This window comes from Amycolatopsis sp. w19, assembly GCF_051373225.1.
In the GTDB taxonomy this organism is placed as follows: domain Bacteria; phylum Actinomycetota; class Actinomycetes; order Mycobacteriales; family Pseudonocardiaceae; genus Amycolatopsis; species Amycolatopsis japonica.
This window is the reverse complement of the sequence record NZ_JBPQFM010000014.1, coordinates 56740-167275: the sequence shown is the minus strand read 5'-3', so window position 1 is coordinate 167275 and position 110536 is coordinate 56740. Positions and strand designations below refer to the sequence as shown.

The following is a 110536-nucleotide window of genomic DNA, read 5'->3' as shown; positions in this document are numbered from 1 at the left end:
CACGACAAGGGCATCATGGGCGCGCTGTTCGGCGCCGAGAAGGTCGGCGAGTTCGCGCGCCTGCGGCGCGAGGGCACTCGTGATGAGACCGTTGCCTTCTCGCGATCGTTGTGGGCCACTTTGGCCGATCCCGCGGCCGCCGTCGGCGAGGCGATCCACGACCAGTACGGCGTCCTGTTCGGCGCGCTGACCGCGCCGACGTTCGCGACCCCCGGCAACGTCGACGACCCCTCGCTGTGGCCCGAATTCGCCGGCGACGGCATCACCGTCCTCGACGGAGAGGTCGCCGAGTTCGGCGGCCTGCGGTTCGGGTTCATCGGCGGTGCGCTGCTCCCGCCGAACGTGGTCCCGCGCCGCAACGGCTTCTGGCGGCCGTACCTGCGCACCCGCGAGGAGTACGACGTCGCGGTCGCCGGGCTGGAGAACGTCGACGTCCTGTGCACCCACATCCCGCCGGCCGTCCCGGAACTGACCTACGACGTGATCGCGCGGCGGTCCGAGATCGGCTCGGCGGCGCTGGTGGACCTCATCCGCGAGCAGCGGCCGCGCTGGTCGGTCTTCGGGCACGTCCACCAGCCGCTGACCCCGCGGACGCGGCTCGGCAGGACCGAATGCCGTAACGTCGGTCACTTCAAAGAGACGGCACAGCCGTACGTGCTTCGCTGGTGACCCTGGGCTGCGGCTAGGCTGCGTTCATGGCCGAGCAGTCCACGCAATCCATCGAGGTCGACGCCGAGCCCGAGCGGGTCATGGCCGTCATCGCCGACTTTCCCGCGTACCCGGAATGGGCCAAGGCCGTCCGGGAGACCGAGGTGCTCGGCGAGGACGCCGACGGCCGCGCCAAGCAGGTGAAACTCACCCTCGACGCCGGCCCCATCAAGGACGTGTACACCCTCGAGTACGACTGGGACGCCGACGGCAACGGAGTCAGCTGGCACCTGGTCAAGGGGCAGATGCAGAAGGCCCAGAACGGCCGCTACGCCCTCGAAGCGCTGGGCGCCGGACGCACCAAGGTGACGTATACGCTGTCCGTCGAGCTGGCGCTGCCGATGATCGGGCTGCTGCGCCGCAAGGCCGAGAAGATGGTCATGGACACCGCGCTCAAGGAGCTCAAGAAGCGCGCTGAAGCATCCTGAGTCGAAGGGTAGGCATGCGGATCCTGCTGTTCACCGGCAAGGGGGGTGTCGGCAAGACCACGCTGGCCGCGGCGACGGCGGCGGCACTGGCCGGTCGGGGCAGGAAGACGCTCGTGGTCTCGACCGACCCGGCGCATTCCCTCGGTGACGCCTTCGGCCGCCCGCTCGGCGGCGAACCGTCCGAAGTGGACACGCTGCTCCACGCCGCCCAGATCGACACCCGCGGCCTCGTCGACAGCACCTGGCGCGAACTCCGGCGGGAACTGCAGACCGCGCTCGCGGGAGTGGGTCTCGACTCGCTCGACGCCGAAGAACTCACCGTGGTGCCCGGCGTCGACGAACTCCTCGCCCTCACCGAGGTCCAGCGCCTCGCCGAGCACGGTCCCTGGGAGACGGTCGTCGTCGATTGCGGGCCGACCGCGGAAACCCTGCGGCTGCTGGCTTTGCCCGAAGCCGTCTCCGGCTATCTGTCGCGGATGTTCAAACCGGGCGCGCGGCGTACGGCGGCCGCGGTGCGGCGGCTCGGCGCGCATCTGGAGTCGCTGCGCACGCTGCTGACCGATCCGGCCACCACCACCGTGCGGCTCGTGCTGACGCCGGAGCGCGTCGTCGTCGCCGAAGCCCGCCGCACGCTCAGTTCCCTTGCCCTGCGCGGGATCCTGGTCGACGGCCTGATCGTCAACCGGCTCATGCCCGCGCCCGGGTTCTGGCGCGGCGCCGCGGCCACCTGGATGCGGACCCGGCGCACCCAGCAGAACGCCGTTCTCGCCGAACTCGCCGAAGCGGGTTTCGGATCGGGGCAGGTGAAGCCCGTCGAGCATCGCGCCGTCGAGCCGGTGGGGCTCGAGGCGTTGCGGGAAATCGCGTACGAGCTCTATCAGGGGCTGGACCCCTTGGCGGGGAACGAAAAAGGTGTGACCCCACTGCTGCAGGTGTCCGAATCGGACGGCGGCTACGAGCTGCGGATCGCGGTGCCCTTGCACCTCGATTCCGAAGTGGACCTGGCCAGAGTGGACGATGATCTCGCCGTCACCGTGGACGGTTTCCGGCGGCTGATCGCGCTGCCGGAGATGTTGCGCCCGTGCCGGATCACCGGTGCGGAATCCGACGCGCACGGCCTGGTCGTGAGCCTGGCCGGGAACCGGGGACCCGGGTGAGCGAGAACAACGAGTACACCGGATCGAAGCCGCTCGAACTGGCCGAAGAGATCCGGCTCCTGGTCGAACTGGTCGTCGAGCACGCCGCGCCGTGGCTGGAGGGCCTGATCTCCGCCGGGCACGGCTGCACCGACCACGACGCCGACGGATGGTGCCCGCTCTGCGCCGTCGTCGGGGTCTTCCGAGGGGAACGGCCCGAGTTCGTGGCCCGCCTGATGGAGCAGGCCGCGCAGCTCGTCGCGTTGCTGCGGGCGGTGCTCGCCGACCGGTGGGAACCCGAGGCCGGCGTGCACATGCCGGGGTTCCAGCCTGCGCGGAAGGAGCCCGCGGCCGAAGATGTGCCGATGGGAGCTTCGCGGGTCCAGCACATCACGGTGACCAGGCGCGACGCTTGGCAGCCGGACCGGGAGAACTGAGTTGCTGACGGTAGGGGTGGACGTCGGGGGCACGAGCGTGCGCGCCGGCGTGGTGGACGAGCACGGCTCGCTGATGGACACCGCCAGGGTCGGGACGCCCAGCGGGGAGGACGCGCTCGAAGACGCCATCGCCGGCGTCGTCGAAGACCTCCGCAACCGGCACGACGTGTCCGGGGTCGGGCTCGCGGTCGCCGGGTTCGTCGCGAAGGACCGGCGGACGGTGATGTTCGCGCCGCATCTGTCCTGGCGTGCCGCGCCGGTCGCCGAGCGCATCGAGAAGCGGGTCGGCCTGCCGGTGACCCTGGAGCACGACGTGAACGCCGCCGCGGTCGGCGAATACCGCTTCGGGGCCGCCCGCGGCGCTCATGTCGCCGCGCTGATCGCCCTCGGTACCGGGATCGGCGCGGGACTGCTGCTCGACGGCAAGATCTACCGGGGCGCGTACGGCGTCGCGCCGGAACTCGGGCATCTGACCGTCGTCCCCGGCGGCAGGCCCTGCCCGTGCGGGAAATACGGCTGCTGGGAGCGCTACTGCAGCGGGACGGCGCTGGCGGCGACGGCGGTGGAGCTGCTCGCGCGGCATCCCGGCCGCTCGACCGTCCTGGCGCGCGAGACCAGGGGAGACCCCGGTTCGGTCACCGGCCGCCGCGTCGCCGGGGCCGCCCGCGACGGCGACCCGATCGCCCAGCGCGCGATGACCGAGCTGGCGAAATGGCTGGCCGAGGGGCTGGCGCTGGTCGCCGACGTCTTCGATCCCGAGCTCATCGTGATCGGCGGCGGCGTGTCCGAATCCGCTCCGCTGTTCCTCGACGAGGCCCGCGAGCACTACGCGGACAAGATCACCGGCGCCGGGCACCGGCCGCTGGCGCGGATCCGGGCCGCGCACCACGGCGACGATTCGGCGATCGTCGGTGCCGCCGCACTCGCCGTCGACGCGGCGAAGGCTCCCGGCGCCGAGATCGGTGTGACACGCTGAAGCGGTGACCCGGCAGGACGGCAACGGCTTCGTGAAGTGCGACTTCGGGCATCTTCACTGGGGTTTGAACGGCGCGGCCGGGTTGCTGCTGTCCGATCCCGCGCGCGGTGTCCTGCTGCAGCGGCGGGCCTGGTGGGTCCACCATGGACGGACCTGGGCACTGCCCGGTGGCGCCGTCGAGGCGGGGGAGAGCCCGCGTGAGGCCGCCACCCGCGAGGCGCACGAGGAGGCCGACATCCCGCCCGCGCGGGTCCGTCCGCTGGCCGCGTCGCACGTCGACCACGGGAACTGGCGCTACACCACGGTCCTCGCCGCGCCGATCGGCCCGCTTTCGGCCAGGGTGAAGAGCGCGGAGAGCGCGGAACTGCGATGGGTCCACGCCGGCGAGGTCGCGGATTTCCGGCTGCATCGCGACTTCGCGGCGGCGTGGCCGGGATTGAGGGAACACTTGGATCGCGGGCTGGTACTGGTGGTCGACGGCGCGAACGTCGTCGGATCGCGGCCGGACGGCTGGTGGCGGGACCGGCGCGGCGCCGCGGAACGGTTACGGGACAAGCTCGCGAGCCTGTCCGAGACCGGGCTCGCCGATCCGGCCCTGCCCGGGGGCGGCGGATGGTCGTGGTGGCCGAAGGTCGTGCTGGTCGTCGAGGGCAAGGCGCGGGGAGTCGCGACGGTGCCGGGTGTCGAGGTCGTCGAGGCCGACGGCGAAGGCGACGACACGATCGTCGCCGTCGCGCGTGAAGCCCGTGCCGCGGGCCCGGACGACCACGTCGTCGTGGTCACCGCCGACCGGGAGCTGCGTTCCCGCGTCGAGGCACTGGGCGCTTCGACCTTCGGCCCCGGCACCCTCCTGGGGCACCTCGACTCCCGCATTTAGTCCTCTGAACGCGGTCCTGGTCAGGGGCGCGCGATCTTCCCGTCCCGCATCTCCGCGATGAGCGAAGCGACGACGGCGCGCAGGCTGCCGTTGTACTGCTTCGCGACCGCGCGCTGACGCAGGTAGCTGGGCCCGTGGGTCAGGATGGTCTCCACCGACCGCAGTTCGTCGGCGCAGTCCAGGCGCCGGGCCACCGGTTCGAGCCGGTCCAGCAGGTCGTAGGTGTCGTCGGTGACGAGCCGCTCGTTGCCCGCCGCGTCGAGGATGACGATCGCGTCGACGCCGTACCGCGCCGCGCGCCACTTGTTCTCCTGGACGTGCCACGGCGGCAGTGTCGGCAGGATCTCGCCGTCGTCGAGACGCGCGCTGAAGTCGTCGACCAGGCATTGGGTCAGCGCGGAGATCGCGCCGACCTCCTCCAGCGTCGGCAGCCCGTCGCACACCCGCATCTCGATCGTCCCGAAATGCGGGGCGGGCCGGATGTCCCAGCGGATCTCGGAGAAATGGTCGATCACGCCCGTGGTGAACATGTCGTCCACATAGCTCTCCAGCTCGGTCCACTTCCGGAACTGGAACGGCAGCCCGGCCGTCGGCAGCTGCTGGAACATCAGCGCGCGGTTCGACGCGTACCCGGTGTCCTCCGCGCCCCAGTACGGCGAAGACGCCGAAAGCGCTTGCAGATGCGGCGCGTACTTGAGCAGGGCGTCGAGGATCGGCAGGGCCTTGTCCCGGTGGTCGACGCCGACGTGCACGTGGACGCCGTAGATCAGCATCTGCCGTCCCCACCACTGGGTCCGGTCGATGAGCTTGGCGTAGCGCTCCTTGTCCGTGACCTTCTGCTGGTACCAGGTCGAGAACGGATGCGACCCGGCGGAGAACAGCTCGACGCCCAGCGGGTCCAGCACCGAGTGCACGACGTCCAGTGAGTCGTTCAGATCGGCCTTGACCTCGGCGATCGTGTCGCAGATCCCGCTGATCACCTCGATGGTGTTGAGCAGCAGTTCCTGCTTGATCTTCGGATGCTCCTCCTCGCCGTCGGGCCGGACGGCGTCGAGCACCTGTTCCGCGACCGACGAGAGCTCACCGGTCCGCCGGTCGACGAGGGCGAGTTCCCATTCCGCGCCGACCGTCGACCGGCGCGAGGGAGTGAAGTCGATCTTCATCTTCCGAATTGTCCGGCAGATCAGACCTGGGCGCCGTTGTTCGGATCCGCGCCGGGCGGCGGCCCCTGACGCACCCGCAGCAGGAGCAGGGCGATCGCGGTCGCGAGGGCGAGGATCCCGAGCGGGGTGCCGAGCCGGGTGCCCATGCCGATCAGGGTGGGCGCGATCAGCAGCAGCAGGCCGAGCAGGAAGAACAGCAGGACGATGAACGCGCCCTTGCGCGGACGCGGCAGGGGAGGCGGCTCGGGCGGCACGAAGTGGCCCTCGTCGTCGCTCGACCCGGCCGGGTCGTCCTCGAACAGGGTCTTGTCCCAGCTGGTGCCGCCGCCGCGCCAGCCCGGTTCGGGTTCGGCGTCCGAAGGTTCCGGCCGGGGCGTCTTCTCGGCGGGCTTCTCCGCCGTCTTCCCGGCCGGTTTCTCCAGGTCGTCTTCCGGGAACAGGCCGACGCCCTCCGCACGGAGGTCGGCCACGATCTCGGCGAACGTCGCGTCGACGTCCTCCGGCCCGTCCTTGCCTCTGCTCATCCGGCGTCCACCTGTCCCGCCCGGCGCACGGACCGGGCGAAGTCCACCGTACGCGTGAAGATCAGGCCCGCGTCGTGGTCTTGGGTGGCGACGTGGAAGCTGTTCTCCAGCACCACCTCGGTCACGTCGTCGCTGCCGATCCCGTCGAGGATCACCCGCGAGTTGACCGGCTCGACGATGTGGTCGACGGCCGAGTGGAGCAGGAGCACCGGCTGGGTCACCTTGCGCAGATCCGCGCGGGTGAGCTTCCACAGCTTCGCCAGGCTCGCCGCGGCGCGCACGGGTGTCCGCGAATAGGCCAGCTCGGTCACGCCCGGCTTCGCGATGTCGTTGGCCACGCCCGGAACCGAGGGCAGGATCCGCGACAGGACGGGCAGCAGCTTGGCGTCCCAGCGCAGTGTCATGACCGACGGGTTCACCAGCACGATGCCGGCGATCCGGTCGCCGAACTCCTCGGCGAGCCGCAGCGTCAGCGTCCCGCCCATCGACATCCCGGCGACGAACACCGTCTCGCAGGTCGAGAAGAGCGCCAGCAGCTCTTCGCGGACCGCGCCGTACCAGTCCTCCCAGCCTGTCCGGTTCATGTCCTGCCACCGGGTCCCGTGCCCGGGGAGCAGCGGGCAACGCACCGTGTAACCGGCCTCGGCCAGATGGTCGCCCCACGGCCGCATACTCGCGGGAGTGCCGGTGAATCCGTGGCACAGCAGGAACCCTGCTTCGGTCGAACCGGTGTGAGCGAACGGTTCCGCGCCGGCGAGGACGGCCATGCGATCGCCTTCCGTGAGAGCTGGGTAGGTCTACCATGTTCGCACGACCGGAGCGGCTTGTGGGGCCCCGGCCACTGCCGGAATCGGGCCGGATCCGGTGTGAGATCCGTCGCTGGGTGCGGGTAACCGGGTGGACTTCGTTGTGCCGGGGGTGCGCGATTCGTAGTCTTGACCATCGGGCACAGGGGTTGAGCTGCTAGGAGGAGTTTTCGCAGTGCTGTACTGGCTCATGAAACACGTGTTTATCGGGCCACTGCTCAAGGCGCTGTGGCCCACCAAAGTCGTCGGCGCGGAGAACATCCCCGACGACGGTGGCGCGATCCTGGCGGGCAACCACCTCGCGGTGGCCGACTCCTTCTTCATGCCGCTGCGCGTCAAGCGCAAGGTGACCTTCCCGGCCAAATCGGAGTATTTCACCGAAAAGGGCTTCAAGGGTCTGCTGAAGAAGTGGTTCTTCACCGGCGTCGGCCAGTTCCCGATCGACCGCTCCGGCGGCAACGCCGCGCAGGCCGCGCTCGACACCGCGACCCGGCTGGTCCGCGAAGGGCACCTCCTCGGCATCTACCCCGAAGGCACCCGTTCCCCGGACGGCCGCCTGTACAAGGGCAAGACCGGCGTCGCGCGGATCGCGCTCGAATCCGGCGGCGTCGTGGTCCCGGTCGCCATGATCGGCACCGACAAGGTCAACCCGATCGGCTCGAAGATGTGGTGGCCGCGCCGCCTCGAGATCCGCTTCGGCAAGCCGCTCGACTTCTCGCGCTACGAGGGCCTCGCCGGGGACCGCTTCATCGAGCGGTCCATCACCGACGAGATCATGTACGCGCTCATGGAGCTCTCCGGCCAGGAGTACGTCGACATCTACGCCGCCAAGGCGAAGGAACTGCTCGCCGCCGAGGAGGCGGGAGTCCGCCCCAAGGTGCCCGCGCAGCCCTCCGCCCAGGACGTCGCCCGTATCCCGGACACCAAGGTCGGCTGAGGCCCCACTAGGGTTCTCCGGTGCGCTTTTTCTACGACACCGAATTCATTGAGGACGGCGTGACCATCGATCTGGTGTCGATCGGTGTCGTGGACGAAAGAGGCCGCGAGTTCTACGCGGTCTCGACCGATTTCGACCCCGGCAAGGCCGGCCCCTGGGTCCGCGACAACGTGCTCCCGAAACTCCCGTCGCCCGCCGACCCGGCGTGGCGCAGCCGCGAGAAGATCCGCACGGATCTGCTCGAGTTCTTCGGCAAACCGCCCGGCGGCATCGAACTGTGGGCCTGGTTCGCCGCCTACGACCACGTCGCGCTGGCGCAGCTGTGGGGGCCGATGCCCGCGTTGCCGCGCCAGCTGCCGCGTTTCACGCGCGACCTGCGGCAACGCTGGGAGGACGCCGGCAAGCCGAAGCTGCCGTCGGCCCCGGACGACCAGCACGACGCGCTGGCGGACGCGAGGCACAACTACCAGCGGTGGCAGATCATCGAGTCCTACTGGCACCGGTAGGCACCTTCACGCGCGGTCGTTGTGGCTGTTGGACTGCTGAGGCTGGAGTTGCCGGTACCGGCCGGGTGAGGGGAACTTCGAGGGACTCCGGGCCCTCAAGGAGTCCTTCACGGCCACCGCTTACCTACGCTCAGGCGCCAGCCGAGCCGGGTTCGCGCTGCTCGAAGTTCGGTGTCCCAGCCCCGTCCCCGCGCAAGGTGGGAATGAGTCCTTCGCCAGGACGTCGGCCTGACGTCCTGAGGTGAAGGGCGCCATCCCCGCGTGCCATGCGGCGAAAGCTCCCTTCGCCACACGAGACGGGAGCCGCTCCACCCCTCGCAGGCCCGAGTGCCGTGCAATGAACGGTCCTTTCCTTGCGAAATTTGCGAGGAAAGGACCGTTCCTAGCGTTCGCGAGGGGCTCAGCGGCGTGAGTCGACGGCCTCGGCGAGGGTGTCCAGCAGCTCCGCCGTCGTCTCCCACCCGAGGCAGGCGTCCGTGATCGACTGCCCGTAGGTGAGCGAAGCGGCCGAGCCGAGCGTCAGGTCCTGGCGCCCCTCCACCAGGAAGCTCTCCAGCATCAGCCCCGCGATACCCCGCTCACCGGCCCCGATCCGCCCGGCGAGTTCGCGGACGACCGAAGCCTGCCGCACGTGGTCCTTCGCGCTGTTGCCGTGGCTCGCGTCGATGATCACGCGTTCCGGCAGCCCCGACTTCGCCAGCCGCGCCAATGTGTCGGCCACCGTCGTGGGGTCGTAGTTCGGACCGGCGGAGCTGCCGCGCAGGATGACGTGACAGTCCTCGTTGCCCGCGGTGGTGATGAGCGCGGCGAGCCCGTCGGGGTTGATCCCGGCGAAGACGTGGCTCGCGCCGGCCGCGCGGGTGGCGTCGACGGCGACCTGGACGTCGCCCTCGGTCGAGTTCTTGATCCCGACCGGCATCGACAGCGCGCTGCACAGCTGCCGGTGCACCTGGCTCGCCGCGGTCCGCGCGCCGATGGAACCCCAGGTCACGGTGTCGGAGATGAACTGCGGGGTGATCGGGTCGAGGAATTCGCAGCCCACCGGCAGGCCGAGCGCGGAGATGTCGAGCAGCAGTTTGCGCGCCATCCGCAGGCCCTGGTTGACCTCGTAGGTGCCGTCGAGACCGGGGTCGTTGATCAGGCCCTTCCAGCCGAGCGTGGTCCGCGGCTTCTCGAAGTAGACGCGCATGACGATGTGCAGGTCGCGGCGGTGTTCTTCGGCCTTGGCGGCGAGACGGCGGGCGTAGTCGAGCGCGGCGTCCGCGTCGTGCACCGAGCAGGGCCCGACGACGACGAGGAGCCGGTCGTCCCGGCCGTCGAGGATGTCGACGGCCGAGGCCCGCCCGGCTAGGACGGTATCGGCGGTTTCCGCGGTCATCGGATGCTCGTGCCGCAGCATCGCGGGCGACAGCAGCGGGTTGATGGCCGCCGTGCGGTGGCCGTCGAGGGCGATCAGGGTGTCAGCGGAGGGAGACATCGCGGGTCTGGTTCCTTTCGAAAGGGATACCGACCCGCGGGAACTCGCCGAGCCGGTGTGATTCCGGCTCGGGGTGGAAGTCAGCGCAGGTTCACGCCGCCGTGCCCACCCGGGGCCGGCTTCGTAAACCAGAAATAGCGCTGCACGGGGCCAAGCTAGCACATCCGCGGCGTGTACCGATTCCCGAGGTGGTCCGCCCTGCACCGATCCAGAGAACTGCCGCTACGCTGGCGTCGGGACATGTGACTGTCATCTCTACGGAACACAAGACGGAGGCTTCTGATGCGTGTCGGTGTGCTGACCGGCGGTGGGGACTGCCCGGGGCTCAACGCGGTGATCCGCGGTGTGGTGCGCAAGGGCATCGAGGTGCACGGCTGGGACATCGTCGGGTTCCGCAACGGCTGGAACGGTCCCCTCACCGGGGACAGCCGTCCGCTCGGCCTGAACGACGTCGAGGACATCCTGACCCGCGGCGGCACGATCCTGCGCTCGTCGCGGACCAATCCGTACAAGGTCGACGGCGGGGTCGACAAGATCAAGGCCGTGCTCGCCGAGCAGCAGGTCGACGCGCTGATCGCGATCGGCGGCGAGGACACCCTCGGCGTCGCGAAGCGGCTCACGGACGACGGCGTCGGCGTCGTCGGGGTGCCCAAGACGATCGACAACGACCTCGGCGCCACCGACTACACCTTCGGCTTCGACACGGCCGTCTCGATCGCCACCGAGGCCATCGACCGGTTGCACACCACGGCCGAGTCGCACCACCGCGCGCTGGTCGTCGAGGTCATGGGGCGGCACGCGGGCTGGATCGCGCTGCACTCGGGCCTCGCCGGCGGCGCGAGCGTGATCCTGGTGCCGGAGCGGCACTTCAACGTCGACCAGGTCGTCTCGTGGGTCGAGCGCCGCTTCGAGAAGGAGTTCGCGCCGATCATCGTCGTCGCCGAGGGCGCGCTGCCCGAGGGCGGCGAGGAAAAGCTGCTGACCGGGGAGAAGGACGCCTTCGGGCACGTCCGGCTCGGCGGCATCGGCACCTGGCTGGCCGACGAGATCGCCGCCCGCACCGGCAAGGAGTCCCGCGCGGTCGTGCTCGGGCACGTCCAGCGCGGCGGCACCCCGACGGCGTACGACCGCGTACTCGCCACCCGGTTCGGGCTCAACGCCGTCGACGCCGTGGCCGACGGTGACTTCGGCGTGATGGTGGCGTTGCGCGGCACGGACATCGTCCGCGTCAAGCTCGCCGAGGCGACCGCCGAACTGAAGACCGTCCCGGTCGAGCGGTACGAAGAGGCCGAGGTCTTCTTCGGCTGAGCCCTGTTTCAGGAGAAGGCCCCTTACATCGTGCTGACCTCGGGTAAGGGGCCTTCGCTTTTCTTGCGGGCCCGCCGTCGCGGCTAGTTGAATCGGCCACCTGGGGGGTCCGGGTGGAAGGGCGGCGGTTCTCATGGGATCCAACAGGCGCGAGTTCCTGAGGTGGCTGGCCGCCGGTGGGACCGGGGTGGCGCTCGCCGGGCTGCTGCCCGGTACGGCCGCCGCCGAAACGGGCACGATCGTCGTCCTCGCCCAGGTCACGCTGATCGACGGCACGGGTTCGGCACCGCGGCGTGACGTCTCGGTCGTGCTCGTCGGCGACCGGATCGCCTGGGTCGGCTCCGGCCCGGTCCCGGAGACCCCCGGCGCGCGGGTGATCGACGGCCGCGGCAAGTACCTCATCCCGGGTCTGTGGGACATGCACGCCCACGGTGCGGACCTCGAGGACATCGTCCCGCCGTTGCATCTGGCGCACGGTGTCACGGGCGTCCGCGAGATGTGGGGGTACGCGGAAAACCGTGCCACGAAAGGCAAGATCGAACGCGGCGAGCTGCTCGGCCCGCGTGTCGTGCTGGCGAGCGGGATCGTCGACGGGCCGGTCACGCTCCTGGCCCCGCCGGTGCTCCAGGTGTCGACGGAGGCCGAAGCGCGGGCCGTCGTCCGCGCCGAGAAGGCCGCGGGCGCCGAGCTCGTCAAGACCTACTCCTACCTCGCACCCGGCGTCGTGCGCGCGGTCGCGGACGAGGCCCGGGCCCAGGGCCTGCGGTTCTCCGGGCACTGGCCGTACAAGCTGTCCCACCTCGAGGTGAGCGACCTCGGCCAGCACAGCCTCGAGCATTTCTTCGGGGTGTCCATCCACTGCTCGTCCCGGCGCGACGAGATCCTGGCCAGGCTGAAGTCGACGCCCTACGACCCCGCGGCGCCGCGGGACTTCTTCAACCTGGCTCGGCGGCTGGAGTTCGAGTCGGTCACCACGTACGACCGCCGTGTGGCGCGGGCCTACTTCGAGCGGCTGCGGTGCAACGGCACCTGGCACTCGCCGACGCTGACGATCAACCGGGTCGTCACGCAGCCCGCCGGGACCCACCAGCGGGACCCGCGGCTCAAGTACGTACCGGCGGACGTGCGCGAGAGCTGGGCCAAGGGCATCGAACGCTTCGCGCCGAAGACCCCGGAGGACGTCGCCCTGCAGGAGCGGTACTACCAGGAGACGCTGCGGCTGGTCGGCGTCGCGCACGAAGCGGGTGTCGGCCTCATCGGTGGCACCGACTGCCTCAATCCGTACACCTTCCCCGGCAGCGGGCTGCACGAAGAGCTCGCGTTCCTGGTCGAGGCCGGGCTCTCGCCGGTGCGGGCGCTGAAGACCGTCACCGGGGACGCGGCGAGGTTCCTCGGCAGGGAAGGGACGTCGGGCACGGTCGCGGTGGGGAAGGAGGCGGACCTCGTGCTGCTGGACGCGGATCCGGCGGCGGACATCCGCAACGTCGCGAAGATCGACACGGTGATCACGCGCGGCCGGGTGCTCGGCAAGGCGGAGCGGCGGCGGATGCTCGACGCCGTCGAGGACGCCGCGAACCGGCCCACGCCGACGAACGCCCGGCTCCACTCCCTCGCGCGCCGGGGTTGCTGCTGTTGACCTCCCGCATTTCGTCCTCTGAATGCGTTCGTTGGTGATGCCAACTACCGCATTCAGAGGACGAAACGCGCGGAGTCAGATGCGGGCGAAGGTGTCCAAAAGGGACACGGCGCGGGCGATGTCGTCGGTGAGCGGCCGGTCCTCGACGCTCGGGTCGAGCACGGCCGCGGCGGTCTCGTAGGCGTCGCGCGCGGGCAGGGAGACGAGGTCTGCCTTGCGCATCCGCAACGCCCGGACGGCCGCGACCAGTTCACACGCCAGCACCTGCTGATACGCCGACCCGGCCGCGGTCGCCGCCCGCGCGGCCTGGGTCGAGAAGCTCGCGTGGTCCTCGATCCCGCGTGAGACGACGGCCGTGCCCAGCGTCGCCGGCAGCGCGGCCTGCCGCAGTTCGGTGAGCGCGTCGTGCGCGACGTACTCCAGGATCATCACGCCCGAACTGCCCGACGGCCCGGCCGCCAGGAACGGCCGCAACCCGGTGAACTCCGGTTCCACCAGGTCACCGAGCCGGGCCACCGACAGCTCGGCGACCTGGTGGACGGTCGCGCGCACCTGGTCGAGCGCGGTCGAGACGTACGCGGTGTGGAAATGCGCGTGGTGATAGGCGTCCTGGTGCACCGTCGAGATCATCGGGTTCTCGGTGCTGGCGTTGATCTCCACCGCGAGGACGTCGCGCAGGTAGTGGATCGCGTCCAGCGCGGGCCCCTGCACCTGCGGGAACGCGCGGAGCCCGAACGGGTCCTGGATCCGCCTGCCCGGTTTGGGCGTGCCCTCCATCCCGAGCAGCCGCCGCATCTCCGCGGCGCACGCGACCTGCCCGGCGTGCGGACGCGCCTCGTGCACGGGGGTCGCGTACGCCTCCGGGTTCCCGTCGAGCGCGATGTAGGTCAGCGCCGCGACGACGTGACTCGCCCGCGTCAGCGTGTCGAGCCGCATCGCCGCGAGGGTCGCCTCGGCCAGCGTCGCGGCGTTGCTGCTCATGAACGCGAGCGCGTCACCCGCCTGGACCGGCACCGGGGGCACCCCGCCGGTCAGCCACGGCCGTTCGCCGGTGAGGGCGAGCGCGGTCTCCGCGAGCGGCGCGAGGTCACCGGTGCCGATCGCGCCGAGCCGGTGCACGAGCGGCAGCGCCCCGGTCCGCACCGCGTCGGCGAGCGCCCCGATCAGCACGGGGCTGAGCCCGGCGCGCCCGGCCAGCAGCTGGTTGAGCCGGATGAGCATCATCGCCCTGGTCTGGCCGGGGGACATGACGTCGCCGCTGCCGCCCGCGTGACTGCGCAGCAGCCGCAGCCCGTGATCCGGCGACTCGCCCTCGCCGACCGGATCCTCCTTGTTGGCGCCGACGCCGGTGGTGCGGCCGTAGACGATCCTGCGGGTGCTCAGTTCTTCGGCGAGCTTCCACGCGCTTTCCGCGCCGCGCAGCGCGGCGATCGAAACGTCGATGCCCAGTGGGCCCTCGGTGCTCGCGGCGGTCACGACGTCCGCACAGCGCAGGGTCCGGCCGTCCACCCGGATCACGGCGGCCTCCTTTCACGACCGCCCCACTATGAACGCCTTCAGTCCGACGGCGGCTGCCAGGGCGGCCGGTTGCCCCAGTCCCACTTCGGCATGGGCTCGGGAACGGTGACCTCGCGACCCGGTTGCGAGAACATCACCGCGAGCCTGCTGCCCCATTCGACATACGCGGCGAAGACGGAGCGGAATTCGGGATCGGCCGGGAGCCCGGCCTCGTCGGCGGCGTCGAAGAGCAGGTTCACCCAGCGACGGCGCTGCTCCTCGGTGATGGCCCGGCCCAGATGCCGTCCGACCATGTGCCGGTGCCCGCCGTGTTCGCCGCTGTAGGTCTCCGGCCCGCCGAACACCTCGGCCAGCCAGACCGCCACGTGCTCGGGGTGGCCGGGATCCATGTGGCGGAAGACCGGCTCCAGCAACGGGTCCTTCAGCACGTGGCCGTAGAAGACGGTGGTCAGCCTGCGCAGGGCGTCCAGCCCGCCGGCCCATTCGTACAACGTCGGCGTCTCGGTCACGTAAGGTCCTCCCAGCGGCGATGATCTTCCGGTCCGGCAAGGCAACCACCCCGGATCGCCGGGGACAACCGCTTACTTTCCGGTGCGTGCCAAGGGGAGCGGCGATGAAGCGGTACCACTGCGCGGTCGAGCTCGCGGTCGATGTCATCGGCGGCAAGTGGAAGCCGGTGATCCTGGCGCATCTGAAGGAGGGCGTGCACCGGTACGGCGAACTCCGGCGCCGGATGCCGGGTGTCAGCGAGAAGATGCTGACCCAGCATTTGCGCGAGCTGGAGGCGGACGGCCTCGTGCTCCGGGAGAGCCGCGAGGGCCGGGTGCCGCATGTCGAGTACCGGCTGAGCGAGGAAGGGGAGCGGTTACGCCCCGCACTCCAGGCGCTCTACGACTGGGGGACGCGGCGCGCGGCCGACCGCGGCATCACGTTCGATCCGTTACCTATTCACTGACTGTCGTCGTCGAGGTGTCGTTCGAGCGCGTCGATACGTCCTTCCCAGAACCGGCGGTACGGCGCGAGCCAGGCGTCGACCTCCGCGAGCGGTTCCGGACGGAGCCGGTAGCACCGGCGCTGGGCGGCGACGCGGACGGAGACCAGACCGGCCTCGCGTAGGACACGCAGGTGCTTCGATACGGCCGGTTGGCTCAGTTCGAGGACCTCGACCAGCTCGTTGACCGATTTCTCGCCGCCGCGCAAGAGGTCGAGGATGGTCCTCCGTCGCGGCTCGGCGAGGATCTCGAAAGTCTGCATCATCCGGGAAATGTGCCCCGTGCGGCATATTTCCGTCAAGGAATGTTCGAAAATGTCCATCCGAAAGTCTTGGTCTGAACCATTGACGGAGTGGTCTAGTCCACTTAGCTTGTGCGTGTCCCGCCGCAGTCCTCTCGTCACCGCCGGTGACCGTGAAGGGAGAACGCATGTCCCGTTCGTTCAGGCTCACCGCGATCGTGGGTGCCGCGGCCGTCGCGCTCGGCGCGCTGGCCGTCGCCGCTCCGGCGCAGCGGGCGTCAGCCGCACCGGAAGCCACTGAGGCCTCGGTCGGCAAGGTACTCGGGTACTTCGCCGAATGGGGCGTCTACCAGCGGAACTACCATGTGAAGAACATCGACACGTCGGGTTCGGCGAGCAAGCTGACGCATATCAACTACTCGTTCGGCAACGTGACCAACGGTGGCTGCGCGCTCGGTGACGCCGAGGCGGCGACCAGCAAGTTCTACGACGCGGCCGGCAGTGTGGACGGGGTCGCGGACAGCTGGGACACCGGCGCGCTGCGCGGGAACTTCAACCAGCTGAAGAAGCTCAAGGCCAAGTATCCGAACCTCAAGGTGCTGTGGTCGTTCGGCGGCTGGACCTGGTCCGGTGGGTTCGGCGAGGCCGCCAAGAACCCCGCCAAGTTCGCGGAGTCCTGCTACAACCTCGTCAACGACCCGCGCTGGGCAGGCGTCTTCGACGGCATCGACATCGACTGGGAGTACCCGAACGCCTGCGGTCTCTCCTGTGACACCAGCGGCGCGGCCGCGATCAAGAACCTCGCGCAGGCCCTGCGGGAGAAGTTCGGCTCGAAGCTGGTCACCGCCGCGATCACCGCGGACGGCACCGACGGCGGCAAGATCGACGCCGCGGACTACGGCGGCGCGGCACAGTACTTCGACTGGTACAACGTCATGACCTACGACTACTTCGGCGCCTGGGCCGCGCAGGGCCCGACGGCCCCGCACTCGCCGCTGACCGACTACGCGGGTATCCCGACCGCCGGCTTCCACTCCGACGCCGCGATCCAGAAGCTCAAGGCCAAGGGTGTCCCGGCGAACAAGCTGCTGCTGGGCATCGGCTTCTACGGCCGCGGCTGGACCGGCGTCACCCAGGAGGCCCCGGGCGGTACCGCGACCGGTCCGGCGGCGGGCACCGAGCCGGGCATCCAGGACTACAAGGTCCTGAAGACCACCTGCCCGCCCACCGGCACCGTCGCGGGCACCGCGTACGCCAAATGCGGCAGCGACTGGTGGAGCTACGACACCCCGGCGACCATCGGCGGCAAGGTCACCTACGCCAAGGACCAGGGTCTCGGCGGCGCCTTCTTCTGGGAGCTGTCGGGTGACACCACCGACGGCGAACTGATCACGGCTCTGGCCAAGTAAGGCTCTCTCCGACGGAAGCGCGTGAAGGACCCCTTCACGCGCTTTCGTCGGTAGTGAGGATTACGGTCACCCCATGGGTTTCGAGGGTTTCGGCGAGTACGCCATCGACTTCTACGACGGTCTCGAGGCTGATAACTCCAAGTCCTATTGGGACGCGAACCTCGCCACCTACAAGGCCGACGTCCGCGCGCCGATGGAGGCGCTGCTCGCCGAACTCGTCCCGGAGTTCGGCGACGGCTTCGGCGAGGGCAAGGTCTTCCGCCCGTACCGCGACGTCCGGTTCGCCAAGGACAAGACGCCGTACAAGACCCACTGCGGCGCGGTGATCGAGCAGGGCCGCGGCGGCGGCGCGTACTACGTCGAGGTCGGCCCGGCGGGGCTGCGCGTCGGCGGCGGCTGCTTCCACTTCGAGTCCGATCAGCTCGCCCGCTTCCGCAAGGCCGTCGACACGGAACTCCGGGGCGCCGAGCTCGCCAAGATCCTCGCGAAGCTGGAGAAGGCGGGCTGGGAGGTCAAGGGGGACAGGCTCAAGTCGAAGCCGCGTGGCTTCGCCGAGGACCATCCCCGCATCGACCTGCTGAAGTATCGCTCCGTGTACGCGGTCCGCGGCTGGGAGCCGGACGACGTCCTGCACGAACGCGGCGCGCTCGACCGGGTGCGGAAAGCGTGGCGGCAGGTCCGCGCGTTCAACGAATGGGCGCGGGACCGCGTCGGGCCGAGCGAGAAGCCGCGCCGATAACCGGCGAACCGGGTTCGGTGGTTTCCTTGTCGCCCAGGTCAACTGACACTTTTCTTGAACTTTCGGTATCGGTACAGACGTAGCCACGATGAGGGACTACGCTGTGCGAACGTGAGCCGACGCGCGAAGATCGTTTGTACCCTGGGCCCCGCGACCGCTACGCCGGAGAAGATGCGGCAACTCGTCGACGCCGGGATGGACGTCGCGAGGATGAACTTCAGCCACGGGACGCACAGCGACCACAAGCAGGTCTACGACCTCATCCGCACCGCCGCCGCCGAATCGGGCCGCGCGGTGGGCATCCTCGCCGACCTCCAGGGGCCGAAGATCCGTCTCGGCACCTTCGCGGGCGGGCCGGTCGAGTGGCACAACGGCGACATCGTGCGCATCACCGTCGAGGACGTCGCGGGCACGCACGACCGCGTCTCGACCACCTACAAGGGACTCGCCGACGACGCGAAGCCCGGCGACCGTCTCCTCGTGGACGACGGCAAGGTCGGCCTCGTGGTCACCCACGTCGAGGGCCCGGACGTCGTCTGCGAGGTCACCGAAGGCGGCCCCGTCAGCAACAACAAGGGCGTTTCCCTGCCGGGTATGGACGTCTCCGTGCCGGCGCTGTCCGAAAAGGACATCGAAGACCTCGAGTTCGCGCTGGAACTCGGTGTGGACTTCATCGCGCTGTCGTTCGTCCGCTCGCCCGCCGACATCGACCTGGTCCACCAGGTGATGGACCGCGTCGGCAAGGGCCGCCTCCCGGTGGTCGCGAAGATCGAGAAGCCCGAAGCGGTCTACAACCTCGAAGCCATCGTGCTCGCCTTCGACGCGGTGATGATCGCCCGCGGCGACCTCGGCGTCGAACTCCCGCTGGAGCAGGTCCCGCTGGTGCAGAAGCGCACCATCCAGATCGCCCGCGAGAACGCGAAGCCGGTCATCGTCGCGACGCAGATGCTCGAATCGATGATCAACAGCTCCCGCCCGACCCGCGCCGAGGCCTCGGACGTCGCGAACGCGGTACTCGACGGCGCGGACGCGCTCATGCTCTCGGGTGAGACCAGTGTCGGCCGCTACGCCATCGACGTGGTCAAGACCATGGGCCGGATCATCGAAGCCGTCGAGACCGACTCGCCGGTCGTGCCGCCGCTGTCGCACGTCCCGCGCACCAAGCGCGGCGTCATCTCCTACGCAGCCCGTGACATCGGGGAGCGGCTGAACGCCAAGGCCCTGGTCGCCTTCACCCAGTCCGGTGACACCGTCCGGCGGCTCGCGCGGCTGCACACGCGGCTGCCGCTGCTGGCGTTCACGCCGGAGGAGAGCGTCCGCAGCCAGCTCGCGATGACCTGGGGCACCACGACGCGGATCGTGCCGAAGGTGGGCTCGACCGACCAGATGATCCAGCAGGTCGACCACGCGATGCTCGAAATGGGCAAGTACGCCAAGGGGGACCTGGTGGTCATCGTGGCCGGTTCGCCGCCCGGGACCGTCGGGTCGACCAACCTCATCCGGGTGCACCGCCTGGGCGAGGACGACCACGCCTGACCGCGCCGCCCCTACCAACGCTATGAAGGACCCTTTCCTTGCGAAATTTGCAAGGAAAGGGTCCTTCATAGCGTTCGAGGTGTCCCGAAGGCGGCGAGGAGGTCGCTCCTGCCGCCGCGTCCGTGTGGTGAAGGGCCCCTTCGCCACATGCCATGCGGTGAAGGGGCCCTTCGCCCGCCGTCGCACGCTAGGAACGGTCCTTTCCTGGCAAATTTCGCAAGGAAAGGACCGTTCCTAGCGTCCCAGGCACCCCGAAGGTGGCCTTCGCGACAAACGTCCCGTCTCACAGAGGCTCCAAGCACCCTTACGGCCTAAAGTTCAGGGCATGACTGAGATGGCCAGGGAAGCCGCGGCCGGTTTCGACAACGCCGGCGGGGTGGGCGGACAGCCCGTGCTCGACCGGCTGGTCGCGTTGCTGGACTTGGAGAAGATCGAAGAGAACATCTTCCGCGGCGTCTCGCCCGCCCACTCGCCGGTGCGGGTGTTCGGCGGGCAGGTCGCGGGGCAGGCGCTGGTCGCCGCCGGCCGCACGGTCCCCGAGGAGCGGAAGGTCCACTCGCTGCACGCGTACTTCATTCGCGGCGGCGACCCGAGCGTCCCGATCGTCTACGAGGTCGACCGCATCCGCGACGGCCGCTCGTTCACCACCCGCCGCGTCGTGGGCATCCAGCACGGCAAGGCGATCTTCTCCCTGTCGGCCTCGTTCCAGAAGGACGAGGGCGGCATCGAGCACTCCGAGGCCATGCCCGACGTCCCGGCGCCCGATTCACTCCCGACGCTGCAGGAACGGGCCGAGGGGTACTTCATGGGCCATCTCGACCGGCCGCGTCCGATCGACCTGCGGTACGTCAACGATCCGCCGTGGGTGACCAGGAAGTCGGGCGACCGGCCCGCCAGGAATCAGGTCTGGATGCGGGCCGACGGCAAACTCCCGGACGAGCAGCTGCTGCACGTCTGCGTCCTGACCTACGCCTCCGACATGACTCTCTTGGACTCGGTCCTCGCGCGCCACGGCGTCTACTGGGATCTCGACAAGGTGCTCGGCGCGAGCCTCGACCACGCGCTCTGGTTCCACCGCCCGTTCCGGGCCGACGAGTGGTTCCTCTACGACAGCGCGTCGCCGACGGCGTCGGGTGCCCGGGGGCTGGCGACCGGCCGGTTCTTCGCCGAGGACGGAACGCATATCGCGACCGTCGTGCAGGAAGGACTTCTCCGAGTCGTGTGAACGGTGACGTTCCGCATCGAAGAGCCGCCTTGTCCACCCTTTAGAGGGAATGGCGAAACGCATTAACATCTGGAGCCAGAGTATTACGAATTAAAGGGAGGGCCGGAACCGATCGGGGGACGGCTCCGGCCCTGCACCGGGGGTGAATCCGGCTTCGACGGGTATCCTTCCGAAAGCCCATCGGTGCAGCTCGCGGCCCCGCGCCCGTGCCGCGAGCGGATCCGCTGCCGCCGGCGAGGGCGGGCGTACCGCGTTGCACAATGCTCAACCTACAACGGCAATCTGCAATTTGCAGGATGAAAATCGACGCGTGGGTGAAAATGGTCGTGTGACCATCTCACCGAATGTGTCTCGGGCTGGTTAGATGTCCTTCGTGCGGGGTTGGGAGAACACTGTTCTCCTCGCCGTGTCGCGATCGGTGTTGCTCGGACAGCTTGTGGAGGTGCCGTGATGACGAGGGGTCAGGGACCCACCGTGCGCCGCCGGAGACTGGCGAGCGAACTGAGGCGGTTGCGCGAGGCGGCCGACCTCACCATCGACGAGGTGAGCGAGAAGCTCGAATGCTCGGCGTCGAAGGTCAGCCGTATCGAGACGGGGCACGTCGGCGTCACCCCGCGCGACGCGCGCGACATGCTCGAGCTGTACGGCATCGCCGGTGACGAGCAGGAGGCGCTCGTCCAGCTGGCCAGGGAAGCCCGCAAACGCGGCTGGTGGCATGCGTACAACGAGGTGTTCACCGGCACCTTCGTCGGCCTGGAGGCGGACGCGAGTTCGCTGCGCGCGTTCCAGGCGCTGCTGGTGCCGGGCCTGCTGCAGACCGAGCGCTACGCCAAGGCCGTGATCAGGGCGATGCGGCCCGACGCCGAGGACGCCGAGATCAGGCGCCGGGTCGCGGCGAGGATGGCGCGGCAGGAGCTGCTGACCGATCCTTCGCCCCCGGAGTACTGGGCCGTCATGGACGAAGCGGTCCTGCACCGCGTGGTCGACGGGCCCGAGGTGATGGCGGAACAGCTGTACCGGATGGTGACGATGGCCGCGCAGCCGAACGTCACCGTCCAGATCGTGCCGTTCGGCGCGGGTGCCCATCCCGGGATGGAGGGTCCGTTCCTCATCATGGGCTTCCCCGAACTGGCCGACACCGACGTGGTCTACGTCGACAGCACCTCCAGCGGGCTCTACCTGGAGGAACCCCCGGACGTCCGGCGATACGCGTTGATGTTCGACCATCTCCGCGCCGCCGCGTTGAAGCCGGACGACTCGGTCGAGGTGATCGCCGAGGCCGCCGGGAGGTTCGCCGAACAGGCGGCCCTTCCGGGAGAAGTCCCTGGAAACAAGTAAGGAGTGGGGAGCATGACGCCCAACGATGACCTTTCCCAGGCCCGGTGGTTCAAGAGCAGCCACAGCGGTGGCGGCAACGACTGCGTCGAGGTCGCCTTCACCGGTGACGGTGCCGCGCTGAGGGACTCCAAGGACCCTGAGGGAGGTGCCTTCCGCCTCTCGCCGCAGGCTTGGCGCGGGCTGCTCGGCGCGGTGCGCACGAGTGGCCCGGATCACGGCTAGACACCCTCGAACTCGACCCCTTACGCCCCCCGAGCAGGGGATGGGCCGGCGTAAGGGGTCGAATCACGTCCGGGTGTAGGTGATCACCCGATGCCTCAGGGCACCCCTCAGGACGAATCTCGTCACTACCAACAAGGCAGTGACTTCCTAAGGGGAAAAAGATGAACACGAACGACGCCCTCCTCACCGGCGTACTGGCCGAGGTCGAGTACCGGAGGGAGGAGCTGCAGCGAGCGGGCCGCAGCATGTGGGTCGAGCGGGCCCGCCGCGCGGGCAAGCGGATCCGCGCGCATCGCGCCGAAGTCCAGGTGCCCGCCCAGGAGCGCCGCGAGGCCCGGCAAATGCCCGCCCGCAGCGGCGACATCACCCGGTAGAGGTCGAGTGCGATGAAGCTCTCGGCGAAAACACAGGCGAAGTTGTCGGCCCGGTAGGCAAGAATGCACCTCGTGCCCCGTCTTGGCTCCGGAATCCCGATCGTCGCCCGCACACAGGAGATGCGGCAGCTCCGCGCCGCCTTCGCCCGTGCAGAACGGGCCGAGGCCGGCGCGGTGCTGCTCTCCGGTGACGCAGGCGTCGGCAAGACCCGCCTGCTGACCGCGCTCGGCGAGTACGCCGCGGGCGCGGGCGCCCTGGTGCTCACCGGGCGCTGTATCGACGTCCATGAGGGCGGTCTTCCTTATCTTCCGTTCGCCGAGGCGCTGGCACCGCTGGCGACGACCTCCGATCCCGCGGTCACCGCCGCGGTCCGGGCCCGGCCGGCGCTGGGCAGGCTGCTCCCGCAGATGCAGCAGGCGGAGGACTACCCCGCCATCGAAGACGGTCAGCTCACCGCGAGCGAACGGGTGTCGACGCAACGGCTCGGTCCCGAGCAGGACCTCGGCCAGCTCCAGCTGTTCGACGCGGTACTGGGGGTGCTGACCGTCATCGCTCAGCGCCGGCCCGTGGTGATCCTCCTGGAGGACCTGCACTGGGCCGACGGCTCCACCCGGAACCTGCTGTCCTTCCTCTTGACGAGGCTGCGCACCCAGCGGCTGCTGGTGGTCGCGAGCTATCGCGAGGAGGACGTCCACCGGCGGCATCCGCTCCGGGCGCTGCTGTCCGAGGTGGTCCGGCTGGGCGCGGTCGAACGCGTCGAGGTCAAGCCGTTCGGCGCCGAGGACGCGCGCGCCTTCGTCGAGGCCTTGGCCGACGAGCCGATCGGCCAGGACATGATCGCCGACATCGTCTCCCGGTCCGAGGGCAATCCGTTCTTCGTCGAGGAGCTGCTGGCGTCCGCGAAGGACTGCCGCGAACTCCCCGCCGGGCTGGCCGAAGTGCTCCTCGCCAGGGTGGAACAGCTTTCCCAGATCACGCGCCGGGTGCTGCGCGTGGTCTCGGTCGCGAAGGACGCGGTGGCGCACGCCGCGCTCACCGAGATCTCCGGGCTGGACGAGCTCGAACTCGACGAGGCGTTGCGCGAGGCCGTGCAGCATCACGTTTTGGTGATCGAGAACGGTTTCTACACCTTCCGCCACGCGCTTTTGCAGGAAGCGGTCTACGGCGACCTGCTGCCGGGCGAGCGGGTGCGGATGCACGCGGCGTACGCGGCCCGCATCCGGAACCGGACCCAGGGCCGGGGCCAGGACGCGCGGCTCGCGCACCACAGCCTGGAGAGCAAGGACTTCGTCACCGCGCTGGCCGCGTTGCTGCGCGCGATGGACGAGGCGGAGAAGCTGGGCGCGCCCGGTTCCGCGCTGCGGCACGTCGAGCAGGCACTGTCCATTTGGGACGCCGTGCCCGCGGCGGACCGGCCGTCGGACGTCGACGAGCTCCGCCTCCTGCACGAGGCGTCGTATTTCGCGAGCACGTCGGGGGAGCCGGAGCGCGCGGTCGCGTATTCGCGGTCCGCGACCGAGGCACTCGGCCCGGACACCGGCAACGAACGGGCAGCCAAGGTCTGGCGACGGCACGCGGAGGCGCTGCTTTCGGTCGACGGCACGCTCGACGAGGTCCTCGAGGCGATCGACAAGGCCTGGGAGCTGGTCGAACACACCGAGGCGAGTGCCGCGCGGGCGTGGGTGCTCGCCACCCGCGCCGGGATCCTGCGGCTGATCGACAGGCACGACGAGGCGCTGCAGTGCGCGCTGGCCGCGGTCGCCGACGCCAGGGCCGTCGGCGCGGGCGGGGCGGAGGCGGCGGCGCTGGTCTCGCTCGGGACACTGGCCGATTCGGCGGGCGAGGTCGAGCAGGCGCGGGAGCGGCTGCGCGAGGCCGAGCGGAAGGCCAGGGATTCCGGTGCCCTCAACGGCGAGCTGCGGGCGCTGCACTTCCTCGGGCTGAGCTACGACGACCGGGCCGAGATCCGGTCCGCGCTGAAGTACTACGCCAAGGGCATCCAGCGGGCCAAGGAGACCGGGCTGACCTGGAGCTCGTTCGGCATCGAGCTGCGGACCAAGCACCTCACGCTGCGGTACGTCAGCGGGGATTGGCCGGAAGACGACGACGCCGGCCGCGCGGGCCGCGGTGTGTCGAGTGTCGTCGCCGGACGGTTCCTGGGGATCTGGGCGCAGTTCGTCGTCGGCCGGGGCCGGTTCGCGGACGCGGACAAGATCCTGCCGAGCCTCCGTCAGCACTGGAGCGCGGATTACTCGATCGCGCTCGCGTCGGCCGACGCCGCCATCCAGCTCGCGTCCTGGCGAGGAGACCACGCGGGTGCGGTGCGGCAGGCGCGGGAACTGATCGACTGGCTCGAAGAGGTCGAACCCGCGGTGCTCGGCGGGATCCGGATCAGCGTGCACGGCCTCACGGCGGCCGTCGCCCAGGCCGCCGAAGCCCGGGTGCGCGGCGATCTGGCGACGGTCGAGGCCGCGGTGGAAGCGGGCGAGAAGCTGCTCGCCCACGGCCGCCACTGCGCCGAACACGGCATCCCGCGTTCGGTGTCGCTGGGCCCGGAGGCGCTGGCGTGGCTCGCCCGGCTGGAGGCGCTCGGCGCCTGCCTGCGCGGCGCGGGGGATCCGGCGTTGTGGGCGAAGGCGGTCGAGGCGTTCGGGTACGGCGCGGTGTACGAGCAGGCCATGTGCCGCCTGCAGCACGCGAAATCCTTGCTGGCCTCGGACGGCGACACCGCGCTCGCCGCGTCGGAGCTGCTGGCCGCGCACGCGGTGGCCGATCGGCTGGGCGCCTGCCCGTTGCGTGAAGCCGTCCGGGAGCTCAGTCACCGGGCACGCGTCGAGCTTCCCGGCGAGGCCGTGGCGCCGCGTCGTGACGTCGTCGACCCGCTGACCGATCGGGAACGTGACGTGCTGGAGCGCGTCGCGCTCGGCCGGACCAACCGGCAGGTCGGCGAAGAGCTGTACATCAGCGAGAAGACGGTGAGCGTCCACCTCTCGCGCGTGATGGCGAAACTCGGCGCGAGCCGCCGGGCCGAGGCCGTCGCGATCGCCTACGACCGGGGACTCCTGGCCGCCCCCACCTCTTCCTCCTAGCCGCGTTTCGTCCTCTGAACGCGATCCTTGCGCGTGGCAAGTACCGCATTCAGAGGACGAAACGCGGGAGGGGGATCAGCGGCGGGGGAGGCGGCGGAGGGCCTTCAGGCTCGTGCTGAGGGTCCGCACCCACAGCTTCGGCGGGATTCCCTTGCCGGGGCGCAGCGGCATCCCGCGCTGCACCGCGATGGCCTGGGCCTCGGTGTACTTGAGCAGCCCTTCGGCGCCGTTGCGCCGTCCGACACCGGACTCCTTCATCCCGCCCATCGGCAGGCCCACGGTCCCGAAGGTCGCCGCGAAGCCTTCGTTGACGTTGACGGTCCCGGCCTTCAGTCGCGCCGCGACCTCCCAGCCCGCCCGGCCGTTACGCGACCAGACGCTCGCGTTCAGCCCGAACTTCGTGTCGTTGGCGCGTTCGATCGCGTCGGTGACGTCGGTGTAGCCGTAGATCGACACGACCGGCCCGAAGGTCTCCTCGGCGAACAGCTTGACGTCCTCGGTGACGTCGGTGAGCACGGTCGGCTCGTAGAACAGCGGGCCCAGGTCGGGCCGGGCCTTGCCGCCGGTGAGCACTTTCGCACCCTTGGACCGGGCGTCCTCGACGTGCGCCGACACCGTCGCGAGCTGGGCCTCGGAGGTCAGGGATCCCATCTGCGCCTGGTAATCCAGCTTGCCGCCGAGCCGCAGCGCCGCGGTCTTGGCGACGAAGGCGCGGGTGAACTCCTCGCGGATCGACTCGTGGACGTAGATGCGCTCGACCGAGACGCACAGCTGCCCCGCGGAGGAGAAGCACGCGGTCACCGCGCCCGTGGCGGTCTTGGCGATGTCCGCGTCGGGCAGCACGATCATCGGGTTCTTGCCGCCGAGTTCCAGCGAGTAACTCGTCAGCCGCTCCGCCACCTTCGCGGCGAGCCCCTTGCCCGTGGGCGTGGACCCGGTGAAGCACAGGTAGTCCGATTCCTCGACGAGGGCGTCGCCGATCTGCGAGCCCCGGCCGAGCACGATCTGCCAGACACCGGCGGGCAGCCCGGCCTCCTCGGCGACCTCCTGCAGCCACAGCGCCGAAAGCGCGGTCTGGTTGTCCGGCTTCTGCACGACGGCGTTGCCCGCCGCGAGCGCGGGCAGGACGTCCATCGCGGTCAGCGCGAGCGGGTAGTTCCACGGCGAGATGATCCCGACGACGCCCTTGGGGTGCCGGATCTCGCCGACCTTTGTCAGCACCGGGATCAGCCCGGCGGCGCGGCGCGGCGAAAGGAACTTCGCGCTGTGCTTGCCGTAGTAGGCGGCCACGAGGGCGGTGGCGCTGACCTCGTCGAAGGCGTCCATCCGGGCTTTGCCCGCCTCGATCTGCACGAGGTCGAGCGCCTCTTCCTGACGCTTCAGGACCAAGTCGTGCAGGCGGATCAGGATGCGCTGGCGGTCTTCGACCGGCCGCTCGGCCCACGAGCGCTGAGCCTCCCGCGCCTGGTCGAACACGGCGCGGACGTCGGCGTCGGTGGCCTGGGGCAGCGTCGCGATCGGTTGCCCGGTGAAGGGTGCGCGCATCTGGACCGGCGCGGAATCCGCACCGCCCACGACCCGGCGCACGAGCCGTTCTGCCCTCGCCATCGCGGGGGCGCCGGGGACGTCGCCGATGGTGGCCGGTCCTTCGGTGTGGTGGCCCGCGCTCGCCGGTGTCGTGCTCGTCATGCCGTCTCCGTTCCATACCGCGCGGAGCCGGGGGAGGCGCCACGCAGAGCCCAGGTGTTACCGACGAGTACAGCATACTGCCGGTATGGAGACTGTCCACCGCTGATATGAATAAGTTTCACATATTATCGGGGCGTGGCGGGTTGTCCGGGGACGGGCGAAGGATGTCCTGCTGCTGCAACGCGGACCCCGCGGGTGGGGTCGGAGGAGACGGCGGCTCATAGGGCTGAGGCTGCTGTTGCTGCGGATACTGCTGCTGGGGGGCGCCGGGCGCGTAAGGCGGGTACGCCACCGGGTAAGGGGCCTGCCGGGGCGGCGCCGGTTCACGCCGGTTGGCCACGATCGCCAGCCCGATGGTGAGCAACGCCACGAGCCCGCCCGCGAGCAGGATCCAGAAACCGCTGCCGGTCCCATAACGCGAGACGAAGCGGCCGGTGTCCTGTCCGAAGCTCAGGCTCGCCGAGATGTCCATGCCGAGCATCCAGACACCGATCGCGGTCCCCGCCCCGCCGGCGACCAGCAGCGTCCTCGACGTCGTCGCGGCGATGGAGGTCGAACTCCGCCGGTACGCGGCGAAACCCACCGCGGCCCCCGCGAACAGCGTCAGCGCGGTGGCCGACAGCGGGATGCCATAGCGGGCGACATGTGTCTTGTCGTAGAACTCCTTCTCCTCGGTCGAAGGTTCGATGTCGAAGGTCCGCGTCCAGCCGGTTTCGGCGAGCTTCGTCACCGGCTTGCCCTCGGAAAGCTGTTCGTACGTCGACTGCGGGAGAAAAGTCGCGAGAAGGACCAGCAGACCGGCGAAAACCCCCATCATCGCGGCGAAAAGGCGGGGGAGCCGGGCGTCGGACGGCGGGCGCGGCGCGGCGACGGGCGGGATTGCGCTGAACGGGCCAGTCGGTTGGTATGGCTGCTGCTGCGGCGCGCTCATGATCGGCTCCTCCGCCGGTTTTTGGTGGCCAGCAAGGAATTCCACCATGAATCGGCCGAGGAGATAAGTGTCACCTGTGCTCTGGTCAACGGCTTTCGCGCGTGCTACGACGGGAGTTTCGGCCAGGCCGTGGCCGCCAGCGCCCTGGCGACGCCGCACGCGTCCGGCGCCCGCACGGCGAGAACGGCGTGCTCGACCTGATCCCGGCTCGCGTCCGGGCCGCCGATGTGGCCGGTCAGAATCGTGCAGCCGTCGCCGGCCTCCTGCACCAAAGACCTGTGCCCGCCCACCGTTTCCTCGCGGACGCCCGCCGCGGCCTTCGGGCGCGGGCCGAGGCCGAACTCCAGTCGCACGAGCCGTTCCGCGTCCTCCTCGCCCCAGCGGCAGGAATGCCGGGACAGGTCGCCTTTCCCGGTGACAGCGGCGCCCAGCCGGGCGGAGATCTCGGCATCGGACCACATGGCGGTGCAGGCGGTCAGCCGTGCCAGGGAATCGCCGCGGTAGTCGAGATGTTTCGCCCGCTTGCCGGCGGCGAGGGCCCTGGCGGCGGTTTCGGCGGTTTTCGTCGCCACGGCGAGCGCGTCGGGTCCGGCGCCTTCGCGGGACTCGAAGAACGTGCCGATGCGCAAGGAGGTGTCGTCGGCGAAGAGCAAGTGGAGGACGGGCTGCCCTTGGAGGTCCGTGCGGACCACACGCAGGCCACGGGGGAGCGAGGGCTCGCCGACCGGGGCGGCGCCGGTGAGACGTTCGTTCGCCCGGTCGTCCGGGAAACCGAAGCTGACCAGGGTCCTCCCGGTCTGGAACGAGCAGGCGCCCATGCTGGGCATCGGGACCGACACCAGCCGTTGGGTCTTCTCGATCTCGGCGAAGTCCAGCAGGCCGCAGAAGTCCACGGTCGTGGGATCGCCGAGCGCTTCATGGAGTGTCAAGGGACTCGAAGGCAAAGGTTCCGGTGCGGCTGCGCATCCGGCGAGCATCAGGACGGCGGCGGACAGCGCGGCGAACACCCTCGGTCTCCCCATGGGCGAAGCCTACGGTGAAGTGTCCTCGTACAACATGACCGCGACGCGCTTCCACTCGTCGAGCAATTGCCGCCGCCGCTGGGGATCGCCGCCGAGTTCGGCGTCCAGCGCCAGCCCTCGGGTGAGGTTCACGGTCAGCCAGAAGAGGATCTCCGCGCGCTCCTTCGGGAGATCGCCGGCGACGGCGGTGACGTGCTCCAGCGTCGAGCGGCCCAGTGCCCGGTCGACCGGGCGGATCGCCTCGCGGAGTTCGGGGTCGGTGCGCGCCGCGACCCACAGTTCCGTGGCGGCCGTGGAGAGCGTGCCCGAGTAGCCCTCCCAAAGCAGGTCGATCGCCGCCGCGACGCCCGAGGCGCCGCCGGGGAGCGCCGAAATCGACGTCGCGAGGCGTCCGCGCAACTTCTCCGTCAGATGCTCGACGGCCGCGGCCATGAGTTCGGCCTTCGCGGAGAAGTGATGCTGCACGGCGCCCTTCGAGACACCTGCGCGAGCACAGATCTCCTGCACCGAGGTGCGCGCGTAGCCGAGGTCGACGAGGCAGTCGATGGTCGCGTCGAGCAGCGCGGTGCGGGTCTGCTCCCGACGCTCGGCCTGGGTGCGGTGGGTCCTGCCGAGCACACTCACCGGATCCGACCCCCTTTACGTGCAGCTCGGTACGGATGTACATTCCGAATGGAACTTACATCCTAAGCGTCATGTTTTCCAGGTCCGATCAGGAGGCGTTGGCCGTGCCCTTGCAGATCCAGAAGAGTTCGTGGAGCACGACGGAGCTCGAAGACCTCCGGGACCTCGCCCGGACCTTCTGCCAGAAGGAACTCGCGCCGAACCAGGAGCGCTGGGCGGCCGAGAAGAAGGTCGACCGCGAGCTGTGGACGAAGGCGGGCGAGGTCGGCCTGCTGGCACTGTCCATCCCGGAGGAATACGGCGGTGGCGGCGGCACGTTCGCCCACGAGGCCGTGCTCTACGAGGAGCAGGCGCGGTCCGGTGACAGCGCCTGGGGCGTGACCGTCCACAATGGAATCGTCGCGCACTACATCCTGGAGTACGCGAACGAAGAGCAGAAGAAGGCGTGGCTGCCGAAGTTCGCCTCCGGCGAGATGGTCGGCGCGGTCGCGATGACCGAACCCGGCACGGGTTCGGACCTGCAGGGCATCAAGACCCGCGCGGTGCGCGACGGCGACCACTACGTGATCAACGGCGCGAAGACGTTCATCACCAACGGTTTCCACGCCGACCTCGTCGTCGTCGCGGTGAAGACCGACCCGGACGCGGGCGCGCAGGGTGTCTCGCTGATCGCCGTCGAGACCGACACGCCGGGCTTCAGCCGCGGCCGCGTCCTCGACAAGATCGGCCTCAAGGGCCAGGACACCGCGGAGCTGAACTTCGACGACGTCCGCGTCCCCGTCGCCAACCTCCTCGGCGCGCAGGAAGGTCTCGGCTTCATCCAGCTCATGCAGCAGCTGCCGCAGGAACGGCTGATCATCGCGGTCACCGCGGTCGCCGGGATGGAGGCCGCGATCGACCAGACCATCGCCTACACCAAGGACCGCCAGGCCTTCGGCCGCCCGGTCTACAACTTCCAGAACACCAAGTTCAAACTCGCCGAGGCCGCGACCGAGGCCGCGGTGTCCCGCGCCTTCCTCGACCAGTGCATCGAACGGCATCTGCGCAAGGAACTCGACGTGCAGGGCGCGGCGATGGCGAAGCTGTGGACCACCGAACGGGTCAACAAGGTCGTCGACGACTGCCTGCAGCTCTTCGGCGGCTACGGCTACATGACCGAGTACCCGATCGCGCGCGCGTGGGCCGACATCCGGATCTCCCGGATCTTCGGCGGCACCAGCGAGATCATGAAGGAAATCATCTCCCGCACGCTCTGAGCGGAACCGTTGGCGTAGGAAGGAAGAACGTGGCGAAGAAGGCCGGCCCGCTGAGCGGGCTCAAGGTCGTCGAACTGGCCGGGCTCGCCCCGGCGCCGTTCGCCTGCACGATCCTCGCCGATCTCGGCGCGGAGGTCGTCCGGATCGACCGGGCGACACCGGGCAACGACGTCATCGGGTTCCCGAACGATCCGCTCGCGCGTGGCAGGCGGTCGATCGGGATCAACACCAAGACCCCGGAGGGGGTCGAACTGGTGCTGAAACTCGCCGACGACGCCGACGTGCTCATCGAGGGTTTCCGTCCCGGCGTCGCCGAGCGGATGGGCATCGGACCGGAACAGGTCCACGCCCGCAACCCGCGGCTGGTCTACGGCCGGATGACCGGCTACGGCCAGGACGGCCCGCTGGCGACCGTCGCCGGGCACGACATCAACTACATCGGCATCTCCGGCGCGCTCGAACCCATCGGGCACGCCGGGCAGCGGCCGGTGGTGCCGCTCAACCTCGTCGGTGACTTCGGCGGCGGTGGCCTCCTGCTCGCGATGGGGGTGCTGGCGGCGCTGTTCGAACGCCAGACGTCGGGCAAGGGGCAGGTGGTCGACGCGTCCATGGTGGACGGTGCGGCGCTGCTGACCACCAGCCTGCACGGGCTGCTGGATTCCGGGCTGTGGTCCGGCGGGCGCGGCGAGAACATGCTCGACGGCGGCGCGCCGTTCTACGACACCTACGAGACCGCCGACGGCAAGTACGTCGCCATCGGCGCGATCGAGATGCGGTTCTGGGGCGATCTGGTGAAGGTGCTCGGGCTCGACCCCGAGGAGACCCCGGTCCACGTCGACAAGAACGAGTGGCCGAAGCTGCGCAAGATCGTCGCCGAGGCCGTCGCGAAGCACACTCGCGACGAGCTCGTGGCGAAGGCGGAGGGCACCGACGCGTGCCTGACGGCGGTGCTCTCCCCGAAGGAGGCGCCGTCGCATCCGCACAACGTCGCGCGCAAGACGTTCGTCGACGTCGGCGGCATGCTGCAGCCGGCGCCCGCGCCGAGGTTCGACCGCACGCCGGCCGAGACGCCGGAACCGCCGCGGCCCAAGGGCGGCGACACCGCCGAGGTCCTCGCCGAACTCGGCGTGGACGCCGACGGGATCGAACGGCTCAGGGCCGCGGGCACCATCGCGTGAGCTGAAGGCTCCCTTCGCCGCATGAGACGCGACGAAAGCGTCCTTCACCGCGTCTCATGCGGTGAAGGACGCTTTCAGCCCACGTCGAGGTCCGAGCGCAGTACCGAATAGAGGACGTGGTCGCGCCAGGCCCCGTCCCGGAACCCGTAGCCGCGCAGCACGCCCTCCCTGGTGAAGCCCGCCTTCACCAGGGAGCGCTGCTCGGCGACGTTGTCGACCTCCGTCGACGCTTCGACCCGGTTCATCTGCGTGTGCGCGAAGAGGTAGCGGACCAGCAGGCGCTGCGCCTCGGTCCCGTAGCCGTGGCCGCGTGCCTCGGGGATGAGCACGAGCCCGGCGTTCCAGCAGTACGACGTCGAGCCGGTCCTGGTCTTGTGCCACGACACGAAACCGAGCCGCTGCCCGTCGAGGTCGATCATCAGCATCCCGTTGTCCGCCGCGAGCATGCCGGTCTCCGACCAGCGGCGGCGCAGGAAATGCGGGTCGTGCCAGCCGTGCCACTCGAACGGGCCCGCGGCCCGGGGGTCGTTCGTGAGCGCTTCGAGCATCGGCAGGTCTTCTTCGGACACCGGTCTGAGCGCGACTCCGGTTTCTGTCATCCGACAGACATTAGGGCCGAGGGGCGTCGAAACTGCCGTGACGCCCCGCGCCGTCACTGAACCGGCTGGCACCCGCGACAGCCTCTTCGGCAAGTCCTCCGCCGATCAGCGCGTTCGAGAACTCGGCCCGCATCGCCTCGTCTTCGGTGAGCCCGTACTGGCCGTACGCGGACTTGCGATCCGCACGCAGACACGCCTGGGGGAACGCGGCCAGTTCGCGTGCGAGCGCTTGCGCGGCGGCCAAGGCCTCGCCGTCCGGCACGACCCGGTTCGCAAGTCCGATGGCGAGCGCCTCGTCGGCGTCGACCGGCCTGCCGGTGAGGATCAGGTCCATCGCCCGCGAGTGGCCGATCAGGCGGGGGAGGCGCACCGTGCCGCCGTCGATGAGCGGCACGCCCCAGCGGCGGCAGAAGACGCCGAAGACGGCCGTGGTGTCGGCGACCCGCAGGTCGCACCACAGCGCCAGTTCCAGCCCGCCCGCGACGGCGTGCCCCCGGACCGCGGCGATCACCGGCTTCGACAGGGCCATGCGCGTCGGGCCCATCGGCCCGTCACCCGCCGGACTGAGGGAGTTGGTGCGGCCGGTGCCGACGGCCTTCAGATCGGCTCCGGCGCAGAAGGCGTCACCCGAACCGGTGAGGACGGCGACCGCGGCTTCCTCGTCCGTGTCGAACGCGCGGAACGCGTCCGCCAGCGCGGCCGCGGTCGGCCCGTCCACCGCGTTGCGGGACGCGGGGCGGTTCAGCGTGATCGTCGTCACCGGCCCTTCCCGGTGGACGAGAACGTTTTCGCTCATCGATCGCTCCCTCAGGCGAATACGGGTGGGCAACGGGGCCCGATTCTCCTTAAAGTGGTGACAAAGTCCGCAGTGCGCGCGGAGTCATCGTCTGGACACTACGGTGTGATGGGATGGAGCCATGTCGCCCGGCTTGAAGAAATTCGTTGTGATCGCCGTCGTCGCGCTCGTGCTCTTCTTTCTGATCAGCAGGCCGACGCAATCCGCCGATGCCGTCCACACCGCGCTCGGCTGGCTCCGGTCCGGTGCCGAAGCCATCGTGACCTTCGTCCGGAGCCTCTTCTCCTGACCCTCGTCCCGTGATCACCGGTGTCCTCGGCGACGCCGGTGATCACCGTGCGCAGCCACCTGCGGTTATCACTCAGTGTCACCCGTCTCGGATTTCGGTCGGACGACTCGACCATCCGGGTGGATTGCCCCCGAAAACCCGCTGGTCGACGAATTCGTGCCCTGGAAGCTCTGGCGGAAAAGACCTCCGCGCCCCTACGGTGCTCACATTGCGTGATCGGTTGGTCCTCCAGGCGCCGGAGCCGGCCTCCTGGGCGAGGAGTTTCCGCAGGTGCAAGCCCCAGGGCAGCGGGAACTTCCAGCCGGGCAAGTAAGTCAGGACTTGTCAGTCGGGGAATCATGAGGAGGCAGGGATGACCGGAGATCCCGGAGTCGATGCGTTGATCCGGCAGTGGGCGGCCGAGCGTGAGCAGACCCCCGAGGAGCAGGAGGCCGACCGCATCGCGTCGGCGTGGCTGGCCGACGTGCCCAGGCAGGCTCCCGGAATCCCCGGCCAGCGTCAGCAGTCCGGTCAGGCGCGCTGGGCGCCGGTCGAGGCCGCCGACCCCGGTTACCTCGACGCCATGCGCCGCCGGCTCCCCGAGGTCCCGGACGACCTGCTCGTCGCGGCCGCGGGCTGGTGGCAGATGGTGGGCGGCGTCGCCGAGGCCGAAGCCTGGTGGGACGCCGGTCTGAGCCCGCTCGACCAGCGCGCCCTCGACTACCGCGCGGCCGGGCTCGCCCCATCCGACCTGAGCCGCCGTCTCGGCCCGATGACCGTTTTGCAGCACCTTCGCCGCGGCAGCGCCCCGGCCTGGTGCGTCGCGCGGCTGGCGAGGCAGCAGAAGTCCGCCTGATGAGAACTTCTCGCACGCGCGGGTGAACCGGCGTGGCAAGGGCGATCTCGGCTACCGCGTAACGCTAACCTGCGCGGGCTCGTTGTTCGAGCATCGGTCGTGATCGCCGCCCACGCTGGAGGACTCGCTTCGTGCGCACCACCCCGGAAAACGACGAGCTCGTCGACGACCCGGCCACGCCCGCTCCGCCACGCCGCGGGGTGGGCGCCGCCGTGTTCGGCAGGCTGGTGATCGTGCTGGCCGTGCTCAGCCTCGCCGGGGGCGGGATCTGGCTGGTGACCAAGGCGTCGGCCCCGGTCGCGAGCCCCACGACGATGGAGATCCCCGCGCTGCAGGTCAAGGCGGCGGACGTCAAACCCGGTTCGGTCGCCCCGGTCAACGCCACCCTCGCGGGTGGTGCCGCCCAGCAGACCTCGCCCCAGCAGGCGCAGCCGAAACCGGGCAAGGACCCGCTGACCGCCTGGACCGAGCGGGCGGCCCAGGCCACCGGCATCCCGGCCAGGGCGCTGCTCGCCTACGGCAACGCCGAACTGGCGATGCGCCAGATGCAGCCCACCTGCAAGATCTCGTGGGCGACCCTGGCGGGCATCGGCCGGATCGAGTCGAACCACGGCCAGTACGGCGGCGCCGTCCTCGGCCAGGACGGACGGCCGTCGAAGCCCATCATCGGCGTCCCGCTCGACGGGTCGCCCGGGGTGAAGGCGATCGGCGACACCGACGGCGGTCAGTTCGACGGCGACGCGGCCGTCGACCGCGCGGTCGGCCCCATGCAGTTCATCCCCAGCACCTGGCGCCGGTACGCCGCCGACGGCAACCGCGACGGCGTCGGCGACCCGCAGCAGATCGACGACGCGACGCTGGCGGCGGCGCGCTACCTGTGCGTGAACAACCGCGACATGTCGGCCGCCTCGGGGTGGTGGCAGGGAATCCTTTCGTACAACAACTCGACCGAGTACGCGCAGAAGGTCTTCGGGCTGGCGGACGGCTACGCGAAGTCCGTGGCCGCCGCCTCGTGAGTGGTGAGGACGGTTAGGGCCAATCCTGTCCTCTGTGCTTGCGGTCGGGTACCTGGGTGCCGCCTTGACCGGGGTTGCGAAAGCCACTTTCGCAACGTTGAAGGTTGCGAAAGTGGCTTTCGCGACACACCTCCAGAACCTTCACGGACCGAAGCACCCTTGGTCATTGAGGGGGTAAGTCCGGTTCCGCGGGGGGCGTGAGTGGCAAAGAGGGTTAGAACGAGCATCGCCACTCACGACCTCGGGTCGAAGGCTCCCTTGGCCGCGTCGGACGCGGCCAAGGGAGCTTTCACCCCGGCGGAGGCCTCGAGCACGAACACGACACGTTTGACTTGCCCCTCACTAGAACCGTCCTTACCACTCACGAGACCGGACCCGGGACCAAGGTCCCGAGCGCCCAGGTCGGCGACGATTCACCGCGCACCCAGTGCTAGCGTCGCTGTGTGTCCGCTTCGCCCGTCCTCCTGCGCCGCCTCGGCATCGCCGTCGTCTGCCTGGTGAGCCTGGCGCTGTGCTGCGGGCTCGCCTGGTGGCAGTGGGAGCGGTTCTCCTCGGCCAGCGGGACGTTCCAGAACCTCGGCTACGTCCTGCAGTGGCCGCTGTTCGGGCTGTTCCCCGCGTTCATGTTCTGGCGGATCCGCAAGCTCCGCCGCCGCGCCGCCGAGGCCGACGCCCAGGAGACGGTGGCCGAGACCGCCGTGCCCGAGGTGCCGGCGCCCCGGCAGCGGCGTGCCCCGGTGCCGCCGCCCCCCGAGGACGACGAGCTCGCCGCGTACAACAGGTACCTGCGCGAACTCAACGCCCGCGACAAGTAGTCCCCAGAGAGGTTCGAGACCCTATGACCACCCGAACTGACGACGCCGCCCCGGCCCGCCCGGTCTCGCTGGGCGGACCGCTGATCCGGTTCCGCGTCGCGGCGTACGCCACCGGTGTGGCCCTCCTCGGGCTGGTCGTCGAGATGCTGCTGCAGTACGTCTTCCGCGTGGAACTTCCCCGGTTCGTGAAGATGATCCCCATGGTCCACGGCGGGCTCTACCTGATCTACCTGCTGCTCGCGGTCGACCTCGCGATCAAGGCCCGCTGGTCGATGAAGGGCACCTTGCTCGTGCTGATCGCCGGCTGCATCCCGTTCTTCTCGTTCGTGATGGAGCGCAAGGTCACGCACAAGGTCCAGGCGGGCGCGAAGCTCTAAGCCCGGCGCCGGAAGGTCAGCGCCACCAGGAAGGACAGCGCCGTCACCACGGCGGCGACGGTGAAGGCCGCGGTCATCCCGTCGACGGTGGTCTCGGCCGGGCTTCCGGCCGGGGTCCGGGTCACCGCGCCGAACACGGTGATCAGGATCGCCAGTCCCAAGGTCGCCCCGACCTGCTGCAACGTCTGCAACGCGCCGCCCGCGGCACCCGCGTCGTCGGTGGGCACGGTCGCCATGATGATCACGCTGAGCGGGGAGAACGCCAGCCCCGCGCCCACGCCCATCAGCAGCATCGGCCCCAGCAGATGCGAGAAGTAGCCGCTGTCCGTGGCGAGCGTGGTCAGCCAGACGACCCCGCCGGTCATCAGCGCGGTCCCGGTGAGCGCGAGCGGTTTCGGCCCGAACCGGGGGAGCAGCTTCGGGATCAGCCTGCTCAACAGGAACATGCAGACCGCCATCGGCAGGAACGCGAAGCCGGTCTCCAACGCGGCGAAACCCGCGATGTCCTGCAGGAACTGGGTCAGGAAGAAGAACATCGACATCATCGCCATCGGCCCGAGGAAGAAGTTGACGTAGGCCGCGGCACGGTCGCGTTCGGCGAACAGGCGCAACGGGATCAACGGCTCGCTCACCCTGGTCTCGATGGTGACGAAGGCGGCCAGCAAGGCCAGCCCGGCGGCGAGGCTGCCGAGGGTGATCGTGTCGCCCCAGCCGTGCGAAGCGGCGTGGGTGAAGGCGAAGACGAGCGAGCCGACACCGAGGGTGCCGGTGAACGCGCAGGGAAGGTCCAGCCGGGCGCGCCGCCGCGGTGGATCGGCCACGTACCGCGAAGTGAGCAGGACGATCGCGAGCCCGAACGGGACGTTGATGTACAGCGCCGCCCGCCACGAGATCCATTCGGTCAGCAGCCCGCCGAGCAGCAGGCCGATCGCGAAACCGCTGCTGGACATCGCGGAGAACAACGCCAGCGCGCGCACCCGCGCCTTGGCTTCGGTGAACGTGCTGGTGATCAGCGCCAGCGTGCTCGGCCCGGCGAGCGCGGCGCCGACGCCCTGCGCGACCCGGGCGGCGATCAGCAGTTCCGCCGAACCGGCGAGGCCGCCGAGCAGGGAGGCGGCGGTGAACACGGCCGCGCCGGCGACGAAGGTCCGGCGACGGCCGAACAGGTCGCCCGCCCGGCCGCCGAGCAGCAGCAAGCCGCCGAAGACCAGGCTGTACGCCGTCATCACCCAGGACAGGCCGGTGTCGGTGAAGCCCAGTTCGGACTGGATGCGGGGGAGCGCGACGTTCATCACCGTCGCGTCGAGGATGAGCATGAGCTGGCAGGTCAGGATGATCGGGAGGACCAGCCGATGCGGAGGTGGTGGGGACCCGGCCGTCTCCGGCCTAGGCTCGGCACGCAGGGTTCGTTCGGTCAAGGAATACTCCGAAGACGTAACGAGATGAAGCGGAGAGACTCTCCACTTGAGGTCGTGAGCGATGATATGGAGACAGTCTCCGCTTACGCAAGTGAATTCGGAGAACGTCTCCGTTTTCGTCGCCCGAGGAGGTGCAGATGGTCACGGCCGATCCGGCCCGCCCCATGCGTGCGGACGCGCGGCGCAACTACGAGCGCATCGTGGCCGTGGCTAAGGAGGCGTTCACCGCCGACGGCGTGGACGTGCCCGCCGACGACATCGCCAAACGCGCCGGGGTCGGCGCGGGCACGTTGTACCGGCACTTCCCGACGCGCGACAAGCTGATCGAGGCCGTCTACCGCGACGAGATCGACGGGCTGGCGCAGCAGGCGTACGACCTGCTCGACGAGTTGCCGCCGGGGAAGGCGCTCGAGACGTGGCTGGCCACGCACGTCATCTACGTGGTCGAAAAGCACGGCCTCGCGATGACGCTCAAGGCGTCGGTCGACGCCGGCTCCGAGGTCTTCGGCTGGTGTCAGTCGCGGCTACGGGCCGCTTCGGACACGATCGTGAAGGCCGCCCAGGAGGAAGGCGTGCTCCGGCCCGACGTCACCGGCACCGACATCCTGCGGCTGGGCCACGGGGTGGGTTCGGCCGCGAGCAAGGCTTCGGAGGAGGACACGAAGCGGCTTCTCGCGATCGTGCTGGACGGTCTCCGGGTGCCATGAGGTCCTGGCTCGTGAGTGGCGAGGACGGTTAGAACCGTCCTCGCCACTCACGAGAGCGTCAGGAGCCGATCCCGGTGAGGGACCGCACCTCCATCTCCGCGTGCTTGACCGGATCGGCCTTCGACCGGCCGACGAAGGTGCCCACGAACCCGCACAGGAACGAGAACGGGATCGACACCAGACCCGGGTTCTTCAACGGGAACCAGTGGAAGTCGACGCCGGAGATGATCGAGTCCGCGGCACCGGACATCACCGGCGAGAAGAACACGAGCACCAGGCTGGCGATCAGCCCGCCGTAGATGCCCCACAGGGTTCCGGTGGTGTTGAAGCGTTTCCAGAACAACGAGTACAGCAGCGTCGAGAGGTTCGCCGACGCCGCGACGGCGAACGCCAGCGCCACCAGGAACGCGATGTTCTGCCCGTTCGCCAGGATGCCGCCGATGATCGCGAACGCCCCGACGGCGACCGCGGTCAGCCGCGCGACGCGGACCTCCGCGGCCGGTTCCGCCTTGCCGCGCTTGAAGATGTTGGCGTACACGTCGTGCGCGAAGGACGCCGAAGCGGTGATCGTCAGCCCGGCGACGACGGCGAGGATGGTCGCGAAGGCCACCGCCGAGACGATGCCGAGCAGGAGGGTGCCGCCGATGTTCAGCGCGAGCAGCGGCGCCGCCGAGTTCTCCCCGCCGGGCGCGTTCTTGATCGTCTCCGGGCCGACCAGCGCGGCCGCGCCGAAGCCGATGACCAGCGTGCAGAGGTAGAAGATCGTCATGCACGCGGTCGCCCACACCACCGAGCGGCGCGCCTCGCGCGAGTTCGGCACCGTGTAGAAGCGCATCAGCACGTGCGGAAGCGCGGCGGCGCCCAGGACCAGTGCCAGCGCCAGCGAGACGAAGTCGAGCTTCGTGACCTCGCTCTTGCCGTAGGAACCGCCCGGCTCCAGCAGTTCGTCGCCGAGCGGGCTGTTGTCGGCGGCGGCCGAGAGCAGGTTCGAGAAGCTGAAACCGAACTTGCCGAACAGGAACACGGTGATCAGCGCACCGGTCAGCAGCAGGATGGTCGCCTTGATGATCTGCACCCACGTGGTGCCCTTCATCCCGCCGACCAGCACGTACAGCACCATGATCACGCCGACGACGCCGATCACGAGCGCCTGGCCGATACCGCCGTGGATGTCCAGCAGCAGCGCCACCAGGCCACCGGCGCCCGCCATCTGCGCGAGCATGTAGAAGAAGGAGATCACCAGGGTCGACGTCGCGGCCGCGGCGCGGACCGGGCGCTGCTTCATCCGGAAGCTCAGCACGTCGCCCATGGTGAAGCGGCCGGTGTTGCGCAGCAGTTCCGCGATCAGCAGCAGGTCGACCATCCACGCGACGAGGAACCCGATCGAGTACAGGAACCCGTCGTAGCCGTGGATCGCGATCGCGCCGGCGATCCCGAGGAACGACGCCGCCGAAAGGAAGTCACCCGACAGGGCGATGCCGTTCTGGCGTCCGGTGAAGGCGCTGCCCGCCGCGTAGTAGTCCGAAGTGGAGGAGTTGCGCGTGCTGACGCGGTACACCACGTACAGGGTGATCGCGACGAACAGCGCGAAGACCGCGATGTTCAGCACCGGGTTGTTGTCGGGGATGCTCATCGCTCACCCGCTCCGACGGAGGCACGCAGCGCCTCGACCTTGGGGTCGAGCCGCTTGTTCGCGAACTTCAGGTAGGCGATCGTGATCAGGATCGTGCTGGCGAACTGGCCGAGCCCGAGCAGGATGCCGACGTTGACCTCGCCCCACACCTTCCGGCTCATGAAGTCGTGGGCGTAGGCCGCCAGCAGCACGAACGTCATGTACCAGGTGAAGAACAGCACGCTCATCGGGAACACGAACCGCCGGAAGGTCTTGCGCAGCGCGACGAACTCCTTGCCGTGCTGGATCCGGTCGAAGTCCGGGCCGACCGGGCGCGGTGGCGGGGGAGCGGACTGGCGCTGGCGCTCGCGGACGAACAGCGCGGGCATCTGCCCGGTGTCCTCCAGGGCGTTGCTCGCCGCGTAGGGACGCGCGACGTCGGGCATGGGTTCCTCCGGGGCTTGCATCCGTGGCGCGGTACGGGGAGCGCACATACTAACTACGGCTTCACCCGCTCTGAATAGGCGACCCCGGTTCCGCGAAGGCGTGAGCCGGTATTCGGTTTTACCTAGTATTAGTGTTTCGGAAAATCGTTTCGGCCGGAATGAACCGGCCTTCTCACTCGTCATAGTGAGCCGAGTTGTCACGCGCGGTCGTCGCCCGAACGGCCCACTGCGGCAAACGATGGACGACGACCACGCTCTGTCGCTCAAAGTGGTGACAGATCGTAATTTTGCTACCGGCAGGCGCCGGGTTTCGATACCGTGCCCGCCATCCCGGACCGGGGAAGATCCCCCGCTTCACCGGGTGTCTCGAAAGAAATCACCATGTCGGGCGACATCGAACCGGCTTGGGCGGCAAGGCCACAACATCGGGCACATATTTGGGCTTGACCCACCCGTTGGGGGCACGGAAAGTAGTTCGACCGGGCGACGCGGCTACCGTACGTAGGCTGATCGGGTGATTAGGACACCCTGTGCATCCGCGCAACCCGTAACCGGAATTCCCTCGTTTGTGACGCACGGGCGGTTTTCGGGCCCCGCGGATCGTTCGGAAGCACACTTTTCGCTGGTCAGCACCCGTGTACTGAACGGAATTGACGGCACCCGGATTGGTGTACGATTCTTTGGCCCGGCCGACCCGCAGTGATCGATTGGCAAAGAAAAGTTGATCTCGACGACCATGCACTTCGCAGGTTGCGACCTGCACGTGCAGGTGCAAGACCTCCCGGCACGGACCGGTGTTCCTGGGGACACTGGGAGCGCCAGGATCGCCGGACGAGGTCCTTCACGTCGCGATCGATCACGTGGTCAGGCCGGGGTCGAGTTTCCCGCAGGCAGGTACCTCGCGGGAACGGACGCCTCAGACCGTGCCAGGACGCCGGACAGGGAGTCACCTACGTGACCGTTGCAGGAGAAGGCCAAGTGCCGGTCGGGGAGCTGCTGGGACGCACTCCCCGGCCATCTCGGTGGGCCACCGGCTGGCGCACGCTCGTGCGCTGGCGGGACTGGAGCCTGCCGGTGAAGCTGTCGGCCGTGACGCTGGTGCCGATCCTCATCGCGCTGGCACTGGGCATCGCCACCATCGCCGGCCAGGTCGGCCGTTCCGACGGCTACCAGCGGCTCGACCGCCTCGTCGCGCTGAGCGGGCACATCCGCACCCTCGCCGACGGCCTCGGCCGCGAACGCACCCAGTCCGCCGCCGGGCTGACCGCCGGCACCGTCGGCGGGACCCTGGAGCTCGGCTCGGCCCGCGCCGACGTCGACACCGCCATCCCGCTCTACGGTGCCGCCGCGTCCCGGGCGGTGGAGAACGAGCCGTCGCTCCGTCAGGCGCGTGAAGCCGCGGCCGCCCAGCTCGACCGGCTGCCCGACATCCGGCAGCGGGCGTCCTCCGGCCAGCTCGACCCCGTCCAGGCGATCGGCGAGTACACCGAGGTGACCACCGCGCTGCTCGCCCTCGACACCGCGCTGGCGGCAGGCGCCAGCCAGGACGACCTCGGCGGCACCCCGACGGCGCTGCACGACCTCGCCGTGATGAAGGAACAACTGTCGCTGAGCCAGGCGCTGGTCTCCTTCGGCATCGCGCGGTCGAGCCTCGCGCCGAGCGAGCTCGACCAGCTGCGCACCGCCGAACTCCGGCTGACCGACCGGCTCACCGACTTCCGCGCCGCCGCGTCGGAACGGCAGCGCCAGGAGTTCGGCGCCGCCGTCACCGACCAGGCGATGGAAAACCGTGACAGGCTGGCGAAAACCGCGCTCGGCGAGCAGGGAACCCCGTCGGTGCAAGCGTTCCGCACGTTGTCCGCGCAGGGCTGGACCGACGCGTCGACCGCGGTGATCGGCAAGGTCGGCGAGGTCGCGAACAAATTCGGCGCCGAGACGAGCGCGGTGTCGGCCGAACTGGTCGACGACGCCAGCAGCGGCGCGGGTCTGCTCGCGGTCCTGCTGTTCGGCGCGATGGTGCTCGCCGTCGCCGTCGTCTTCCTCATCACCCGCCAGCTGCTGCGTTCGCTGAAGGTGTTGCGCGCCAGCGCACTCGACGTCGCCGAGAAGCAGCTGCCCGACGCGGTCCGCAACATCCAGGAGGGTCGTTCGCAGGGCACCGACGTGCGGCCGGTCCCGGTCGGCAGCGACGACGAGATCGGCGAGGTCGCCAGGGCCTTCGACAAGGTGCACCACCAGGCGCTGCGCCTGGCCACCGAGCAGGCCTCGATGCGCACCGGCTACAGCAATGTGTTCGTCAACCTCTCCCGCCGCAGCCAGAGCCTCGTGCAGCGGCAGCTGCAGCTGATCGAGCGGCTGGAGCGCGACGAAGAGGACGCCGATCAGCTGGCCACGCTGTTCCAGCTGGACCACCTCGCCACCCGGATGCGCCGCAACAACGAGAACCTGATGGTCCTCTCCGGCGCCGAGCCGGGCAGGCGGTCCGGCCAGCCCGTCTCCGCGACCGACGTCGTGCGCGCGGCGGTGTCCGAGATCGAGCAGTACCAACGGGTCACCGTGCAGAACCCGCCGCCGGTGCGGCTGGTCGGGTACGCGGCCAACGACCTGATGCGCCTGATCGCCGAACTCCTGGACAACGCCACGGCGTTCTCCGCGCCGGAGACCCAGGTGACCGTCGCGACCAGGCTCGTCGAAGACGGCTCGTTCGGCATCGACATCCTCGACAAGGGCATCGGCATGAACGAGGCCGAGGTCGCCGAGGCCAACGCCCGGCTCACCGAAGCCCCCAACGTCGACCTCACCACTTCGCGCCGGATGGGCCTGTTCGTCGTCGGACGACTGGCCAGCAGGCACCGCATCGGGGTCTCGCTGCACGGCGGCAAGGACATCGTCGGCGTGCGCGCCACCGTCTCGGTCCCGGCGGATCTGGTGATGGCCCCGCCCGGGGGAGACCCCGGCCCCGCGACCGGCCCGATCACCCAGCGTCTCGCGCCGTTGCCGCCGCAGCAGCCGGGCGGCCTGCCCCGCCGCCAGCGGCCCACGAACGGTTCGCGCCCGGCGATGCCGAGCGTCCCGTCGCAGGGCGGCGAGCGGTGGCCGTCGGCAGGCGATCTGGCCGGGCACACCAAATCCGGGGTGAACGGGCACAGCCACCCCCAGGAGGCACGGCCGCCGTCCGATCTGGAGATCTCGGGGACGGCGCTGTTCAGCCCGATTCCCAGGGACGAGACGCCGCCGCCCGCGCCGGAGCCCCGCCGTCCCGAACCGGAACCCGCCGCCGAGCCCGAGCCGGTCGCCAAGGAGGCGGACAAGCCCGCCCCGGCGGACGGTGATCTGCCCAGCGGCAAGGAACTGTTCGAGGCCAAGAACAACACGACGCTGAGCGAGTGGTGGAACCAGGCGGCCACCCCGGCGCCCGCCGCACCGGCGGCGCCGACCGCGGCGCCCAAATCGGAGACGACGCCGATCTTCGACGAGATGCTCTCGGCGTGGTTCCGTTCGCCCGCGCCCGCTCCGGAAAAGCCCGCGGCGGAACCCGCGGCCAAGAAGGAGAAGCCGGGGACGAAGGAGCCCGAAGCGGAGAAGGCGGCCGAGGCCGCTCCCACCGCCGAGCAGGAGGCCCGCAACTGGGACTTCGCCAGCGACAAGGCCTTCCGCACGGTGCAGGAGGTCTCCCAGAACGCCCCGTCGACGTTCACCCAGGCCGGGTTGCCGCGTCGCCGCAAGGGCGAGCAGCTTCTGCCGGGCAGCGCGGCGTCGTCGGTCCCGGCCGCCGAACCCGCCGCCAAAGCGGAACTGCCGGTCCGCGACCCGGCGAACGTGCGCGGCCGCCTGAGCAGCTTCCAGCAGGGCGTCAAACGAGGCCGCAAGGAAGCGGCGGACAAGGCCACGCCGGCCGCCGCCGAGACGGCGACCGCCCAGCCGGACACGAAGCCCGAGCCCGCGAAGGCACCCGAGCCGTCGAAGGCACCTGAAGCGTCGAAGGCTCCCGAGCCCGTGAAGGCGCCGGAGACGGCCGAGCGTCCGGCGGCCCCGCCCGCCGCGTTGCCGAGCAGGAAACCGCAGGCAGCGAGCCCGGAACCGGACCCGGTCGCCGCCACCGAGCGGACGGACGCCTGGAACTTCGGCTCCGACGAGGGCTGGAAAGCCGCCCAAGCGGTGTCCCAGTCCGTGCCCTCGCGGATGACTTCGGCAGGATTACCCAGGCGCCGTCGCGGGGAGCAGCTGCTCCCGGGCAGCGCGGGACCGCCCGCCGGGGCGGTCACCCCCCGACCACAGCGAGACGCGCACGACGTGCGCGGTCGCCTGAGCAGTTTCCAGCAGGGCATCCAGCGCGGACGGCACCACACAGCCCAGGCGACCGAAGGCAACCACGAAACCCTGGAGGGTGAATGACCTCGCCGAACCCGGCCCAGCCCCAGCAGAACCAGTTCGGGTGGCTGGTGAACGACTTCGCCGAGCGGGTACCCGGAGTGGCGCACGCCGTGGTCGTGTCGGCGGACGGCCTCCTGCTCACCGCGTCCAGCAGGCTTCCGCTGGACCGCGCCGATCAGCTGGCCGCCGTCGCGTCCGGCCTGGTGAGCCTGACCCAGGGCGCCGCGCGCTGCTTCGAGGCGGGCGCGGTCAACGAGACCGTCGTCGAGATGGAACTCGGCATCATGGTGCTGATGTCCATCAGTGACGGCTCCTGCCTGGCCATCCTCGCCGCCCCCAACTGCGACATCGGACAGGTCGCCTACGAGATGACGATGCTCGTCGATCGCGTCGGCCAGATCCTCACCCCGGAACTCCGCGCACAATTGCAGGGCGCCGGTGGGTCGCTGATCGGCGAACCGGTGGGATGATGTCCCGATGAGCACCGGATCCGGATCCTTCGGCGAACCGCCGGGGACGGGTGAACACCAGCCTCCGCACCCGGGGGCCGCCAATGCCGCCGGTTCACGGGACGACGGCACGTTCGCCGACGTCCTCAACGGCTTCACCTTGGATTCGGGTCGTGGTCGTCGGAAGCGCAAGAAGAGCAAGCAGTCAGAGGATTCCCAGGTGGGCGGGGCACACGCCACCGGGGAACCGGCAGTCCCGCAGCCGACCGATCAAGGAGACCGCGTGACCTCACTTGCCTCTCCACCCGACAGCGGCGCAGGTGCCGTCGGGCCGAGACCAGGTGGTCTTTTCGACCCGGGCCCACCCAGCGGCGAGTTCATCATGCCCGCCGTCTTCGAGCAGGCGCCGTCGCCGCTCGAAGAGACGGCGATCGTCCGTCCCTATGCCCTCACCGGGGGCCGGACCAAGGCGAACTACGCTCTCGAGCTGGAGACCCTCATCTCCACCAAGGACCATGTCGCGGCGGGTAGCCTCCCCGCGGTGGCCGCGGACCAGATCGAGTGCGTTTCGATCATCGAGGAGTGCCGCACCCCGCGTTCGGTCGCCGAGATCGCGGCTACCCTGCGCGTACCACTGGGTGTGGCACGCGTGCTGATCAGCGACGCGGCGGACGCGGGGCTGGTCAGCGTGCACAAGACGATTTCGGGCAATGACGGCGCCGAGGCACATCTGGTGTTGATGGAAAGGGTTTTGAGTGGACTCCGTCGGCTTTAAGGCACCGCGGGAAACCGCGCCCCCGACCATGACATCCGCGAAGATCGTCGTGGCGGGTGGCTTCGGTGCGGGCAAGACGACCTTCGTCGGTTCGGTGTCGGAGATCGTCCCGCTCACCACCGAGGCGATGATGACGGACGCCAGTCGGGGGATCGACAACCTCGACCAGACGCCCAACAAATCGACCACCACGGTCGCGATGGACTTCGGCCGGGTCTCCCTGGACGCGGACCTGATCCTCTACCTGTTCGGCACGCCCGGGCAGCAGCGGTTCTGGTTCATGTGGGACGACCTCGTCCGCGGCGCGATCGGCGCCGTGGTGCTGGCCGACACGCGACGGCTGGCCGATTCGTTCGCGCCGATCGACTTCTTCGAGGACCGGGGCCTGCCCTATATCGTCGGGGTGAACACCTTCGACGGCATCCTCGAGCACGACATCAACGACGTGCGTGAAGCGCTGTCGATCGACCCCAACATCCCGATCGTCCGGTGTGACGCGCGGGAGCGGGAGTCGACGAAGCAGACGCTGATCACGCTCGTCGAGTACGCGATGCGGCAGTGGATCGCGTTGCGGGCGAGCAACGCGAGGTGATCCTGACGGCGGCAGCGTAGGGGCTGCCGCCCAGGTTTCACGCCTTTTCGTAGGTCAGCAGGACCGCGCGCCCGTCCATCGTCCGGGTTCCGGTCAGCCGCAGGTTCGTGCGCACGCCGCCGCCGAACAGCTGCTTGCCGCCGCCGAGCACCACCGGGTGCACGACGACGTGGGCCTCGTCGATCAGGCCGCGGTCCGACAGCGCGGTGGCGAGTTCGGCCCCGCCCATCAGCAGCAGATCCTTACCGGGCCTGCTTTTGAGTTCGGTGACCTGTTCGGTGAGGTCACCGCCGATCACCTCGGTGTTCCAGCCGGCCTTGTCCAGGGTCCGGGAGAACACGATCTTCGGCGTCTCGCGCCAGATCGGGGCGTACTCCAGGTCGTGCGGGTGGTCCGAGATCGTCTCGGCCTCCGGCCAGTACGACGACATCATCTCCCAGACGCGCCGCCCGTAGACGAGCGTGTCGGCGCGGCCGGTGAGTTCCTTGGAGTGGCCGGACAGGTCGGAGCCCATCTCGGCCCAGTCGAACTCGCCCTTCGGGCCTTCGATGTGGCCGTCGAGCGAGGTGTGGACGGCGTAGACGAGCTTGCGCATGGCTTGATCCCTTCGGTGTGGCGCCCGCCTCCCGGGCGCCTGACACCAAGGGGTCGGAGCGGCCGCCAGGTTCTCGACACACCTTCCCGCATTTAGTCCTCTGAATGCGCCTGGGCGCATTCAGAGGACTAAATGCGGGAGGCTCAGTACTCGTCGTGGCGCTTCCACCAGTGCCCGGGGCCGTCGGTCCCGCGGCCGTCCTCCTCCCAGGCCTCCTGCCGCCCGAACGGCGTCAGGTCCAGGTAGCGCAGCGTCCCCACCAGCTGATCCGCGCCGCGGCCGGTGGTGAAGTACGTGCGGAACACGTCGTCGCCGTCGCGCAGGAAGACGCTGACGCCGAAGCCGCCGTCGATACCGGAGTCCGGGTTGAAGGAGTCGACGGTCGAGACCCAGGGCATGGTCCAGCCCATGCGCTCCTTGTACCGCTCGATCTCGGGCAGCGTCGCCGGCGCGACCACGTACAGCGTGGTGTCGCGGGCGTGCAGATGGGCGGGGTGGCCGATGTTGTCCACGAGCATCGAGCAGCCGGGGCAGCCCGCCTTCTGCCCGGGGCCGAGCATGAAGTGGTAGACGATCAGCTGCCGCCGTCCCTCGAACAGGTCGAGGAGGGTGACCCGGCCCTGGGGCCCGTCGAACTCGTAGGTGCTGTCGAAGCGGACCATCGGCAGCCGTCGCCGCTCGGCGGCGATCGCGTCCGCCGCGCGGGTGAGCTCCTTTTCCTTGGCCAGCAACGCGTCTCGGGCGATCTGCCATTCGGCCGCCGAGACGACTTCCGGCAGGGTGACGGTCTCAGTCATTTCGTTCGCCTTTCCTCAGTTCCGCCAGGTGTTCTTCCATGCGGTCGAAACCGCCTTCCCAGAAGCGCCGGTAGCGCTCGACCCACTCGGAGACGTCGCCGAGCGGGGCGGCCTCCAGCCGGCAGGGCCGCCATTGCGCGGTCCGGCTCCGGCTGATCAAGCCCGCGCGCTCGAGGACCTTGAGGTGTTTCGAGACGGCTTGGAGGCTGACCGGAAAGGGTTCGGCCAGCTCGTTGACACTGGCCTCGCCGGTGGCGAGCCGGGCGAGGATCGCCCGCCGGGTGGGGTCCGCCAGTGCGGCGAACGTGGCGCTGAGCTGATCAGTGGTCATCGCTGCTCAATCAATCGGTTGTTTAACCTTCGGGTTGAATATACTGGTGCGCGTTGATCTGTCAAGGACGAGTGAGAGCGTCATCACGGGAGTGGATGGGTTTAAAACAGTAGGAAGTCCTAGTATTTTGGAGGGATGAGCAGCGACCTGCACCGGCCCGTGAACCCCGTTCGCTTCGTGACGGCGTCGAGCCTCTTCGACGGACACGACGCGTCCATCAACATCATGCGGCGGATCCTGCAGTCGCAGGGCGCGGAGGTCGTGCACCTCGGGCACAACCGGTCGGTCGACGAGGTCGCCACCGCGGCCATCGCCGAGGACGTCCAAGGTGTGGCCATCAGCGCCTACCAGGGCGGGCACGTCGAGTACTTCTCGTACCTGGTCGAGCTGCTCAACGAGCGCGGCGCGGGGCATATCAAGGTGTTCGGCGGCGGTGGCGGCGTCATCGTCCGCGAGGAGATCGACCTGCTGCACTCGCGGGGTGTCGCGCGGATCTTCTCGCCGGAAGACGGCTACGAGATGGGCCTCCCGGGCATGATCAACCTGATGATCAAGGCCTGTGACACCGATCTCGCGGCACAATCGCCCGGATCGATCGACAAACTGCTTTCGGGTGACATCCCGGCGTTGTCCCGGGTCATCACGCAGCTCCAGCGCGAGTCGCTGCCGCAGGACCTGCTCGACAAGATCACGGAGACCGCCAAGTCGCGGACCGTGCCGGTCCTCGGCATCACCGGTACCGGTGGTTCGGGCAAGTCGTCGCTCACCGACGAGCTGATCCGCCGGTTCCGGCTGGATCAGGAGGACAAGCTCCGCATCGCCGTGCTGGCCGTCGACCCGTCGCGCCGCAAGGGTGGGGGAGCGCTGCTCGGCGACCGCATCCGGATGAACTGCCTCGACGGCAGCCCGGTCTACTTCCGGTCCCTCGCCACGCGGACCACCAGTGGCGAGATCCCCACCGGGCTTTCCGAGTCCATCCTCGCCTGCAAGGCGGCGGGCTTCGATCTCGTGATCGTCGAGACGCCCGGTATCGGCCAGGGCGACGCCGGCATCGTCGACTACGTGGACCAGTCGCTGTACGTCATGACGCCGGAGTTCGGCGCGGCGTCGCAGCTGGAGAAGATCGACATGCTCGACTTCGCCGACGCGGTGGCGATCAACAAGTTCGAGCGCCGCGGCGCCGAAGACGCCCGTCGTGATGTCGCGCGCCAGCTCGTGCGCAACCGCGAAGCGTTCAGCTCCTCGCCCGAGGACATGCCGGTCTACGGCACCAGCGCCGCGAAGTTCAACGACGACGGCGTCACCGCGCTCTACCAGCACCTGCGCGACACCCTCGCCGAACGCGGGCTGACCGTGTCGCCCGGCGTGCTCCCGAAGGTCGAGGGCAAGGTCTCCACCGACGCCAGCACGATCATCCCGGCGAACCGGACGCGCTATCTCGCGGAGATCTCCGAGACCGTTCGCGGTTACCACACCAAGACCGAGCAGCAGGTCGCCGCGCTGCGCAAACGCGAGCACCTCGCCGCCGCCAAGGAGGCGCTGGCCGCCGTCGACGCGAGCACCGACGCGCTCGACGGCCTGCTCGCCGCCGCCGAGTCCGATGTGGACGGAGAATCGACGAATCTCCTGGCGCGCTTCCAGGAGCTGGCCGAGTCCTACCGCGCCGACGAGCTGGTCGTGAAGATCCGCGACAAGGAGCTGCACACCCAGCTCTGGCGCGACACGCTGTCCGGCAACCGGATCCCGCGCGTGGCGCTGCCGCGCTACACCGAATCAGGGGAGCTGCTGTCGTTCCTGCGCCGCGAGCACCTGCCCGGATACTTCCCTTACACCGCGGGTGTCTTCCCGTTCAAACGCGAGGGTGAGGACCCGGCGCGCATGTTCGCCGGCGAGGGCGACCCGTTCCGGACCAACAAGCGGTTCAAGCTCCTCTCGGCCGATTCCGACGCGAAGCGCCTTTCGACCGCCTTCGACTCGGTGACGCTGTACGGGCACGACCCGCACACCCGCCCCGACATCTACGGCAAGGTCGGCACCTCGGGCGTCTCCATCGCGACGCTGGAGGACATGGAGGTGCTCTACGACGGCTTCGATCTGACGTCGCCGAGCACCTCGGTGTCGATGACGATCAACGGACCGGCGCCGACGATCCTCGCGTTCTTCCTCAACACCGCGATCGACCAGCGCGTCGAGGCGTTCAAGGCCGAGCACGGCCGCGAGCCGTCCGAAACCGAGGCCGCCGAACTGCGCGAATGGGCGCTGCGCAACGTCCGCGGCACCGTGCAGGCGGACATCCTCAAGGAGGACCAGGGGCAGAACACCTGCATCTTCTCCACCGAGTTCAGCCTGCGCATGATGGCCGACATCCAGGAATGGTTCATCGAGCACGGCGTCCGGAACTTCTACTCGGTGTCGATCTCCGGCTACCACATCGCCGAGGCCGGGGCGAACCCGATCTCGCAGCTGGCGTTCACCCTGTCGAACGGTTTCACCTACGTCGAGAGCTACCTCGCGCGCGGGATGGACATCGACGACTTCGCGCCGAACCTGTCGTTCTTCTTCTCCAACGGAATGGACGCCGAGTACTCGGTGCTGGGCCGGGTCGCGCGCCGGATCTGGGCCGTCGCGATGCGGGAGCGCTACGGCGCCAACGAGCGCTCGCAGAAGCTCAAGTACCACGTGCAGACCTCCGGCCGGTCGCTGCACGCGCAGGAGATGAGCTTCAACGACATCCGTACCACGCTGCAGGCGCTGTGCGCGCTGTACGACAACGCGAACTCCTTGCACACCAACGCTTTCGACGAGGCGATCACGACGCCGTCGGAGAGCTCGGTGCGGCGCGCGATGGCCATCCAGATGATCATCAACAAGGAGTGGGGCCTGTCGAAGAACGAGAACCCGCTGCAGGGCTCGTTCATCATCGACGAGCTGACCGACCTGGTCGAAGAGGCCGTGCTGCTGGAATTCGACCGGATCTCCGAGCGCGGCGGCGTGCTGGGCGCGATGGAGACCGGTTACCAGCGCGGCAAGATCCAGGACGAGTCGATCCTGTACGAACGCCAGAAGCACGACGGCACGCTGCCGATCGTCGGCGTCAACACCTTCCGCAACCCGAACGGCGGCGAGAACGACGTCGAGGTGGAACTCGCGCGGGCGACCGAGGACGAGAAGCGTTCGCAGCTGGAGCGGCTCGAGGACTTCCAGAACCGTCACCACGCCGAGGCGCAGGTCGCGCTCAAGACGCTGCGCGAGGCCGCGACCCGCGGCGGCAACCTGTTCGGTGTCCTGATGGACGCGGCGCGGGTGTGCTCGCTCGGCCAGATCACCGAGGCGTTCTTCGAAGTGGGCGGGCAGTACCGGCGCAACGTCTAGCGGCACGGGAATATCGCGGCGCGTGTCCGGGTAGTTACCGGTCATGGAGATCGGAATCGCCACCTTCATCACCGATGAAGGCATCAGGCCGGACGTCCTCGCCGCAGCAGCCGAAGAGCGCGGGTTCAGCTCGCTCCACCTCGCGGAGCATTCGCACATCCCGGTCAGCCGGGAAACGCCCTATCCGGGCGGTGGCGAACTGCCGCGCGTGTACTACCGGACCCTGGACCCGTTCGTCGCGCTGACGGCGGCGGCCGGGGCCACGTCGACCCTGAAGCTGGGGACGGGCGTCGCGTTGCTTCAGCAGCGCGACGTCATCCACACGGCGAAGGAGGTCGCTTCGCTGGACTTGGTTTCGCGAGGCCGGTTCGTCTTCGGCGTCGGCGTCGGCTGGAACCGGGAGGAAATGCGCAATCACGGCACGGATCCGCGCACCCGCGGCGCGCTCGTCGACGAGCAGCTCGCCGCGCTGAAGGAGATCTGGACGAAGGACGAGGCCGAATTCCACGGCGAGCACGTCGACTTCGACCCGATCTTCGCGTGGCCGAAGCCGGTGCAGAAACCGCATCCGCCCATCTACATCGGCGGCGCGGGGGAGAAGGCGATGCAGCGGATCGCCAAGTACGGCGACGGCTGGCTGCCGCACGCGTACACCCCGCCGGAGGAGCTTCGCCGGGCCCGTCAGTGGCTGGCCGACCAAGGGCGCGAAGACATCAAGTTCTCGGCCTTCGGTGCCACGCCGGAAGAGGACGCGCTGGCCAGGCTCGCCGAGGGCGGCGTCGACGAGGCGACGCTCTTCCTGCCGACCGAGCCCGAAGCGGCGACACTGGACCGACTCGACCAGTTCGCGAAGGTCGCCGAGAGCTTTCGAAAGGGGCAGCAGGCGTGACTGAGGTTCAAATCGGCTTGGCCGCGGCGTTGGAGCAGTTCTCTCCGCGCGAGTCGATCCGGCTGGCCGCGCTGGCCGAACAGCACGGGTTCTCCGGCCAGATGGCGGCCGACCACTTCCAGCCGTGGGTCCCTCAACAGGGTGAAGCGTCGTTCGTATGGAGCGTGCTCGCGTCGTTGGCGGAGAACACCACGGGCGACCTCGGGCCGGGCGTGACGTGCCCGTCGTTCCGGCTGCACCCGTCGATGGTCGCGCAGGCCGCGGCGACGCTGGAGGCGACCTATCCTGGCCGGACGTGGCTCGGTATCGGGTCCGGCGAAGCGCTCAACGAGCACATCATCGGCGGCTACTGGCCCGAAGCGCCCGAGCGGGTCCGGCGGATGTTCGAGGCGCTCGAAGTCATCCGGAAGCTGTTCACCGGCAAGGACGTCAAGCACAGCGGCGAGTTCTTCAAGCTGCACACCACCCGGCTGTGGACGCTGCCGGACGAGCCGCCGCCGATCTACATCGCGTCGGCCGGTCCGTACACCTCGCGCAAGACCGGTGAGCTCGCGGACGGCCTGATCACGCCGGGCGCGTCGATCGAGAAGCTGGCGGGGATCCTCGACAACTTCGGCACCGGCGCGCGCAAGGCGGGCAAGGACCCGGACTCGATGCCGAAGCTGCTGCAGGTGCACCTGTCGTGGGCCGAGGACGACGAGACGGCGTGGGCCAACGCGCTCGACCAGTGGCCCAACGGCGGCATGAAGTTCCCGAAGGCCGACATCCGCTCGCCGTTCGATTTCGCGCAGATGGCGAAACTGGTGCGGCGTGAGGACTTCGAGGGCCGCATGGTCGTCTCGTCCGACCCGGACGTGCACCGCGCGGCGCTGCAGAAGTACGTCGACGCCGGGTTCAACCGGATCTACATCCACAACGTGGGCCGGAACCAGGACGAGTTCATCGAGACCTTCGGGCGGGACGTGCTGCCGAAGCTGACCGCCTGACGCGCGCCATGAAAGGTCCTTTCCTGGCAAAATTTGCCAGGAAAGGACCTTTCATGGCGTTCAGACGTTCTTGTCCAGCAGCAGGTGCACCGACAGTTCGAGCCGGTTCGCGACGTCGGCCGCCGACGCGCGCCGGGTCACCCAGGCGACCAGGTTCGCCATCCAGACGTCGGCGATGACGTGGAAGATGTCGCGATCGGCCTCGGTCGGGTCCTCGATGCCCATGGCCTTGGCGAACATGTTCTCCATCAGCCGCCCGACCTGTTCGACCTCGGCGGCCGCGGTCGTGTCGGCGAACATGAACGCGCGGACCATCGCCTCGGTCAGGTGCGGATCCCGCTGCATCAGCCGGGTGTTGCGGCCGAGGACGAACATCAGCCGCTCGCTCGGGGTGTCGCCGGGGATGGCGGCGCGGTCGAGTTTCTCCTGCGCGCGCTCGAATTCCCTGGCCAGCCCGGAAACCAGCAGGTGGATCTTGGAGGGGAAGTAGCGGTACAGCGTGCCGAGCGCGACGTCCGCCTTCTCGGCGACCGCCCGCATCTGAACGGCGTCGTACCCGCCCTTCGCGGCGAGCGTCAGGGTCGCGTCGATGATGCGGCGCCGCCGGTCGCGTTGGGCCGCGGAGCCGAGTTCCTCGCCGCCCAGCGCGGAGAGACCGTTGCCGCTTCGCGCCTTCGCGCTCGTGGGTGCCTTGGCCTTCCCTGGCATCGCCACGTCCCCCTTCGTCGGAACTTGTTCCACTTTCCTCACGTAGCGTACCTAAGCGGACGAACTGTTCAAGACGTGACCCACTGGGCAAGAAACTGTAACACGTTCTACACTCGCGGGTAGGTCCGGCGAGGAGGTCTCACCCGTGTCGATCGCGCTCACCGAAGAACAGGCGGCCCTGGCCGCGTCGATCCGCGCCTGGGCGGCGTCCGCCCGTCCCGTCGACGCCGTCCGAAGTGGCCGGATCGCCGAGCCACCGCCAGGGCTGGCGGAACTCGGGCTGTTCGGCGTGGCGATTCCCGAAGACGTCGGCGGCGCCGGTGGCACGCTCGCCGATCTGGCCGCCGGGCTCGCCGAAGCAGCCGAAGCACTCGTACCCGGGCCGGTCCTCGGGACGGCGCTGGGTGGGGCGTTGCTCGCGACGGTTCCCCAGACCGCCAAGGAGATCCTGCCCGGTCTCGCCGACGGGACCGAACGGCTGGCGGTGGTGCTGGGCGGCGGTTTCCGTATCGCGGATGAGGTGGTCGACGGCGAATCGGGACCGGCTCTCGATGTTCACCCGTCGGCGTGGACGCTGGTCTCCGACGGCACCGTGTCCGCGCTCATCCCGCCCGGAGCGTCCGGAATGGACATTCGGCAGGGCGAGCCGTTCGACCTCTCGCGGCCGGTCGGCCGGGTCCGGTGCGAAAAGGTGAGGCCCGAAGCGGTTTTCGAGGCGCTGCCGGTGGATGTCTACGCCGCCACACTCGGTGCCGCCGAAGCCGCGGGGATCGCCCGATGGTGTCTCCGGACGGCCGTCGAGTACGCGAAGGTGCGGGAGCAGTTCGGCCGCCCCATCGGGTCGTTCCAGGCGATCAAACATCTGTGCGCGGAAATGCTGTGCCGGGCCGAAGCCGCCGACGCGCTCGCGTGGGACGCGGCGAGGGCGGCCGAAGACCCCGCGCAGCACTCCCTCGCGGCCGCGACGGCTGCGGCGTACGCGCTCGACGCGGCTGTGGCCAACGCGAAGGACTGCATCCAGGTCCTCGGCGGCATCGGATTCACCTGGGAGCATGACGCGCACTTCTACCTGCGCCGCGCCGTCGCCCTGCGGCAGTGGCTCGGCGGTTCCGCCCGCTGGCGCCGTCGCGCGGCCGAACTCGCGCTGCGCGGTGACCGCCGGACCTTGAGCGTCGACGTCGGTGAAGACGCCGAACTCCGTGACGTGGTAAGCGAAATCGCCGCTCTGCCCGAGCCGGAACGGCGGGTCGCGCTGGCCGATTCGGGTCTGCTGGCCCCGCATTGGCCCGCGCCGTACGGCAGGGGCGCCACGGCCGCCGAACAACTGCGGATCGACGCCGCGCTCGACGCCGCGGGGGTCCGCCGTCCGGATCTGGTCATCGGCGGCTGGGCCGTGCCGACGTTGCTGGAACACGGCTCCCCGGCGCAGCGAGAACGTTTCGCCGCACCGACTTTGCGCGGTGAGATCACCTGGTGCCAGCTGTTCAGCGAGCCGGGGGCGGGTTCGGATCTCGCGTCGCTGCGCACGACGGCCCGGCGTGCCGACGGCGGATGGCTGCTCAACGGCCAGAAGGTGTGGACCTCGCTCGCGCGCGAGGCCGACTGGGCGATCTGCCTGGCGCGCACCGACCCGGACGCGCCGAAACACAAGGGGATCACCTACTTCCTGGTCGACATGACCGCCGACGGGATCAGTACGCGACCCCTGCGTGAGATCACCGGCGACGCCGTCTTCAACGAGGTGTTCCTCGACGACGTGTTCGTCCCGGACGAGATGGTGGTCGGGGAGATCGACGGCGGCTGGCGGCTCGCGCGGACGACACTGGCGAACGAACGGGTCGCCCTCGGGAGCGGTTCGGCGGTGGGGGAGGGCGTCGAAAACCTTCTCTCCACCCTGGCCGACGGCGCCGACCTGGAGGAACTCGGCGCGCTGATCGCCGACGGGAGCGCGTGTTCGGTGCTGGATCTGCGGGCGACGCTGCGGCGGCTCGACGGGCAAGACCCCGGCGCCGAGTCGAGTGTGCGCAAATTGCTGGGCGTGCGGCATCGGCAGGCGGTGGCGGAGTTCGCGCTGGAGTCGCTCGGTGAGCGCGCCCTCGTGGACGGCGACCCGGCGCAGCACGAGTTCCTGCTGACCCGGTGTCTCAGCATCGCGGGCGGGACGACCCAGGTGCTGCTGTCGCTGACGGCCGAACGGTTGCTGGGGTTGCCCCGGTCCTGAAAGTCCCTGTCACGCCCCTTTCGCGTGCTATGAAAGGTCCTTTCCTGGCAAAATTTGCCAGGAAAGGACCTTTCATGGCACCGCCGCCCGAGGGATGTCGGTCCGGTGCTCTAGCGTGCGGGGCGTGGAGTTCGGCACAGGAACCCAGGCCACCTTCGTCCCCTCGGATCCCCCGCGGGACGGAGTGCTGGCGCTCTGGGGAGACGGCGTAGCGGGTGACACCGCGATCGAACTCGTGCTGCCGGTGGGGAAGGTCTTCCGGCGCACGAAGGTCGACGCGGCACTCGTCCCGTTGTCACGCGCGATTCCGCGGCTGCTCACCGCGGAGGGTGAGCTGAGCCCGGCCATCGCCGCCTGGTCGGCCGTAGCCGAGGCCGGGGTGAACCTCATCGCCCGCGGCAGGCTGCTGCCCGCGGCCTCACCCGGCGGGGTGGATTCGTGGCGGGTCGGCCCGCTCGACGTCGCCGACGAGGAGATGCTGCGCGGGCTCGCCGCCGCGTTGCCTCCCGAGGCGCACGCGCTGCCGTTGTCCGGGCTGAAACGGATCCGGCTGCATTCGCCGGAGTCGTTGATCCGCGCGCTCTGGGACGCGACGGCGGACGTGCTGGTCCGCACGCCCGCCGCGAGCGTGGCGGCGGGCGGTCCGGCGTTCGCGGCCGCCGAGCCGACGCTGGTCGGGCCGGACGGCGCCGCGTGGCTGGCGGAACTGAGCGCCCGGCAGGCCCAGGGCGCGCATCTCGTCCTGCGCATGGAGGTACACGAGCCCGAAGATCCCGAAGACGAGCCCACGTTCGAGGCCGTCCTCGCCGTGCGGAGCGCCGCCGACCCGAGCCTGATCGTCGAGGCGGCGACACTGTGGGACGCGCCGGAGGCGGTGCTGGAACGCATGGGTGAGCAGGTCGAGACACAACTGCTGCTCGGCCTGCGCCGGGGCGCCAGGGCGTGGGCGCCGCTCGGCCGCATGCTCCAGTCCGCCGCGCCCACCGGGCTGGCGCTGGACTACGACGAGGTCGTCGACCTGCTGACCCACGGGGACGCGGCGCTGGGCGGTGCCGGCATCGAGGTGCAGTGGCCGAAGGACCTCTTCGCGGGCGAGCTCAAGGCGAAGGCGAGCGCGACGCAGGCCCCGGGCAGCGTCACCGGGCCCGAGTTCACGCTCAAGAGCCTGCTGCGGTTCCACTGGCGGATGAGCCTCGGCGACGAGGAACTCACCGATGCCGAGGTCACCGCGCTCGCGGAGGCGAAGCGGCCGCTCGTGCGGCTGCGGGGCAAATGGGTCAAGATCGACGCGCGTCTGATCGCCAAGGTGCGCGCCCACCGGGCGAAGAAGCTGTCCGGGGCCGAGGCGCTGGCCGCGGCGCTCACCGGCGAACTGGAGCTGGACGGCGAAAAGATCGAGTTCACCGCTCCGTCGGCGCTGACCGGGCTGCTCCAGCGGATTCGCGACAGCGCGGCGGAACCGATCGAGCAGCCCGCCGAACTGAAGGCCACCCTGCGGCCGTACCAGAAGGCCGGGCTCGCCTGGCTGGCGACGATGACCGGGCTCGGTCTCGGCGCCTGCCTCGCCGACGACATGGGGCTGGGCAAGACGATCCAGCTCATCTCCCTGCATCTGCACCGCCGCCCGCGCGGCGAGGGTCCGACGCTCGTCCTGTGCCCGACGTCGCTGCTGGGCAACTGGGAACGGGAGTTCGCCCGGTTCGCGCCGGACATCCCGGTGCGCCGGTTCCACGGAGGTGGGCGGCATCTCGACGAGGTCGCGCCGGACGAGGTCGTGCTCGCCACGTACGGTGTGCTCCGCCGCGATCGCGAAACACTGTCCGAAGTGGACTGGGGGATGCTCGCCGCCGACGAGGCGCAGCACGTCAAGAACCCGCTTTCGGTCACCGCCAAGGAATTGCGGAAGATCCCGGCCGCCGCGAAAGTCGCGCTGACCGGGACGCCGATGGAGAACCGGCTCACCGAACTGTGGTCCATCATCGACTGGACGACGCCGGGCCTGCTCGGTTCGCTCGACGGGTTCCGCCGCAAGGTCGCCCGCCCGATCGAGCGGGACCGGGACACCGCGGCGACCGAACGGCTCGCCGCGACTGTCCGGCCGTTCCTGTTGCGCCGCAAGAAGACCGACCCGGACATCGCGCCCGAGCTCCCGCGCAAGACCGAGACCGACCGGTTCGTCCCGCTCACCGCCGAGCAGACGACGCTGTACGAGGCCGTGGTCCGGGAGAATCTCGCGATGATCCGCGAGCTGGACGGGGTGGCACGGCGTGGGCAGGTGCTCAAACTGCTCACCGAGCTCAAACAGATCTGCAACCACCCGGCGCAGTACCTCAAGGAACCCGGCGTGCTGCACGGCCGGTCCGGCAAGCTCGCCGCGTTCGAAGAGCTGCTCGACGTCATCCTCGACGAGGGCGACAGCGTGCTCGTGTTCAGCCAGTACGTCCAGCTGTGCCGTCTGCTGGAGAAACGCCTGGCCGAACGCGGCCTGCCGACGATGCTGCTGTCCGGGTCGAGCACCCCCAAGGTCCGGGAGGACATGGTCGCCCGGTTCCAGGCCGGCGAGGTCCCGGTCTTCCTGCTCTCGCTCAAGGCGGGCGGGGTCGGGCTCAACCTGACCAAGGCCACCCACGTGATCCACTACGACCGCTGGTGGAACCCGGCCGTCGAGGACCAGGCCACCGACCGCGCGTACCGGATCGGGCAGGACCGGCCGGTCCAGGTGCACCGGCTGATCGCCGAAGGCACGCTCGAGGAGCGCATCGCCAAGGTCTTGGAGACCAAACGCGGACTGGCCGACGCGGTCATCGGCGCGGGCGAGGACTGGATCACCGAACTGTCCGACGACGAACTGGCCGATCTGGTCCGGCTCGGGGAACCGTGATGCCCGGCGTGACCGGCCGGAAACGGCGCACCTTCGGCAACACGTGGTGGGGCAAGGCGTGGGTCGAGGCGCTGGAGGAACGCGCCAAACTCGACCCGAACCGCCTGCCGCGAGGCCGGACGTACGCGCGCAAAGGCACCGTCAGCAAGCTCGCGGTCGGCGCGGGCGAGGTGACGGCCTGGGTGCAGGGCAGCCGGGCGGTGCCGTACCGGGTGACCATCCACATGCGGGCGTTCACCGAGCCGCAGTGGGAGAGCCTGCTCGGCATGGTCGGCTCGCGCCTCGGGCACGTCGCCGCCCTCCTCGACGGCGAATTGCCCGGTGAGCTGGCCGAGGACGCGCGCACGGCCGGCGCGGATCTGCTGCCCGGCCCCGGCGATCTGCGCCCGAAGTGCTCTTGCCCGGACAGCGCGAATCCGTGCAAGCACGTCGCCGCGGTGTACTACCTGGTCGCGGACGAGGTCGACGCCGATCCGTTCGTGCTGTTCCTGTTGCGCGGCAGGCCGAGGGAGGCCGTGCTCGCGGAACTGCGGTCCCGCCGCGCGCCCGCGGGCGCGCCGGGCAAGCGGGTGCGTGCCCCCGCCGCGCCCGGGGTGGACCCGAAGCGGGCCTACACCCGGCGGATCGCCGCGCTGCCGCCGCGACTGGCCGTCCCGGGCACAGTGGGGCCGCCCGCGGTCCTCGATGTCGACCCGCCGCACCGGACGGGCTGGAGCAGCGACACGTTCGCGGAACTGGCGGCCGACGCCGCCGCGAGGGCCTGGGAACTGCTGGTCATGGGGCCCGAGCGTGAAGCGGAGCTGTCGTTCGAGGAAGACCTCGCGCGCCGCGCGGCGGCGAGCGAGCCGCACCTGATCGCCGAACTCGCCGAAGCGGCCGGAATGGCGTCGCGGGATCTGGGCCTGTGGGCGCAGGCCTGGCGTGAGGCGGGCCGGGGCGGGATGGCGGTGGTCCGGGAGGCGTGGCGTCCCGCGCAGGCGCCGCTCGCCCAGGCCAAGGTGGACCTCGCCGAGTCGGGATTGCCGGGAGAGCCCAAGACCTGGCGGAACCGGATCACCCAGGGCGACCTGCAACTGCGCTACGGCCGCGACGAACGGTGGTACCGCTTCGTGCGCGACGGCGAAGGCTGGCGGGTCGACGGCCCGTCCTCCGCCCGGCCGGCCGATGTGATCTACCCGCCCTGACCTCGCGACCACTGTTCCGAGCCGGTGGCTTCGCGTGATTGAACGGACGGCACGTGTGATCCGACGGACGACACATGTGACCAGATGGACGACACGCCTGCGGCGATGCCTCGCCGCGAGTCGTCCGTCCAGACACGCGTGTCGTCCGTCTGATCACGCGAGTCGTCCAGCCAGTCACGCAACTCCGCCAGTAGGTGTCCAGGACACGGTTGGCTCTAACGGTCCTTGCGGCTCACGAGACGCGCCCCACCACGCCGCTGGCCCGCTCGCTCGCCCCCGAAGTACATGAAGGCCCCCTTCCTTGCGCTAGACGCAAGGAAGGGGGCCTTCATGTACTTGAGGAAGGTGCGGAGGGGGCTTCAGGCGCGCCCGCTGTGACTGCTGGTGTCGCTGAGGCCGTAGTCCGTGAAGGCCTCAGGTCGGGAACCAGCTCACGAGGAGCCGGAGCGGCGCCGCCAGGTGCGATAGCTCCACTCCAGGAACCGTTCCACCCCGCGCACCACGTGGGCGCTGCGGATCGAGGGGAAGACGTCGAAGGCGTGCTGCGCGCCGGAGATCTCCGCGTAGGCGACCTCACGCTGCGACTTGTCCCGCAGACGCCGCACGAATTCGCGCGCCTCGCCCACCGGCACCAGCGAATCGTGGACGCCGTGGATGACGAAGAACGGCGGCGCGTCCTCGGTGATGCGGTCGAGCGGGGACGCCGCGATGTAGTCGTCGAGGAAGTTCACCGGATCCCGGTCCGCCTCGAAGACGTGCCGGGCGATGAGCGTCTTCAGCCGGGTCTGGCTGGAGCGCCGTCCACTGGTCGCGGCGAAGTCGTACACGCCGTAGTGCGGGGCGCACGCCTGGATGCTCGTGTCGGCTTCGGTGAAGCCGGGCTGCAGCGCGGGGTCGTTGGCGGACAGTGCCAGCAGCGCGGCGAGATGCCCGCCCGCGGATCCGCCGGTGACGGCGACGAAGGACGGGTCGCCGCCGTAGGTCTCGGCGTTGTCCCGGATCCAGGCCAGCGCGCGTTTCGCGGCGATGATGTGCGCGGGCCAGCGGGCGGCGGGGGAGAGCGGGTAGTTGATCGCGACGCAGATCCAGCCGCGTTTGGCCATGTGCAGCATCAGCGGCAGGCCCTGCTGATCCTTGTTGCCGATCACCCAGGCACCGCCGTGCACCTGCAGCAGGATCGGCGCGCCGGTGACCGGTTCACGCGGGGCGTAGACGTCGAGCAGGAACCGTTTCCCGCCGGGCGCGTAGGCGACGTTGCGCGTCCGCCGGACCTCCGGGTCGCGCATGCGGAACGGCATGGCCAGCTGGCCCCACGGCGTCGCGAGGTCGGTCGGGCTCGGTGGGTGTTCGAGTTCGTCGGCGTACGCGTCGCCGATGCCTTCGGTCAGCGCGGTCTCGATCTCGTCGCGGGCGCGTTGGGACTGCGCGATCAGCGTGCCGAGACCGGCCGCCGACGCCGCCGCGAGGGCGAGCCCCGCCTTGCTCGACGCGCCGCGGTGCCGGGCGACATGCGCCGCCGCGTCGGCCGCGGTGAGGGCGAGCAGATGCGGGGCGAGCTCCCCGGTGAGCCAGCCCGCGAAGAACGCCGGGACCGCCGTCCGGGCGCCTCTCGGCGGCTTCAGCGCGTTCGCGGTGAGCGCGAGCTGGAGTGCCTGGCGGACGATGAAACTCGGCTGCATGGCCACCGATCCTACCGCCGGGTGACCGCCTAGAACGGGTTGCAAAGTTCACTTAAGGTGATTCTTATGCAGAGATTGAGTGGTCTGGACGCGAGTTTTCTGTACCTGGAGACACCTGCCCAGGTACTGCACGTGTGCGGGCTGCTCACCTTGGACGGTGCGACCATGCCCGGCGGCTACGATTTCGAGCGCTTCAAGGAGAAACTGGCCGAACGGGTCGCGCTGATCCCGGCGTTCCGGCGCAAGCTGCACAATCCACTCTGGAATCTCGCGCATCCGGTCTGGGTGGAGGACGAGGACTTCGACCTCGAAGCCCACGTTCACCGCATCGGCGTACCGGCGCCGGGCGACCGGCGGGAACTGGCCGAACTCTGCGCCCACATCGCGGGACAACGCCTGGACCGCGCGCAGCCGCTGTGGCAGATGCACGTCATCGAAGGCCTCGCCGACGGCGGGATCGCGGTCCTGCTGAAGATGCATCACGCCAGCGTCGACGGCGTCGGCGGCGCCAGCCTGATCGCCTCCCTCGCCGGGCTCGAACCGGACGCCCCGCCGCCGGAGATCACCCAGGACGAACGCCGCAACGCGGACGTTCCCGGCAGGCGAGCGCTGTTCGGCGCGGGGCTGACGTCGTTCGCGAAACGTCCGGTCGAGGTGGCGAAACTGCTCCCCGGCCTGCTCGAACTCGTGCCGAGATGGCTGGGCAAAGCGTTGCAGGGCAAGGGAATGCCGGTCCCGTTCACGGCGCCGCGGACGTCGTTCAACGGGACGATCACCGCGCACCGCAGCGTCGCCTACGCCTCTCTCGACCTCGACGACGTCAAGCGGATCAAGAGCGCCTTCGGGGTGACCGTCAACGACGTCGTCCTCGCGGTGGTCGCCGGCGCCCTGCGGCAGTTCCTGCGGGATCGGGGTGAACTGCCGGAGGATCCGCTGGTGGCGACCGTTCCGGTGTCGGTGCACGGACGCACCGAGCGGGAGCACGGGATCAACAAGGTCTCGGCGTTCTTCGCGTCGCTGCCCACCCATCTGGAGGATCCCGCCGCGCGCGTGTTCATGCTCGCGGAATCGAACCGGCTGTCCAAGGACCATCACCACGACATCGACGCGGACATGCTCCAGGACTGGGCGCAGTTCTCGGCGGCGACCATGTTCGGGCTCGCGGTCCGCGCGTATTCGGCGCTGCGCCTGGCCGAACGGCATCCGGTGGTGCACAACCTGGTGGTCTCCAACGTGCCCGGTCCGCCGATGCCGCTGTACCTGCTGGGCTGCCGGATCACCGGGCTCCACCCGCTCGGCCCGGTCTTCCACGGCGCCGGGCTCAACATCACCGTGCTCTCCAACGCGGGCAGGGTCGATGTCGGCCTGCTCGGCGCCCGTGAACTCACCGGTGACCTGTGGCCGCTCGCCGACCATTTCGCCGACGCGCTCGCGGAACTGATCGAGGCCACCTCCTAGATCCTCCCCCCTTGCCGTCGCGGCTCCTTCCGGATAAGACTAGAACAGGTTTCAATATTGTGCCCGTTCGCCCCGGTGAGGAGCCAGTGTGGACTTCCAGTTCGACGAGACGCAGACCGAGGTCACCGCGCTGGCCGCGCGTGTGCTCGGCAAGGAGCGTGAGCCCGCGGACACGTGGCGCGCGCTGGCCGACGCCGGTTTGCTCGCCCTGGCGCTGCCCGCCGAACTCGGCGGCGACGGCCTCGGTGTCGCCGAAGTCGCCTTGGTGCTGACCGAACTCGGCCGCGTCGCCTCACCGTCGCCCGCGCTGGCGTCGCTGGCCTTCGGTGTCCTGCCGGTCACCGCACTCGGCGGAGCGGATCAGCGCTCGGCGCTGCTCCCGCCGGTCGCCGCGGGTGACTCCGTGCTCACCGCCGCGCTGAACGAACCTTCCGCGCCGTTCACCACGCGGCCCGCGACCGTCGCGGAATCGGCGGGGGACTGGCGGCTGAGCGGGGTCAAGGTCGGCGTGCCGTTCGCGGCGGAGGCGACCCGGATCCTGACGCCGGTCTCGCTGCCCGGCGGTACCGGCGTCTTCCTCGTCGATCCGCGCGCGGACGGCGTGACCCTGACGCCGACGAGAACCTCTTCCGGCACACCGGACTACACGATGACGCTGGACTCGGTGACCGTCACCGACGCCGATCTCCTCAACGGGCACGGTCCCGGCGAGTCGATCGCGACGCTGCACCGGTTCGCGCTCGCGGGCGCCGTGGCGTTCGGCGACGGGCTGCTCGCCGGCGCGCTCGCGCTGACCACGAAACACGTCGGCGAACGGGAGCAGTTCGGGCGCCCGCTGGCGACGTTCCAGGCGGTGGCGCAACAGATCGCGGACGTCTACGTCGCTTCGAGGACGGTCCAGCTGGCCGCGCGGTCGGCGGTCTGGCGGCTCGCGGCGGGGCTCGACGCCGGCGCGGAACTCGACATCGCGGCCTACTGGCTGGCGGAGGAGGCGCCCGCGGCGCTGGCCGTCTGTCATCACCTGCACGGCGGGATCGGCGTGGACGAAACGTATCCGCTGCACCGGTTCTCGTCGGCGGTCAAGGATCTGGGACGAACGCTCGGCGGCGCCTCGTATCGGCTGGCCGGTCTGGGCGAACTGGTGGCGGGGTGAACCGATGCTGATCGAACTGACCGCGGCGCAACACGAACTGCGCTCCGAACTGCGAAAGTACTTCGCCGGGCTGGTGAGCGCCGACGAGCGGCGCGCGATGCTGCGGGAGCGGCACGGGCCGGTGTACCGCGAGATCGTGCGCCGGATGGGCCGCGACGGATGGCTCGGCGTCGGCTGGCCGGAACAGTACGGCGGCCGGGGTTTCGGCGAGATCGAGCAGCATATCTTCGTCGACGAGGCCGCCCGTGCCGACGTCCAGCTGCCGTCGGTGACCCTGCAGACCGTCGGCCCCACGTTGCAGGCGTTCGGCACCGAGGAGCAGAAATCCCTGTTCCTGCCCCGGATCCTCGCGGGGGAGGTGCATTTCGCCATCGGCTACACCGAACCCGAGGCGGGAACGGACCTGGCGGCACTGCGCACGACAGCGGTGCGCGAAGGGGACGAGTACGTCGTCAACGGCCAGAAGATCTTCACCACCGGCGGCCACGACGCCGACTACCTCTGGCTGGCCGTGCGTACCGATCCCGGCGCGCCCAGGCACAAGGGGATCTCGATCCTCATCATGGACACCCGCGACCCGGGCTACTCGTGGACGCCGATCATCACCTGCGACGGCGCCCACCACGTGAACGCCACCTACTACTCGGACGTCCGGGTGCCCGCGAACATGCTGGTGGGCAAGGAGAACGAAGGCTGGCGGCTGATCACCACCCAGCTGAACCACGAACGCGTCATGCTCGGTCCCGCCGGGCGGATCGGCGGTCTTCACGACCGCGTCCGCGAATGGGCGGCGTCGAGGAAGACCCCGGACGGCACGCCGCTGCTCCAGCTGCCCGACGTCCGGGCCGTCCTCGCGGAAACCCTGGCGACCGCCCGGATCAACGAACTGCTGAACTGGCAGGTCGCGGCGTCGTCGGCGACCGGACCGGTGGCGGTGGCCGACGCGTCGGCCACCAAGATCGTCGGCTCCGAGCGCATTCAGCGGCTGACCAGGAAACTGGAGGAGATCGTGGCCCGGCACGGCGATCAGGCCGACGCCGAAACCGCGGACCTGGCGCAGTGGCTGGACGTGGTGGCCAAACGCAATCTGGTGCTGACCTTCGGCGGCGGCGTCAGCGAGATCCAGCGCGAGCTGATCGCCACCGCCGGGCTCGGCCTGCCGAGGGTGCCGCGATGAGCATCCAGGAAGCGGCCGAGCGAATCGCCGCGCGCGGGGAGTCCGCGCCGAGGGCCGCGCGTGACGCGGTCAACCAGGCGATGGTGAACAACTGGGTCGAAGCCATCGGCGATCGTAATCCCGTGTATGTCGATGAGGAGTTCGCCGCCGCGAGCGTCCACAAGGGACTCGTCGCGCCGCCCGCGATGGCGCAGGTGTGGACGATGGGCGGGCTGCACTGGACGAGGGCGTCGGACGATCCCCTCGGCGCGATGATGGAGGTGCTCGACGAGGCCGGGTTCACCTCGGTCGTCGCGACGAACTCCGAGCAGAACTACTTCCGGTATCTGCGGCACGGCGAACGGGTCGCCGCGACCGCGAAACTCGAAAGCGTCGTCGGGCCCAAACGCACCGCGCTGGGCGAAGGCTGGTTCGTGACGACGAAGACCACCTGGTACGTCGGCGACGAGGCCGTCGCGGACATGGTGTTCCGGGTGCTGAAGTTCCGCCCGCCGGGCGCCGGGCCCGCCAAGACGGCCGCGCCCGTGCTGCGGCCGGTGATCAGCAAGGACACCGAGTTCTTCTGGACCGGTCTGCGGGAAGGGGAACTGCGGATCCAGCGCTGGGGCGAGACCTTGCGGCATCCGCCCGGACCCATGCCGCCGGATGGTGATTTCGACGCCAAGCCGGACTACGTCGTCGCGTGCGGACGTGGAACGGTCTACAGCTACGTGGTGCACCACCATCCGAAGGTCCCCGGCAAGGATCTGCCGTTCGTGGTCGCGCTCGTCGAACTGGAGGAGGGTGTCCGGGTGATGGGCGAGCTGCTCGACGCCGATCCCGAAACCGTCCACATCGGACTCCCGGTGGAAGCGGCCTTCGTGAAGATCGACGAGGAACTGACGTTGCCCGCTTGGAGGGTCGCGCGATGAAGGACTGTTCGGTCGGCACCGAGCTGCCGCCGCTGACGATCGAGGCCACCCCGACCTTCGTGGTGAGCACCGCGCTGGCGACGCGGGACTTCCAGGACGTCCACCACGATCGCGACGCCGCCGTTCAACGCGGCTCGAAGGACATCTTCCTCAACATCCTCACCGACACCGGCCTGGTGCAACGGTTCGTGACCGACTGGGCGGGCCCGGAGGCGTTCGTGCGGTCGATCAAGATCCGGCTCGGTGTACCTTGCTACGCCTACGACACGCTGACCTTCACCGGCCGGGTCACGGAACGGGACGGCGACGACGTCGTGGTCTCGGTGTCCGGTGTGGACAGTCTCGGTGAACATGTTGTGGGCACCGTGGCGATCACGTGGGGAGGCGAGTGATGACCCTCTCCGGACGGGCGGCCATCGCCGGGATCGGTGCGACGGAGTTCTCGAAGGATTCCGGGCGCAGTGAGCTGCGGCTGGCGGCGGAAGCGGTTTCGAGCGCGCTGAAGGACGCCGGGCTCACTCCGTCCGATGTGGACGGATTGGTGTCGTTCACCATGGACGGCAACAGCGAGATCGCCGTCGCGCGGGAGCTCGGCGTCCCGGAGCTCAAGTTCTTCAGCCGGATCCACTACGGCGGCGGGGCCGCGGCCGCGACCGTGCAACAGGCCGCGATGGCCGTCGCGACCGGGGTCGCGGACGTCGTCGTCGCGTACCGGGCGTTCAACGAGCGGTCCGGGATGCGGTTCGGGCAGGTGTCCTCGGCCGCTGCGGGGCAGGTGAACTCGTCCGGCGTCGACAACGCGTTCCACTACCCGATGGGCATCGCGACGCCGGCCGCGACCGTCGCCATGCTCGCCCGGCGCTACATGCACAAGTACGGCGCGACCAGCGAGGATTTCGGCCGGGTGGCCGTCGTCGACCGCGCCCGCGCGGCGACCAACCCCCGGGCGTGGTTCTATGGCAAGCCGATCACGCTCGAAGAGCATCAGGCCTCCCGCTGGGTCGCCGAACCGTTGCATCTGCTGGACTGCTGCCAGGAGAGCGATGGCGGGGTCGCCCTGGTGATCGTCAGTGCCGAGCGGGCGCGCGACCTGCCGCACCGGCCCGCCGTGATCGCGGCGGCGGCGCAGGGGAGCGGGCCGGACCAGTACGTGATGACCAGCTACTACCGCGACGATCTTCCGGCGCTGCCCGAAATGGGTGTCGTGGGACGGCAGTTGTGGGAACAGTCCGGGCTGGGGCCGGGCGACATGGACCTCGCGGTGCTGTACGACCACTTCACCCCTTATGTCCTGATGCAGCTGGAAGAACTCGGCTTCTGTGGGAAGGGCGAGGCCAAGGACTTCATCAGCGGCGGCACCCTGGAACTCGACGGGAAGCTCCCGCTCAACCCGCACGGCGGGCAGCTGGGGGAGGCTTACATCCACGGGATGAACGGGATCGCCGAAGGGGTCCGGCAGCTGCGGGGCGATGCCGTCAACCAGGTCGACGGGGCCGCGCATGTGCTGGTGACCGCCGGCACCGGCGTACCTACGAGCGGACTGGTCCTGACCGCGGGCTGAGTGCCTGTTGGTGAACCCGCGTCCGCGATCGTCGTCGGCAGGGCGCGATCTGGTCTTCCAGGTCGCGGCGGGTGCTGAGGGCGCCCTGCCACCGCGATAGCGGGGCCTTCGGCCAGGGCGGGTTCACGCGTGCGGTCGCCTTCCGGATCAAATCTCAGCTCCGCCAACAGGCTCTGAGATCACCTCAATGCCCGATGGTGTACTAGAGCGCCACCTGCCACGGTGAAGGGGTTACCGGCCGGGAGGTGCCATGTCTGGACCAATCGTCGTCGCGTGGGCCCTGACCGCGGTGTTCGCCGCACTCGTCCTTCCCTGCGTGCTGAGACTCGTCCGGCTGGACTACGGCAGGCAGGGCGCGGCGGTCCGCAACGGCGACCTGGCGGAACTGCTGCTCGTCGTCGCCATGGTCGCGATGCTGTCGCCGGTGGGCGGCCCGATCCCGGCGGCGGGCTGGCAGGCGGTGCTGGCGCTGACCGCGGGATGGTTCGCGGTCTCGTGGTGGAAGGGCCGCCGCTCCGGGCACGCGTCGTGCGGGCATCACGCCGTGTCCGCCGTCGCGATGCTGTTCATGGTGACGTTCATGCCGCACAGCGAGGTGACCCACGGGCCGTGGCTGGTGATGTCCGGCCCCGGCGGCACTTCCGCGCTGTGGCTTTCGCTGCTGTTCGGCGCCGTGGCCGCGTATTTCGCGGCGGACGCCGTGCGCGCCGGGGTACTGGCGTCGCGGGGCGCCACGGCCTCCGGTCAGACGTCGCGGCGGGTGTGCCGGGTGATCATGGGGCTCGGCATGGGCTACATGCTGCTGGGCGCGGCGGTCTAGGGGCCGAAGGGGACTTTCCCCTCATCTCACGCGGTGAAGGGAGCTTTCACCGCGTCTTACGCGGGGAAAGTCCCCTTCAGCTCAGTCTCGGGGGACGCGCCGCACGACACCGGCCTCCGCGGCACCCGCGTCCGGCAAACCGTCGGCCGGGTTCTCCGCGGCCCACTTGCGGGCGTCGGCGATGTCCTTGTTGAGCGCGACGATCAGTGCCTCCGACGACGGGTACGCCTCCTGCTCGCGCAGGTGGTGGCCCAGCCAGACGGTCAGCACCTCGCCGTAGAGGTCGCCGCTGAAGTCCAGCAGATGCGCCTCGACGAGCCGGTAACCGTCCGCGCCGTAGTAGGTCGGCCGCCTGCCGACCGAGACCGCGGCCGCGATCCGGGTACCGTCGGCGCGTTCGGCCCAGCCCGCCCACACTCCGTCGCCGACCTGGCCGTCCTGGTCGCGCAGCGCGATGTTGGCGGTCGGGAAACCCAGTTCCCTGCCCCGCTGATCGCCCTTCTCCACCTGGCCACGGACCACGAAGTACTCCGTCGTCATGCCGCTCCCGTCCCTGCCGTCACGAGAGCCATGAATACCATGCCTCGCGGCCGGGGTCGACCGCCGTTCACGTCGCGGGAGTGTCCACTGTGTACTCGGTGTCTTCGGGAACCCGCGTCCGCGATCGACGTCGGCAGAGCGCTACCTGGTCATCTACGTCGCGATGGGCGGGCAGGGCGCCCCGCCACCGCGATAGCGGGGCCTTCGGCCGGGGCGGGTTCATGCCTATGGCCATTTCCGGGGACATGTCAGCTTCGCCACCTGGCACGGTCACGTGATGACGAGCCGGTAGCCCAGGTCGAGTTCCGTCCGGCCGAGCAGCCCGACGTGGTGCCGGTGCCAGTGCCCGTCCGCGAGATCGGCGCGCAACCGCTCGACCGCCGTCGCGACGACGTTCTGGTCCAGCAAGGCCACCCCGGACATCCCCGCGCGCACGCGCTCGGACAGGTACGCCTCCGGCCTGCGCCAATACGCGCCGAGGAAGCCGTCGACACAGTCCGACGGCACCGGCAGCGGAGCGACCTCGGGTGCCGGGCCCGCCTCGGTCAGTTCTTCGACGACCCGGCCGAGACAGGCCAGCCTGCTCTCGTGTTCGGCGATCTCCGGCAGGTAGTCCCGCACCAGCCAGAACCGCGCGAACACCGCCTGGTCCCAGGTCACGATCACCTGGCGGCGGGAGACGCGCCGCAACTCGGCCAGCCCGGCGGTCACGTCCGTCCAGTGGTGCACGGTGAGCACGGCGAGGGCGACGTCGAAGGCACCGTCGGCGAAGGGCAGTTCTTCCGCGCACGCCTGGACGGCGGGCGCCGCCGTGGCGGGACGCTGCGCGATCATCCGCCGTGACGGCTCGACGGCCACCACGTCGCGGTCTTCCGGCTCGTAGGAACCGGCTCCGGCCCCGACGTTGACCACCGAGCGCGCGTCGCCGAGGGCCGCGGTGATGGCGGCGGCGACGCGGGGATCCGGCCGTCTCGATCGCGCGTAGTCCCGGCCGAGTTCGGCATACGGGTCCGAGATCAAGGGGCGCACTCGGTCGAGTCTAGCCAGGAGCGCCACCTGCGGGAACGATGATTCAGTCTGTCGTGGTCAAGAAAGTGTCGGAAAGGACGGGCGCGTCGTCCCGGTCCGGCGCCGTGGTCGCGATCAGCAGCCCGGCGGGCTCGCGCCAGACGCGGGTCCGCAGCGGTTCGCCGGGGAAGACGACGCCGGCGAACTTGGCCGAGAACGACGCGACGCGGGTGGTGTCGCCGTCGAGGCACGCGTCGGTGACCGCCTTCGCGACGACACCGTAGGTGCACAGGCCGTGCAGGATCGGCCTGTCGAATCCGGCCGCCGCGGCGAACGCGGGATCGGCGTGCAGGGGGTTGCGGTCCCCGCAGAGCCGGTAGAGCAGCGCCTGTTGCGGCAACGTCGGGGTGTCGATGACGGCGTCCGGCTCCCGCGACGGGGGTTCGGCTCGGTCGGACGGACCGCGTTCGCCGCCGAAACCTCCTTCACCGCGGGCGAAGATGCTCGATCGCAGTGTCCACAGTGGAGCGCCGTCCGAGTCGGTGGCGACCGTCTCGTTCACGATCACGGCCGCCTTGCCCTTGTCGAAGACGTCGACGATCCGCGTCCGCGCCACGGCCTTCCCCGAGACCGGGATGGGCCGGTGCGCGATGACCTCCTGCTTGCCGTGCAGCACTTTCCCGAGGTCGACCTCGACGCCGGGGAACGAGACCGCGGGCGGTTCGAACACGCGCAGGTTCGCCGCCACGGTGGCGAACGTCGGCAGCACCTGGAGGCCGTCTTCGTAGGTGTAGCGCAGTTCGCGCGGGCTCATCGGGTCCGCGCCGGCGCCCAGCGCCAGGTGGTAGAGCTGCACGTCGGACGCGGTCCAAGCGAAACTCACCTCGCCGAGGTCGGCGCCGATCGCGACCGAAGGATCGATGGGCACGGGGGAACTCCTACTCGTAGGTGACGGTGACCTCGTCGGTCAGCGGCAGGGACTGGCACGCCAGCACGATGCCTTCGGCGATGTCGTCGCCGTCGAGGACCTCGTTGTTCAACATCTTCACTTCGCCGGAGACGATCCGGCAGGCGCACGCGCTGCACTGTCCCTCGCGGCACGAGTACGGTGCGTCGAAACCCTTTTCCAGCAACAGGTCCAGCAGCTTCGTCCGGCGCGGCCACGCGAGGTTCCTGGTCTCGCCGTCGAGGGTGACCTCGACCGACGCCGGGGTCTCGGCCTCTTCGACGGCGACGGGCTCGGCCACCTCGAACGGGTTCCCGCCCAGCGACAGGAACCGCTCCAGGTGGATCCGCTTGCGCGGCAGCCCGAGGTCCTTGAGTACCGTGCGTGCCGCGTCCATGAACGGCCCCGGGCCGCAGATGAACGCCTCGTGCGCGGTGTACGGCGCCACCAGCTCGCGCAGGTGAGCTGCCGTCGGCAGCCCCTGGAGACTCTCCAGCCAGTGCACGACGACCAGCCGGTCGGAGTACCGAGCGGCGAGGTCCGCCAGTTCACGCGCGAAGATCACTGAGCTCTCGTCGCGATTGGCGTACAGGAGCACCACCTTGCCGGTGCCGTGCTCCAGCGCGGATTTGAGGATCGACATCACCGGCGTGATCCCGCTGCCGCCCGCGAGCAGCAGGAAGTCCTCGTCGAGCGACGCGGGGCTGAACACCCCGGCCGGCGGGAGGACCTGGACCTCTTGCCCCGCCTGGAGGTTGTCGCACAGCCAGTTCGACCCGTAGCCGTCGGCGGTGCGTTTGACGGTGACCTGCACCCGGCCCTCGTGCGGCGCGCTGGAGAGCGAGTAACAGCGGGCCACCGAACCGGTCCGGTCGCTCGGCACCCGGACGGTGAGGAACTGCCCTGGGACGTAAGCGAAAGCGGACACGTGCTCGGCCGGGACGTCGAACACGATCGACCGCGCGTCGGCCGTCTCGGTGATCACCTCGGCCACGGTCACGGTGACGGGACCGCTCATTCGGGCACCTCCAGCAGGCCGTCTTTCAAGGCGATCTCGATGCTCTCGGTGAGATTGCCGCAGGTGTCGAGCAACGCGGTCTGTGCCCCGGATGCCTTCTGTTCGGCGAACACCGGGCAGCTCCGGGACGCGTCACTCGTCCACTGGATGCTGGTGTGCTGCAGGCTGTTCTTCTTGACCAGCACGCACGTCCCGCACGAGCGGCAGCTCAGCGGCCGCAGCCCGGCGGTGAGGAATTCGACGGTCTCGGGCTTCACACCCCGGCCTCTTCCGCCTGCTGCCGTGCCAGGTTCTCGGCCACCTCCGCCGCCCAGACCTCGTTGGCGCGGCTGGTGTCCACTTCGAACTCGAACCGCTGTGTCATGTCCTCGGTGACGTCGGCCGCGTCCACATAGAACTGGTCGTACCAGCGGCGCAGCTGGTACACCGGCCCGTCTTCCTCGCACAGCAACGGATTGTCGATACGGGTCTTGTTGCGCCAGATCTCGACGTCCTGCAGGAAGCCGACGCCGATACCCTTGGCGAACTTCCCGGCGATCTTGTCCGCGTGCTCGTCCGAGACACCCTCGAACTTCTTCACGCTCACGCCCCACTGCAGCACGAACGAGTTCTCGGTGACCGGGTAGTGGCAGTTGATCAGCACGTTCTCGATCTCGAAACCCTGGTACGTGTTGAGCAGCTTGTTGATCATGTACGACGGGCCGAAGTACGACGCCTCGGACCGCAGCAGGTTCTCCTCGCCGCCGTAGTTCGACGCCATGCCCTTGTCCGGGCGGCCCTTCGTGTTCAGGTACTGCGTGGCGATGTGGCCCTCGAACACGTTCTTGAAGTAGGTCGGGAAGGCGTAGTGGATGTAGAAGAAATGCGCCATGTCGACCATGTTGTCGATGATCTCGCGGCAGTTGGAGCCCTCGATGAGCACCGAGTCCCAGGTCCAGTTGCTCCACTCGCCGGTGAAGATGCCTTCGATCCGGGGGATGACGACGTCGTCCGGCGGCGGGTTGCCCTCCGGGTCGTGCCAGACGAACAGCTGCTTGTTCTCCTCCAGCACCTGCCACGATTTCGTGCGCGCCCGCAGCGGAACCCGTTTGGCGTAGGGGATCGACACGCATTTGCCGTTGCCGTTCCAGCGCCAGTCGTGGAACGGGCAGGCGATCTCGTCGCCCTTGACCTCGCCCTGGGTGAGGTCGCCGCCCATGTGGCGGCAGTACCCGTCGAGCACGTTCAGCTTGCCGGACGAATCGGCGAAGACCACCAGTTTCGTCCCGAACGCGGTGATGGCGTGCGGTTTCCCGTCGCGGAACGTCTCGGCGAGGCCGAGGCAGTGCCACCCGCGCGCGAACCGTGCGGGGGGTGCGCCCGCGTCGATCTGTCGTACGGATTCCGTCGTCATCGGCTGCCTCCCGGTTGACCGTGATCTTGCTGCGCGAGGTGCTCGGCCGCAAGGTAGCCGAACACCATCGCCGGGCCGATCGTCGCGCCGGGGCCGGCGTAGGTGCGGCCCATCACCGCCGCGCTCGTGTTGCCCGCCGCGTAAAGCCCGTCGATGACCGATCCGTCCTCGCGCAGGACGCGCGCGTGCGGGTCGATCCTCAATCCGCCCTTGGTGCCCAGGTCGCCGGGCACGATCTTCACCGCGTAGTACGGCGCGACGTCCAGCGGGCCCAGGCTCGGGTTGGGTTTGTTCCGCGGGTCGCCGTAGTAGTGGTCGTACGCGCTGCGCCCGCGGTGGAAGTCCTCGTCCACGCCGCTTTTCGCGAAGCCGTTGAACCGGCGCACGGTGTCCTCCAGCGCGTCGGCCGGGACTTCGATCCGCTCGGCGAGTTTCGCGATGGTGCTCGCTTTGACCGCGATGCCCGCTTTGAACCAGCGGCCGGGCAGCGGCTGGCGGGGCCCCAGACCGGTGAACATGTACCGGTTGCGGTTGCGCTGGTCGAACACCAGCCAGGTCGGGAAGTTCTCGCCGGGTCCGTCCCCGTCGCCGTACATCGCGTGCACGGCCTCGACGTAGGGCGCCGACTCGTTGACGAAACGCTCGCCCCGCCCGTTGACCATCAGGCAGCCCGGCCGCGACCGCTCGGCGAGCGCGAACCACGGGCCGCCGGTGAGCGGGATGGACGGACCCCACCAGGCGTCGTCCATCAGGTCGACGGCCGCGCCGAGTTTGAGCCCGGCGTCGATGGCGTCGCCGGTGTTGGCCTCCGCGCCGACGGTCCACTCCGTACCGATGGGCGCGCGCTGGTACTTGACCCGCATCTCCTCGTTGCGCTCGAACCCGCCCGCGCCGAGGACGACGCCGAGCCGCGCGCGGATCGTCTTGTCCTCACCCTCGTGGCGCACGACGACGCCGGTCACCCGGTCGCCTTCGATCTCCAGATCCACCAGGGGAGTGTTCAGCCAGACGGGGACTTCCGCCCGCCGGAGCCCTTCACGCAGCCCTGCCGCAAGCGCTTGCCCCATGGACAGCAGCCGCTGACGGCGGATCCTGCCCGCGAGCCAGCGGCCGCCGAGGCTCAGCACGCGGAGGATGCCGCGCGGGTGCCGGGCGAGCAGGCTCAGCCACCGGTAGTCCGCCTGGGTGATCGGCGCGCCCAGCGGGGGAGCGCTGTACGGCGGCTCCAGATTTGCCAGTTCCGGGCCGAGCAGGTTGCCGTCGAGCGCGACCGGTTCGACCGACCGCCCGCCGGCGCGCCCGCCGGGAGCCTCCGGGTGGTAGTCCGAGTAACCGCGGACCCAGCGGAAGCGCAACGGCGTCTTGTCGCAGACGAAGGACAGCACATCGGGGCCGCGGTCGAGGAAGGCCGACCGCAGTTCGGCGGGGACCACGTCACCGACGATCGCTTCGAGGTATTCGCGCGCCCGCTCCGGGGGTTCGGAGATCCCGGCCGCCCGCAGCGCGTGGTTGCCGGGGATCCAGACGCCGCCGCCGGAGCGCGCGGTGGAGCCGCCGAAGTGGGCGGCCTTCTCCACGACCAGGACCTCGAGTCCCCGGTGGGCTGCGGACAGTGCGGCGGTCATCCCGGCGGCACCGGTGCCCGCCACGATCACGTCGAACTCCATACGCCCCTCACCTGAAACACGTTGTAGGAAGCATCGAGCAGCATCCGCGCTGCTCCAGTCACCATAGACGAGAACGTGTTCTAGTTCTAGGGTAGGGCCATGGACTCCCTCGTCGCGGATGTGGTGATCGTGGGTTTCGGTGCGGCGGGCGCTTGCGCGGCGATCGAAGCGGCCGACGCCGGTGCCCGGGTGCTCGTGCTGGACCGGTTCTCCGGCGGTGGCGCGAGCGCGGTCAGCGGCGGTGTCGTCTACGCCGGTGGCGGGACGGCGCAGCAGCGGGACGCGGGCGTCGACGACAGCGTCGACGCGATGTACGACTACCTGCGGCTCGAGGTCGGCGACGTCGTCTCCGAGGAGACCCTGCGGCGGTTCTGCGCGGGTAGTACGGAGATGATCTCCTGGTTGGAAGGCAACGGCGTCCCCTTCGAGGGCAGTCTCTGTCCGTACAAGACGTCGTACCCGAGCGACAAGCACTATCTGTATTACTCGGGCAGCGAGGCGGCGGGCGGTTTCCGCGACGCGGCCAAGCCGGCGCCGCGCGGACATCGCGTCAAAGGGCCTGGCACTTCCGGGAAACTGCTGATGAAGCGGCTCATGGAGGCTGTCCGGAGCCGCGGGATCCAGGTACTGCCGCAGACGGCGGCGCGGAACCTGATCGTGGACGCCGACGGAACCGTCACCGGTGTCGTGGTGTCCACCCTGCGGGACGCTCCCGCTCGCGTGCGGGCCGCGCACCGGAAGCTGTCCGCGTATGCCGCCAAACCGGGGATCTACGTGCCGTCGCTGCGGAAGTCGTTGCACCGGCGGGCGGAGCGGATCGAACGCCGCTACGGCCGTGAGCTGCGGATTTCCGCCACGCGCGGGGTCGTTCTCGCGGCGGGCGGGTTCATCGCGAACCGCGAGATGGTGCGCGAGCACGCGCCCGCGTACCGGGGCGGGCTGGCGCTCGGGACCTCGGCCGACGACGGCTCCGGCATCCGGATGGGTGTCGAGGCGGGCGGGGCCACCGCCGAACTCGGGCGGATCTCCGCCTGGCGGTTCATCACCCCGCCGTCGGCGTTCCTCGGCGGCCTGCTCGTGGACGAGAAGGGTGGCCGGATCATCGACGAATCCCGCTACGGCGCCGCCGTCGGCGAACGCATGATCACCGAGCACGGCGGCCGTGGCTGGCTGCTGGTCGACGACGCTATCGTCGGAGAGGTCAAAAGGGACGCGCGCGGGCAAAGTCAATGGTTCCAAGGGCTTCAGGTGCGGTATCTCCTGCGGCAGCGGGTCGTCGCCGGGTCTCTGGACGAGGTCGCGCGCAAGGCGGGCGTCGATCCGGGCGGGCTCGCCGCCACGGTCGAGGCCGCGCTTTCCGGCGCGGATCCGGTGGGAAAACCGGCGGAATTCGCGCGGCCGCTGGACCGGGTGCCGTATTCGCTGATCGACGTCTCGATCAAGCCGAACCTCGGCTATCCGTGCCCGATGCTGACCCTGGGCGGCCTGGTCGTCGACGAAGAGACCGGTGCCGTGCGTTCCGGGGCCGGTGTCCCCATCCGCGGTCTGTACGCGGCGGGCCGGACCGCGGTGGGAATCTGTTCTAGGTCCTATGTGAGCGGTCTGTCGCTGGCCGACTGCGTGTTTTCCGGTCGGCGTGCCGGACTGCACAGTGCGCTCGACCGGGGATCGGTCGACAAAAACGAGAACGTGTTCTAGTCTTGGATCCGGTTCACGGAGTATGGCGAGAGAGGGAACGCATATGAGCGAGCACGCCGCGCAGGACGTGATCGCGGGGATCCGGGAGCTGCTGCCGGTCCTGCGGGAACGGGCGCAGGAGGCGGAGGACGCCAGGCGCGTTCCCGAGGAGTCCGTCAAATCCCTGCAGGAGACCGGGTTCTTCAAGATGCTGCAGCCGAAGACCTTCGGTGGCATCGAAGCCGACCCGGTGAGCTTCTACACCGCGGTCAAACTCGTCGCGAGCGCGTGCGGGTCCACCGGCTGGGTCGCCTCCATCCTCGGCGTCCACCCGTGGCACCTGGGCCTGTTCGAGGCGCAGGCGCAACAGGACGTCTGGGGTGACGACGCCGACGTCCGGATCTCGTCGTCGTACGCGCCGATGGGCAAGGCGGACGTCGTCGAGGGCGGCTACCGGCTCAGCGGGCGCTGGAGTTTCTCCTCGGGTTGCGACCACGCGACCTGGGTGCTGCTGGGCGGGCCGACGTTCAAGGACGGCAAACCCGTCGACTTCTGCACCTATCTGGTGCCGATCTCCGACTACACGATCGAAGACGTCTGGGACACCGTGGGCCTGCGCGGCACCGGGTCCAACGACATCATCGTGAACGACGTGTTCGTCCCGAAACACCGCGCGCTCAGCTTCATCGCGACGTCGAAGTGCAAGACGCCGGGGCAGGAGATCAACCCCGGGCCGCTGTACAAGATGCCGTACGGTTCGGTGCATCCGAGCACGATCACCGCGCCGATCATCGGCATGGCGCAGGGCGCGTACGACGCGCACGTCGAGCACCAGGGCAAGCGGGTCCGCGCGGCGTACGCGGGCGAACAGTCCAAAGAGGACCCGTTCGCGAAGGTGCGCATCGCCGAGGCGGCCAGCGAGATCGACGCGGCCTGGCTCCAGCTGACGCACAACATCGACGAGCTTTACCAGCTGGCGTGCCAGGGGGAGAAGCTCCCGTTCCCCACGCGGCTGCGGGTCCGCCGCGACCAGGTCCGCGGTACGGAACGCGCGATCTTCGCCATCGACCGGCTTTTCGAGAACTCCGGCGGCCGTGCGCTGCAGGCCGGAACCCCGATCCAGCGGTTCTGGCGCGACGCCCACGCCGGCCGGGTGCACGCGGCGAACGACGCCGAGCGCGCCTACGTCATGTTCGGAACCGGCGCCTTCGGGCTGCCCGTCGAGAATGCGATGGTCTGATGACCGAAGGCAAGTACGTCACCGTCCAAGATGGACTCAAGCTGCACTACCACGAGGCGGGCGAGGAACATCCGGAGACGGTGATCCTGCTGCACGGCGGTGGGCCCGGCGCGTCGGCGTGGAGCAACTTCGGCCGCAACCTCCCGGTGTTCGGCAAGAGCTACCGGACGCTGGCCATCGACCAGCCCGGGTTCGGCCGGTCGGACAAACCGGCCGAGCATCCGCAGTACTTCCGGCACAGCGCGGACGCCGTGGTCGGGCTGATGGACGAACTCGGGATCGAGCGGGCGCATTTCGTCGGGAACTCGCTCGGCGGCGGGGCTTCCGTGCGGCTCGCGCTCAACCATCCGAAGCGGGCCGGGCGGCTCGTCCTGATGGGGCCGGGCGGCCTGAGCGTCAACCTGTTCGCGCCCGATCCCACGGAAGGCATCAAGAACCTCGGCCGGTTCAGTGCCCCGCCGGGGCCGAGCCGGGAGAAGCTCGAAGCCTTCCTGCGGATCATGGTGCACGACCAGTCACTGATCACCGACGAACTGATCGACGAGCGGTTCGCCGCCGCGAGCGCGCCCGAGTCCCTCGCCGCGATGAAGGCGATGGGGAAGTCGTTCGCCCAACCCGACACCTACGAGGAGGGCATGCTGTGGCGCGAGGCGCATCGCCTGCGCCAGCGCGTGCTCCTCATCTGGGGGCGCGAAGACCGGGTGAACCCGCTCGACGGCGCGCTGCTCGCGCTCAAGACGATCCCGCGTGCGCAGCTGCACGTGTTCGGCGGCTGCGGGCACTGGGCGCAGCTGGAGAAGTTCGACGAGTTCAACCGGCTGGCACTCGACTTCCTGGGAGCCTCCTGATGGGTATCCGTTCGCTCGCCTACTTGCGTATCGAAGCCACCGACATGGCCGCGTGGCGCGAATACGGACTGAAGGTCCTCGGCATGGTCGAGGGTTCCGGCACGAATCCCGAGGCGCTTTACCTGCGCATGGACGATTTCCCGGCGCGGCTGGTGGTCTTCCCCGGCGAGCGGGACAGGCTCGCCGTCGCAGGCTGGGAGGTCGCCAACGCCGGCGAACTCGACGAGATCCGGGCGTCGCTCGACGCGCACTCGGTGCCGTACAAGGAAGGCACGCCGGATCAGCTGGCCGATCGCCGGGTCGACGGCCTTGTGTCCTTTGAGGACCCCTCGGGCAACACGCTCGAAGTGTTCCACGGGGTCGCGCTGCAACATCGGCGCGTGGTGAGCCCGTACGGGCACAAGTTCGTGACCGGTGAGCAGGGGCTCGGGCACGTCGTCCTGTCCACACACGACGATGAGGCGTCCCTGCGCTTCTACCGCGACGTGCTCGGTTTCCGGCTGCGGGACTCGATGAAACTGCCGCCGCAGATGGTCGGCAGGCCCGCCGACGGTGCCCCGGCGTGGCTACGGTTCTTCGGCTGCAACCCGCGTCATCACAGTCTCGCGTTCCTGCCGATGCCGACACCCAGCGGCATCGTGCACCTCATGGTCGAAGTGGAGAACACCGACGACGTCGGTCTCTGTCTCGACCGGGCCATCCGCCGGAAGGTGCCGATGTCGGCGACCCTCGGGCGGCACGTCAACGATCTGATGCTCTCGTTCTACATGAAGACCCCCGGCGGCTTCGATGTCGAATACGGCTGCGAGGGACGTCAAGTGGACGACGAAAGCTGGATCGCCCGAGAGAGTACGGCGGTTTCCTTGTGGGGACACGACTTTTCAGTCGGCGCCCGGCCGCCGGGGCAGTCGTGACCCCGGTGACGGACCGCGGCGCGGACATCGATCCGGCGCGGTTCCGCACGGTGCTCGGGCACTTCTGCACCGGTGTCGCGGTGGTGACCGGACACGACGGCGAGGCTCCGGTGGGCTTCGCGTGCCAGTCTTTCGCGGCGCTTTCGCTGGATCCGCCGCTGGTGCTTTTCTGTCCTGCCAAGACTTCCCGGACGTGGTCGGTACTCGCCGAGTCCGGCCGGTTCGCCGTCAACGTGCTCGCCGAAGACCAGCAAGACGTCAGCGCTGTGTTCGGCGCGCGGGGCGCGGACAAGTTCGCGTCGGTCGACTGGACCCCCGCCCCGTCCGGATCTCCTTTGCTGACCGGGGCTTTGACGTGGATCGACTGCACGCTCGAAGCGGTGCACGAGGCGGGGGACCATCACGTCGTCGTCGGCCGGGTCACCGCGCTCGGGGAACCGTCCGACGATCGGCCGCTGCTGTTCCACCGCGGGCGGTACACGGTGACCGAACCGGTGACGGACGCGCTGGCCGCGCTCATGCCGTGGCCGCGTCCCGATGATTGGCTTTAATCCGTATAAACGAAAAAATGTAAAGCTGTCCTTTCCGGTGGCGTCCGCTTAGCGTTTTCGGCGGAAGCTCACCAAGGAATGGGGACAGCAACGTGAATTCTCGCAGACTGGCCGGAATCGGGTTGGCCGCCGCCGTCGTCACGGTCTTGGCAGGCGTGACGCCGGCGCAGGCGGCCGAGGGTGCGATCGTCGGCGCCGGTGCGGAAGGCGCCGTCGCCGACAGCTACATCGTCGTGCTCAAGGACGGCTCGACCGCCGACAAGCCTTCGCTGGCAAGCAAGTTCGGTGGTGCCATCGGGCGGCAGTACACGCAGGGGATCAGCGGTTTTTCGGTGGCGCTGAAGGAGCGGCAGGCCAAACGGCTCGCGGCCGACCCGGCGGTCGCCTTCGTGGAACAGAACAAGGTGCTGCGCGCCGAGGCGACGCAGACGAATCCGCCGTCGTGGGGGCTCGACCGCATCGATCAGCGCGATCTTCCGCTGGACGGAAAGTACACTTATTCGACGACCGCATCGAATGTGAACGTCTACGTTCTCGACACCGGGATCCGTGCCACGCACACCGATTTCGGCGGCCGGGTGAAGCAGGGTTACGACTTCGTCGACAATGACACCAACGCGGACGACGGGTACGGTCACGGCACCCATGTCGCGGCGACGATCGCCGGTGCGAAATACGGTGTCGCCAAGGGTGCTTCGCTGTACCCGGTGCGCGTTCTCGGCTCCGACGGAAGCGGCACGACCGCGGGGGTGATCTCGGGCGTCGACTGGATCACCAAGAACGCCAAGAAACCCGCCGTGGCCAACGCCAGCCTCGGTGGTGGCGCGTCGACCGCGCTGGACACCGCGGTGCGGAACTCCATCAAGTCGGGGGTCACCTGGACGATCGCCGCCGGCAATTCCAACGTGAACGCCGCGAGCACCTCGCCCGCGCGGGTCACCGAGGCGCTCACGGTCGCCGCGGCGGACCGCGCCGACCGCCGCGCTTCGTTCTCCAACTACGGTTCCGTGGTCGACCTGTTCGCGCCGGGCGTCTCCATCACGTCGGCCTGGAAGGACAACGACACCGCGACCTACACCGGTAACGGCACCTCGTTCGCCGCGCCGCACGTGGCGGGCGCCGCGGCGCTGTATCTCTCGTCGCACACCGGCGCCACCGCGGCGCAGGTCGCCCAGGCGCTGATCAGTGCTTCGACTCCGGGGAAGGTCACCAACCCCGGTAGTGGCAGCCCGAACCGCACGCTCTACGTCGGATAGGTTCCCTCGGGGGTGGCTCGGTCCCGGCGTTGTGCCGGGACCGAGCTCTTTCGTCCGCGGGGCCGAGGCGGGCCGAGCAGGGATCGCAAGGCCAACGGCGGCAAGGACAACAGTTGTTCGAGTTCGGCGAGCGCCCGGAGCGATTCCGGGCGTTCCGGTCTCCGTCTGCCGGACTGCCAATGGCTCAGTGTCGGCACACTGATGGAGACGCCGCGGAGTTCGAGGCGATGGCGGATCCGGTCGAGCGGGAGCCCGCTGGCCGTGATCGCCGCGCGCAGGGCCCGCGGGAACGGTTCTGGATGCAGGGTGGCGCCGGGGAAGATCTTCGGGGGCGACATGCACTGAAAGTAAGAAGCCGTATCTGGAGTGTCAACGGCGTCCGGCGGGCGTCTCAGCCGGTGAACCCGACGAAAGTCGGATCGGCTCACCCGCTTCGTGCAGGCTCCGCAACGCGAGCGCGTACGACTCGAGGAGCCCCGTCTCGTGATACGGGACGCCGATCTCCGCGCAGTATTCTTGGACGATGGGCCGGGCGCGGCGAAGATGCGGCGACGGCATACTCGGGAACAAGTGGTGCTCGATCTGGTAGTTGAGCCCGCCGAGCGCGACATCGACGACGCGGCCACCGCGGACGTTGCGTGAGGTGAGCACCTGCTTGCGCAGGAAGTCGAGTTCGGTGTCGCCGGACAGGATCGGCATCCCCTTGTGGTTCGGCGCGAAGATCGATCCCATGTAGACACCCCACAGTGCTTTGTGGACGATGAAGAAGACGAGCGCCTTGCCGGGCGAGAGGACCACGAGCAGCGCGCTGAAGTAGAGCGCGAAATGCGTCAGCAGCAAGGCCGCTTCGAGCCCGCGCCGTCGCAGACCCGGCTTCCAGACCGCGCGGATCCCGGAGAAGTGCAGGTTCAGGCCTTCGAGGGTGAGCAACGGGAAGAACAGGAACGCCTGGTAGCGGCCGATGAACCGCGGAAGTCCCTTGCTGGCCCGCGCCTGCTCCTTCGACCACACGAGGATGTCCGGATCGACGTCGGGGTCGAGGTCCTCGTGGTTCGGGTTCGCGTGGTGGCGGGTGTGCTTGTCCATCCACCAGCCGTAACTCATGCCGACACCGAGATTGCCCGCGATCCGGCCGGTGATCTCGCTCGGGCGGCGGGTCCGGAACACCTGGCGGTGCGCGAGATCGTGCGACAGCAAGGCGATCTGGCCGAACATCACCGCCTGGAACACGGCGATCCCCAGCTGCCACCAGGAATCCCCGATCGCGAAGAAGGCGATCCAGCCGCCGACGAAGAGGGTGGCGACCAGGCCGATGCGGAAGACGTAGTAGCCGGGACGGCGGTCGAGGAGGCCCGCTTCGCTGACGCGGCGGGACAGACGGGCGAAATCGCTGCCTGTGCGGAGGTTTGCGGTCACCGTTGTGAGTCTGGTTCGGGGCGGGGGCAGGGTGAATGCGGTGCGCCGGTGGGTTGGTGCGGGGGTTGGCCCTACCCTGAGGGGTGAGCGGCCCGTTCATGAAGGATTTGGGACATTCAATGTCCCAAATCCTTCATGAACGAGATCTTTTCGGCGTGACCGGACCTTTCGTGCGGGACGGAAGCCGATCTTGTCGGTGGCCTGTCGCATGGTGGCGGGGTGCGAAGAGGAACTTGGGCGTCTCACCCCCTGCTCACCGCTCCGGGCCACCCGGAGGTGGTCCGCGCGGCCGACCTCGAAGATATCGGTGTTCCGCGACGGACCATCTCCCGGCGATGCGCCGCGGGCGGGCCATGGCAGTCGCTGCTGCCCGGAATCGTGCTGACCAACAATGGAGAGCCCTCCGACGAACATCGTGGTCGCGCTGCCCTGCTCCACGGCCGTGCGGGCGCGGTGCTCACCGGAACGTATGCGCTTCGTTGCCATGGTCTGGAGCGGCTTCCGGGGAAGGACGTCGTGCACGTCCTCATTCCCGCGAGCCGTGACGTGGCCGACGTGGGCTTCGTCCGGGTGGAGCGCACCAATCGCCTGCCACGACCTCATCTGAAAGCAGGTCTGCCGATGGCCCCCGTTCCCCGTGCCGTCGTCGACACCGTGCGACGGCTCACCAACGTGGACGAGGCCCAGGCGGTGATGGCCGAAGCCGTCCAGCGCCGCTTCTGCACCCCGGAGATGCTCGCCGACGAGCTCGGCCGAGGCCGCACCGCGGGAACCGCGATGCCGAGACGAGCACTGGCCCCACTGTTGGCGGGGGCGAGATCGGTGGCGGAAGCCGACGCGTGGCGTGTCTGGCGAAGATCCGGTCTCCCGGCGGGCCGGTGGAACGTGCCGATCCACGACGCCCAGGGTGGCTACATCGCCACCCCGGATTTCTGGTGCGACGAAATCGCCTTGGCCTGGGAGATCGACTCGTTCCTGCACCACACGAGCCTCGACGACCACCGTGCCACCGTCGCCCGCAACGCCCGATACGTCGCCGCGGGAATCGTCGTGCTTCAAACGCTGCCGTCCCGGCTGCGCACCGAACCCGACAAGGTGGTCGCCGAGCTGCGGGCGGCGTTCCGCACCGCGCAAGCCCGCCCTCGTCCGCATGTCCTGGCCGCTTAGCCGTTACCCCCTGCGGCGGCCGCCCTAGCCGCATCGAAAGGAGCCCGGTCGAAAACGATCCGCAACTCCACGATCCGTCCCTCCCGCACCGTCAGCAACTCGGCCCCCGGCGCGCTCGCCACCGGCAGGGTCACGGTGTCGTACATCAGCAACGCCGTCGTCTCGTCCCCGAACGCCGAAAGCAGCGTCGACCCGGTCAGGATCTCGGTGAACGGGCCCATGAACCCGCGAAACGCCTCCGCGCCGGAGAGCGGCCCACCGGGTGTGTGGCAGACGATGTCGTCGGCGACGTAGGTCATCGCCTTCTCGAAGTCCTTGCCGGTCCACGCGCGGTGGTAGGAGAGCGCGACATCCAAGGCGGGACTGGTCATGATGGTTCCTTTCGTCGGTCTTCATCCAGTCAGACACCACCCCCGCCGCGAAAGGAACGGCCTGTGAGCACCAGGGCAACGGACGAGCAGTCGTTTCGCGAGCTCGCCGAGACGTATCGGCACGAGCTCCACCTGCACTGTTACCGGATCCTCGGCTCCCTCACCGACGCCGAGGACGCCGTCCAGGAAACACTCCTGGCCGCATGGCGAGGACTCGACGGCTTCGAGGGGCGCTCGTCGCTCCGCACTTGGCTGTACCGCATCGCCACCAACCGCTGCCTCAACGCGCTGCGGGACGCCGGCCGCCGTCGCCCACCGGAGCCGGCGCCGCCGTTCGACCCGCCTGAACCGAGTCGACGTGGCGAGATGACCTGGTTGCAGCCGTATCCGGACGAGCTCCTCGAGCGCGTCGCCGACAGCGACCCCGGTCCCGAAGCGCGCTACGGGACCAGGGAGGCGATCGAGCTCGCCTTCGTCATCGGCCTCCAGCTCCTCCCGCCGAGGCAAGCCGCCACGCTCGTCCTGCGCGACGTCCTGTGCTTCCCCGCGAGTGAGGTCGCGAGCATGCTCGGCACCACCGAGACGGCGGTCAAAGGCATCCTTCAGCGCGCCCGCGCCTCGCTCGACAAGCATCGCGAGAGCGCCGGGCACCGGCCGTCACGTCAGGAACGCGACCTGACCAGGCGGTTCGCTGACGCCTTCACCGCGGGCGACCTCGACGGTGTCCTCGGCCTGCTCACCGACGACGCCTGGCTCGCCATGCCGCCGGCGCCGCACGAGTACCACGGCCTCGAAGCGATCGCGGGTTTCCTCCGCGTCACCATGGCCGTTCCCGTGGAGGGTTTCGCCATGACGCCGGCGCGGGCGAACAACCAGCCCGCCTTCCGCTGCTGCCATGGCGAGACACCCGCCGGGCTGATGGTCCTCACCCTCGACGGGGATCGGATCCGCGCGATCACCCGGTTCCTGGATCAGAAGTAGTCAGCCAGGCGACGGCAGAGCGCGCCGATGTCCACGGCGGGCGCACCTGTCCACGAGGGACCGTCCATCCACCCGATCTCTCCGGGCGTTCCTCGATAGCGCACGAAAACGTGCTGATGGAAGTGCGCGACGCTCCGCCCGGCGATGGCGGAGAACACGTGCTCCGGAGCCAGCTCCGCCCGCAGGCCGCGAGCCGCACACCAGGCGGCAAGCGACACCGCCGACACTTCCTCCGCGGTCAGTTCGTCCAACGCCGCCACGTGCCGCCGGGTCTCCACGAACAGATACCCGGGGAACTCGCCGGGACGGTGCGACACCACGACCACGTCATCAGCCCACACGAGCGGACCGACCAAAGCACCCTCACCCCGGTGCTTGGCACAAATCGCGCACTCCACCGGATCACGCTAACGAAGGCCGCACCCGCCCGAGGTGCTCCCCAGTCGAGCCGAACAACCGCGCCGCGCCATGCGCCCGCTTGAAATACCGATGCGCCGGATGCTCCCACGTGATCGCGATCCCGCCGTGCAGCTGGATCATCTCGCCCGCCACCGTCGCCAGCGCCTCCGAACAATGCACCTTCGCCACCGCAGCCAGCCTGCTCGACTCCGGGGCCGCGTAAGCCGCCGAACGCGCGGTCTCCACCAGCACGTGGAGGTCCGCCATCCGGTGCTTCAACGCCTGGAAACCGCCGATCGGCCTGCCGAACTGGTGCCGCTGCTTGCTGTATTCCACCGTCAGCTCGAAAGCCCGCGCCGCGGCCCCTGCTTGTTCGGCGGCCAGGACGGCACAAGCCACGTCACGCAGGGCGCCGAGGTCGGCGGTGCCGAGCAGCCGGGCAGGAGCGCTCTCGAAAACCACGCGAGCCAGCCGCCGGGTTTCGTCCATCGCCGGAGTCCGCACACGCCGGGCATCGGAGACCTCGTACAGCGCGCCATCGGCCACGACCAGGAGGATCTCGGCTTCGTCACCGTAGAGGACATAGTGCGCCTCACCCTCCACCGCGGAGTCGACGACACGGCAGGCAGGCGTGTCCCAACGGCCATCGGCGTCGGTCCAGGCCACCGCGCCGACGGTGCCTTCGGCGAGGCGGGGGAGCAGGCGCTCGCAAGCCTCGTCGTTGCCGGTGGCCAGGAGGGCGTGCACGGCGAGCACGGCCGAGCCGAGGAACGGGACGTCGGCGAGCACCCGGCCCAGTTCTTCGGCGACCACCTGTAGTTCCGCCATCCCGGCGCCGAGTCCGCCGAACCGCTCGGGCACGGCCAGCGCCGCCACACCGATCTGTTCGCACAGCTCCGGCCAGGGATCCGCTTCCCGGTCGAGCAGTTTGCGGACACTGTCCCGCAGCGCGTCCTGTTCGGCGGTGAACGTCATGACAGCACCCGCTCCCGGTGGAATCGCGGCGTACCCCAGGCGCCGACCAGCGCGCGGACCCTGGTCAGGCGCAGGCCGAGCGCGTGCTCCGCGGTGTAGCCGATCGCGCCGTGCACCTGCAGCCCCGTCCGGGCGGCGAGATGCGCGGCATCGCCGCACGCCACCTTGGCCGCGGAGACGTCGCGACGGTCCAGGGTGACGGCCGCGCCGAACAGCAGCGGCTCCGCCAGCGTGAGCGCGGTCGCCACATCGGCCAGCAGATGCTTGACCGCCTGGTACCCGCCGATCTCGCGCCCGTACTGCTTGCGTTGCGCCGCATAGGCGACCGACGTGTCGAGCAGCCACCGACCCGCGCCGAGGAGTTGCGCCGCCGTGGCGAGGCAGCCCAGTTCGAACGCACGGTCCGCGTCGAGCGCCGTGCCGAGATCGTCGTCGGCCACCGGCGGGAACAGCCGCCGTGAACCGTCCACAGAGGACAGAAGGGTGCCGGGCGTGAACGCGCGCAGCCTGCCGTTCTCGACCGTCAGACGAGCGTCCGCGACGTCGGAATCCAAGGCGTACGGCACGTGTGGTGCGTACGCGACCGAAGCCAGCGTCTCACCGGACGCGACCGACGTCAGCAGCTCGTCGTCCAACAAGGACGGCAGGACGGCCACGGTGTCGGTCCACGGACCGGGAGCGCAGTGGTAACCGAGCCGTTCGAAGCCGACGGCCAGATCGACCGGTGTGGCGCCGAGACCGTCGTACTTCTCGGGGACCGCCAGCGCGGTCACGCCGAGTTCCGCCAGACGCCGCCAGATCTTGAGCCCGGGGCCCGGATCGCCCGCCGCCCAGGCGCGGTTGGCCGAGTCGGTGTCCACACCGGACAGAAGATCGTGCAGGCTGCGGGAGAACTGCTCCTGCTCACCGGTGAGTGCGAACCTCATCGAGCCCCCTTCGGCAGGCCGAGCAACCGTTCGGCGACGATGGACCGCTGGATCTGGTCGGTCCCGCCGTAGATCGGTCCCGACAGGGAGAACAGCCAGCCATCGCTCCAGCCGCCCCGCAGTTCGGCGTCCGGGCCGAGGATGTCGAGCGCGGTTTCGTGGAGTGCGACGTCGAGATGTGACCAGAACAGCTTGTTGACACTCGATTCCGGCCCGAGCTCGGCGCCGCCGGAGAGGCGGGTGACCGTGCCCAGGGTGTACAGCTGGTAGGCCCGCGCGCCGATCCACGCGTCGGCGACCCGGTCCGCGGTATGCGCGGGGCGCCCCGCCTCCTGCCAGAGTGAGACGAGCCGGTCGGCCGCGGCGAGGAACCGGCCGGGGCTGCGCAAGGACAGGCCGCGTTCGTTGTTCGCCGTGGTCATCGCGACCCGCCAGCCCTCACCCGGCGTGCCGATCACGTCCTCGTCGGGGACGAAGACGTCGTCGAAGAAGATCTCGGCGAACCCCGGTTCGCCGTCCAGCTGGGGGATCGGCCGCACGGTGACCCCTTCGGCCCGCAGATCCACCATCAGATAGGTGAGTCCCTTGTGCCGCACCGACTCCGGGTCGCTGCGGAACAGGCCGAACGCGCGATCGGCGAACGTCGCCCGCGAGCTCCACGTCTTCTGCCCGCTGACCCGCCAGCCGCCGTCGCAGCGGGTCGCGGTGCTCCGGAGGGCGGCGATGTCGCTGCCCGCCTCGGGTTCCGACCACGCCTGCGCCCAGACCTCCTCCGAGCGCGCCATCTTCGGCAGGATCCTGGCCTGCTGTTCTTCCGTGCCATGGGAGAACAGCGTGGGCGCGAGCATGAAGATGCCGTTCTGGTTGACCCGCAACGGCGCTCCCGCCGCGTAGTACTCCTCCTCGAACAGCACCCACTCCAAGAGGCTCGCGTCCCGGCCGCCGAACTCACGCGGCCACGAGACGACCGACCAGCGGGCGTCGGCCAGCCGGGACTCCCACTCGCGGTGCTGAGCGAATCCTTCGGCGGTGTCGAACGATTTCAAGGGTTCGGCGGGGACGTTCGCGGCGAGCCAGGCGCGGGCTTCGTCACGGAAGGCGAGTGTCCGCTCGTCCAGGTCCAGGTTCATCACGAACTCGCGTCCCGCATCGAGCGCGCGTCCTGCCCGCCCAGCGAGTCGCCGCCGGAGACCTCGGCGTTGTGCGCGTGCGCGAAGTGATGGAGCCCGAACACGGAGTCCATTCCGGACCGGAGACCCATCAGATCCTCGGCCTGGTTGACGGCCTTCTTGGCGAGCGCGAGCCCCATCCGCGGCATCACCGCGATTTTCTCCGCCAGCGCCATCGTCTCGGTTTCGAGGTCGGCGCGGGGGACGACGCGGTTCAGCATGCCCCATTCCTTGGCCTGCTGCGCCGTGAAGCGCTCACCGGTGAACAGCACCTCCTTGGCCGCGCGCGGACCGAGGACCCAGGGATGCGCGAAGTACTCGACGCCGGGAATTCCCATCCGCACCACGGGATCGGCGAAGAACGCGTCGTCGGAGGCGACGATCATGTCGCATACCCACGCCAGCATCAGCGCCCCCGCGATGCACGCGCCCTGCACGCTCGCGATGGTCGGCTTCGGGATCTCGCGCCACCGGCGGCACATGCCGAGGTAGACCTCGGACTCGCGGGCGAACCGCTGATCACCGCCCTCGGCGCCGACGTGGTCCCACCACAGCACCGCCTTGCGTTCGAACGAGACGTCCACGTCGCGTTCCGGTGTCCCGATGTCGTGCCCGGCGGAGAAATGCTTGCCCGCGCCGGCCAGCACGATCACCTTGACCTCGGGATCGTCGACGGCGCGGGTGAACGCGGCGTCGAGCGCGTAGGTCATCGCCGAGTTCTGCGCGTTCCGGTACTCCGGCCGGTTCATCGTGACGACGGCCACCGGCCCGCGCCGCTCGTACTCGACGGTCATCCGTTCTCCTCCCGCAACACGCGTTTCAGTACCTTCCCCGACAGGTTTCGCGGAAGCTCCGCCACGAAGTCGACAAATCGAGGAGTCTTGTAGTTGGCCAACTGGCCTTCGCAATGGGTAAGTACGTCCTCTGTGGACAGTGAAGCCTCAGGGGCGAGCCGGATGAACGCCTTGCCGACCTCGCCGAGCCGTTCGTCCGGCACACCGACGACGGCGGCTTCGGCGACCCCGGCCAGGCGGCTCAGCACTTGCTCGACCTCGGCCGGGTAGACGTTGAAGCCGCCGCAGACGTACATGTCCTTGATCCGGTCGACGATCTTCAGATACCCGCGTTCGTTCAGCACGCCGACGTCGCCGGTGTGCAGCCAGCCGTCGGCGTCGACGGCCTTCGCGGTGGCGTCCGGATCGTCGAGATAGCCGAGCATCACGTTGGGCCCGCGCAGCAGGACTTCGTCGTGCTCGCCGAGTTTCACCTCGAAGCCGGCCGTCGCGCGGCCGGAGAAGTTCGCCACCAGTTCGACGTCGTCCTCGGGGCGCGACATCGTGGCCACCACCGCTTCGGTGAGGCCGTATGCGGTGAGCACCGTGTCGATGTCCAGGCCCGTCCGCATCCGCTCGACGAGCGTGACCGGCACGGTGGCGGCACCGGTGACCGCGAGCCGGAGGCTGGAGAGGTCGTGGTTCCCGCGTTCGGGCGCCTCCAGGAGTACCTGGTAGATCGTGGGCGCGCCGGGCAGCACGGTGATCCGCTCGGTTTCGATGAGCCGCAGGGTCTCGCGGACGTCGAAGGTGCGCTGGGGCAACAGGGTCGCGCCCCGCAGCACGGCGGCGAGAATGCCCGCCTTGTACCCGAAGCTGTGGAAGAACGGGTTGATCACGAGGTACCGGTCTTCTTCGGTCAACCCGCCGCGCTCGGCCCAGGCTTCGGCGACGCTCAATGCCTGCCGGTGGCTGCTCATCGCGCCCTTGCTGCGGCCGGTGGTCCCGGAGGTGAACAGGATGTCGCTGACGTCGCGGGGCTGTGCGGGACTCACGAAATCGCTGTCGAGACCGGAGAGTGCGTCCCATTCCGTGACGCCGTTGACGGGCTCCTCGGGGCCTTCGACAGGGATGCGCACCACGGTGCCCGGGCGAGCGGAACCGAGGTCCGCCAGCCGGTCCGTGCCGAGGAACGTGCCGGTGATCGCCAGCGCGGAAACCTTCGCGCGTTCGAGGATATCGACGGTTTCGCGCGCGGTGAAGCGGGTGTTGACCGGGATCAGCGTCGCGCCGGCGTACAGCGCGCCGAGCCCGGCGACGACCCAATGCCAGGTGTTGGGGGAACAGATCGCGACCCGTTCGTGGCCCTCGAAGAACCGCGCGGTCTGCCGCACCCGGCGGGCGAGTTCGGCATAGGTGAGCCGGACTTCGCCGTCGACCAGCGCTTCCCGGCCGGCGAAGCGCTCCGCGGCCCTGTCGAGCGCCGCCGGGATGGTCCCTTCGGACATCGAGCCTCCCTGTTGTCCGCCAGTCTGCGCGCGTCCGCGATCGTGTCGCCAGGGCGGGCATGGCGGAATCCCACTTCGTCGACCAATGTGCCCTGCCGCCCCGATCGCGGGGCCTGCCGGCCGGGGCGCGCGCTCTGTTGTCACCTGGATGCAGCGGAGTCGGATTCCTCTCTCCCTAGCAAGTGCTTGGTAGGGTAGCCTACGCAGCAGGCTCTGGTTTGGCTAGAGGAGGCAGGCGTGGCTCAGGACGGTTTCCGTGACCGTGTGCGCACCTGGCTGGCGGAGAACCTGCCGCCGGAACTGCGCGGTTCGGGCGGTCCGGGGCGGGAACACGAGGCCTTCGACGAACGCGTGGAATGGGAGCGCCGGCTCGCGGCAGCGGGCTGGACCTGCGTCGGCTGGCCGGTCGAGCACGGCGGCCAGGGCGCGACGCTCGACCAGCAGGTCGTCTTCCACGAGGAGTACGCGCGAGCGAATGCCCCGGCGCGAGTGAGCCATCTCGCGCAAGAACTCCTCGGCCCCACGCTCATCGCGTTCGGCACGCCGGAACAACAGAAGCGGTTCCTTCCGCCGATCGTGGCCGTCGAAGAACTGTGGTGCCAAGGCTATTCCGAACCCGGCGCCGGTTCCGATCTCGCCGCCGTGGCGACCACGGCGACCCTCGAAGGCGACGAGTGGGTGCTGAACGGCCAGAAGGTGTGGACGTCCCTCGCGCACGTCGCCGACTGGTGTTTCGTCCTCGCCCGCACCGAGCCCGGCTCGAAACGCCACAAAGGACTGTCCTATTTGCTCGTCCCGATGAACCAGCCCGGCGTCGAGGTCCGGCCGATCCAACAGCTCACTGGGACTTCCGAGTTCAACGAGGTCTTCTTCGACGGCGCCCGCACGGCGAAAGACCTCGTGGTCGGCGAACCCGGCGACGGCTGGCGCGTGGCGATGGGCACCCTCGCCTTCGAACGTGGCGTCGCGACGCTCGGGCAGCAGGTCGGCTTCCGCCGGGAACTCGAAGAACTCACCAGGATCGCACCGGACGACCCGGTGATCGCCGAACGGATCGACCGCGCCTGGGTGGGCCTGGAGGTCATGCGGGCGCAGGCGATCCGCACTCTGGGCGACTCGTCGCCGGGTGTGGCGGAAGTGTCCAAACTGGTCTGGGCGAACTGGCATCGCGACCTCGGGGAGCTCGCGATGCTCGTCCGCGGCGCGCGGGGAATGCTCGCGGAAGACGGGCTCGACGCCTGGCAACGGCTCTTCCTCTTCACCCGCGCCGACACGATCTACGGCGGCTCCAACGAGATCCAGCGCAACGTCATCGCCGAGCGGGTGCTCGGCCTGCCAAGGGAGGTACGTCCGTGATCCCGGTGCCGAAGTACCCCGAGGGGGCGAATCTCCTGCGGGACAAGGTGGTCGTGGTGACGGCGGCGGCCGGCACCGGGATCGGTTCCGCGGTGGCGAAACGCGCGATGGAAGAAGGCGCCCGCGTCGTGATCAGCGACTGGCACGAGCGGCGGCTGGGCGAGAAGGCCGCCGAACTCGGTGACGTCCACGCGATCCCTTGCGACGTCACGCAGGAAGATCAGGTACAGGCGCTCATCGACGGCGCCGCCGCGCACTACGGCCGGATCGATGTGCTCATCAACAACGCCGGTCTCGGCGGAACCAAGTCCATTGTGGACATGGCCGACGACGAATGGGCGCGGATCATCGACGTGACCCTCAACGGCACGTTCCGCGCGACCAGGGCCGCGGTGAAGCGGTTCATCGCCCAAGGCGACGGCGGGGTGATCGTCAACAACGCGTCGGTGATCGGCTGGCGCGCGCAGGCCGGGCAGGCCCATTACGCGGCCGCGAAGGCGGGTGTCATGGCGCTCACCCGGTGTTCGGCCGTCGACGTCGCCGAACACGGCATCCGGGTCAACGCGGTCGCGCCGAGCCTGGCGATGCATCCGTTCCTGGCCAAGGTGACCAGCGACGAACTGCTCACCGAACTCACCGCGCGCGAGGTCTCGGGGAGGGCGGCGGAACCGTGGGAAGTGGCGAATGTGATGGTGTTCCTCGCCAGTGAGTACTCGTCGTACCTCACCGGCGAGGTCGTGTCCGTGAGTTCCCAGCATGCGTGAGGTAGCGATGAAAGCCAGCCCAGGGTCCCGCCGCGCCGAACTGCTCGCCCTGGCGGCGAAGCTGTTCGCCGAACGCGGGTACGTCTCCACGACCGTGCGGGACATCGCGGACGCGGCGGGCATCCTTTCGGGCAGTCTCTACCACCATTTCGACTCGAAGGAGTCGATGGCCGACGAGATCCTCACCGGATTCCTCGACGAACTCTTCGGCGCCTACGCCGAGATCGTCGCGGAAGGGAAAGGCCCGCGGGAAACGCTCGAAGCCGTCGTCGTGGCGTCGTTCGAATCCATTCACCGGCGGCCCGCCGAGGTGGCGATCTACCAATCCGAGGCGAAGCATCTCATGCAGTTGCCGCGGTTCGGCTACCTCAACGACCGCAACACCGAATTCCGCAAACTGTGGAACGGGATCCTCACCGACGGCATCGCGGCCGGCGTGTTCCGCGAGGACCTCGACGTCGAACTGACCTACCGGTTCATCCGCGACACCGTCTGGGTGGCGGTGCGCTGGTACAACCCCGGCGGCACGCTGAGCGCGGACGACGTCGCGCAGCAATACCTCGGGATCCTGCTGGACGGCATCGCGACGAAGAGGAGGCGGCGTGGCTGAAGCTTATGTCCTGGACGCGGTCCGGACCCCGGTCGGCAAACGCGGGGGAGCGCTCAGCGGTGTCCATTCCGCCGACCTCGGCGCCCACGTCATCCAGGCCGTCGTCGAGCGAACGGGGGTCGAGGCCGACCTGGTCGACGACGTCATCCTCGGCTGTTGCGACACGCTCGGACCGCAGTCCGGGAACATCGCGCGCACGGCCTGGCTCGCCGCGGGTTTCGGGCACCACGTGCCGGGTGTGACGATCGACCGGCAGTGCGGTTCGAGCCAGCAGGCCGTGCACTTCGCCGCGCAGGCCGTGCTGTCCGGGACGATGGACCTCGTCCTCGCCGGCGGCGTGCAGAACATGAGCGCCATCCCGATCAGCGCGGCGATGCTGGCCGGGCGCGAGTACGGCTTCGAAGACCCGTTCTCCGGCTCGAAGGGCTGGCAGGAGCGGTACGGCAGCGTCGAGGTCTCGCAGTTCCGCAGTGCCGACATGATCGCCGAACACTGGGATCTGACCCGCGAGGCGATGGAGGAGTTCGCCTTCCGCAGCCATCGGCGCGCGATCGCCGCCATCGACGAAGGCCGCTTCGCCGCCGAGATCGCTCCGTTCGCCGGTGCCGCCCTGGACGAGGGGCCCAGGCGCGACACCAGCTTGGAACGGATGGCGGGGCTCAAGCCGCTGAGCGAGGGTTCGCGCATCACCGCGGCCGTGGCCGGCCAGATCTCGGACGGCGCCAGCGCGGCCCTCATCGCGTCGGAGAAGTTCGTCGAGGAGCACGGGCTCACCCCGCGCGCCAGGATCCACCACCTTTCCGTGCGGGCGGCCGATCCGGTGTGGATGCTGACCGGGCCCATCCCGGCGACCGCGCACGCGCTGCGGAAGACCGGGCTGAGCATCGACGACATCGACCTGTTCGAGGTCAACGAGGCGTTCGCGAGTGTCGTCCTGGCGTGGATCGAGGAAACCGGCGCCGATCCGGACCGCGTCAACGTCAACGGCGGCGGGATCGCGCTCGGCCATCCCATCGGGGCGACCGGGACGAAACTGTTCGCGACCCTGCTGCACGAACTCGAACGGCGGGGCGGCCGCTACGGGTTGCAGACGATGTGCGAGGGCGGCGGCACGGCGAACGTCACCATCATCGAGCGGCTTTGACACCCCACACGGCTAGTGCCGACGCGCTGAACAGCGCGCCGAGCAGGCAGACGCCCGTCCAGCCGGCGACGGCGTAGACGGCGGTCGAGCCGATGGCGCCCAGGCCGCTGCCGACGGAGTAGAAGATCATGTAGCCGCCGATCAACCTGCTTCCGGCATCCGGCCGGAGCGGGTAGATCAGGGTCTGGCTCGTGACGTGCACGGCCTGGACGGCGAGGTCGAGCAGGATCGCGCCGACCGCCAGCGCCCACAGTGACGTGCGGGTGAAACCCAGCGGTATCCAGGAAAGCAGGAGCAGGCCGAGCGCGAGCCCGGTCGTCCATCGAGCCCTCCCGCGATCGGCGAGCCGTCCCGCCGGGGCCGCCGCCAGCGCGCCCGCGGCCCCGGCCAGCCCGAACGCGCCGATGGCGGTGTGGGACAGGCCGTCTTCGCTGAGCGGCAAGGCGACCGAGCTCCACAACGTGCCGAACGCGGCGAAGATCAGCAACGCCAGTATTCCGCGCGTCCGGAAGACGGGCTCCTCGGCGAAGAGGGACAACGTGGACCGGAGCAACCGCCCGTAGTTCATGGTCTTTCCGCCTGCCGTGGCGGGAAGGATGCGATACAGCACGATCGCGATCACCACCGTCACCGCGGCGGACACGACGTACACCGCGCGCCAGCCGGCGAGGTCGGCCAGCGTGCCGGACACCGTGCGCGCGAGCAGGATCCCGAGGACGACGCCGGTCGTCACGAGACCGACCACGCGTCCGCGTTCGGCGGGCGCGGCCAGCGACGCCGCGAACGCGACCAGGAGCTGCGTGACCACCGCGAGCACGCCGATCGCCGCCATCCCGGCGAACAGCGTCAAGCCGTTCACGGCGGTCGCGGCGACCAGCTCGGCGATCGCCAGCAGCGTCAGCAGACCGGCGACGAGCCGCCGCCGGTCGAGCAGGTCGCCGAGCGGGACCAGGAGGAACAGGCCGAGGCCGTAGCCGAGCTGGGTGAGCGTGACGATGCCGCCGACGGTCGAGGAGGCGATACCGAGCTCGGTGCCCATGGTGACGAGCAACGGCTGGGCGAAGTAGATCGTGGCGACGGCCGTCCCGGCGGCCACGGCGAACAACAGGACGACACCGCGATGCACAGACCCTCCAGATGGTTGCAACTTGCTACCACCTGACGGTAGGGCACTGCGGTTGTAAGATGCAACCATGGTCAAGCGGACGACGTTCGACGAAGCCTCCTGCCCGGTGGCGCGCTCGGTCGACACGATCGGCGACTGGTGGTCGCTCCTGATCGTGCGAGACGCCTTCGACGGTGTGCGCCGCTTCGGGGAGTTCCAGCGCAGCCTGGGCGTCGCGAAGAACATCCTGTCCGCGCGGCTACGGGCGCTCGTCGGGCACGGTGTGCTCGAAGTGGTCCCGGCTTCGGACGGGAGCACGTACAGCGAGTACGTCCTGACACCGAAGGGGCGAGACCTGTTCCCGGTGATCGTCGCGCTGCGGCAATGGGGCGAGGCGCATTTCTTCGCCGCCGGGGAGGCGCGGTCGGAACTGGTGGACCGCGACGGCGGGCTTCCGTTGCGGCGCCTGGAGATCCGGGCCGCGGACGGGCGCCTGGTCGGACCGGACGACACCGTCGTCGTGAAGCCGTCTTCGTGAGCTGAAGGGGACTTTCCCCGCATGCGATGCGGGGAGAGCGCCCTTCGCCGCGTGTAATGAGGGGAAAGTCCCCTTCGGCCGCCGTAGATCGGGGCCCTCCCAGGTGAGTCAAGCCTGGAAGGGCCCCGACCGGAGACGGGGAGCCCGGAGGGCGGTACCCGACGGAGCCCGAATCACCGTCGGGCCGGATACCTCCCGGCGTCCCCAGGGGTGGCGGTGGGTGCGGAGGCCCAGCTGCCCACCGCCACCTGAGGGGACCGCGGCCGCCGCGCGCGGCCCCGGTCCGTTCGCGCTCCCGGGTCACCCGGCGGGAACGCGAGCCCAGGGCATCCTTTCCGGCGCCGGAACGGCCTCGGTCGGGGTCTCGGACAGGAAGTCCCGTTCGAACGGGGCGAGGATGTCCTCCCCGATCGGCGTGTCCGCCGGCGAAGGAGCGGGCGCGGGGAACACCGGCTCGGGCACCGGCAGCCGCCGGTCGAGTTCGGCGGTCCAGTGGATCATCGCCTTCGGCCGGTCCCAGCCCGCCGCGCCGATCAGCCTGCCGTCGCGGACGAAACCGGTGACGCCGTCGGAAAGTTCGATCGTGTCCTTGCCCAGCGAGGGCATCCCGACGGTCTGCAACCGCGCGTCGTAGAGGGACGACCAGGCGCGGGGGAGCGGCGTGTACGGCCGCGCGTTGCCGCGGCCCAGCATCAGGCTTTCCGCCGCCGCGCGCCCGGATTCGACGCCGTTCATCCAATGCTCGACCCGCCGGGGGGTCTCGTCGATCCGCAGGTTCGGCCATTTCGCGACGTCACCGGCGACCACGACGTCCTCCGCCCCGGTGGCGAACAGGGTCGCTTCGCAGAGCACGCCGTCGTCGATGGTCAGCTCCGAGCCGCGCAGCCAGTCGACGGCCGGCACGCTGCCGATCGAAAGCACCACGCAGCTGGCCACCAGGAACTGGTTGTTGGTCAGGTGCAGGCCGACCGTCTCCTTGGTGCTGATCCAGTTCCGCACCTCGGTGTTCATCGCCAGCTTCGCGCGATGGTGCTGATGCTCCTTGGTGAGCGCCGACGCGATCCGCTCCCCGAAGCGGTGCAAAGGCGCCTTCGCGTGGCCGATGAGCGTGACGTCCCGGCCCATGTACCGCATCGACGCGGCGAACTCGTTCCCGATCAGGCCGCTGCCGATCACCACGACGGATTTGTTGCTGTTGCCCAAAGCCCGCCGGACGGCCAGTGAATCCTCCACGGTGCGCAGCACCCGGACCCGGGGGTCGTGGCGCGGCGAGCCGGGGAGATGCCGGGGATAGACGCCGGTCGCGATGATCAACCCGTCGTACCACAGGGATTCCCCGCCCGGCAGGTGCACCGTGCGCTCCTTGCTGTCCAGCCAGGTCGCGCGGGTGCCGAGCCGCCAGTGGACGTCCAGGTCCAGGTACGGCTCCAGGCTCGCGGCCACCGGTTTCACCCCGCCGGTGACGAGCTCCTTCGACACCATCGGCCGGTGGTACGGCTTCCGCGGCTCGTCGCCGACCAGCACGATCTCGCCGTCGAAACCGAGCTCCCGCAACCGTTCCGCGGAGCGGAGCCCGGCGACGCCCGCGCCGACGATGACGATCCGATCTCCGTCACTCATCGTCGTACGCTCCTTCTCCCTTGACTCTGATGGCCTGTTTCGGGCAGAGCCGCGCGGCGGAGATGGCCTGGTCCAGCCCGTCCCGGTCGACCATCCGGCGGATGCGGAGCTTGCCGTCCGGCCCGATCTTGAAGGTGGACGGCGCCTCCATCTCGCAGAAGCCGAAGATCTCGCACCGCTCGTTGTCGACGCTGACGCGGGTGCCACGCCGTATGCTTCCGAAGATCATCTTTCGTCTCTCCAAGTCTTCAGACCAGCTCTTCGACCAGGCCAAGGCGTTCCAGGTACCGGGTCGGCGTGAACCGCAGCGCGGTCAGCAGTATTACGGGGACCAGCAGGGTGATCCCGCCGAACCACAGCAGGCCGAGATGTCCGTTGGCCATGGCGCCGAAGAACGAATGCAGCGCGGTGATCCCGACCGCCGGATAGGCGAGGCGGTGGATCCACAGGAAGCGCCGATAGGAACTGAACCGGCTGATCCCGCCGGTCAGCGCGACGGCGATCATGACCTCGAGCCCGACGACGCCGAGTTCGTGCCGCGCCAAGGTGCCGGGCAGGAGCGGGATCGAGATCTGCGCCAGGGTGAAACCGTCGGGCAGGAACAGGAACGACATCGCGTGCACGACGCCGAACGACAGCGTCAGGATGCCGAGCACCATATGCGAGTTGCGCAGCGCCTTCCGCCCGGTCAGCGACTTGATCCAGCCGGTCGCGGTGAACACGCCCCAGCACAGGGTGAGGCACATGAAGCCGTACGAGATCCGGGCGGAGGTCTGCGCCATGCCCTTGATGCCGGGGTCGGTGTCCGATTTCTGGGTCAGCACGATCACCACCTCGGACCACTGGTCATACATTGATCTCTCCTGGGGCACTGGGAACCGGATCCGGTTCGGGGACGGCCGCGCGGTTGCGGGTCCGGGTGTTCTTGCTGCGCAGGGCCCGCACGGCGAGGAACAGTCCACCGCCGATGGCCACCGCGAGCAGGAGGCCGAGCGCGAAGTCGCCGAAACCGACGTCCATCGCGGCGTTGGCCGAATTCGACTGCGGCACCGGCGCTTCCGGCATCAGCGACTGGTCGACGAGGCCGGTGCTCTCCAAGAGCGTCATATGCCGCAGCACCGCCTGGTTGGCCGTGGTGGCGTAATCACGGACGACGTCGTTGCGGGTACCGGCCCTGACCTGCGCGATGATGGGGAACAGCACACCGTGCGCGTACCGGAGCCGGTTGGCGAAGATCCGGTCGAACTCGGTGTCGTCGCGGGCGGCCTTCATCTCGCCGAGCCAGGCGGACTGCTGATCCGACGGCTCGGCCGGCAAGGCGATGCCGAACCGGTCGGCGATGGCGTGCGTCGCGGTGTCGAGCCTGCCGTGGTCGATCATCAATGTCCGGCCGACTTCGCGGGTGCGCTTGCTCTTCCCGCGTTCCTGCGCCCACATCCCGGCGGGCATTTCCCACAGCCCGGCCAGTTTGACGTTGACGATCAGGTTCTTGTCCGCCGCGGAGAGTTCTTGGGCGTGCGCGTCGCCGACGGGCCCGAAAAGGCTCACCGCGGCCGCGATCAGCAGGACGAGCAGCGGGCGGACGGGTCTGGGGAGATCAGATGCCGAGGTCATCGGCCTGCCAGGTCTCGGCGGTGAGCAGCACCTTCGTCCCGTCCGGCTTGGCGGGGAACCACGCGTCGTCGACGCCCTGCCCGCCGGTGTTGCCGGGCATCGCGTCCTTGGCGTTGCGGTAGAGCGGCCAGCCCGCGAGCGTGACCTGCTCGGTGCCGTCGTCCCTGGTCACGGTGCCGACCAGGGCGCGATCGATCCCGGTCACCACGAGATCTGGGCCGGCCTTGGCGGGAATCCAGGTCCGCGCACAGGTTTCGGCGCAATTCGATTTGGGCGGATTCACCGTGTCCTTGTCGTAGCGGTAAAGCGTGAAGCCGCTGGTGTCGGTGACGATCGGCCCGAGGTCGAACAGGATCGCCGCCGTGACACCGGGGGCGGGTTCGGCCGCGGGGTCGGGCATTCCCGGGATCTGCGCGGTGCCCGCGGTCGAGGCCGCGCCGGGAGAGCCGTTCGGTCCCGCGGTACCGGTGGTGCAGGCGGCGGTCAGCGCGACCGCGGCCAGGACGAGGGGCAGAGGTATGACCGAGCGTGACACGGGGTTCACGGAAATCCTCCTGTCGGGGCAGAGGAGAACGCCATCACCGCGGGGAGATGGTGTGCAGGCAGGTTTAACTCCACTGTGGACATTCAAGAGGGACATCCATGATCCACAGTGGATTCGGCGGTGCGGGGGCAGCGCCGGGTCGGGGTCTTCGGTAGGGGATACGGTCACGGGGAGGGAACGGTTCAAAAAACTTTCCCCCGTGCGATGAACCGGGCCGGAACGGTTTTGGTACTGGACTTATCGCCCCTGATCCCACAAAGATGTGCCGCGTGGGACGCCACTCTCGGATACTGCAGCCAATTGTCGATCATGAACCCGCGTCGAACGGGCATGACGACCTCGTCAGGGCGTTGTACCAGGAGTTCGGATCGAGCCTGATGGCGTTCGTGCTGAAGCTGACCGGCCACGATCGCCAGTGGGCCGAGGACGTGGTCCAGGAGACGCTCATCAAGGCGTGGCGCAACGCCGGCAAACTCGACCGGCAGCCGGAAATGCTGCGCGCGTGGCTGTTCACCGTGGCCAGGCGCATCGTCATCGACGGCTGGCGGAGCCGGAGCGCCCGCCCTCAAGAGGTGGAGGAACTGGAGTCGGATTCGATCGGAGTGCCGGACGAATCGGAGAAGACGCTCGCGGCCATGATCGTTTACGAGGCCCTGCGCAATCTTTCCCCGGAACAACGTGAAGCCGTCCAGCAGACCTACCTGCGTGACCGCACCGTGAACGAGGTCGCGGCGACGCTGGGGGTTCCGCCGGGTACGGTGAAATCGCGGATCCACCACGCTGTGCGCGCGCTGCGCAGGGCGCTGCAGGAGCGGGGGTGAGCGAGGTGTCCGGAGCCGTCCACACGGATATCGCCGCCTACGTGCTGGGCGTCCTCGGCGAGGAGGATCACGCCAGGTTCGAGGCGCATCTGCTGGAGTGCCCCGAATGTCAGGTCGAGCTGGTGGAGATGTACCACCTGCCCGACATCCTGGACATGGTCAAGAAGAGCTGGCCGGATCCGCCCGTGAAAGGCCCTGGCCCCCGGGTGCTGCGGATGCTGCTCGCGGACGCCGCCAAGGCGGGCCGCCGGCGCAAGGTCGTCCGGCTGGCGACGGCGGCTGCCGTGCTCGTGCTCGTCGTCGGTGGACCGCTCACGGTGCTTTCGCTCACCGATCGTGAGCCGGTCGTCACGCAGGCCGCGCCTTCCGTCGTGACCTCGGTGGTGCCGTCCCCGTTGTCGTCACGGGAACGCGAGGCGGGCCCGGACGGCGGCGCCGCCCCGTTCGGCTGGTCCGAGGCGGGCAACGCCGTCGCGGCCGAGGTCACGGTGCAGGAGAAGGAGTGGGGCTCCGCGGTCGAGCTCGAACTGCGCGGCCTCATCGGGCCGATGACCTGCCAGCTTTTCGCCTACTCCCACGGCGGAGAGGCCTACGTCGTCAACAACTGGAGCGTGCCGTCCAAGGGGTACGGCGTGCCGGGTTCCCCGGATCCCCTCGTGATCACCGGTTCGACGGCGTTGCAGAAGGCCGACATCGAACGGTTCGAGGTGCACAAGCGGGATGGCACCGTGCTGGCCGTCGTGCGCCGGTAAGCCACGAGCCGTCCGCCTGGACACGCGTGTCGTCCGTCTGATCACGCGTGTCGTCCCTGCGGTCACGCGAAACCGCCCGGCCCCCGGCATCACCGACACGACGCGAAGGGGCCCATCGCCGCATCAGACGCAGCGAGAGCCCCCTTCAGTCCACGAAACCTTTGCCCCGTTCTCAATATAACGGAAAGATAACGGCCGGATCGCGTTTTGAACCGGATCCGCATGGGGGCCGTATCTCCAGATAGCCGGATCTGAATCGGCGGGCGAACAGAAGGGTTCGCCGCGAATGCGGCTATTTCCCGTATTCGACGAATGCGTGGCTCATGCCCGGGTGCGAGTGATCGGCGTGCCCGGAAACGAATGAGGTGAGCAGCCAATGGCACGAAATCAAGGGCGCCATCGTATCGCCCGCAGGACCAAGATCGCGACCGCGTTGCTGGGCCTGTCGATCGCGGTCGGCGGCCTGGTGGTGTCCACCACGACCGGCGACCCCGAGCGCGCCTCCGCGGACGAGGTGGACAAGTCGCAGTTCGTGGACATCACGAAGGTGCGGCCGAACGTCGACGAGCCGCGGCCGGGCCGGAACGCGTCCACGGGTTCGTTCACCGTCGACTGCGGCAGGAACGAGAACGGGCATTTCAATTCCGACAACTTCATCGCGCAGCCGGGAATCCGCAACGGTGCCCAGCATCTGCACGATTACGTCGGAAACCTGTCCACGAACGCGGATTCGGACAACGACAGCCTGCTGGGCGCCGGTACCACCTGCGCGAACGGCGACGAATCCGCGTACTTCTGGCCGGTGGTGCGGATCGACACCGAGGAAGAAGCCGGACAGCGGCAGAACCGCGACGGCGACCGGAATCGACGGCGGGACCAGAACAACCAGAATCAGAACAACCAGAACCAGGACAACGAGCAGGAGCAGGCTCAGCTCGAAGAACCGAACGCGGACAACGAACTCGCCGGCAACGACGGTGAGATCCAGCGTCCCGCGGTCGTCGACATCACCTTCAAGGGCAACGCCCGCGAGAAGGTGAAGGAGATGCCGAAGTTCCTCCGGATCCTTTACGGTGACGCGAAAGTCACCACGAACGGCCCCGCCAACGCGCGGGAGAGCTGGACGTGCACCGGCTTCGAGGACCGGCTCATCAAGCAGTACCCGATCTGTCCCGAGGGCAGTGACGTCAAACGGGTGCACACGTTCCCGAGCTGTCTCGACGGGAACAACATCGACAGCGAGAACCATCGGGACCACATCAAGTATCCGGACGAGAACGGCGAATGCGCCAACGGCCTGACGGCGGTCCCGGAGCTCACCATCTCGCTGACCTACGAGATCCCGCGACAGATCCAGGTCAACGGACAGTACAAAGTGGACTCGTTCCCCGAGGAGGACCACAACCCCTTCTCCGACCACGACGATTTCGCGAACGTGATGCCGGGCCGGGTCATGGACCGCCTCGTCGACTGCGTCAACGAAGGCCGCAAGTGCCGCGAATGACGCCCTGAAGCGGAAGCAGGATCCTGCGAAGAGAAAGGAAGAAACTCCGGCCCGGCGGGTCCCCCCTACACCTCACCCACCCGCCGGGCCGGCCCTACCGGAAACCGATCGACACAACTGAAGAACGCTCCGCAAGCATTCACCCAGTCCTGCCGGCGACTCCCCGAGGGAAACTCGCCGGCAGGGTCTTTTCGGTAGGTTGGCCGCATGGGTGAACAAAAGGACCGCATGCTGCGCGGCGAGCTGTACCGGGACAACGACCCCGAACTGGTCGCGGATCGCAGGCGCGCGCAGGCACTCGTCGACCGGTTCAACGGCACCGGCGCGGAGGAGACCGGTGAACGGGACACGATTCTGCGTGAGCTGCTGGGAAAACTCGGCGAGGGTTCCTGGATCATGCCGCGGTTCCAGTGCGACTACGGCTACCTGATCGAGATCGGCGCCAACAGTTTCCTCAACTACGACGCCATCCTGCTCGACTGCGCGCCGATCAAGATCGGCTCGGACTGCTCGATCGGCCCGCGCTGCCAGCTGCTGACCGCGCTGCACCCCATGGAGGACCACGAACTGCGGCGGCAGCGCTGGGAATCGGCCGCGCCGATCACCATCGGGAACAACGCCTGGTTCGGTGGCGGGGTCATCGTGTGCGCCGGGGTCACCATCGGGGACGACGTGGTGGTGGGCGCGGGCAGTGTCGTCACGCGTGACCTGCCGTCGAAGGTGTTCGCCGCGGGCAACCCGGCCCGCGTCATCCGGGAGCTTTAGCGGTCGACCGGCGTGATCTTGGTGCGCCTGCTGTGCTCGAACACCATCGAGGTGCGCACGTCGGCCACCTCGGGGCGTTCGGTCAGCTTGTCGATCACGAAGGCATAGAGGGCGTCGTTGTCGGGCACCGCGACATGCAGGATGAAGTCCTCGGTCCCGGTGGTGACGTAGAGCCCGACGAGGTCGGGCAGCACGTTGACCCAGTTCCGGAAGCCCTCGATGTTCCGCCGCGAGGGCGGGCGCACCCGCACCGCGATGAGCGCCTGCACCCCGCGGCCGATCGAAGGCAGGTCCACGTCCAGCAGCGCGCCGCGGATCACGCCGCGTTCTCGCAGCCCGCGCGTGCGGTCCAGCGCCGTCGTCGGTGAAACGCCCACCGCGGCGGCGACCTCACGGTTGGTCTTCCGTGCGTCCGACTGCAGTTGCGCCAGGATCGCCTTATCAAGTTCGTCCAACTGCGCCATCGCGGCCCTCTCGTCGTATTAAGTACGAACACGGTGGACTGTACTCGTACGTCCTCCTAGCTTGGCCTTGTTCATCCGTTGAAGTGAGCAGGAGACCAGCTGAATGTCCGAGTACGGTACGGTCATCGGATTCGCCCCCGAGGAGATCGACTTCACCGCGTCCACCCGGTCGGCCCGGCTGAAGTGGGTGATCGTGGTCAACAGTGAGCTGCCGCCCGGCCGCGCGGTCAACGCGGCGGTCTGCACCGCCGTCGCCACCGCGCGAGGCGTCACCGGACTCCTCGGCGACGAAGCGGTCGACGCCGGCGGCGAGCACTACACGGGGTTGCCCTGGATCGGCTGCTCGATCCTGTCGGCCGACGCCGGGAAGCTGCGGGCCATCCGCGCCAAGGCCGCGGCCTCGCCGGGCTGCCACGTCGCCGACATGCCCGCCGTCGCCCAGCAAATCCGGGTCTACACCGACTTCCTCGCGACGATGAAGGAGATCCCGACCGAGGAGATGGACTACTGCGCGATCGGCATCGTCGGCCCGCGCAACCGGATCGACAAGCTGGTCGGGAAGCTGCCGCTGATGCCGTGACTCAGCCTTCGAGCAGACCCCGCAACGCTTCGGTGAACTGGGCGGGGTTCCGCTGCGGCGCCAGATGCGCGCCGGGGACCTCCGTGAAGGGCAACCCCAGCTCCAGCGCGAGAACCTTCGCGGGCTGGTAGTGGTAGTGCCCGCGGCTGCCGACCCCAGCGACGGGGACGATCTCGGTCCTGCTCCGGCGCAGGGCCCGCAGATCGGGAAGATAGTCGAGGATCTCGGCCAGCTCGCGGCCGAACAGCCGCTTCCAGTCCTCCTCGTTCGGCAGCCGGATCGCGCGCAGTTCGGGCAGCGCGGCACCGGCGATCCCGTCGGTGAACCGCTTGAACGCCCCCATCAGGTCGCCCGCCTGGGCGAGCCGGACCTGCGCGTTGGCCTCGTCCAGCCAGCCGAGCGCGTCGGGCAGCAGCTGGATGGCGGGCGGTTCGTGCGCGATCAGCATCGTCGCGGCGTCCGGGTAGCGGGCGACGAGGTCGAGGCCGATCATGGCGCCCGCGCTGGTCCCGAACACACTCGCGGGGCCGCCGCCGACGTGCTGGAGCACCGCGTGGGCGTCGTCGGCCTGCTTCGGCACGCTGACCGGGCCGGTGCTGGTGTCCGTGCTGCGGAAGTGGCCGCGCCGGTCGTAGGTGACGACGGTGTAGTCGTCCGCGAGCAGCTTCGTCATCGCCCGGAAGGTGTCCGCCGAGCCCAGCCCGCCCGCGATCAGGAGCAGAAGCGGCCCTTCGCCGGTGCTGCGGACGTACAGCTCACCGTCCTCGACCGGACAACGACTCTCCGAGATCATGGCCGAAGTCAAGCACAGCGCGCCCGGCCGCTCACTCCGAGGCCAGCCGCCGCAGGATGCCGGTCGCGTCGGCGACGATCTTCTCGATCAGGTCGCCGACCGCGGGCAGGTCGCCGAGCAGGCCGACGACCTGCCCGGACGCCAGCACACCGGCGCTCCGGTCGCCCTCGACCAGGCCGGCGCGCAGCAACATCGGCGTGTTGGCGGCCATCAGGACCTGGGACCACGTCCGGTCGCCGCCGCGTTTCATCCGCAGTCCTTCGGTGGCCAGCGAACGCCACGACAGCCCGGTCAGTTTCCGGAACTTCGCGGCGTTGCGGGCGGCACGGGCGAGCCCGCTCACCGGACCGGCGGATTCGAGCGCGTCGACCAGTTCCGTCCGGAGCACGCGATGCGGCATGCCGTCCACCTTGCGGGTGACGACGGTGCCGTTGAGATCACGGGCGAGGTACGCCTGTTTGATCTCGTCGGGGACGGTGCTTTCCCTCGTCAGGAGGAACCGGGTGCCCATGGCGACCCCGGCCGCCCCGTAGGCGAGCGCGGCGGCCAGCCCCCGCCCGTCGAAGAAGCCACCCGCCGCGACCACCGGGATGTCGACCGCGTCCAGTACCGAGGGCAGCAGCAGTGTCGTCGCGACCCCGCCGGTGTGCCCGCCGCCCTCGCCGCCCTGCACGATGACGGCGTCGGCACCCCAGCCCGCGACCTTCTCCGCGTGCCTGGCCGCGCCGACCGAAGGGACGACGAGGGCGCCGTTGTCCTTGAGCCGCGCGATCATGTCCTTCTTCGGGGCGAGCGCGAACGACGCGACGCGGACTTCCTCGGTGATGAGCAGCTCGACCCGGCGCGCGGCGTCCTCGGCGTCGGCGCGGAGGTTGACCCCGAACGGCTCCGACGTGCGGCTCTTGACCTCCTTGATCGCCGCCGCCAGCTCGTCGTAGGTCATCGTGGCGGACGCGAGGATGCCGAGGCCGCCCGCTTCCGCCGTCGCGGACACCAGCCGCGGCCCGGCGACCCAGCCCATCCCGGTCTGCACGATCGGGTGCTTGATGCCCGCCAGTTCGGTCAGCGCCGTCTTCATGACGGAACTTCCTTGTCCCGCAGGGACTTCGGGTCCAGGCTGGTCCGGATCAGGAGCAGTTCCGACTCGGTCGGCGGCCGGGTCTCGGTGACGCCGTCGGTGCTCAGCGGGAACGACGTCGCCTCGACGACCTCGTCCACGGAAACCCCTGGGTGTACGGAAAGCAGCCGTGGCGCGTGGTCTTCGCCGCCGAAGTCCAGGACTCCGAGGTTGGTGACGACCCGATGGACGTCGTGGTGCCGCAAGCCGGCTTCGCGCGCCCTGGCGTAACCGACGCCGGACACGACGTCGACCTGATCGACGAAAACCCGCTTGCCGTGCCTGGGAACCCAGTAGCTCGTGCGGTGGTTGGCCGTGTTGCCCGGCCCGCCGCGTACGCCGAGAAGTTGTTTCTTGGGTTGGGAATGGTCGCCGATCGCCGAGATGTTCTGGTTGCCCTCGCCGTCGATCTGGTTGGCGCCCATCACCACGTGCCGCTTTCCGCGCGGCACCACGGTGTCGAGGACCTTGCGGAACGGCTGCCAGCCTTCGACGACGGCGTCCGGCGTCATCAGGTACGCCTCGCCGTCGGACAGCAGGAGGTCCGGCTCGAACGTCAGCCTGGCCAGCCGCGCGCCCAGCGACGGGATGAACCCCATGGGGCTCACCACGATTTCGCCGTCTCCGCGGAACAATTCGGCACAGGCCACGACGGCCACTTCGGCACGGCTGATGTCACTCACGCGGACTCCCCGAACTCGGCGACGGCCTTCTGATAGTGCGCTTCGTCCCCGGACAGGAACCTGTCGACGAATTCCGGCCACGCGTCGAGGTCCTTGGCCGATGCGGCGTAGTGGCGCTGGAAACGTTCGTCGCGGCCGTAGTCCGGGACGGCGGTGGTGAAATGCGCGCCGTTCGGCGTTTCGGCCACCCCGGTGACGAGCATCCGGCTCAGCAGCAGGCTCTGCACCGGGCCCGCCTCGGTGAGCTCGGCCGTCTCGACGATCTTTTCCGTGGACACGTAACACTTGTCGGCGGCGAGGGCGAACAGTTCGTCGAAGTACGGATCCGGTCCGAGGTACTGCGCGTTGCCCCGGGCGTCGGCGCGGTTGAGGTGGACGAACGCCGCGTCGAGCTTGAGCGCGGGCACGGCCAGCAGTTCTTCGGCGTCGTCGTACGGCGAACGGACGGTGCGTAGCGACGGGTTCAGATCCATGACGCCGGAGCCGAGGCCCGCCCGCGTCGGCAGGAACGGAAGTCGTTGCGCGGCAGCGGAAAGACCGGTGCCGAACACGCCTTCGTCGTATTCCGTGACGGTGATCGACCCGGATTCTCGCGCCCGCGAGAACCACGGGTCGTAGGGGATCGTGTCGAGTGTGACGAAGCCGAAGACGAGATGCTTGAGCTTGCCCGCCGACGCCAGCAGCCCGACATCCGGACCGCCGTAGGAGACCACGGTGAGATCCTTGACCGGCGAGCGCAGGATCGCGCGCACCAGTGCCATCGGCTTGCGCCGCGAGCCCCAGCCGCCGATCCCGATCGTCATGCCGTCCTCGAGTTCGGCGACGATCTCGTCCGGCGTCATCCGCTTGTCGGCCATCACTTCCCCTTACCGTCCAAGAATTCCTGGCGCGCG

The 110536-nt window shown here is 69.3% G+C and carries 111 protein-coding genes (2 of these 111 running past the window's edge); 62 read left to right on the top strand and 49 right to left on the bottom strand.

Features of this window, described 5'->3' with window-relative positions; genetic code table 11:
* The 6 genes in view from ACSMFO_RS25970 to ACSMFO_RS25945 are tightly spaced (at most 26 nt apart) and all read left to right on the top strand, a layout consistent with a single transcriptional unit that may run on beyond the window.
* On the top strand, positions 1-669 hold the 3' portion of the coding sequence (locus tag ACSMFO_RS25970) for a metallophosphoesterase family protein (protein WP_038516186.1). It extends 120 nt beyond the left edge of the window; the window shows 669 of its 789 coding nt (coding positions 121-789); its start codon lies off the left edge, out of view; the stop codon is at positions 667-669.
* Between the two features lie 26 nt (positions 670-695).
* Positions 696-1136 (top strand): SRPBCC family protein, encoded by a 441-nt coding sequence (locus tag ACSMFO_RS25965; RefSeq protein WP_037343373.1) that lies wholly within the window; start codon positions 696-698, stop codon positions 1134-1136.
* A gap of 14 nt (positions 1137-1150) precedes the next feature.
* Positions 1151-2293 carry an ArsA family ATPase gene (locus tag ACSMFO_RS25960; protein WP_436460816.1) on the top strand — a complete coding sequence of 381 codons (1143 nt, stop codon included), beginning with the start codon at positions 1151-1153 and terminating at the stop codon, positions 2291-2293.
* Positions 2290-2709 carry a hypothetical protein gene (locus tag ACSMFO_RS25955; RefSeq protein ID WP_038516181.1) on the top strand — a complete coding sequence of 140 codons (420 nt, stop codon included), beginning with the start codon at positions 2290-2292 and terminating at the stop codon, positions 2707-2709. The genes ACSMFO_RS25960 and ACSMFO_RS25955 overlap by 4 nt, the downstream gene beginning before the upstream one ends.
* Positions 2710-2725: 16 nt before the next feature.
* Positions 2726-3685, top strand: coding sequence for an ROK family protein (locus ACSMFO_RS25950; RefSeq protein WP_038516178.1), 960 nt, complete (start codon positions 2726-2728; stop codon positions 3683-3685).
* A gap of 4 nt (positions 3686-3689) precedes the next feature.
* Positions 3690-4562 (top strand): NUDIX domain-containing protein, encoded by an 873-nt coding sequence (locus tag ACSMFO_RS25945; protein WP_436460815.1) that lies wholly within the window; start codon positions 3690-3692, stop codon positions 4560-4562.
* Between the two features lie 20 nt (positions 4563-4582).
* Here the strand turns inward: ACSMFO_RS25945 and ACSMFO_RS25940 are convergent, their stop codons facing one another.
* From ACSMFO_RS25940 to ACSMFO_RS25930, 3 genes are read right to left on the bottom strand one after another with little or no spacing between them, the layout of a single operon-like run.
* Positions 4583-5725, bottom strand: a complete 1143-nt coding sequence (locus tag ACSMFO_RS25940; protein WP_038516172.1) for a glutamate--cysteine ligase — start codon at positions 5723-5725, stop codon at positions 4583-4585.
* A gap of 20 nt (positions 5726-5745) precedes the next feature.
* Positions 5746-6249 (bottom strand): hypothetical protein, encoded by a 504-nt coding sequence (locus ACSMFO_RS25935; protein ID WP_038516169.1) that lies wholly within the window; start codon positions 6247-6249, stop codon positions 5746-5748.
* Positions 6246-7016, bottom strand: coding sequence for an alpha/beta hydrolase (locus ACSMFO_RS25930; RefSeq protein ID WP_037343382.1), 771 nt, complete (start codon positions 7014-7016; stop codon positions 6246-6248). The genes ACSMFO_RS25935 and ACSMFO_RS25930 overlap by 4 nt, the downstream gene beginning before the upstream one ends.
* A gap of 214 nt (positions 7017-7230) precedes the next feature.
* On the opposite strand from ACSMFO_RS25930, the gene ACSMFO_RS25925 reads away from it, so the two are divergent.
* Positions 7231-7992, top strand: a complete 762-nt coding sequence (locus ACSMFO_RS25925) for a lysophospholipid acyltransferase family protein (RefSeq protein WP_016332794.1) — start codon at positions 7231-7233, stop codon at positions 7990-7992.
* Between the two features lie 20 nt (positions 7993-8012).
* On the top strand, positions 8013-8498 hold the full coding sequence (locus ACSMFO_RS25920) for a polyadenylate-specific 3'-exoribonuclease AS (RefSeq protein WP_016332795.1): 486 nt from the start codon (positions 8013-8015) through the stop codon (positions 8496-8498).
* Positions 8499-8898: 400 nt separating this feature from the next.
* On the opposite strand, the gene ACSMFO_RS25915 is transcribed toward ACSMFO_RS25920, so the two are convergent.
* Positions 8899-9975 (bottom strand): 3-deoxy-7-phosphoheptulonate synthase, encoded by a 1077-nt coding sequence (locus ACSMFO_RS25915; protein ID WP_436460814.1) that lies wholly within the window; start codon positions 9973-9975, stop codon positions 8899-8901.
* 282 nt (positions 9976-10257) lie between these two features.
* Between ACSMFO_RS25915 and ACSMFO_RS25910 the strand changes: the two genes are divergently transcribed.
* The gene (locus tag ACSMFO_RS25910; protein ID WP_037343389.1) at positions 10258-11283 is read left to right on the top strand and encodes a 6-phosphofructokinase; all 1026 of its coding nucleotides are present in this window, start codon (positions 10258-10260) and stop codon (positions 11281-11283) included.
* A gap of 133 nt (positions 11284-11416) precedes the next feature.
* Positions 11417-12919 carry an amidohydrolase family protein gene (locus ACSMFO_RS25905; RefSeq protein WP_436460813.1) on the top strand — a complete coding sequence of 501 codons (1503 nt, stop codon included), beginning with the start codon at positions 11417-11419 and terminating at the stop codon, positions 12917-12919.
* Positions 12920-12994: 75 nt separating this feature from the next.
* Here the strand turns inward: ACSMFO_RS25905 and ACSMFO_RS25900 are convergent, their stop codons facing one another.
* Both ACSMFO_RS25900 and ACSMFO_RS25895 read right to left on the bottom strand, forming a co-directional pair.
* Positions 12995-14437 carry an aromatic amino acid ammonia-lyase gene (locus tag ACSMFO_RS25900; RefSeq protein WP_038516151.1) on the bottom strand — a complete coding sequence of 481 codons (1443 nt, stop codon included), beginning with the start codon at positions 14435-14437 and terminating at the stop codon, positions 12995-12997.
* Between the two features lie 38 nt (positions 14438-14475).
* Entirely contained in the window at positions 14476-14946 is a 471-nt protein-coding gene (locus ACSMFO_RS25895) for a group II truncated hemoglobin (protein WP_436460812.1), read from the bottom strand.
* Between the two features lie 104 nt (positions 14947-15050).
* On the opposite strand from ACSMFO_RS25895, the gene ACSMFO_RS25890 reads away from it, so the two are divergent.
* Positions 15051-15392 (top strand): winged helix-turn-helix transcriptional regulator, encoded by a 342-nt coding sequence (locus tag ACSMFO_RS25890; protein ID WP_436460811.1) that lies wholly within the window; start codon positions 15051-15053, stop codon positions 15390-15392.
* On the opposite strand, the gene ACSMFO_RS25885 is transcribed toward ACSMFO_RS25890, so the two are convergent.
* Positions 15386-15694, bottom strand: coding sequence for an ArsR/SmtB family transcription factor (locus tag ACSMFO_RS25885; RefSeq protein WP_073846804.1), 309 nt, complete (start codon positions 15692-15694; stop codon positions 15386-15388). The two genes, ACSMFO_RS25890 and ACSMFO_RS25885, sit on opposite strands and share 7 nt — an antisense overlap.
* A gap of 164 nt (positions 15695-15858) precedes the next feature.
* On the opposite strand from ACSMFO_RS25885, the gene ACSMFO_RS25880 reads away from it, so the two are divergent.
* The 8 genes from ACSMFO_RS25880 (at position 15859) to ACSMFO_RS25845 (ending at position 25603) form a co-directional block, all read left to right on the top strand.
* Positions 15859-17079 carry a glycoside hydrolase family 18 protein gene (locus ACSMFO_RS25880; protein WP_436460810.1) on the top strand — a complete coding sequence of 407 codons (1221 nt, stop codon included), beginning with the start codon at positions 15859-15861 and terminating at the stop codon, positions 17077-17079.
* Positions 17080-17152: 73 nt separating this feature from the next.
* On the top strand, positions 17153-17818 hold the full coding sequence (locus ACSMFO_RS25875) for a DUF2461 domain-containing protein (protein WP_005166098.1): 666 nt from the start codon (positions 17153-17155) through the stop codon (positions 17816-17818).
* 111 nt (positions 17819-17929) lie between these two features.
* On the top strand, positions 17930-19354 hold the full coding sequence (gene pyk, locus ACSMFO_RS25870) for a pyruvate kinase (RefSeq protein ID WP_073846805.1): 1425 nt from the start codon (positions 17930-17932) through the stop codon (positions 19352-19354).
* A 325-nt stretch (positions 19355-19679) separates the two neighbouring features.
* The gene (gene tesB, locus ACSMFO_RS25865) at positions 19680-20579 is read left to right on the top strand and encodes an acyl-CoA thioesterase II (protein WP_038516136.1); all 900 of its coding nucleotides are present in this window, start codon (positions 19680-19682) and stop codon (positions 20577-20579) included.
* A 450-nt stretch (positions 20580-21029) separates the two neighbouring features.
* Complete coding sequence (locus ACSMFO_RS25860; RefSeq protein ID WP_436460809.1) at positions 21030-21917, top strand: helix-turn-helix domain-containing protein; 888 nt, start codon at positions 21030-21032, stop codon at positions 21915-21917.
* Between the two features lie 12 nt (positions 21918-21929).
* Positions 21930-22139: a DUF397 domain-containing protein gene (locus ACSMFO_RS25855; RefSeq protein WP_037343401.1), complete on the top strand. Its 210-nt coding sequence runs from the start codon at positions 21930-21932 to the stop codon at positions 22137-22139.
* A 161-nt stretch (positions 22140-22300) separates the two neighbouring features.
* On the top strand, positions 22301-22513 hold the full coding sequence (locus ACSMFO_RS25850) for a hypothetical protein (RefSeq protein ID WP_395862945.1): 213 nt from the start codon (positions 22301-22303) through the stop codon (positions 22511-22513).
* A gap of 63 nt (positions 22514-22576) precedes the next feature.
* Complete coding sequence (locus tag ACSMFO_RS25845) at positions 22577-25603, top strand: helix-turn-helix transcriptional regulator (protein ID WP_038516127.1); 3027 nt, start codon at positions 22577-22579, stop codon at positions 25601-25603.
* A 75-nt stretch (positions 25604-25678) separates the two neighbouring features.
* Here ACSMFO_RS25845 and ACSMFO_RS25840 read toward each other — a convergent pair whose 3' ends face one another.
* The 4 genes from ACSMFO_RS25840 to ACSMFO_RS25825 form a co-directional block, all read right to left on the bottom strand.
* A complete protein-coding gene (locus tag ACSMFO_RS25840; RefSeq protein ID WP_038516124.1) occupies positions 25679-27292 on the bottom strand; it encodes a succinic semialdehyde dehydrogenase in 1614 nt (537 codons plus the stop codon).
* Between the two features lie 118 nt (positions 27293-27410).
* The gene (locus tag ACSMFO_RS25835; RefSeq protein ID WP_436460808.1) at positions 27411-28223 is read right to left on the bottom strand and encodes a hypothetical protein; all 813 of its coding nucleotides are present in this window, start codon (positions 28221-28223) and stop codon (positions 27411-27413) included.
* A 104-nt stretch (positions 28224-28327) separates the two neighbouring features.
* Positions 28328-29245, bottom strand: coding sequence for a hypothetical protein (locus tag ACSMFO_RS25830; RefSeq protein ID WP_073846809.1), 918 nt, complete (start codon positions 29243-29245; stop codon positions 28328-28330).
* Positions 29246-29254: 9 nt separating this feature from the next.
* Positions 29255-29869 (bottom strand): TetR/AcrR family transcriptional regulator, encoded by a 615-nt coding sequence (locus tag ACSMFO_RS25825; protein WP_037343410.1) that lies wholly within the window; start codon positions 29867-29869, stop codon positions 29255-29257.
* 104 nt (positions 29870-29973) lie between these two features.
* On the opposite strand from ACSMFO_RS25825, the gene ACSMFO_RS25820 reads away from it, so the two are divergent.
* The gene (locus ACSMFO_RS25820; RefSeq protein WP_073847167.1) at positions 29974-31125 is read left to right on the top strand and encodes an acyl-CoA dehydrogenase family protein; all 1152 of its coding nucleotides are present in this window, start codon (positions 29974-29976) and stop codon (positions 31123-31125) included.
* A 29-nt stretch (positions 31126-31154) separates the two neighbouring features.
* On the top strand, positions 31155-32303 hold the full coding sequence (locus tag ACSMFO_RS25815) for a CaiB/BaiF CoA transferase family protein (protein ID WP_037343411.1): 1149 nt from the start codon (positions 31155-31157) through the stop codon (positions 32301-32303).
* 74 nt (positions 32304-32377) lie between these two features.
* On the opposite strand, the gene ACSMFO_RS25810 is transcribed toward ACSMFO_RS25815, so the two are convergent.
* Positions 32378-32902 (bottom strand): GNAT family N-acetyltransferase, encoded by a 525-nt coding sequence (locus tag ACSMFO_RS25810; RefSeq protein ID WP_038516115.1) that lies wholly within the window; start codon positions 32900-32902, stop codon positions 32378-32380.
* A gap of 10 nt (positions 32903-32912) precedes the next feature.
* The gene (locus tag ACSMFO_RS25805) at positions 32913-33698 is read right to left on the bottom strand and encodes a crotonase/enoyl-CoA hydratase family protein (protein WP_436460807.1); all 786 of its coding nucleotides are present in this window, start codon (positions 33696-33698) and stop codon (positions 32913-32915) included.
* A 133-nt stretch (positions 33699-33831) separates the two neighbouring features.
* Between ACSMFO_RS25805 and ACSMFO_RS25800 the strand changes: the two genes are divergently transcribed.
* From ACSMFO_RS25800 to ACSMFO_RS25780, 5 genes are all read left to right on the top strand, one after another.
* Positions 33832-33987 (top strand): hypothetical protein, encoded by a 156-nt coding sequence (locus tag ACSMFO_RS25800; protein ID WP_162182762.1) that lies wholly within the window; start codon positions 33832-33834, stop codon positions 33985-33987.
* A gap of 352 nt (positions 33988-34339) precedes the next feature.
* Positions 34340-34822, top strand: coding sequence for a helix-turn-helix transcriptional regulator (locus ACSMFO_RS25795; RefSeq protein ID WP_400937976.1), 483 nt, complete (start codon positions 34340-34342; stop codon positions 34820-34822).
* 131 nt (positions 34823-34953) lie between these two features.
* Positions 34954-35838, top strand: a complete 885-nt coding sequence (locus ACSMFO_RS25790; protein ID WP_436460806.1) for a lytic transglycosylase domain-containing protein — start codon at positions 34954-34956, stop codon at positions 35836-35838.
* A 443-nt stretch (positions 35839-36281) separates the two neighbouring features.
* Positions 36282-36653: a hypothetical protein gene (locus tag ACSMFO_RS25785; RefSeq protein ID WP_037343419.1), complete on the top strand. Its 372-nt coding sequence runs from the start codon at positions 36282-36284 to the stop codon at positions 36651-36653.
* Positions 36654-36676: 23 nt separating this feature from the next.
* Positions 36677-37030: a DUF3817 domain-containing protein gene (locus ACSMFO_RS25780; RefSeq protein WP_436460805.1), complete on the top strand. Its 354-nt coding sequence runs from the start codon at positions 36677-36679 to the stop codon at positions 37028-37030.
* Here the strand turns inward: ACSMFO_RS25780 and ACSMFO_RS25775 are convergent.
* Entirely contained in the window at positions 37027-38448 is a 1422-nt protein-coding gene (locus tag ACSMFO_RS25775) for an MFS transporter (RefSeq protein WP_436460804.1), read from the bottom strand. The two genes, ACSMFO_RS25780 and ACSMFO_RS25775, sit on opposite strands and share 4 nt — an antisense overlap.
* 137 nt (positions 38449-38585) lie before the next feature.
* On the opposite strand from ACSMFO_RS25775, the gene ACSMFO_RS25770 reads away from it, so the two are divergent.
* Positions 38586-39155, top strand: coding sequence for a TetR/AcrR family transcriptional regulator (locus ACSMFO_RS25770; protein ID WP_436460803.1), 570 nt, complete (start codon positions 38586-38588; stop codon positions 39153-39155).
* Positions 39156-39213: 58 nt separating this feature from the next.
* On the opposite strand, the gene ACSMFO_RS25765 is transcribed toward ACSMFO_RS25770, so the two are convergent.
* Both ACSMFO_RS25765 and ACSMFO_RS25760 read right to left on the bottom strand, forming a co-directional pair.
* Positions 39214-40788: a solute symporter family protein gene (locus tag ACSMFO_RS25765; RefSeq protein ID WP_360128120.1), complete on the bottom strand. Its 1575-nt coding sequence runs from the start codon at positions 40786-40788 to the stop codon at positions 39214-39216.
* A complete protein-coding gene (locus tag ACSMFO_RS25760) occupies positions 40785-41213 on the bottom strand; it encodes a DUF485 domain-containing protein (RefSeq protein WP_436460802.1) in 429 nt (142 codons plus the stop codon). Before ACSMFO_RS25760 ends, ACSMFO_RS25765 begins: the two co-directional genes overlap by 4 nt.
* A gap of 978 nt (positions 41214-42191) precedes the next feature.
* On the opposite strand from ACSMFO_RS25760, the gene ACSMFO_RS25755 reads away from it, so the two are divergent.
* From ACSMFO_RS25755 to ACSMFO_RS25740, 4 genes are read left to right on the top strand one after another with little or no spacing between them, the layout of a single operon-like run.
* Positions 42192-45608, top strand: coding sequence for a nitrate- and nitrite sensing domain-containing protein (locus tag ACSMFO_RS25755; RefSeq protein ID WP_436460852.1), 3417 nt, complete (start codon positions 42192-42194; stop codon positions 45606-45608).
* The gene (locus ACSMFO_RS25750) at positions 45605-46057 is read left to right on the top strand and encodes a roadblock/LC7 domain-containing protein (protein WP_005166055.1); all 453 of its coding nucleotides are present in this window, start codon (positions 45605-45607) and stop codon (positions 46055-46057) included. The genes ACSMFO_RS25755 and ACSMFO_RS25750 overlap by 4 nt, the downstream gene beginning before the upstream one ends.
* Positions 46058-46064: 7 nt before the next feature.
* Positions 46065-46811, top strand: a complete 747-nt coding sequence (locus ACSMFO_RS25745) for a DUF742 domain-containing protein (RefSeq protein ID WP_436460801.1) — start codon at positions 46065-46067, stop codon at positions 46809-46811.
* 28 nt (positions 46812-46839) lie between these two features.
* The gene (locus ACSMFO_RS25740; RefSeq protein ID WP_007033694.1) at positions 46840-47403 is read left to right on the top strand and encodes a GTP-binding protein; all 564 of its coding nucleotides are present in this window, start codon (positions 46840-46842) and stop codon (positions 47401-47403) included.
* Positions 47404-47440: 37 nt separating this feature from the next.
* On the opposite strand, the gene ACSMFO_RS25735 is transcribed toward ACSMFO_RS25740, so the two are convergent.
* From ACSMFO_RS25735 to ACSMFO_RS25725, 3 genes are all read right to left on the bottom strand, one after another.
* Entirely contained in the window at positions 47441-47998 is a 558-nt protein-coding gene (locus tag ACSMFO_RS25735; RefSeq protein WP_436460800.1) for a dihydrofolate reductase family protein, read from the bottom strand.
* A 143-nt stretch (positions 47999-48141) separates the two neighbouring features.
* Positions 48142-48795 carry a DUF899 domain-containing protein gene (locus tag ACSMFO_RS25730; protein ID WP_436460799.1) on the bottom strand — a complete coding sequence of 218 codons (654 nt, stop codon included), beginning with the start codon at positions 48793-48795 and terminating at the stop codon, positions 48142-48144.
* Positions 48788-49126, bottom strand: coding sequence for an ArsR/SmtB family transcription factor (locus ACSMFO_RS25725; protein WP_436460798.1), 339 nt, complete (start codon positions 49124-49126; stop codon positions 48788-48790). Before ACSMFO_RS25725 ends, ACSMFO_RS25730 begins: the two co-directional genes overlap by 8 nt.
* Positions 49127-49261: 135 nt before the next feature.
* Here ACSMFO_RS25725 and icmF point away from each other — a divergent pair, with 135 nt between their 5' ends.
* From icmF to ACSMFO_RS25710, 3 genes are read left to right on the top strand one after another with little or no spacing between them, the layout of a single operon-like run.
* On the top strand, positions 49262-52498 hold the full coding sequence (gene icmF / locus ACSMFO_RS25720) for a fused isobutyryl-CoA mutase/GTPase IcmF (RefSeq protein ID WP_436460797.1): 3237 nt from the start codon (positions 49262-49264) through the stop codon (positions 52496-52498).
* A 43-nt stretch (positions 52499-52541) separates the two neighbouring features.
* Positions 52542-53387, top strand: coding sequence for an LLM class F420-dependent oxidoreductase (locus ACSMFO_RS25715; RefSeq protein WP_436460796.1), 846 nt, complete (start codon positions 52542-52544; stop codon positions 53385-53387).
* Positions 53384-54373: a TIGR03557 family F420-dependent LLM class oxidoreductase gene (locus ACSMFO_RS25710; RefSeq protein WP_007033688.1), complete on the top strand. Its 990-nt coding sequence runs from the start codon at positions 53384-53386 to the stop codon at positions 54371-54373. The genes ACSMFO_RS25715 and ACSMFO_RS25710 overlap by 4 nt, the downstream gene beginning before the upstream one ends.
* 60 nt (positions 54374-54433) lie before the next feature.
* Here ACSMFO_RS25710 and kstR read toward each other — a convergent pair whose 3' ends face one another.
* Positions 54434-55081, bottom strand: a complete 648-nt coding sequence (gene kstR / locus ACSMFO_RS25705; RefSeq protein WP_038523880.1) for a cholesterol catabolism transcriptional regulator KstR — start codon at positions 55079-55081, stop codon at positions 54434-54436.
* Between the two features lie 145 nt (positions 55082-55226).
* On the opposite strand from kstR, the gene ACSMFO_RS25700 reads away from it, so the two are divergent.
* The 3 genes from ACSMFO_RS25700 (at position 55227) to ACSMFO_RS25690 (ending at position 61367) form a co-directional block, all read left to right on the top strand.
* A complete protein-coding gene (locus tag ACSMFO_RS25700; protein WP_436460795.1) occupies positions 55227-57302 on the top strand; it encodes an acyl-CoA dehydrogenase family protein in 2076 nt (691 codons plus the stop codon).
* Positions 57303-57396: 94 nt separating this feature from the next.
* On the top strand, positions 57397-60183 hold the full coding sequence (locus ACSMFO_RS25695) for a DEAD/DEAH box helicase (RefSeq protein WP_436460794.1): 2787 nt from the start codon (positions 57397-57399) through the stop codon (positions 60181-60183).
* A complete protein-coding gene (locus ACSMFO_RS25690) occupies positions 60183-61367 on the top strand; it encodes an SWIM zinc finger family protein (RefSeq protein ID WP_436460793.1) in 1185 nt (394 codons plus the stop codon). Before ACSMFO_RS25695 ends, ACSMFO_RS25690 begins: the two co-directional genes overlap by 1 nt.
* Positions 61368-61798: 431 nt before the next feature.
* Here ACSMFO_RS25690 and ACSMFO_RS25685 read toward each other — a convergent pair whose 3' ends face one another.
* Positions 61799-63046 (bottom strand): alpha/beta hydrolase fold domain-containing protein, encoded by a 1248-nt coding sequence (locus tag ACSMFO_RS25685; protein ID WP_436460792.1) that lies wholly within the window; start codon positions 63044-63046, stop codon positions 61799-61801.
* 66 nt (positions 63047-63112) lie between these two features.
* Between ACSMFO_RS25685 and ACSMFO_RS25680 the strand changes: the two genes are divergently transcribed.
* From ACSMFO_RS25680 to ACSMFO_RS25650, 7 genes are all read left to right on the top strand, one after another.
* Positions 63113-64504, top strand: coding sequence for a WS/DGAT/MGAT family O-acyltransferase (locus ACSMFO_RS25680; RefSeq protein WP_436460791.1), 1392 nt, complete (start codon positions 63113-63115; stop codon positions 64502-64504).
* An 88-nt stretch (positions 64505-64592) separates the two neighbouring features.
* Positions 64593-65657 carry an acyl-CoA dehydrogenase family protein gene (locus ACSMFO_RS25675; protein ID WP_436460790.1) on the top strand — a complete coding sequence of 355 codons (1065 nt, stop codon included), beginning with the start codon at positions 64593-64595 and terminating at the stop codon, positions 65655-65657.
* A 4-nt stretch (positions 65658-65661) separates the two neighbouring features.
* On the top strand, positions 65662-66834 hold the full coding sequence (locus tag ACSMFO_RS25670) for an acyl-CoA dehydrogenase family protein (RefSeq protein ID WP_436460789.1): 1173 nt from the start codon (positions 65662-65664) through the stop codon (positions 66832-66834).
* Positions 66831-67745, top strand: coding sequence for a bifunctional MaoC family dehydratase N-terminal/OB-fold nucleic acid binding domain-containing protein (locus ACSMFO_RS25665; RefSeq protein WP_436460788.1), 915 nt, complete (start codon positions 66831-66833; stop codon positions 67743-67745). The genes ACSMFO_RS25670 and ACSMFO_RS25665 overlap by 4 nt, the downstream gene beginning before the upstream one ends.
* A complete protein-coding gene (locus tag ACSMFO_RS25660; protein WP_360093584.1) occupies positions 67742-68137 on the top strand; it encodes a MaoC family dehydratase in 396 nt (131 codons plus the stop codon). The genes ACSMFO_RS25665 and ACSMFO_RS25660 overlap by 4 nt, the downstream gene beginning before the upstream one ends.
* Positions 68137-69306: a lipid-transfer protein gene (locus ACSMFO_RS25655; protein WP_436460787.1), complete on the top strand. Its 1170-nt coding sequence runs from the start codon at positions 68137-68139 to the stop codon at positions 69304-69306. The genes ACSMFO_RS25660 and ACSMFO_RS25655 overlap by 1 nt, the downstream gene beginning before the upstream one ends.
* Before the next feature lie 250 nt (positions 69307-69556).
* Entirely contained in the window at positions 69557-70126 is a 570-nt protein-coding gene (locus ACSMFO_RS25650; RefSeq protein WP_400565039.1) for a DUF5134 domain-containing protein, read from the top strand.
* 81 nt (positions 70127-70207) lie between these two features.
* Here ACSMFO_RS25650 and ACSMFO_RS25645 read toward each other — a convergent pair whose 3' ends face one another.
* From ACSMFO_RS25645 to kstD, 7 genes are all read right to left on the bottom strand, one after another.
* Positions 70208-70666, bottom strand: coding sequence for a riboflavin kinase (locus tag ACSMFO_RS25645; RefSeq protein ID WP_016332847.1), 459 nt, complete (start codon positions 70664-70666; stop codon positions 70208-70210).
* A 270-nt stretch (positions 70667-70936) separates the two neighbouring features.
* Entirely contained in the window at positions 70937-71686 is a 750-nt protein-coding gene (locus tag ACSMFO_RS25640; RefSeq protein ID WP_436460851.1) for a class I SAM-dependent methyltransferase, read from the bottom strand.
* A 52-nt stretch (positions 71687-71738) separates the two neighbouring features.
* Positions 71739-72602, bottom strand: coding sequence for a MaoC/PaaZ C-terminal domain-containing protein (locus tag ACSMFO_RS25635; protein ID WP_436460786.1), 864 nt, complete (start codon positions 72600-72602; stop codon positions 71739-71741).
* 10 nt (positions 72603-72612) lie between these two features.
* Entirely contained in the window at positions 72613-73638 is a 1026-nt protein-coding gene (locus ACSMFO_RS25630) for a 2Fe-2S iron-sulfur cluster-binding protein (protein WP_436460785.1), read from the bottom strand.
* Entirely contained in the window at positions 73635-73895 is a 261-nt protein-coding gene (locus tag ACSMFO_RS25625) for a hypothetical protein (protein ID WP_436460784.1), read from the bottom strand. The genes ACSMFO_RS25630 and ACSMFO_RS25625 overlap by 4 nt, the downstream gene beginning before the upstream one ends.
* Positions 73892-75031 carry a Rieske 2Fe-2S domain-containing protein gene (locus tag ACSMFO_RS25620; RefSeq protein ID WP_016332852.1) on the bottom strand — a complete coding sequence of 380 codons (1140 nt, stop codon included), beginning with the start codon at positions 75029-75031 and terminating at the stop codon, positions 73892-73894. The genes ACSMFO_RS25625 and ACSMFO_RS25620 overlap by 4 nt, the downstream gene beginning before the upstream one ends.
* Positions 75028-76698: a 3-oxosteroid 1-dehydrogenase gene (gene kstD / locus ACSMFO_RS25615; protein ID WP_436460783.1), complete on the bottom strand. Its 1671-nt coding sequence runs from the start codon at positions 76696-76698 to the stop codon at positions 75028-75030. Before kstD ends, ACSMFO_RS25620 begins: the two co-directional genes overlap by 4 nt.
* Before the next feature lie 99 nt (positions 76699-76797).
* Here kstD and ACSMFO_RS25610 point away from each other — a divergent pair, with 99 nt between their 5' ends.
* The 6 genes from ACSMFO_RS25610 (at position 76798) to ACSMFO_RS25585 (ending at position 83184) form a co-directional block, all read left to right on the top strand.
* Entirely contained in the window at positions 76798-78396 is a 1599-nt protein-coding gene (locus tag ACSMFO_RS25610) for an FAD-binding protein (RefSeq protein ID WP_436460782.1), read from the top strand.
* Between the two features lie 43 nt (positions 78397-78439).
* Entirely contained in the window at positions 78440-79615 is a 1176-nt protein-coding gene (gene hsaA / locus ACSMFO_RS25605; protein ID WP_436460781.1) for a 3-hydroxy-9,10-secoandrosta-1,3,5(10)-triene-9,17-dione monooxygenase oxygenase subunit, read from the top strand.
* Positions 79615-80463, top strand: coding sequence for a 4,5:9,10-diseco-3-hydroxy-5,9,17-trioxoandrosta-1(10),2-diene-4-oate hydrolase (hsaD, locus tag ACSMFO_RS25600; protein WP_436460780.1), 849 nt, complete (start codon positions 79615-79617; stop codon positions 80461-80463). Before hsaA ends, hsaD begins: the two co-directional genes overlap by 1 nt.
* The gene (hsaC, locus tag ACSMFO_RS25595; RefSeq protein ID WP_038516029.1) at positions 80463-81377 is read left to right on the top strand and encodes an iron-dependent extradiol dioxygenase HsaC; all 915 of its coding nucleotides are present in this window, start codon (positions 80463-80465) and stop codon (positions 81375-81377) included. Before hsaD ends, hsaC begins: the two co-directional genes overlap by 1 nt.
* Entirely contained in the window at positions 81374-81928 is a 555-nt protein-coding gene (hsaB, locus tag ACSMFO_RS25590) for a 3-hydroxy-9,10-secoandrosta-1,3,5(10)-triene-9,17-dione monooxygenase reductase subunit (protein WP_436460779.1), read from the top strand. Before hsaC ends, hsaB begins: the two co-directional genes overlap by 4 nt.
* A 92-nt stretch (positions 81929-82020) precedes the next feature.
* Complete coding sequence (locus ACSMFO_RS25585; protein ID WP_436460778.1) at positions 82021-83184, top strand: S8 family peptidase; 1164 nt, start codon at positions 82021-82023, stop codon at positions 83182-83184.
* Here ACSMFO_RS25585 and ACSMFO_RS25580 read toward each other — a convergent pair.
* Together ACSMFO_RS25580 and ACSMFO_RS25575 are read right to left on the bottom strand one after the other, a co-directional pair.
* Positions 83172-83522 carry a hypothetical protein gene (locus tag ACSMFO_RS25580; RefSeq protein ID WP_016332860.1) on the bottom strand — a complete coding sequence of 117 codons (351 nt, stop codon included), beginning with the start codon at positions 83520-83522 and terminating at the stop codon, positions 83172-83174. The two genes, ACSMFO_RS25585 and ACSMFO_RS25580, sit on opposite strands and share 13 nt — an antisense overlap.
* Positions 83523-83553: 31 nt before the next feature.
* Complete coding sequence (locus tag ACSMFO_RS25575) at positions 83554-84600, bottom strand: fatty acid desaturase family protein (RefSeq protein ID WP_436460777.1); 1047 nt, start codon at positions 84598-84600, stop codon at positions 83554-83556.
* A 219-nt stretch (positions 84601-84819) separates the two neighbouring features.
* Between ACSMFO_RS25575 and ACSMFO_RS25570 the strand changes: the two genes are divergently transcribed.
* The gene (locus ACSMFO_RS25570) at positions 84820-85767 is read left to right on the top strand and encodes a hypothetical protein (protein ID WP_436460776.1); all 948 of its coding nucleotides are present in this window, start codon (positions 84820-84822) and stop codon (positions 85765-85767) included.
* Here the strand turns inward: ACSMFO_RS25570 and ACSMFO_RS25565 are convergent.
* The gene (locus tag ACSMFO_RS25565; protein ID WP_436460775.1) at positions 85764-86138 is read right to left on the bottom strand and encodes a nuclear transport factor 2 family protein; all 375 of its coding nucleotides are present in this window, start codon (positions 86136-86138) and stop codon (positions 85764-85766) included. The two genes, ACSMFO_RS25570 and ACSMFO_RS25565, sit on opposite strands and share 4 nt — an antisense overlap.
* Before the next feature lie 63 nt (positions 86139-86201).
* Here ACSMFO_RS25565 and ACSMFO_RS25560 point away from each other — a divergent pair, with 63 nt between their 5' ends.
* Complete coding sequence (locus tag ACSMFO_RS25560; RefSeq protein WP_436460774.1) at positions 86202-87119, top strand: RNA polymerase subunit sigma-70; 918 nt, start codon at positions 86202-86204, stop codon at positions 87117-87119.
* Here the strand turns inward: ACSMFO_RS25560 and ACSMFO_RS25555 are convergent.
* The 6 genes from ACSMFO_RS25555 to ACSMFO_RS25530 form a co-directional block, all read right to left on the bottom strand.
* On the bottom strand, positions 87110-87445 hold the full coding sequence (locus ACSMFO_RS25555; protein WP_436460773.1) for an HIT family protein: 336 nt from the start codon (positions 87443-87445) through the stop codon (positions 87110-87112). The genes ACSMFO_RS25560 and ACSMFO_RS25555 overlap by 10 nt on opposite strands.
* Positions 87446-87521: 76 nt before the next feature.
* A complete protein-coding gene (locus tag ACSMFO_RS25550) occupies positions 87522-88493 on the bottom strand; it encodes an acyl-CoA dehydrogenase family protein (RefSeq protein ID WP_436460772.1) in 972 nt (323 codons plus the stop codon).
* Positions 88490-89419 (bottom strand): acyl-CoA dehydrogenase family protein, encoded by a 930-nt coding sequence (locus ACSMFO_RS25545; RefSeq protein WP_436460771.1) that lies wholly within the window; start codon positions 89417-89419, stop codon positions 88490-88492. Before ACSMFO_RS25545 ends, ACSMFO_RS25550 begins: the two co-directional genes overlap by 4 nt.
* On the bottom strand, positions 89416-90549 hold the full coding sequence (locus ACSMFO_RS25540; protein WP_436460770.1) for an acyl-CoA dehydrogenase family protein: 1134 nt from the start codon (positions 90547-90549) through the stop codon (positions 89416-89418). The genes ACSMFO_RS25545 and ACSMFO_RS25540 overlap by 4 nt, the downstream gene beginning before the upstream one ends.
* A complete protein-coding gene (locus ACSMFO_RS25535; RefSeq protein ID WP_034317229.1) occupies positions 90549-91382 on the bottom strand; it encodes an enoyl-CoA hydratase in 834 nt (277 codons plus the stop codon). Before ACSMFO_RS25535 ends, ACSMFO_RS25540 begins: the two co-directional genes overlap by 1 nt.
* Positions 91379-92869, bottom strand: a complete 1491-nt coding sequence (locus tag ACSMFO_RS25530; protein ID WP_436460769.1) for a FadD3 family acyl-CoA ligase — start codon at positions 92867-92869, stop codon at positions 91379-91381. The genes ACSMFO_RS25535 and ACSMFO_RS25530 overlap by 4 nt, the downstream gene beginning before the upstream one ends.
* Positions 92870-93106: 237 nt before the next feature.
* On the opposite strand from ACSMFO_RS25530, the gene ACSMFO_RS25525 reads away from it, so the two are divergent.
* The 4 genes from ACSMFO_RS25525 to ACSMFO_RS25510 are packed head-to-tail and all read left to right on the top strand — an operon-like array spanning position 93107 to position 96743.
* Positions 93107-94225: an acyl-CoA dehydrogenase family protein gene (locus ACSMFO_RS25525; RefSeq protein WP_350583551.1), complete on the top strand. Its 1119-nt coding sequence runs from the start codon at positions 93107-93109 to the stop codon at positions 94223-94225.
* Positions 94222-94989, top strand: coding sequence for an SDR family oxidoreductase (locus ACSMFO_RS25520; RefSeq protein ID WP_436460768.1), 768 nt, complete (start codon positions 94222-94224; stop codon positions 94987-94989). The genes ACSMFO_RS25525 and ACSMFO_RS25520 overlap by 4 nt, the downstream gene beginning before the upstream one ends.
* A 7-nt stretch (positions 94990-94996) precedes the next feature.
* Positions 94997-95599: a TetR/AcrR family transcriptional regulator gene (locus tag ACSMFO_RS25515; RefSeq protein ID WP_016332873.1), complete on the top strand. Its 603-nt coding sequence runs from the start codon at positions 94997-94999 to the stop codon at positions 95597-95599.
* The gene (locus ACSMFO_RS25510) at positions 95592-96743 is read left to right on the top strand and encodes an acetyl-CoA C-acetyltransferase (RefSeq protein WP_436460767.1); all 1152 of its coding nucleotides are present in this window, start codon (positions 95592-95594) and stop codon (positions 96741-96743) included. The genes ACSMFO_RS25515 and ACSMFO_RS25510 overlap by 8 nt, the downstream gene beginning before the upstream one ends.
* On the opposite strand, the gene ACSMFO_RS25505 is transcribed toward ACSMFO_RS25510, so the two are convergent.
* Positions 96727-97869, bottom strand: a complete 1143-nt coding sequence (locus ACSMFO_RS25505; protein ID WP_436460766.1) for an MFS transporter — start codon at positions 97867-97869, stop codon at positions 96727-96729. The two genes, ACSMFO_RS25510 and ACSMFO_RS25505, sit on opposite strands and share 17 nt — an antisense overlap.
* A gap of 67 nt (positions 97870-97936) precedes the next feature.
* Here ACSMFO_RS25505 and ACSMFO_RS25500 point away from each other — a divergent pair, with 67 nt between their 5' ends.
* The gene (locus tag ACSMFO_RS25500) at positions 97937-98386 is read left to right on the top strand and encodes a winged helix-turn-helix transcriptional regulator (protein WP_436460765.1); all 450 of its coding nucleotides are present in this window, start codon (positions 97937-97939) and stop codon (positions 98384-98386) included.
* A 300-nt stretch (positions 98387-98686) separates the two neighbouring features.
* Here the strand turns inward: ACSMFO_RS25500 and ACSMFO_RS25495 are convergent, their stop codons facing one another.
* Genes ACSMFO_RS25495 through ACSMFO_RS25475 form a run of 5 tightly spaced genes read right to left on the bottom strand, consistent with a single transcriptional unit; the run spans position 98687 to position 102164 of the window.
* Positions 98687-100006 carry an NAD(P)/FAD-dependent oxidoreductase gene (locus ACSMFO_RS25495; RefSeq protein ID WP_038515980.1) on the bottom strand — a complete coding sequence of 440 codons (1320 nt, stop codon included), beginning with the start codon at positions 100004-100006 and terminating at the stop codon, positions 98687-98689.
* Entirely contained in the window at positions 99999-100235 is a 237-nt protein-coding gene (locus tag ACSMFO_RS25490; RefSeq protein WP_007033644.1) for a ferredoxin, read from the bottom strand. Before ACSMFO_RS25490 ends, ACSMFO_RS25495 begins: the two co-directional genes overlap by 8 nt.
* 19 nt (positions 100236-100254) lie before the next feature.
* Complete coding sequence (locus ACSMFO_RS25485; RefSeq protein WP_436460764.1) at positions 100255-100860, bottom strand: ferric reductase-like transmembrane domain-containing protein; 606 nt, start codon at positions 100858-100860, stop codon at positions 100255-100257.
* Positions 100853-101620 (bottom strand): DUF4142 domain-containing protein, encoded by a 768-nt coding sequence (locus ACSMFO_RS25480; protein WP_360128613.1) that lies wholly within the window; start codon positions 101618-101620, stop codon positions 100853-100855. Before ACSMFO_RS25480 ends, ACSMFO_RS25485 begins: the two co-directional genes overlap by 8 nt.
* A complete protein-coding gene (locus ACSMFO_RS25475) occupies positions 101604-102164 on the bottom strand; it encodes a hypothetical protein (protein WP_038515974.1) in 561 nt (186 codons plus the stop codon). Before ACSMFO_RS25475 ends, ACSMFO_RS25480 begins: the two co-directional genes overlap by 17 nt.
* A gap of 269 nt (positions 102165-102433) precedes the next feature.
* Here ACSMFO_RS25475 and ACSMFO_RS25470 point away from each other — a divergent pair, with 269 nt between their 5' ends.
* The 4 genes from ACSMFO_RS25470 to ACSMFO_RS25455 all read left to right on the top strand — a co-directional run bounded on the left by ACSMFO_RS25470 (position 102434) and on the right by ACSMFO_RS25455 (position 106006).
* Positions 102434-102985: a sigma-70 family RNA polymerase sigma factor gene (locus ACSMFO_RS25470; RefSeq protein WP_360089619.1), complete on the top strand. Its 552-nt coding sequence runs from the start codon at positions 102434-102436 to the stop codon at positions 102983-102985.
* Positions 102982-103737: an anti-sigma factor family protein gene (locus ACSMFO_RS25465; protein ID WP_038515970.1), complete on the top strand. Its 756-nt coding sequence runs from the start codon at positions 102982-102984 to the stop codon at positions 103735-103737. Before ACSMFO_RS25470 ends, ACSMFO_RS25465 begins: the two co-directional genes overlap by 4 nt.
* Before the next feature lie 376 nt (positions 103738-104113).
* A complete protein-coding gene (locus ACSMFO_RS25460; protein WP_436460763.1) occupies positions 104114-105241 on the top strand; it encodes a DUF1996 domain-containing protein in 1128 nt (375 codons plus the stop codon).
* Between the two features lie 207 nt (positions 105242-105448).
* Positions 105449-106006 carry a sugar O-acetyltransferase gene (locus tag ACSMFO_RS25455; protein ID WP_360089613.1) on the top strand — a complete coding sequence of 186 codons (558 nt, stop codon included), beginning with the start codon at positions 105449-105451 and terminating at the stop codon, positions 106004-106006.
* Here ACSMFO_RS25455 and ACSMFO_RS25450 read toward each other — a convergent pair.
* Positions 106003-106470 carry an Lrp/AsnC family transcriptional regulator gene (locus ACSMFO_RS25450; protein ID WP_073846850.1) on the bottom strand — a complete coding sequence of 156 codons (468 nt, stop codon included), beginning with the start codon at positions 106468-106470 and terminating at the stop codon, positions 106003-106005. The genes ACSMFO_RS25455 and ACSMFO_RS25450 overlap by 4 nt on opposite strands.
* Positions 106471-106573: 103 nt before the next feature.
* On the opposite strand from ACSMFO_RS25450, the gene ACSMFO_RS25445 reads away from it, so the two are divergent.
* Positions 106574-107050, top strand: coding sequence for a DUF2000 domain-containing protein (locus tag ACSMFO_RS25445; RefSeq protein WP_436460762.1), 477 nt, complete (start codon positions 106574-106576; stop codon positions 107048-107050).
* A gap of 1 nt (position 107051) precedes the next feature.
* Here ACSMFO_RS25445 and ACSMFO_RS25440 read toward each other — a convergent pair whose 3' ends face one another.
* The 5 genes in view from ACSMFO_RS25440 to ACSMFO_RS25420 are tightly spaced (at most 31 nt apart) and all read right to left on the bottom strand, a layout consistent with a single transcriptional unit that may run on beyond the window.
* Positions 107052-107843, bottom strand: a complete 792-nt coding sequence (locus ACSMFO_RS25440; RefSeq protein WP_037343618.1) for an alpha/beta fold hydrolase — start codon at positions 107841-107843, stop codon at positions 107052-107054.
* A 31-nt stretch (positions 107844-107874) separates the two neighbouring features.
* Positions 107875-108921 carry an NAD(P)H-dependent flavin oxidoreductase gene (locus tag ACSMFO_RS25435; RefSeq protein WP_436460761.1) on the bottom strand — a complete coding sequence of 349 codons (1047 nt, stop codon included), beginning with the start codon at positions 108919-108921 and terminating at the stop codon, positions 107875-107877.
* The gene (locus ACSMFO_RS25430) at positions 108918-109643 is read right to left on the bottom strand and encodes a CoA-transferase subunit beta (protein ID WP_073846853.1); all 726 of its coding nucleotides are present in this window, start codon (positions 109641-109643) and stop codon (positions 108918-108920) included. Before ACSMFO_RS25430 ends, ACSMFO_RS25435 begins: the two co-directional genes overlap by 4 nt.
* A complete protein-coding gene (locus tag ACSMFO_RS25425) occupies positions 109640-110500 on the bottom strand; it encodes a CoA transferase subunit A (RefSeq protein ID WP_037343623.1) in 861 nt (286 codons plus the stop codon). Before ACSMFO_RS25425 ends, ACSMFO_RS25430 begins: the two co-directional genes overlap by 4 nt.
* Positions 110500-110536: the final stretch of an enoyl-CoA hydratase family protein gene (locus tag ACSMFO_RS25420; RefSeq protein ID WP_125687948.1), read on the bottom strand. It continues 713 nt past the right edge of the window; only the last 37 of its 750 coding nucleotides appear in the window; the start codon falls outside the window, past its right edge; the stop codon is at positions 110500-110502. The genes ACSMFO_RS25425 and ACSMFO_RS25420 overlap by 1 nt, the downstream gene beginning before the upstream one ends.

Excerpts from the sequence above, each read along its gene's own strand:
- ACSMFO_RS25965 (WP_037343373.1), top strand. The coding sequence starts at position 696 with ATGGCCGAGCAGTCCACGCAATCCATCGAGGTCGACGCCGAGCCCGAG.
- ACSMFO_RS25960 (WP_436460816.1), top strand. The coding sequence starts at position 1,151 with ATGCGGATCCTGCTGTTCACCGGCAAGGGGGGTGTCGGCAAGACCACG.
- ACSMFO_RS25940 (WP_038516172.1), bottom strand. The coding sequence starts at position 5,725 with ATGAAGATCGACTTCACTCCCTCGCGCCGGTCGACGGTCGGCGCGGAA.
- ACSMFO_RS25935 (WP_038516169.1), bottom strand. The coding sequence starts at position 6,249 with ATGAGCAGAGGCAAGGACGGGCCGGAGGACGTCGACGCGACGTTCGCC.
- ACSMFO_RS25930 (WP_037343382.1), bottom strand. The coding sequence starts at position 7,016 with ATGGCCGTCCTCGCCGGCGCGGAACCGTTCGCTCACACCGGTTCGACC.
- ACSMFO_RS25915 (WP_436460814.1), bottom strand. The coding sequence starts at position 9,975 with ATGTCTCCCTCCGCTGACACCCTGATCGCCCTCGACGGCCACCGCACG.
- ACSMFO_RS25910 (WP_037343389.1), top strand. The coding sequence starts at position 10,258 with ATGCGTGTCGGTGTGCTGACCGGCGGTGGGGACTGCCCGGGGCTCAAC.
- ACSMFO_RS25905 (WP_436460813.1), top strand. The coding sequence starts at position 11,417 with ATGGGATCCAACAGGCGCGAGTTCCTGAGGTGGCTGGCCGCCGGTGGG.
- ACSMFO_RS25890 (WP_436460811.1), top strand. The coding sequence starts at position 15,051 with ATGAAGCGGTACCACTGCGCGGTCGAGCTCGCGGTCGATGTCATCGGC.
- ACSMFO_RS25885 (WP_073846804.1), bottom strand. The coding sequence starts at position 15,694 with ATGATGCAGACTTTCGAGATCCTCGCCGAGCCGCGACGGAGGACCATC.
- ACSMFO_RS25880 (WP_436460810.1), top strand. The coding sequence starts at position 15,859 with ATGTCCCGTTCGTTCAGGCTCACCGCGATCGTGGGTGCCGCGGCCGTC.
- ACSMFO_RS25875 (WP_005166098.1), top strand. The coding sequence starts at position 17,153 with ATGGGTTTCGAGGGTTTCGGCGAGTACGCCATCGACTTCTACGACGGT.
- tesB (WP_038516136.1), top strand. The coding sequence starts at position 19,680 with ATGACTGAGATGGCCAGGGAAGCCGCGGCCGGTTTCGACAACGCCGGC.
- ACSMFO_RS25860 (WP_436460809.1), top strand. The coding sequence starts at position 21,030 with ATGACGAGGGGTCAGGGACCCACCGTGCGCCGCCGGAGACTGGCGAGC.
- ACSMFO_RS25855 (WP_037343401.1), top strand. The coding sequence starts at position 21,930 with ATGACGCCCAACGATGACCTTTCCCAGGCCCGGTGGTTCAAGAGCAGC.
- ACSMFO_RS25850 (WP_395862945.1), top strand. The coding sequence starts at position 22,301 with ATGAACACGAACGACGCCCTCCTCACCGGCGTACTGGCCGAGGTCGAG.
- ACSMFO_RS25845 (WP_038516127.1), top strand. The coding sequence starts at position 22,577 with ATGCACCTCGTGCCCCGTCTTGGCTCCGGAATCCCGATCGTCGCCCGC.
- ACSMFO_RS25840 (WP_038516124.1), bottom strand. The coding sequence starts at position 27,292 with ATGACGAGCACGACACCGGCGAGCGCGGGCCACCACACCGAAGGACCG.
- ACSMFO_RS25835 (WP_436460808.1), bottom strand. The coding sequence starts at position 28,223 with ATGAGCGCGCCGCAGCAGCAGCCATACCAACCGACTGGCCCGTTCAGC.
- ACSMFO_RS25830 (WP_073846809.1), bottom strand. The coding sequence starts at position 29,245 with ATGGGGAGACCGAGGGTGTTCGCCGCGCTGTCCGCCGCCGTCCTGATG.
- ACSMFO_RS25810 (WP_038516115.1), bottom strand. The coding sequence starts at position 32,902 with ATGACAGAAACCGGAGTCGCGCTCAGACCGGTGTCCGAAGAAGACCTG.
- ACSMFO_RS25805 (WP_436460807.1), bottom strand. The coding sequence starts at position 33,698 with ATGAGCGAAAACGTTCTCGTCCACCGGGAAGGGCCGGTGACGACGATC.
- ACSMFO_RS25795 (WP_400937976.1), top strand. The coding sequence starts at position 34,340 with ATGACCGGAGATCCCGGAGTCGATGCGTTGATCCGGCAGTGGGCGGCC.
- ACSMFO_RS25780 (WP_436460805.1), top strand. The coding sequence starts at position 36,677 with ATGACCACCCGAACTGACGACGCCGCCCCGGCCCGCCCGGTCTCGCTG.
- ACSMFO_RS25770 (WP_436460803.1), top strand. The coding sequence starts at position 38,586 with ATGGTCACGGCCGATCCGGCCCGCCCCATGCGTGCGGACGCGCGGCGC.
- ACSMFO_RS25765 (WP_360128120.1), bottom strand. The coding sequence starts at position 40,788 with ATGAGCATCCCCGACAACAACCCGGTGCTGAACATCGCGGTCTTCGCG.
- ACSMFO_RS25760 (WP_436460802.1), bottom strand. The coding sequence starts at position 41,213 with ATGCCCGACGTCGCGCGTCCCTACGCGGCGAGCAACGCCCTGGAGGAC.
- ACSMFO_RS25750 (WP_005166055.1), top strand. The coding sequence starts at position 45,605 with ATGACCTCGCCGAACCCGGCCCAGCCCCAGCAGAACCAGTTCGGGTGG.
- ACSMFO_RS25745 (WP_436460801.1), top strand. The coding sequence starts at position 46,065 with ATGAGCACCGGATCCGGATCCTTCGGCGAACCGCCGGGGACGGGTGAA.
- ACSMFO_RS25740 (WP_007033694.1), top strand. The coding sequence starts at position 46,840 with ATGACATCCGCGAAGATCGTCGTGGCGGGTGGCTTCGGTGCGGGCAAG.
- ACSMFO_RS25735 (WP_436460800.1), bottom strand. The coding sequence starts at position 47,998 with ATGCGCAAGCTCGTCTACGCCGTCCACACCTCGCTCGACGGCCACATC.
- ACSMFO_RS25730 (WP_436460799.1), bottom strand. The coding sequence starts at position 48,795 with ATGACTGAGACCGTCACCCTGCCGGAAGTCGTCTCGGCGGCCGAATGG.
- ACSMFO_RS25725 (WP_436460798.1), bottom strand. The coding sequence starts at position 49,126 with ATGACCACTGATCAGCTCAGCGCCACGTTCGCCGCACTGGCGGACCCC.
- icmF (WP_436460797.1), top strand. The coding sequence starts at position 49,262 with ATGAGCAGCGACCTGCACCGGCCCGTGAACCCCGTTCGCTTCGTGACG.
- ACSMFO_RS25715 (WP_436460796.1), top strand. The coding sequence starts at position 52,542 with ATGGAGATCGGAATCGCCACCTTCATCACCGATGAAGGCATCAGGCCG.
- kstR (WP_038523880.1), bottom strand. The coding sequence starts at position 55,081 with ATGCCAGGGAAGGCCAAGGCACCCACGAGCGCGAAGGCGCGAAGCGGC.
- ACSMFO_RS25695 (WP_436460794.1), top strand. The coding sequence starts at position 57,397 with ATGTCGGTCCGGTGCTCTAGCGTGCGGGGCGTGGAGTTCGGCACAGGA.
- ACSMFO_RS25690 (WP_436460793.1), top strand. The coding sequence starts at position 60,183 with ATGCCCGGCGTGACCGGCCGGAAACGGCGCACCTTCGGCAACACGTGG.
- ACSMFO_RS25685 (WP_436460792.1), bottom strand. The coding sequence starts at position 63,046 with ATGCAGCCGAGTTTCATCGTCCGCCAGGCACTCCAGCTCGCGCTCACC.
- ACSMFO_RS25680 (WP_436460791.1), top strand. The coding sequence starts at position 63,113 with ATGCAGAGATTGAGTGGTCTGGACGCGAGTTTTCTGTACCTGGAGACA.
- ACSMFO_RS25670 (WP_436460789.1), top strand. The coding sequence starts at position 65,662 with ATGCTGATCGAACTGACCGCGGCGCAACACGAACTGCGCTCCGAACTG.
- ACSMFO_RS25665 (WP_436460788.1), top strand. The coding sequence starts at position 66,831 with ATGAGCATCCAGGAAGCGGCCGAGCGAATCGCCGCGCGCGGGGAGTCC.
- ACSMFO_RS25660 (WP_360093584.1), top strand. The coding sequence starts at position 67,742 with ATGAAGGACTGTTCGGTCGGCACCGAGCTGCCGCCGCTGACGATCGAG.
- ACSMFO_RS25655 (WP_436460787.1), top strand. The coding sequence starts at position 68,137 with ATGACCCTCTCCGGACGGGCGGCCATCGCCGGGATCGGTGCGACGGAG.
- ACSMFO_RS25650 (WP_400565039.1), top strand. The coding sequence starts at position 69,557 with ATGTCTGGACCAATCGTCGTCGCGTGGGCCCTGACCGCGGTGTTCGCC.
- ACSMFO_RS25645 (WP_016332847.1), bottom strand. The coding sequence starts at position 70,666 with ATGACGACGGAGTACTTCGTGGTCCGTGGCCAGGTGGAGAAGGGCGAT.
- ACSMFO_RS25630 (WP_436460785.1), bottom strand. The coding sequence starts at position 73,638 with ATGAGCGGTCCCGTCACCGTGACCGTGGCCGAGGTGATCACCGAGACG.
- ACSMFO_RS25620 (WP_016332852.1), bottom strand. The coding sequence starts at position 75,031 with ATGACGACGGAATCCGTACGACAGATCGACGCGGGCGCACCCCCCGCA.
- kstD (WP_436460783.1), bottom strand. The coding sequence starts at position 76,698 with ATGGAGTTCGACGTGATCGTGGCGGGCACCGGTGCCGCCGGGATGACC.
- ACSMFO_RS25610 (WP_436460782.1), top strand. The coding sequence starts at position 76,798 with ATGGACTCCCTCGTCGCGGATGTGGTGATCGTGGGTTTCGGTGCGGCG.
- hsaA (WP_436460781.1), top strand. The coding sequence starts at position 78,440 with ATGAGCGAGCACGCCGCGCAGGACGTGATCGCGGGGATCCGGGAGCTG.
- hsaD (WP_436460780.1), top strand. The coding sequence starts at position 79,615 with ATGACCGAAGGCAAGTACGTCACCGTCCAAGATGGACTCAAGCTGCAC.
- hsaC (WP_038516029.1), top strand. The coding sequence starts at position 80,463 with ATGGGTATCCGTTCGCTCGCCTACTTGCGTATCGAAGCCACCGACATG.
- ACSMFO_RS25580 (WP_016332860.1), bottom strand. The coding sequence starts at position 83,522 with ATGTCGCCCCCGAAGATCTTCCCCGGCGCCACCCTGCATCCAGAACCG.
- ACSMFO_RS25565 (WP_436460775.1), bottom strand. The coding sequence starts at position 86,138 with ATGACCAGTCCCGCCTTGGATGTCGCGCTCTCCTACCACCGCGCGTGG.
- ACSMFO_RS25550 (WP_436460772.1), bottom strand. The coding sequence starts at position 88,493 with ATGACGTTCACCGCCGAACAGGACGCGCTGCGGGACAGTGTCCGCAAA.
- ACSMFO_RS25545 (WP_436460771.1), bottom strand. The coding sequence starts at position 89,419 with ATGAGGTTCGCACTCACCGGTGAGCAGGAGCAGTTCTCCCGCAGCCTG.
- ACSMFO_RS25540 (WP_436460770.1), bottom strand. The coding sequence starts at position 90,549 with ATGAACCTGGACCTGGACGAGCGGACACTCGCCTTCCGTGACGAAGCC.
- ACSMFO_RS25535 (WP_034317229.1), bottom strand. The coding sequence starts at position 91,382 with ATGACCGTCGAGTACGAGCGGCGCGGGCCGGTGGCCGTCGTCACGATG.
- ACSMFO_RS25530 (WP_436460769.1), bottom strand. The coding sequence starts at position 92,869 with ATGTCCGAAGGGACCATCCCGGCGGCGCTCGACAGGGCCGCGGAGCGC.
- ACSMFO_RS25515 (WP_016332873.1), top strand. The coding sequence starts at position 94,997 with ATGAAAGCCAGCCCAGGGTCCCGCCGCGCCGAACTGCTCGCCCTGGCG.
- ACSMFO_RS25500 (WP_436460765.1), top strand. The coding sequence starts at position 97,937 with ATGGTCAAGCGGACGACGTTCGACGAAGCCTCCTGCCCGGTGGCGCGC.
- ACSMFO_RS25495 (WP_038515980.1), bottom strand. The coding sequence starts at position 100,006 with ATGAGTGACGGAGATCGGATCGTCATCGTCGGCGCGGGCGTCGCCGGG.
- ACSMFO_RS25490 (WP_007033644.1), bottom strand. The coding sequence starts at position 100,235 with ATGATCTTCGGAAGCATACGGCGTGGCACCCGCGTCAGCGTCGACAAC.
- ACSMFO_RS25485 (WP_436460764.1), bottom strand. The coding sequence starts at position 100,860 with ATGTATGACCAGTGGTCCGAGGTGGTGATCGTGCTGACCCAGAAATCG.
- ACSMFO_RS25480 (WP_360128613.1), bottom strand. The coding sequence starts at position 101,620 with ATGACCTCGGCATCTGATCTCCCCAGACCCGTCCGCCCGCTGCTCGTC.
- ACSMFO_RS25460 (WP_436460763.1), top strand. The coding sequence starts at position 104,114 with ATGGCACGAAATCAAGGGCGCCATCGTATCGCCCGCAGGACCAAGATC.
- ACSMFO_RS25455 (WP_360089613.1), top strand. The coding sequence starts at position 105,449 with ATGGGTGAACAAAAGGACCGCATGCTGCGCGGCGAGCTGTACCGGGAC.
- ACSMFO_RS25450 (WP_073846850.1), bottom strand. The coding sequence starts at position 106,470 with ATGGCGCAGTTGGACGAACTTGATAAGGCGATCCTGGCGCAACTGCAG.
- ACSMFO_RS25445 (WP_436460762.1), top strand. The coding sequence starts at position 106,574 with ATGTCCGAGTACGGTACGGTCATCGGATTCGCCCCCGAGGAGATCGAC.
- ACSMFO_RS25440 (WP_037343618.1), bottom strand. The coding sequence starts at position 107,843 with ATGATCTCGGAGAGTCGTTGTCCGGTCGAGGACGGTGAGCTGTACGTC.
- ACSMFO_RS25435 (WP_436460761.1), bottom strand. The coding sequence starts at position 108,921 with ATGAAGACGGCGCTGACCGAACTGGCGGGCATCAAGCACCCGATCGTG.
- ACSMFO_RS25425 (WP_037343623.1), bottom strand. The coding sequence starts at position 110,500 with ATGGCCGACAAGCGGATGACGCCGGACGAGATCGTCGCCGAACTCGAG.